This is a genomic window from Streptomyces sp. L2 (assembly GCF_004124325.1).
Taxonomy (GTDB): domain Bacteria; phylum Actinomycetota; class Actinomycetes; order Streptomycetales; family Streptomycetaceae; genus Streptomyces.
In genome coordinates, this window is the sequence record NZ_QBDT01000001.1 from 3,139,430 (window position 1) to 3,253,572 (window position 114,143).

Genomic DNA, 114,143 nt, shown 5'->3' on the forward strand with positions numbered 1-114,143 from the left:
CTGGACGCAATCTAATGCGTATGCATATGATGCACACGCCTTTATTCGTCGGGCACTATTCATCTCATCCCTGGGGGACCCATGAGCCGCCGCTTCCTCTTCGTGCTGGGCAGCGCCCGCACCGAGGGCAACACCGAACTGCTGGCCCGCCGGGCCGCCGAACAGCTGCCCCCGGACGTCGAACAGCGCTGGATCCGTCTCGCCGACCACCCGCTGCCGGACTTCACCGACCTGCGGCACGACAGCGACCACGTCCGGCCGGCCCCGGACACCAACGCCGGACTGCTGCTGGACGCCACGCTCGCCGCGACCGACATCGTCATCGCGTCCCCGCTCTACTGGTACTCGGTCTCCAACCTCACCAAGCGCTACCTGGACTACTGGGCGGGCTGGCTGCGCACCCCGGGCGTCGACTTCAAGGCGACCCTGGCCGGGCGCACCCTCTGGGGCGTCGCCGCGCTCGCCGACCGCGAGCCGTCCGTCGCCGACCCCCTGGTCGGCACGCTCAACAACGGAGCCGCCTACCTGGGCATGCGCTTCGGCGGAGTCCTCCTGGGCAACGGCACGGCCCCCGGCGACGTACTGAAGGACACCGAGGCCCTGACCCAGGCCAAGACGTTCTTCACCCAGAACCCACCCCTGGCCCGCTTCCCCCACCAGGCGCCCGCAACCTGATCGATCCCCGGTGCGGATGGCGCCCCGAAGGGGCGCGGGGCTGTGTCCGACATGCGGCTCCGCCGCGTGAGCGCGACAAGCCCCCACGGGCCTGCACAAAACCCGCGCCACCGCCGGAGGCACCCTCACACAGTGATGTCCTTCGTCGTGAACCGCGCCCACGCCAGCGACCCGAAGACCGCCGCGTACAGCCCTTGCAGCGCGAGGTTCTTCGTCAGGTCGTCCCAGTAGACGGGATCGCGCATCAGGTCGGCGAAGGACAGCCAGTAATGGGAGAAGAAGTACGGCTGCAGGGCGTGCAGCTGGGGGATCTGGTCGAGGATCTGGACGGTGATGAGCAGGCCGACCGTGGTCGCCATCGCCGCGATCCCGCTGTTGGTCAGGGTCGACACGAACAGGCCGAGGGCGGCGACCCCGACCAGTGACACCGCGACGACCAGGGCAATGAGCAGCGCCCGGCCCAGTCCTTCACCGAACCCGATCCGGGTCCCGGAGATGGTTGTCAGACCGCCGAGCGGGAACAGCAGCGCGCCGACGATCAGGGCGGACACGACGACGACCAGCGTAGCCAGCAGGCAGAACGCCAGGACCGTCGTGTACTTGGTGAGCAGCAGGCGAGTGCGGCCGGCCGGGGCGACCAGCAGATAGCGCAGCGTCCCGGCACTCGCCTCGCCCGCGATCGCGTCGCCCGCGACGACACCGACCGCCATCGGCAGGAAGAACGGCAGGGTCGCCGCGAGCGCCGTGAACACCAGGAACAGGCCGTTGTTGGTGATCTGCGCGATGAACGCCGGGCCGCCCCCGTTCCCGCCGCCCGCCGACGAGCCCCCGCTCGTCTCGGCCTTCACCGCGATCCCGACCAGGACCGGTACCGCCGCCAGCACCCCGAGCAGCGCAAGGGTGCGCCAGCGCCGGACCGTGGTGGCCAGTTCGCTGCGCAGCAGCCCGAACGTCCACAGCGGACTCGGCGGCCGCCGCCCGGCCGGAGACCGCGTCTCCCGTGCGCCCGGTGACCCGGCCTCCACCGCCTCCGCCGCCTTCACCGCCCCCGGCACCTCTGCCGGTTCAGCCCGCGACATCGAAACCCTCCCCCGTGAGCGCCACGAACGCGTCCTCCAGGGAGGCGCGTTCGAGCTGGAATCCGCGGACCCGGACGCCCGCCGCGACGAGGGCCGCGTTCACCTCGGCCAGGTCCCGCTCGGGCGGCTCCCCGGTCACCCGGTCGCCGTCGGCGGTCACGTCCCCCACGCCCTGCTCCTTCAGCACCCGGGCCGCCTCGCCGGGATCCGGTGTGGTCACCACCAGCCGGCCGCGCGCTCCGGCGGCCAGGTCGGCCACCGCGCCCTGCGTGATCAGGCGGCCCCGGGCCATCACCGCCGCGTGCGTGCACACCTGCTCGATCTCGTCGAGGAGGTGGGAGGAGAGGAAGACGGTCGTGCCGTCGGACGCCAGTTCCCGCACCAGTGCCCGGATCTCCCGCATGCCCTGCGGGTCGAGGCCGTTGGTGGGCTCGTCCAGGACCAGCAGCCGGCGCGGCTGGAGCAGCGCGGCGGCCAGGCCCAGGCGCTGCTTCATGCCGAGCGAGTACGCCCGGGCCCTCTTCCTCGCCGCGGCCGTCAGGCCCACCCGGTCCAGCGCGGCGGCGACCCGCGCACGCCGGGTGCGCGGGTCGGCGGCCGGGTCGGCGGCGTCGTAGCGCAGCAGGTTGTCCCGGCCGGAGAGGAAGCCGTACAGGGCGGGGCCCTCGATCAGCGCCCCGACCTCGGGGAGGACGGTGCGCGCCGAGCGGGGCATGGGGCGCCCCAGGACGTGCGCCGTGCCCGAGGTCGGCTCGATCAGACCCATCAGCATGCGGATGGTGGTGGTCTTGCCCGAGCCGTTCGGGCCGAGGAAGCCGAAGACGCTGCCCGCCGGGACGGTCAGGTCGAGACCGTCCACGGCGAGCTGGCCGCCGCGGTAGCGCTTGGTGAGGCCGCGCGTGGCGATGACGTGCGCCGCGGTGTCACCCTCCCGCCGGCGTTCGGCCGCGTCCCGCTCCGTGACGGACCGTGCGTACATCGGCTCCCCCTCCACTCGTCTTGCCCGGAAGGGTCACTTCCCTTCGTCGGCCGCCTTCACCAGGGCCTCCTTGGTGACCGCGCCGGCGTAGACCTTGCCGTCGTCGGTGATCAGGGCGTTGACCAGGCGGGTGGAGAACACCGTGCCCTTGCCGAACGAGCCCGAGACCTGGTCACCGAGCGAGCCGAGGAAGCCGCCCAGGTCGCCGGCCTTGGAGCCGGTCGGCAGGCCGCCCTTGGAGCCGGTGTCGAAGGTGGCGATGGAGGTCCAGCCCTTGCCGAGGACCTTGGCGCCCTCCATGCCCTGGGCGAGCCGGCCGCCGGGCTTGCCGGCCTCGTGCCGGGGCGCCTTGTGCTCCCGCTTCCCCTCGGTGACCTTCGCGCCCTTGGGCGGGGTGAAGTCGAAGGCGGAGGCGCCCGGCGCGGAGAAGGAGACCTGGGTGAATCCGGCGTCGAGGACGGCGGCGCCGCCGCTCTTCGGCGTCAGCGTGAACTTCAGCGGCATGCCGGTCTTCGCGTCCACCGCGATGCTGATCGCGCCGACCGTCGTACCGGACTGCTTCGGTGTGATCAGCAGCTTGTAGGCGTCGCGCCCGGCGACCCGCTCGGTGCCGTCGACGGTGACGGACGTGGTGTCGTCGACCGACTTCAGGGCCTCGTCGGCGAAGTCCTTCGGCGTGGCCGGCGGCTCCGCGCGGTGCTGCTTCCCGGAGTCGGCGTCGGTGGAGTGGTAGACGTCGTTGCTCTTGCTGTCGTAGCCCCAGACGTCCTTGCCGTCGTGGATGAGGCTGTACTCGGACCCGCTCTCCAGCAGGGACAGCTTCTGCTTGTCCGGGCCGTCCTCGGCCACGCGCAGGGTGTGCGTACCGGAGACGAGTTCGGTCAGCTTGGACTGCGGGTCGGCGGACGAGCCGTCCCCGTCGCCCTTGGCCATGCCGGACGCGAGGCCGCCCTCCAGGCCGCCCAGGTTCGGCAGTCCGAGGTCGGCGCTGAACCTCACGGTGCCGGACAGCTGCTGCACGTCCGACTTCGCGATCTTCTCGATGAGCTGCTGGGCGGTGATCTTCGGCAGGTCGGGGTCACCCGAGGCGGCCAGCGCCGGGACCAGCCCGATCGTGATCGCCGCCACCCCCACCACCGCGACCGGGACCGCGTACCGGGCGGCCTTGCGGCGCGCCGAGGGCCGGTCCTCGTCGTGCGCGGCGCCCGACACGTCGTCGGTTTCGTACGGTGCCATGTGTGCCTTACCTCCGTCGTCGGCGGCGGCTGTCGTCACGCTGGTCCCCCTGAGCCGCCATTCTCACCCGAATCGGTGAGGAGTGGTGATTTCCGTGGTTTCCATCTCACCAAATCGGCCGTGAGGAAGCGTCAGACCTCGGAGCCAACTCGTGTACGACTGCGGTATGACATGCCGGGGCGGCATCTCCCCCGACCCGTAGGGGTCGTACGGGAGACACCGACGATGCGGGTCGGGCACGCGGGACCGTGTACGGCGGGACCGCGGGACTGCGGCTTCCGACGACGATGAGGCGAACGGGCGTTCAGGCATCCGGGCGTTCAGCCCGCGCGGTGCACCACCGCGTCGCACAGTTCGAGCAGCGCGGCCTTGGAGTCGCACTCGGGCAGCGGCGCGAGCGCGGAGCGCGCCTCCTCCGCGTAGCGGACCGTGTCGCGGCGGGCCTGCTCCAGCGCGGGGTGCGCGCGCAGCGCGGCCAGCGCCTCGGCGTGCCGGGCGTCGTCGCTGAGGTCGGAGTCGAGCAGCGCGCACAGCGCGACGTCCTCGGCCAGCCCGAGCCGGGCCGCCCGCTCGCGCAGCCGGAGCACGGGCAGGGTCGGGATCCCCTCGCGCAGGTCGGTGCCGGGGGTCTTGCCGGACTCGTGGGAGTCGGAGGCGATGTCCAGGACGTCGTCGGCGAGCTGGAAGGCGACGCCGAGCCGTTCGCCGTACTGGGTGAGGACGTCGACGACCGTCTCGTCGGCGCCGGACATCATCGCGCCGAACCGGCACGAGACGGCCACCAGCGAGCCGGTCTTGCCGCCCAGCACGTCCAGGTAGTGCTCGACGTGGTCGCGGCCGTCCGTGGGGCCGGCGGTCTCCAGGATCTGCCCGGTCACCAGCCGTTCGAACGCGAGGGCCTGCACCCGGACCGCCTCCGGCCCGAGGTCGGCGAGGATCTGGGAGGCGCGGGCGAAGAGGAAGTCGCCGGTCAGCACGGCGACGGAGTTGCCCCAGCGGGTGTTGGCGCTGGCCACACCGCGTCGTACGGCGGCCTCGTCCATCACGTCGTCGTGGTACAGCGTCGCCAGGTGGGTCAGCTCCACGACGACGGCGGACGGGACGACACCGGGTGCGTAGGGGTCACCGAACTGTGCCGCGAGCATCACCAGGAGCGGCCGGAACCGCTTCCCGCCGGCCCGGACGAGGTGCTGCGCGGCCTCCGTGATGAACGGGACCTCGCTCTTGGTGGCCTCGAGCAAGCCTTCCTCGACAGCCGCCAATCCGGCCTGGACATCGGCTTCCAGAGCCTGGTCCCGCACGCTCAGCCCGAACGGCCCGACGACGGTCACGAGGGGTCTCCTGTCTGCTGGTGTCTGCTGGCGATTACACGGTTTGTCGATAGGTCGCTGCCATCACTCAAGTCAGCGTATCCGGTCAGCTTTCGATCACCGCTAGCGCCCACCGCTACAGGCCGGGCCGTACCGGACCACTCCCGGCAGGCCCGCGATCGGATGACAGGAACGGACATTTATCGACTTAACGGATTCAGCGAGATTTGCACAAAAGCACGCATCCCCGAGAACCACGGACACGGATGGCGGTATTCCGGGACGAGCAAATCCCCCATGTCTGATTTTGCATAATTTGCCATTTCGTGAATTGGGTCACGCGAGCCCCGTACCGCCCCATGGCGCATTTCCTCCGCATCCCCCCTTGCCCCACCGGCCAGTTGAGGATTGGCGGCTGCAAAGGATCAAGTACTCGAAACGGTACAGACCAAGGTCAACTGATGCGTTGTGTGAATCCGGTACTTGTTCCCGACATGTGCTCTCGCATACGTTCCCGGCCGTCGGACGGACGCCGAATCCTGCCACCGCCCGACACCACCCATCGACGAACTCATTTCGTGTGGCAGGAGCGGGGGACCCAGGTAAGTCGCCGGACCGGACGGCACTCGTCGTACCGGAACGGCTAGGGGTGAAGTCGTGCCGCCGTCCGCGCGGCGCGACCGGGCACCTCCCCGCCCGAACCCGACAGCTCACCTCGCAGGCGACGGAGAGGAACATCCCCATGTCTGCTGCCGCCCAGCACCGCCGCCCCCGCACCCGCCGCCTCGTCCGCACCCTCGCCGTCGCCGGCACCGGTGCCGCCGTCCTCGCGCTCCCCCTCATCGGCGCCACCAGCGCCTCCGCGGCCACCACCACCTCCGCGACGCCCTCCACCACCCTCGCCGGCTACCCGAACAACCTCGACGGCTGGATCCGCGAGTCCCTGGCGATCATGGCCGAGCGGCACATCCCGGGCACCTACGACGGCATCTACCGCAACGTGATGCGCGAGTCCTCCGGCAACCCCGCCGCCATCAACCTCTGGGACTCCAACGCGGCCGCCGGCACCCCGTCCAAGGGCCTGCTCCAGGTGATCGACCCGACGTTCACCGCCTACCACGTGCCCGGCACCTCCTTCGACCCTTACGACCCGGTCGCGAACATCACGGCCGCCTGCAACTACGCGGCCGCCCGCTACGGCTCCATCGACAACGTGTTCGGCGCATACTGAGGCCGGCGATCCCGGCCCTGGACTCGTCAGGGGCTCGGGAACAGTCTTTCGAGGACGACGGCGATGCCGTCGTCCTCGTTCGACGCGGTGACCTCGTCGGCGACCGCCTTCAGCTCGGGATGGGCGTTCGCCATGGCGACACCGTGCCCGGCCCACTCGAACATGGGGATGTCGTTGGGCATGTCCCCGAAGGCGACCGCCCGCTCGGCCGCCAGCCCCAGGTGAGCGGCGGCCAGCGCGAGACCCGCCGCCTTGGTGACCCCGCACGGCTGGAGCTCCACGGTCCCGGGGCCCGACATGGTGACCGTGGCCAGCGAATCGACCGCCCCGCGCGCGATGGTCGCCAACTCGTCGTCCGACAGGGTGTGGTGGCGCAGCAGCACCTTGCTGATCGGCGCGCGCCACAGGTCGTCGCGCCGGCCGACCCGCACGGCCGGCAGCGTGGGGTGCGGCATCCGGTACCCCGGCTCGATCAGCGTGAGCCCGTCCACGCCGTCCTGGTCGACGGCCGCATACACCTGGCCCACCTCGGCCTCGATCTTGCCGAGCGCGGTTTCCGCCAGCTCCCGGTCCAGGCGGACGGACCACAGCAGACGGCCGGCGCCGGCGTCGTACACCTGCGCGCCCTGTCCGCACACCGCGAGCCCCGTGCAGCCCAGCTCCTTGAGGAGCGGCCGCACTCTCGGTGCCGGGCGGCCGGTGACCACCAGGTGCCGTGCCCCGGCGCGCGCCACCCTCGCGAGCGCGGCGCGCGACCATTCGGAGACGGTGTCGTCACCGCGCAGCAGCGTTCCGTCCAGGTCGGTGGCGACGAGTGAATATGCGGGGGAGGCGGCCATGATCAGAGAATACGGACATCGCGCCCCACCGACTCACCCTGTCCTTTCGCTCAGTTGTGTGCCCGCTGCCCCCAAGTGGTGCCCGCGGGCGCCGTGATGGCGCCGCACGGGGACCGGAGGCGCGCGGGACACGGGGGGCGGGCGTTGCGACGGACCGGCGCGAGGACGCCGGGACGCATCGTCCGGCGGCGGTCCGCCAGGGCATGCATCCTCCCGGCGGCGGTCACCGCGGGGCGCCTCCCCCGGCGGCGGTCCGCCGGGGGCCGTCAGCCCCGGCCGTCAGCCGTGTGCTGCCGCCAGGTGTTTCGCCAGCCGTGGGGAGGCGAACTCCGTGCCGCAGACGAACCGCATCACCGGCCCGAACGAGGACGCCGCCGGAAGACCGGTGAAGTACAGGCCGGGCACGGAGGAGACGTAGCCGGCGCCGAGCCTGGGCGCGCCCCGGCTCACCGCGAGCCGCGTGCGCAGCTCGTGGCCGAGGAAGTCCATCGCCGCGATGTCCACGCGGTAACCGGTGGCCGCGATGACGTGGTCGGCGGTCAGCCGCTCGCTGCGGCCGCCGTGCGTGCGGACGGTGAGCACGGGACGGCCGTCCGGCGCCTCCGCGCCCGCCACCCGGGCCACGTCCGTGACCTGCACGGTGCCCTCGAAGCGCTCGCGCAGCCACCAGGCGCCGAGCGGACCGAGAACCCGGCGGACCAGATAGTGCCGGGTCTGTTCCGGGAGGAAACGGTAGGGGTCGGCGTAGTAGCTGAGCGCCCACAGGGACCACGCGCGGCCGAACGGCGACTCGGGGCGGAGCCTCGGCTGCTTCCACGGCGGCGCCCCGAAGGCGACCCGGCCGCGTCCGCGCGCCACCACCCGCACCCGGGCGCCCGCCTCCGCCGCCAGCGCCGCCGTCTCCAGGGCGGACTGGCCGGCGCCGATGACGATCAGGTCCTTGCCGGCGAAGCGGCTCAGGTCGTGGTGCTGGGAGCTGTGGGAGAGCGGAGCGGTCGGGGCGGGCCCGTCGGGCGCGGCCCCCGCCAGCTCCGCCGGCAGGTGTTCCAGCCCCGACAGGCCGGTGGCGACCACCACCGCACGTGCGGTGAACAACTCACCCGAGTCCAGCTTCAGTTCGAAGGCGCCGCTCTTGTCCCGGTCCACGGAGACGACCCGCACCCGCTCCAGGCCGGGCACCAGCTTCTCCTGGAACCACTCGCCGTAGCCGATGAACGTCTCCGCCGGGATGATGTCCTCGTCGGTCACCAGCCGGCGGATGCCGGCGGCGTCACAGTAGTCGCCCAGGGTGTGGCCGGGCTGCGGGCAGTCGAAGCTGGAGGCGACCGGGGTCGACTTCAGGAGCATGCCCTCGGGCATGTGGTCGCGCCAGCTGACCATGGGGTCGCCGAAGACGCGGACGGGGATGCCGCGCGCCCGCAGATGGGCGGCGGTGGACAGGCCGAACGGCCCGGCCCCGATGACTGCAACCGGTCGGATCACGAAGTCCCTCCCCAGGAACGCGGTGCGCCACCTTCGTGGCCTTGCCTACTTCGCGGTGGTGCGGTGACCTGCCTGTTTCGCGGTGGTGCCTGTGACTACTTCGCCGTGGTCCTGTGACGTGCCTACTTCGCGGTGGTGTGGCCGCCGCGGCGGTTGGTCCGCCACAGCTGGTAGAGGTGCTTCGCGCCCGGACGCACGAAGCGGGCGAGCATCGTGAGGAACGGCAGCGGGTCGTCGCCCGCGAACCAGGCCAGCTCCGTCCCGCTCGCCCGCGCCGGCGCGTGCGGCGTCGTATAACCGCTGCGGCGGTAGGCGAGGAGGGCGGGCAGGTCGATGTTCTCCACGACATAGCGGTGGCCGGCCCGCTGCTCCCCCTCCGGAACGGGACGGCCGGTCAGGTGCAGGTGCTGTGCCCGTACGACGTCCACGCCCGACTCGCTCTCGAAGAGCCGGAACTGGGCGCCCATGCGGGGGTTGAAGTCGAGGAGTTTGTACTGTCCGTCGCGCCGGTCGAAACGCAGGTCCAGGTCGATGATGCCGCTGAAGCCGATCTGCTTGATGAAACGTGCGGCGAGGTCCGCGAGTTCCGGGTTGTCGACGACGTACGCGTTCGCCGTCATGCCCGCGTGCGGTGGCCAGGAACGGACCTTGACCCCGGTGAACAGGGCGAGCGGGGCGGAGTCGGCGTCGAAACAGGCGTGCACGATCCAGTCCTCGGCCTCCTCCCTCGGCAGGTACTCCTGGAGGATCACCCCCGGCCGCTCGCCCCAGTCACGGGCGAGTTCGAGCAGCCCCGCGCGGGTGGCGATCCTCGTGGTGCCGTTCACCGCGGGCCGGGTGCGCCGGACGAACGCCTCACGGTTCTTGGCCACCACCGGGAAGCGCGCCGTTCCCGCGAACGCGGCGATGTCCTCGTACGACTGCGGGAAGGCGGCCGCGGGCGTCGCGAGGCCGTGCTCCACGCACAACTCGTGCAGCCCCTGCTTGCTGGCCAGCCGGCGGGGCAGTCCGGGCTCCACGCGCGGGAAGAGGAACGAGCCGGCCAGCTCGTCCTGGTGCTCGGCGATCAGGACGGCGGCCTCCTCATCCGTGGGGATGAGGACGGCCGGCCGGCCGATGCGCCGCCCGACGCGCAGCAGGCCGTCGACCAGATGGCCCGGGTCCTCCGCGCCGGTCGTCGGCCACACGAACGCCCGGGTGAGGTACCGGGAGGCGGCGGCCGGCGTGTAGCGGTCCTCGGTGATCGCGTACATGGGGACGCCCAGACGGCCCAGGCTGCGGATCGCGCCCACGCCGCCGTGGTGCAGCGGGTAGTCGCCGAACTTGACGATCAGTCCGGGCACTTCACGGTCCGCCTCGACTGGCACACCGACGGAATGTACGGCCACGGGTCCCCCCACGTGTCCCCCTACGGACCGGATCCACCCCGTCCGTGTCCCCAAAGGACGCTAAGCCGGAATTGCCCACTCCCACAAGGCCCTTTCGGACATTGCGAACTCTTTAGACACCGTCCGGGACACCGCCCGCGCATCCCAAGGGGCACTGCCCAAGACACCCGGCACACCCGTAACGTGTGGCGCGACCACATGGAACACAGCGGCGTCACCGGAGCGATCATGTGTGACGCCACCCCATGGAACGCAACGCCACGCATGGCCAGGAAGAGAGTGAGGCAGCACCCCATGCCCCCCTTCGACGTTGCCGAGGGCGACCCCTTCGGTCCGCACAACCTTCCCTACGGCGTGTTCTCGCCCTCCGGCAGCACGGAGCGGAGGGTCGGCGTCCGCCTCGGTGACCACGTCCTCGACGCCGGAACCGCGGCCACCGCACTCGGCTCGCCCTACGCCTCCCTGCTCGCCCGGCCCACCCTCAACCCGCTGCTCGCCGCCGGCCGCACCACCTGGTCGGACGTGCGGCGCGCCCTCACCGCTTGGGTGACCGTCCCCGCGCACCGCGAGACGATCGAGCCGCTGTTCCACCCGTTGTCGCAGGTCACCCTGCACCTGCCGTTCGAGGTGGCGGACTACGTCGACTTCTACGCCTCCGAGAACCACGCCCGCAACGTCGGCCAGATCTTCCGCCCGGACGCCGAGGACTCGCTGACCCCCAACTGGAAGCATCTGCCGATCGGCTACCACGGCCGCTCCGGCACGGTCGTCGTCTCCGGCACCGACGTCGTACGGCCCTCCGGCCAGCGCAAGGCACCGGCCGACCCGGCACCCGTCTTCGGCCCGTCCGTCCGGCTCGACATCGAGGCCGAGGTCGGCTTCGTCGTCGGCACGCCCTCCGCCATGGGCCGGCCGGTCGCACTCGGCGACTTCCGGGAGCACGTCTTCGGGCTGTGCCTGCTCAACGACTGGTCGGCGCGCGACATCCAGGCCTGGGAGTACGTCCCCCTCGGCCCGTTCCTCGGCAAGTCCTTCACCACGTCGGTGTCGGCGTGGATCACCCCCCTGGAGGCGCTGGAGGACGCGCGCGTGGCCCCACCGGAGCGCACCCACACCCTGCTGCCCTACCTGGACGACGCGGCGCCCGAGGTGGACCCCGGCGGCTACGACCTGCGGATCTCCGTCGCCATCAACGGCCACGTGGTGTCCGAGCCGCCGTTCTCCACCATGTACTGGACGGCCGCCCAGCAGCTCGCCCACATGACGGTCAACGGCGCCTCCCTGCGCACCGGCGACCTGTACGGCTCGGGCACGGTGAGCGGCCCCGAGCCGGCCCAGCGCGGCTCGCTGCTGGAGCTGACCTGGAACGGTCGCGAGCCCCTGGAACTCCCCGACGGCAAGCGTGCCTTCCTGGAGGACGGCGACGAGGTGACCCTGACGGCGTGGGCACCCGGCGCGGACGGGGTCCGCGTGGGTCTCGGCGAGGTCCGCGGGCGGATCGTGGCGGGCTGAACGGGCCCGAGGCCGAGGGGTACCGGAAGGCGGGTACCGGGTGCGGGCCGGACGGTGGCGCCGGTGGCGATTCGGTCGCCTCCGACACCTGACTCAGGGCGGCTCTCCCCGTCATACTGACGGGGACACGCACGCGTGGCCCGCCTTCGGGCCGTGTCGCCCGTACCACCCGACACCCGCACCCTCTCGGACCAGGAACCGGAGCCCCGGCATGACCGTCTGCCTGCTCCTGCTGACCGTCGTCGGCCTGACGGCCGCCGTACCGGCCCCGCGCGCGCTGACCCGGGCCGCCTGGACGGAACGGGAACCCGTGGTCGCGCTGTGGGTCTGGCAGTGCCTGGTCGCGACAGTGCTGCTGAGCTGCCTGACCGGGCTGCTCCTGGGCGCGGCGGCCGTCTTCCACACGGTCCGCGACCGGGTCTTCGCGCCCGCCCCGCCGGCCGTGACCGCCGCCTACGACCTCTCCGCCGCCCCGGTCTGGGCGGTCGCCCTCACCGTGCTGCTGGCCTGCGGCGCCGCCTGGACGACCGCCATGCTGGCCCGGGAACTCGCCGAGGCCCGCAGACACCGCGGCCGGACCCGGGCCCACCTGAGGGACCGCGCCCCGGACCTGCCCGGGGGTCTGCCGGCCGCGCGGGGGCCCATGCTGGTGCTGGAGGACGAGTACCCGGACGCCTGGTGGATGCCGGGCCACCCGCCGCAACTGGTCGTCACCACAGGGGCGCTGCAGCGCCTGACCGACCACCAGCTGGACGCCGTCCTCACGCACGAGCGCGGCCACGCCCGCGCCCACCACGACTGGCTGCTGCACCTGTCCACGGCGCTGGCCACGGGCTTCCCCCACGTCCCGCTGTTCGCCCACTTCTGCGACCAGACGCACCGCCTGGTCGAACTGGCCGCCGACGACACGGCGTCCCGCCGCTGCGGCCACCTCACCACGGCCCTCGCCCTGATCGAACTGAACCAGCACCGCGGCGTCCTGTCCTGCGCCTCCAGCCGCCGCCTCCTGGGCGAACGCGTGGACCGGCTCCTGGAGCCGCCTCCGCGTCTGCTCCGGCGGCACCGGGCGCTGACGACGACGGTGGCCGCGCTGGTGCCGTTGCTCCCGCTGCTGATCACGTTCGCGCCGGGGCTGACGGCACTGTCCTGAGTGGCAGAACCTGCTGAATCCGCTGGAAAGCCGCAGTTCAGAGCAGGGGTTGGGCGACCGCTGAGTGGCGCAACATTCCCGCAACACCACTTTCCCTATCGGATGAGTATGGTTCCAGCCATGCCAGCCACCGACCGCCCCCGAGACTCCGCCGGTCCGGGCGCCGCGACCACCGTCGCCGCCCACCGCACCCGGCGTCGGCTGCGTTCGGACCGGGCCCGGCAACTCGCGGACCTGCTGCGCCGGCAACTGATCACCGGCACCTTCCCGGCCGGCACCCTCCCCCACGAGTCCACCCTCGCCACCGACTACCGCACCTCCCGCAACACCGTCCGCCAAGCCCTGGACCTGCTCCGGACGGAGGGCCTGGTCAAGCGGCAGCCGGGAGTCGGCACCGTGGTCGTCGCCCAGAAATACCCCCATGGGCTCGACCGACTGATGGGCCTCGCGGAAACCCTCCACGAACACGGCCACGTCACCAATGAGGTCCGCGCCATGGGCCCCGTCCCCGCACCGGCCCCGGTCGCCGAACGCCTCCACGTCACACTCGGCACCGAAGTCCTCCACATCGAACGCCTGCGCCGCCTCAACGGCCTCCCCCTCTCCCTCGACGACACCTACATCCCGCTCGACCTCGGCACCGCCCTGCTCGGCACCGACCTGGAGAACACCGACGTCTTCCGCCTGCTGGAAGCCATCACCGGACAGCACCTCGGTCACGCCGACATCACCCTGGAGGCGGTCAACGCGGACAGCCACTCCGCGGCCGTGCTCCAGGCCCCCCGGGGCGCGGCCGTCCTCATGCTGGAACGCCTCACCCACCTCGGCGACGGCCGGCCCGTCGACCTGGAGTTCATCCGCTTCCGCGGCGACCGCATCACCATGAGCGGCCTGCTGCACCGGTCGCTCTAAACCGCGCCCCAACCACCCCTGCCTGCACGTTTCCTGGAGACAGCCATGCCCATGGTGCCCCAGCGGGCCGACGTGCCCGTGACCATCGACGAGTCGAAGTGCATCGACGGCTGCACGCTGTGCGTGGACATGTGCCCGCTGGACTCCCTCGCCATCGACGAGAGCAACGGCACCGCGTACATGCACGTCGACGAGTGCTGGTACTGCGGCCCCTGCGCGGCCCGCTGCCCCACCGGAGCCGTCACCGTCAACATGCCCTACCTGCTCCGGTGAGAGGCCGAACCACCATGAAACGCACAGCAACCGCCCTGTCGGCCGCCGTACTCCTCCTCCCCCTGTCCGCCTGCGGCGGCAGCGCTCAGGCAGGCAGCGGCACCACGGTCACCGTCACCATCGGCTACCAGTCCAAGACCATCAACACCGTCACCGCCGGAACGCTCCTGCGCTCCCTCGGCTACTTCGAGCGGCAGCTCGACGCCCTGCACGACGGCCACACGTACAAGGTCGACTGGCAGGACTACGCCACCGGTGCCCCGATCACCGCCCAGATGACAGCGGGGAAGATCGACATAGGTTCCATGGGCGACTTCCCGCTCCTGCTCAACGCCGCCCGCGGCAAGCAACTCGGCCGCCCCACCCACCTGGTCTCCGTCACCGGCTACAACCTGCGTGGCGGCCTCAACACCGTGGTCACGGCGCCCAGTTCCGCTTTGACGGACCTGAAGGACCTGAAGAGCAAGAAGGTCTCCACGAGCATCGGCTCCGCCGCCGACGGCACGCTCGTACGGGCGCTGCAGCGCGCCGGAATCGACCCGAACACCGGCATCGCGAAGCTGAACCAGCAGCCCGCCGTGGGGGCTTCGTCGCTGTCCGCCGGCAACGTGGACGCGTTGTCGCAGTTCGTCGCCTGGCCGGGCCTTCTCGCCTACCAGGGCAGGGCGAAGGCCCTGTACGACGGCGCCCAACTGAACCTGCCCACGTTCCACGGGGTCACAGCCCGCGCGGACTTCGCCGGGCAACGGCCCACCGTCCTGGAAGCCTTCCTCAAGGCCCAGACCGAGGCGACCGACTACCTGAACGCGCACCCGGTCACCGCCGCCGAGAAAGTCGCCGAAACAACCGGCCTCCCGGCCGAAGTCGTCTACCTCTACAACGGCGCCCACGGCACCGCCACCTTCGACCCGGCCGTCAAACCCCGCCTGGTCTCCGCACTGAAGCAGGACGTATCCGTACTGAAGGCGGCCAAGCTGACCGGCGACATCGACGTGGACTCCTTCGTCGACGACCAATACGTGAAGCACGCTCTCGGCGCCGGCTACACACGACGCCTCACCGCCGCACCCCCACCCGCCCGGAGCGAGGTGTGGCCCAAGGGCAGCGAGAAGACAACGGCCTTCACCTCCCCCCGGCGACTGCTGGCCTACCTCGCCAGGCATCCGGACGGCATCCGGGCCGCCTACGTCCCCGACACCACCACCGGCACCCTCTGGTTCGCCGACAAGTCCGTCTGGGTGGCCGACGGCAGCCGGTTGCTGCCCTTCGTCACCCCGGCGACCGCCCAGGCCTACGTCTCCGGCCACCAGGACGCCCGGACGGTCCCGTACCGAGAAGCACTGGAGCGGGCCTCATGATCCGGTTCCCCCTGGCCCGATATGCCCTGCGCGTGGCGTCGCTGGCCGCCGCGCTCGGCCTGTGGCAGTTGCTGACCGGTCTGGACGTCGACCTGTGGCTGCGGTTCTCGCAGTTCCCGACGGTCACCGACGTGGCTCGCGCCTTCGGCGACCGGCTCTCCGGCGCCGACTACTGGACCGACCTCACCGACAGCCTGACCCGCATCCTCACCGGCTTCGGGCTGGCCGCAGCCCTGGGCGTGACGACGGGCGTGCTCGTGGCACGTTCGCGCCTCGCCGAGGACCTTCTCGGCCCCGTCCTGGAGGTCGTCCGCCCGATACCCGCCATCGCGCTCGTCCCCGTCGCGATCCTGCTCTTCCCCTCCAACGAGCAAGGCATCGTCTTCATCACGTGCACCGCCGCCTTCTTCCCCGTGCTGGTCTCCACCCGGCACGCGGTACGCGCGCTCGCCCCCGTCTGGGAGGAAGCGGTACGCACGCTCGGCGGCGGCCGGATGCGGATCCTCGCCTCGGTCGTCCTGCCCGGCGCGCTGCCCGGCATCTTCGGCGGCCTGTCGGTCGGCATCGGCGTGTCGTGGATCTGCGTCATCTCCGCCGAGATGATCTCCGGCCAGTACGGCGTGGGCTACCGCACCTGGCAGGACTACACGGTGGTGAACTACCCAGGCGTCTTCGTCGGCATGGTCACGATCGGGGTCCTCGGCTGGGTCACCTCCACGGCCGTCGAACTCCTCGGCCGACGTCTGACCCGCTGGCTCCCCCGCACCTCGTACGTCCCCGGCGGACGCGCCCGCGCGCCCCGGCCGGCCACCGTCGAACCCGCCTCCCACGGCAAACCCCAGTACCAGGCCAAAACCGAGCACGAGCGCCAGAACGACGCCGAGGAGGCCCACGATGAGCACCTCGTCTGAGACCGTCACCGCCGCCCCGGCCACACCCCTGCCGGACGCCGGACGCGGCACGCGGCTCACCCTCCGCGCCACCGTCCTCGGCCGGCCGGGCGCCCCCGTCCTGCGGGACGTCGACCTGGACATCGCGCCCGGGGAGATCCTCACCGTCGTCGGCCCCTCCGGCTGCGGCAAGTCCACGCTGCTGCGCACACTCGCCGGACTGCTCTCCCCGCTGGCCGGTGCGGTCGAGCAGGACGGCACCGCACTGACCGGCCCGTCCGCCGACCGGGCGCTGGTGTTCCAGGACGACACGCTGCTGCCCTGGCGCTCGCTGCGCGCCAACGTCGAACTGCCCCTCGCCATCAAGGGAGTGGCACGCTCGGACCGCCGTACCGAAGCCGAGTCCTGGCTGGCCCGGGTCGGGCTGTCCGCACAGGCCCGGCAGGTACCGCACCGCGTTTCGGGCGGGCAGCGCCAGCGCGCGCAACTGGCCCGCGCGCTGGCCGGCAGCCCCCGGGCGGTCCTCATGGACGAACCGTTCGGCGCGCTCGACGCCCAGACCCGGGCCGGCATGCAGGACCTGCTGGTCGACGTGTTGCGGGGCACCGGCGCCACCGTCGTCTTCGTCACCCACGACGTCGACGAAGCCCTCTTCCTCGGCGACCGGGTGGCGCTCCTCGGCTCCGGCCGGCTGTCCGCCGTACACGACGTTCCCCGCCCGCGCGAGCGCGGCGCCCTCGACGACCCGGCCCGCTCGGCCCTGCGCCGCTTCGTCCTCTCCTCGCTCGGCACCTGAAAGGCACCCTGGTGGCCACCCACGCGAACGCCCCCGCGCGAACCCCCCTGGAGATTCCCGCCGTCAGCGACGCCGACGAGCTGGTCTGCGACGTCCTCGTCATCGGCGGCGGAACCGCCGGCACCATGGCGGCCCTCACCGCCGCCGAGCGGGGTGCGGACGTCCTCCTCCTGGAGAAGGCCCACATCCGCCACTCCGGGGCGCTCGCCATGGGCATGGACGGCGTCAACAACGCGGTCGTCCCCGGCCGCGCCGACCCCGACGACTACGTCGCCGAGATCACCCGCGCCAACGACGGGATCGTCGACCAGTCCACCGTCCGCCAGACGGCCACCCGCGGGTTCGCGATGGTCCAGCGACTGGAGTCGTACGGGGTCAAGTTCGAGAAGGACGAGCATGGCGCGTACGCGGTCCGCCAGGTGCATCGCTCCGGCTCGTACGTACTGCCGATGCCGGAAGGCAAGGATGTCAAGAAGGTCCTGTACCGGCAGTTGCGGCGTCGTGAGATGCGGGCGCGGATTCGTCTGGAGAACCGGGTGATGCCGGTGCGCGTGCTGACGTCGCCGGACGACGGGCGGGCTGTCGGCGCCGTCGGGTTCCACACCCGCACCGGTGCCTTCGTCACCGTCCGCGCGGGGGCGGTCGTCCTCGCCACCGGCGCCTGCGGCCGCCTCGGACTGCCCGCCTCCGGCTACCTCTACGGCACCTACGAGAACCCCACCAACGCCGGCGACGGATACGCCATGGCCTACCACGCCGGCGCCGAACTGACCGGTATCGAGTGCTTCCAGATCAACCCGCTGATCAAGGACTACAACGGGCCCGCCTGCGCCTACGTCGCGAACCCCTTCGGCGGCTACCAGGTCAACCGGCACGGCGAGCGCTTCGTCGACTCCGACTACTGGTCCGGACAGATGATGGCCGAGTTCGCCGCCGCGGTCGCCGGCGACCGCGGGCCGGTGTACCTCAAGCTCAGCCATCTGCCCGAGGAGTCGGTCTCCGCCCTCGAGTCGATCCTGCACTCCACCGAGCGGCCCACCCGCGGCACCTTCCACGCCGGCCGCGGGCACGACTACCGCACCCACGACATCGAGATGCACATCTCCGAGATCGGCCTGTGCGGCGGCCACTCCGCCTCCGGCGTCCGCGTCGACGCACACGCCCGTACGACGGTCCCCCGCCTCTACGCCGCCGGGGACCTCGCCTGCGTCCCGCACAACTACATGATCGGCGCCTTCGTCTTCGGTGACCTCGCGGGCGCCAACGCCTCCCAGTACACGGCGTACCAGGGGGAGCTTCCCGCGGACCAGGTGCGTGAGGCGCACGAGTTGATCTACCGCCCGCTGCGCCATCCTGACGGTCCGCCGCAGCCCCAGGTCGAGTACAAACTGCGCCGCTTCGTGAACGACTACGTGGCACCGCCCAAGTCCGGGGCCCGGCTCTCCCTCGCCGTGGAGGCCTTCGAACGGATGCGCGCCGACATCGCCACGATGGGTGCCCGCACCCCGCACGAGCTGATGCGCTGCGCCGAGGTCACCTTCATCCGCGACTGCGCGGACATGGCCGCGCGTGCCTCCCTGGCCCGCACGGAGTCCCGCTGGGGCCTCTACCACGACCGCGTCGACCATCCCCGGCGCGACGACGCCTCCTGGTTCCACCATCTCGACCTGCACAAGTCCCCCTCTGGTGTCATGGAGTTCACGGCCCGCCCCGTGGCTCCCTATCTGGTCCCTGTCGAAGGGTTCACGCCGGTCGGCGGCCCTTCCCGCCGGCTGGGCGAGGTCCGTCCCGAGGACGTGGCCACGGCCGGCCCGCGCGACACAGCCCCGGTCGCGGTGGGACCGACGTCCTCCCGCGCGGCAGTGCTCGCCGGCGAGGGCACCGTGAACAGTGCCTCGCCCCGGCTGCTGGAGCTGCTGGAGCTGGCCGAGCAGGAGCCGGATCTGGCTTCCCTCCGGCCCTACTTGGCCGACTCCGAGCCCGCGGTCCGTCGTACAGCCGTCTCCGTCCTCACCGAGACCGTGCCGACGGGCAGCGGTCTGGCCCTGGCGGGCGCCCTCGCCGATCCCGACGCCGAGGTCCGCGCCGCCGCCGCGGCCTCACTGCGCGAACTCGTCGAGACCCTGCCGCCCGACCCCGCCCTCGGTGACGCCCTCACCCGCGCGCTCACCGAACCCGACCCCGTGGTCCGCGCCGCCGCCGTCGACGTCCTGCGCGCCCTGCGGCTGGGTGACGCCGATGTGTTCGCCGTGCTGCTGGACGACCCCGACATCACCGTCCGCGTCGAGGCCGTACGTGCGCTCGTGTCGGTCGACGCCGTCGCACCGCTGACGGGCGCTGCGGACGATCCCTCCCGGGAGGTCCGCGTCACAGTGGCCAAGGCCCTGGCGGTGGTCGGTTCGGCGCCCGGGAGCGGGCCGGACAGGACACTGCTCAGCCGCGCCCTGGACCGGCTCACCGAGGACGCCGACCCGCTGGTGCGGGGTGCCGCGCTGGAGGCGATGGCCTCCACCGGCTGCCCGGAGCCTCTCGCCACCCGCGCCGTGGCGGCCCTGGCCGACCCGGCCTGGCAGGTGCGGTCGGGCGCCGCCACCGCCCTGTCGGCCGCGTCCCCCGAGACGGCGGTACCGGCCCTCGCCAAGGCCCTCGGCGACCCGAACGCCGATGTCCGCAAGGCGGCGGTCCTGGCCCTGACCCGGCATCGCACCACCGCCGAGGCCCGTGCGGCCCTCGCGACAGCCACCTCCGACTCGGACGCGGACGTCAGGGCGTACGCGGCACGGGGCTGGTGAGGTTCCTGCCCTGCCCATAGCCTGCCGCACCGCCCGGGCCCGGGGCCCGGCAATGCCTCGACGGCGGCTCACGCGGGTCGGCGACGGCACGGTCGGCCGGATCTGGCCGCGTCCGGATCCGGGCTATATCCAGTCGTCGGGTTCCGGCTCGTCCGCCGGCTCGGGCCAGTCGTCCGCCTCGGCCGACCGGGCCGGCTCCGGGGACGCCCCGGCTGCCGCACCGGACTCGTTCAGGGCGGCCAGCACCGCCAGCACTCCCTCGCCGTAGGTCGCGAGTTTCTTCTCGCCGACGCCACCGACCGTGCCCAGCTCCCGCACCGAAGCCGGCCACCGGGTGACGATCTCCCGCAGGGTGGCGTCGTGGAAGATGACATACGCCGGGACGCCCTGTTCGCGTGCCTGCTCGGCGCGCCAGGCGCGCAGCGCCTCGAAGGCGGGGAGCAACTCGGCGGACAGCTCGGCCGCGACGGCCCGGGCCTTGCCCGCGCCCCGCCCGGAGGAACCGGACGAGCCGCCCGACCGGGAGCCCGACGGCTTCTTGGGCTCCTTGCGCAGCAGTACCTCACGCTCGGCGCGCAGCACCGAACCGCTGGTCTCGGTGAGGACCAGCGTGCCGTAGTCACCTTCCACCGCGAGGAGCCCCTGGGCCAGGAGCTGGCGGACGGCGCCGCGCCATTCGCCCTCGCCGAGGTCGCTGCCGATGCCGAAGACGGACAGCTGGTCGTGGTCGAACTGGATCACCTTGGCGGTGCGCTTGCCGAGCAGGATGTCGACGATCTGCAGGGCTCCGAACTTCTGCCCGCGCTCCCGCTGGAGCCGGACGACCGTCGAGAGGATCTTCTGCGCGGCGACGGTGCCGTCCCAGGTCTCCGGCGGGGTGAGGCAGGTGTCGCAGTTGCCGCAGCCCGCCGGGTCCGGCTCCTGGCCGAAGTAGGCCAGCAGCTGGCCGCGGCGGCACTGGGCGGTCTCGCACAGCGCGAGCATGGCGTCCAGGTGGGCCGTGGCCCGGCGGCGGAACGCCTCGTCGCCCTCGCCGGACTGGATCAGCTTGCGCTGCTGTATGACGTCGTTCAGCCCGTACGCCATCCAGGCCGTGGAGGGCAGGCCGTCCCGGCCGGCGCGGCCCGTCTCCTGGTAGTAGCCCTCGATGGACTTGGGCAGGTCCGTGTGGGCGACGAAGCGGACGTCCGGCTTGTCGATGCCCATGCCGAAGGCGATGGTCGCCACCACGACCAGGCCGTCCTCCCGCAGGAACCGGGACTGGTGCGCGGCGCGCGTGCCGGCGTCCAGGCCCGCGTGGTACGGCACCGCCTCGATGCCGTTGGCGGTCAGGAACTCGGCGGTGCGCTCCACGGAGTTGCGGGAGAGGCAGTACACGATGCCGGCGTCGCCCGCGTGCTCCTCCCGGAGGAACGACAGCAGCTGCTTCTTGGGGTCGGCCTTGGGCACGATCCGGTACTGGATGTTGGGCCGGTCGAAGCTGGCCACGAAGTGACGGGCCGAGGGCAGGCCCAGCCGCTGGGTGATCTCCTCGTGGGTGGCTCGGGTGGCTGTCGCCGTGAGCGCGATCCGGGGGACGTCCGGCCAGCGTTCGCCGAGGAGGGACAGGGCGAGGTAGTCGGGACGGAAGTCGTGGCCCCACTGGGACACGCAGTGCGCCTCGTCGATGGCGAAGACGGAGATCTTGCCGCGCGAGAGCAGGTCGAGCGTGGCGTCCAGGCGCAGCCGCTCCGGAGCCAGGTACAGCAGGTCCAGTTCGCCTGCCAGGAACTCCGCCTCGACCATGCGCCGCTCGTCGAAGTCCTGCGTGGAGTTCATGAACCCGGCCCGCACGCCGAGCGCCCGCAGGGCGTCCACCTGGTCCTGCATCAGCGCGATCAGCGGTGAGACCACGACACCTGTGCCGGGTCTGACCAGGGCCGGGATCTGGTAGCAGAGCGACTTGCCGCCGCCGGTCGGCATGAGGACAAGGGCGTCTCCGCCCGCGACCACATGCTCGATGACGGCTTGCTGCTCGCCGCGGAAGGCCTCGTATCCGAAGACCCGGTGCAGCGTGGCCAGCGCCTCGCTCTCGGCCGCGTCCGGCAGTCCTGTCGCCCCTGGCATCTCGCTGATCCCGCCTGTCCCGCGCATCGTCCTGTCCCCCGTACGTCGTCCCTCGCGTCGTCCCTCGACCACTGCGTCCACGATAGGCGTCCGCACCGACAGCGGCGGACCACTGTCCACAGGCGACCCTCACTTGTCATATCAACCCATTGGACCCTCCCGGATAGCCGCCTCCTGCCGCCGGGGACAGGCTGCTGGAGCGGGTCGGAGCGGGGCCCGGCCGCCTTTCCCCCTGGCCCGCGCTTCTCCCCGCGTCCCCGCCCTTTTCCCGTGCCGACCGTCCCAAGGAGCCCCACCTCATGATCGCTCGCCTCGCCGCTGCCGCCCTCGCCCTGGTCTCGGCGCTCGCCGTGCCCGTCTCGGCGTCCGCGCACACCACCGCCGACGCCGGCCCGCGCGCTTCCGCCCCGTCCATGTCCGTCGACGAGCAGCTGGCCGAGGCGTACGCGGCGACGTCCCAGTACCGCTATCTGCCGCTCGCGACCGCGGACGGGTACGAGGCCCATCTGTGTCTGGCCCGCCCCCAGGGCGGCATGGGCTTCCACTACTTCAACCCGTCCCACTACGGCTCCCTCGACCCGAAGAAGCCCGGCGGGCTCCTCTACGAGCAGGGCGCCGACGGCAAGCGGCGGCTCGTCGGCGTGGAGTGGGTCGTCCCGGTCACCGGCAAGGACCAGAAGCGTCCCAGCCTCTTCGGACACGACTTCGCCGGCCCCATGCCCGGCCACTATCCCGGCATGCCGCGCCACTACGACCTGCACGTCTGGCTCTACAAGAAGAACCCGAACGGCATGTTCGACCAGTGGAACCCGGACGTGAAGTGCCCCGCCTCGACCTCGTCCTCCATGTCCTAGGGCTCTCCGGGTCCCCGCGCACGCGACGGCCCCGGTTCCTCACCGGGAGGAACCGGGGCCGTACGGCCGTACCGGCCGGGTCAGCGCACGAACACGCCCGCCTGGTTGGCCAGGTCCAGGAAGTACTGCGGCGCGACGCCGAGCACCACGGTGACGGCCACGCCCACGCCGATCGCCGCCATGGTCAGCGGCGACGGAACGGCCACGGTCGGGCCGTCGGCCTTCGGTTCGCTGAAGAACATCAGCACGATGACGCGGATGTAGAAGAACGCGGCGATCGCCGAGGAGATCACACCGATGACGACCAGCGGGACGGCACCGCCGCCCGCGGCCGCCTTGAAGACGGCGAACTTCCCGGCGAAACCGGAGGTCAGCGGAATACCGGCGAAGGCCAGCAGGAACACCGCGAACACCGCCGCGACCAGCGGGGAACGGCGGCCGAGCCCCGCCCACTTGGACAGGTGGGTCGCCTCGCCGCCAGCGTCGCGGACCAGCGTGACCACGGCGAACGCGCCGACCGTCACGAACGAGTACGCCGCCAGGTAGAACAGCACGGACGACACGCCGTCCTTCGTGGTCGCGATGACACCCGCGAGGATGAATCCCGCGTGGGCGACCGACGAGTACGCCAGCAGCCGCTTGATGTCGGTCTGCGTGATGGCGACGATCGCGCCGCCCAGCATGGTGATGATCGCCACCGCCCACATCACCGGCCGCCAGTCCCAGCGCATCCCGGGCAGGACGACGTAGAGCAGCCGCAGCAGCGCGCCGAACGCCGCGACCTTCGTCGCCGCTGCCATGAAGCCGGTCACGGGGGTCGGAGCGCCCTGGTAGACGTCGGGCGTCCACATGTGGAACGGGACCGCGGCCACCTTGAACAGCAGGCCCATCACGATCATGGCGGCGCCGATCAGCAGCAGCGCGTCGTTGCCCATGGTGTTGGCCAGCGCCGGATCGACGTTGGTGACCGTGCCGTCGACGACCTGCGCGATGCGCGCGTACGTCACCGAACCCGAGTAGCCGTACAGGAGCGCGATGCCGAAGAGGGTGAACGCCGAGGCGAACGCGCCCAGCAGGAAGTACTTGACCGCGGCCTCCTGCGACATGAGCCGCTTGCGGCGGGCCAGCGCGCACAGCAGGTACAGCGGGAGCGAGAACACCTCCAGGGCCACGAACAGTGTCAGCAGGTCGTTGGCCGAGGGGAACACCAGCATGCCGGCGACCGCGAACAGCAGCAGCGGGAACACCTCTGTCGTGGTGAACCCGGCCTTCACGGCGGCCTTCTCGCTGTCGCCGCCGGGGACGGCTGCGGCCTGTGCGGCGAAGGAGTCGACCCGGTTGCCGTGCGTCTCCGGGTCCAGGCGCCGCTCCGCGAAGGTGAACAGGGCGACGAGACCGGTCAGCAGAATCGTGCCCTGCAGGAACAGCGACGGGCCGTCGACCGCGATCGCGCCCATGGCCGCGATGTGCGCCTTCGTGGTGCCGTATCCGTCGGCGGCCAGCGCGATCACCGCCGCGAACGCCGCGCACAGGGAGACGGCGGACACGAACAGCTGGGCGTAGTAGCGGGACTTGCGCGGGACGAACGCCTCGACCAGCACGCCGACCAGCGCCGCGCCGACGACGATCAGGGTCGGCGACAACTGACCGTATTCGATCTTCGGCGCGCCGATCTTCGCGATCGGGTCGGCCGCTGTTGTCCACAGGCTGTGGACGGCAACTGCGCTCACTTGGCCGCCTCCACCGCGGGCTTGGGATCCTTCTTGTGTACGTCGGACATGGTGTGCTTGACCGCCGGGTTGACGATGTCCGTGACCGGCTTCGGGTAGACGCCCAGGAAGACCAGCAGCACGATCAGCGGGGTGACGACCACCAGCTCACGCGCGCGGAGGTCGGACATCCCCGAGACCGCCGGCTTCACCGGTCCGGTCATCGTCCGCTGGTACAGGACGAGGACGTAGAGCGCGGCGAGCACGATGGCGAAGGTGGCGATGATGCCGATGACCGGGTAACGCGTGAACGTGCCGACCAGGACGAGGAACTCACTGACGAACGGCGCCAGTCCCGGCAGCGAGAGGGTCGCCAGGCCGCCGATCAGGAAGGTGCCGGCGAGTACCGGGGCGACCTTCTGCACACCGCCGTAGTCGGCGATGAGCCGCGAGCCGCGCCGGGAGATCAGGAAGCCGACGACCAGCAGCAGCGCGGCGGTGGAGATGCCGTGGTTGACCATGTAGAGCGTGGCACCCGACTGGCCCTGGCTGGTCATCGCGAAGATGCCCATGATGATGAAGCCGAAGTGCGAGATCGACGCGTAGGCGATCAGGCGCTTGATGTCCCGCTGGCCGACGGCGAGCAGCGCGCCGTAGATGATGCTGATGACGGCCAGGACCAGGATGACGGGCGTCGCCCACTTGCTGGCCCCGGGGAACAGCTGCAGACAGAAGCGGAGCATCGCGAACGTGCCCACCTTGTCGACGACCGCGGTGATCAGGACGGCGACCGGGGCGGTGGACTCCTGCATGGCGTTGGGCAGCCAGGTGTGCAGCGGCCACAGGGGCGCCTTCACCGCGAAGGCGAAGAAGAAGCCGAGGAAAAGCCAGCGTTCGGTGCTCGTCGCCATGTGCAGCGAGCCACTCGCGCGTGCCTGCGCGATGTCCTGGAGGCTGAAGCTTCCGGCGACCACGTAGAGGCCGATCACGGCGGCCAGCATGATCAGGCCGCCGACCAGGTTGTACAGCAGGAACTTCACGGCTGCGTACGACCGCTGCGTGGCGGCCGTCTCGTCGCCCCGCGCCGCGGTAGCGGCATATCGATACGAGCCGTGGGCACGGTCGCCGAAGCCGCCGATGAGGAAGTACATCGGGATGAGCATGGCTTCGAAGAAGACGTAGAAGAGGAAGACGTCGGTGGCCTCGAAGGAGATGACCACCATCGCCTCGACGGCAAGAATGAGTGCGAAGTAGCCCTGTGTCGGCCGCCAACGCCTGTTTCCGGTCTCCTCAGGGTCAGCGTCGTGCCAGCCGGCCAGGATGATGAACGGGATCAGCAGCGCGGTCAGCGCGACCAGTACCGCCCCGATGCCGTCGACGCCCAGTTCGTAGCGCACACCGAAGTCGCTGATCCAGGCGTGCGACTCGGTGAGCTGGTAGCGGGCGCCGCCCGGGTCGAAGCGGACCAGGACGACGATCGCCAGGGCGAGCGTGGCAAGCGACACCAGCAGGGCCAGCCATTTGGCGGCGGTGCGCCGCGCGGCCGGTACGGCCGCCGTGGCGACCGCCCCGACGGCCGGGAGCGCCGCCGTCACTGTCAGCAGAGGAAAGGACATCGGTATCAGACCGCCCTCATCAGCAGGGTCGCGGCGACCAGGAGTGCCGCACCGCCGAACATCGAGACCGCGTAGGAGCGGGCGAAGCCGTTCTGGAGGCGGCGCAGCCGCCCGGACATGCCTCCGAAGCCGGCCGCCGTGCCGTTGACGACGCCGTCGACCAGGGTGTGGTCGACGTAGACCAGGGAGCGCGTCAGGTGCTCGCCGCCACGCACCAGGACGACGTGGTTGAAGTCGTCCTGGAGGAGGTCGCGCCGGGCCGCGCGGGTGAGTAGCGAGCCGCGCGGGGCGACCGCCGGGACGGGCTTGCGGCCGTACTGCGCCCAGGCGATGGCGACGCCGACGACCAGGCAGGCCATCGTGGCGCCGGTGACGACGCCGGCGCTGATCGGGGAGTCACCCTCACTGTGGCCGGTGACGGGCTCCAGCCAGTGCAGGAAGCGGTCGCCGATGCTGAAGAAGCCACCCGCGAAGACCGATCCGACGGCCAGCAGGATCATCGGGATCGTCATGACCTTCGGGGACTCGTGCGGATGCGGCTCGGCGTGCTCTCCCTGGTGTTCGGCGGCCGGCTCGGCGCTCGGCGCCTCCGGGGAGCGAGTGGGTTGGTTTTTCCAACGCTCCTCTCCGAAGAACGTCATCAGCATCACGCGCGTCATGTAGAAGGCGGTGATGGCCGCGCCCAGCAGGGCCGCGCCGCCGAGGATCCAGCCCTCGGTGCCGCCCTTCGCGAAGGCCGCCTCGATGATCTTGTCCTTGGAGAAGAAGCCCGACAGGCCGGGGAAGCCGATAATGGCGAGGTAGCCGAGGCCGAAGGTGACGAAGGTGACCGGCATGTACTTGCGCAGACCGCCGTAGCGGCGCATGTCGACCTCGTCGTTCATGCCGTGCATGACGGAACCGGCGCCGAGGAACAGGCCGGCCTTGAAGAAGCCGTGCGTCACCAGGTGCATGATCGCGAAGACGTAGCCGATGGGGCCGAGGCCCGCGGCCAGCACCATGTAGCCGATCTGCGACATGGTCGAGCCGGCCAGCGCCTTCTTGATGTCGTCCTTCGCGCAACCGACGATCGCACCGAACAGGAGCGTGACCGCGCCGACGACCGTGACGGCCAGTTGGGCGTCCGGCGCGGCGTTGAAGATGGCCCCGGAGCGGACGATCAGGTAGACGCCGGCGGTCACCATCGTCGCCGCGTGGATCAGGGCCGAGACCGGGGTCGGGCCCTCCATGGCGTCGCCGAGCCAGGACTGCAGCGGCACCTGGGCGGACTTGCCGCAGGCGGCCAGCAGCAGCATCAGCGCGATCGCGGTGAGCTTGCCCTCGGAGGCGTCACCGGCGTGGGTGAGGACCGGGCCGAAGGCGAAGCCGCCGAAGGTGGCGAACATCAGCATGATCGCGATCGACAGGCCCATGTCGCCGACGCGGTTGACGAGGAACGCCTTCTTGGCGGCGGTGGCCGCGCTGGGCTTGTGCTGCCAGAAGCCGATCAGCAGGTAGGAGGCGAGACCGACGCCCTCCCAGCCCATGTACAGCAGCAGGTAGTTGTCGGCGAGGACCAGCAGGAGCATCGCCGCGAGGAACAGGTTCAGGTAGCCGAAGAAGCGGCGGCGCCGCTCGTCGTGCGCCATGTACCCGACCGAGTAGAGGTGGATCAGTGAGCCGACGCCGGTGATCAGCAGCACGAACGTCATCGACAGCTGGTCGAGGCGGAAGGTGACGTCGGCCTGGAAGCCGGCCACCGGGACCCAGCTGAACAGGTGCTGGATCAGGGTGCGGTGGTCGGCGCCCTTGCCGAGCAGGTCGGCGAAGAGGATCAGGCCGATCACGAAGGAGGCGGCCGACAGCAGTGTGCCGATCCAGTGGCCGACGGCGTCGAGGCGCCGGCCGCCGACCAGGAGGACGGCCGCTCCGAGCAGGGGCGCCGCGATGAGCAGCGCGATCAGGTTGTCCACGATTCTTCCGACCCCTTACAGCTTCATCAGGCTGGCGTCGTCGACCGAGGCCGAGTGGCGGGTACGGAACAGCGACACGATGATCGCGAGACCCACCACGACCTCCGCGGCGGCGACGACCATCGTGAAGAAGGCGATGATCTGGCCGTCGAGGTTGCCGTGCATCCGGGAGAAGACGACGAACGCGAGGTTGCACGCGTTGAGCATCAGCTCGATGCACATGAACACGACGATCGCGTTCCGTCTGATCAGCACCCCCGTCGCGCCGATGGTGAACAACAGAGCCGCGAGATACAGGTAGTAGACCGGGTTCACTTCGACGCCTCCTCGGCCCGCTTGGTGTTCGCCGGTTCGATCGCCGTGCGTTCCAGGCGCTCCTCGGCGCGCTGTTCCAGCGACCGCAGGTCGTTCAGCGCCTCGGCGGACACGTCGCGGATCTGGCCGCGTTCCCGCAGCGTCTTGTTGACGGTCAGCTCGGACGGGGTGCCGTCGGGCAGCAGGCCCGCGATGTCCACCGCGTTGTGCCGGGCGTAGACGCCGGGGGCCGGCAGCGGCGGTACGTGCTTGCCCTCGCGGATGCGCTGCTCGGACAGTTCGCGCTGGGTCTTGGCGCGCTCGGTGCGCTCGCGGTGGGTGAGCACCATGGCACCGACGGCGGCCGTGATCAGCAGGGCGCCGGTGAGTTCGAACGCGTACACGTACTTGGTGAAGATGAGGGTCGCGAGGCCCTCCACGTTGCCGTGCGCGTTGGCCTGGCCGGTGCCGTCGAAGTCCTTCAGGGAGGCGTTGGCGATGCCGGCGAACAGCAGGACGCCGAAACCGACCCCGCAGAGAAGGGCCAACCAGCGCTGGCCCTTGATGGTCTCCTTCAGCGAGTCCGCGGCCGTCACGCCGACGAGCATCACCACGAAGAGGAACAGCATCATGATCGCGCCGGTGTAGACGACGATCTGCACGATCCCGAGGAAGTAGGCGCCGTTGGCGAGGTAGAACACCGCCAGGATGATCATGGTTCCGGCGAGGCACAGCGCGCTGTGCACGGCCTTCCTCATGAAGACGGTGCACAGGGCGCCGATCACCGCGACCGAGCCGAGGACCCAGAACTGGAAGGCCTCACCGGTGGAGGTGGTGTAGGCGGCGAGTTGCGCGGTCATCGGCCGATCACCTTCTCCGACGCCGGTTCGGTCCCGCCGAAGGTGGAGTCGCCCTCCTGGACGACCTCGCCCTTGGAGTGGGCGACCTGCCGTACGGTGCCCGGCGCGGCCTCCGTCACCAGACCCCGGTAGTAGTCCTGTTCATCGGTTCCCGGGAAGATCGAGTGCGGCGTGTCGACCATGCCCTCCTCGAGACCGGCGAGCAGCTGCTCCTTGGTGTAGATGAGGTCCGCGCGACTGGAGTCGGCCAGCTCGAACTCGTTGGTCATCGTCAACGCGCGCGTGGGGCACGCCTCGATGCACAGGCCGCACAGGATGCAGCGGGCGTAGTTGATCTGGTAGACGCGGCCGTACCGCTCGCCCGGCGAGTAGCGCTCCTCGTCGGTGTTGTCGGCGCCCTCCACATAGATGGCGTCGGCGGGGCAGGCCCAGGCGCACAGTTCGCAGCCGACGCACTTCTCCAGGCCGTCCGGGTGGCGGTTGAGCTGGTGCCGTCCGTGGAACCGCGGAGCCGTTGTCTTCTTCTGCTCCGGGTACTGCTCGGTCAGCCGCTTCTTGAACATGGCCTTGAAGGTCACGCCGAAGCCGGCCACGGGGTTCAGGAAACCGGGTTTGGTCTCCTTGGGCTCCTCAGCCATCGGACGCCTCCTTTCCATCCGTCGATCCGTCACTGACAGTGTCCGGCCCACCACTGACAATCAGCTCCCGCTCCCGGTGCGAGCGGCGCCTCGGGACGGGCGGCGGCTCCTGACCGGGCAGCGGCGGTACGGGGAACCCGCCGGCCAGCGGGTCGAACCCGGCCTGTTCGGCGGCGGGCTGCTCGGCCGGCTTCGCCTTCTCGCGGAACATGTCGGCGACGAAGGAGAGCAGCAGCAGGGCGAGCACCGCGCCGCCCACGTAGAGGGCGATGTCGGCGAAGTCGTAGTTCTCGTTGCGCAGGACCCGCACGGTCGCGACCAGCATCAGCCACGTCACGGAGACCGGGATGAGGACCTTCCAGCCGAGCTTCATCAGCTGGTCGTAGCGGACGCGGGGCAGGGTGCCGCGCAGCCAGATGAAGAAGAACAGCAGCAACTGGACCTTGATGACGAACCACAGCAGCGGCCACCAGCCGTGGTTCGCGCCCTCCCAGAAGGTGCTGATCGGCCACGGGGCGCGCCATCCGCCGAGGAACAGGGTCGTCGACACGGCCGAGACGGTCACCATGTTGACGTACTCGGCGAGCATGAACATCGCGAACTTGATCGACGAGTACTCGGTGTTGAATCCGCCGACCAGGTCGCCCTCGGACTCCGGCATGTCGAAGGGGGCGCGGTTGGTCTCGCCGACCATCGTGACGATGTAGAGGATGAAGGACACCGGCAGCAGCAGGATGTACCAGCGGTCGTGCTGCTGGGCGACGATCGTGGACGTCGACATCGACCCCGAGTACAGGAACACCGAAGCGAACGCGGCACCCATGGCGATCTCGTACGAGATCATCTGCGCGCAGGAACGCAGGCCGCCGAGCAGGGGGTAGGTGGATCCAGAACTCCAACCCGCCAGGACGATGCCGTAGATGCCGACGGAGGCGACCGCGAGGATGTAGAGCATCGCGATCGGCAGATCGGTCAGCTGCATCGCGGTGCGGTGACCGAAGATCGAGATCTCGTTGCCGGCCGGGCCGAACGGGATCACCGCGATCGCCATGAACGCCGGGATGGCCGCGACGATCGGTGCGAGGACGTAGACCACCTTGTCCGCGCGTTTGACGATGAGGTCTTCCTTGAGCATCAGTTTCACGCCGTCGGCGAGCGACTGGAGCATGCCCCAGGGGCCGTGCCGGTTGGGGCCGACGCGCAGCTGCATCCAGGCGACGACCTTGCGTTCCCAGACGATGGAGAACAGGACGGTCACCATCAGGAAGGCGAAGCAGAACACCGCCTTGATGACGACCAGCCACCAGGGGTCGCTGCCGAACATCGAGAGGTCTTCAGCGGCGAGGTACGGGCTCATGCCTCCACCTCCTTGGGGGCCTTGTCGGCGGGCGCCGCCGGGCCGATACGGACGAGGGAGCCGGGCACCGCTCCGGTGCCGGAGGCGACGCCCGCGCCGACGGAGTTCAGCGGGAGCCACACCACCCGGTCGGGCATCTCGGTGACCAGCAGGGGGAGTTCGACGGTGCCGGCCTGACCGGTGACGGCCAGGAGGCCGCCGTCCTCGACGCCCACCTCGGCGGCCGTCGCGGCGGACACGCGTGCGCGTGCGGCGTGCCGGGTGCCGGCGAGCGCTTCGTCGCCCTCCTGCAGGACGCCGTGGTCCAGGAGCAGCCGGTGCCCGGCGAGTACGGCCTCGCCGGCGGCCGGACGGGGCAGCGCGCCCACGGTCTCCATGGGTTCGGTGGCGCGCGGGCCGTCCCAGGCGCCGAGCCGGTCGATCTCCGCGCGCGTGGTGCGCAGGTCCGGCAACCCCAGATGGACGTCCATGGCGTCGGCGAGCATCTGCAGCACGCGGCCGTCGGACGGGGAGAGGCGGCGGGTCATCTGGTCGGGCTTCAGGGTGGCCTCGAAGAAGCGGACCCTGCCCTCCCAGTTGAGGAAGGTGCCTGCCTTCTCGGGGACCGCGGCGACCGGCAGGACGACGTCGGCGCGGTCGGTGACCTCGCTGGGCCGCAGTTCCAGTGACACCAGGAAGCCGACGCTGTCGAGCGCTTCACGCGCGCGTGCCGGGTCGGGCAGGTCGGCGACCTCGACGCCGGCGACCACGAGGGCCGAGATTTCGCCGGTGGCGGCGGCCTCGACGATCTGGTGGGTGTCGCGGCCGTAGCGCAGCGGCAGTTCGGCCAGCCCCCAGGCGGCGGCGACCTCCTCCCGCGCGCGCGGGTCGGTGGCCGGGCGGCCGCCGGGCAGCAGCGACGGCAGTGCGCCCGCCTCGGCGGCGCCGCGCTCCCCGGCCCGCCTGGGGATCCAGACGAGCTGGGCGCCGGTCGCGGTGGCGGCGCGTGCGGCGGCGGTCAGTCCGCCGGCGACCGCGGCCAGCCGCTCTCCTACGACGATCACGGCGCCCTGGGTGCGCAGCGCCTCGGCGGCCTGTGCGCCGGGCTCCTCCAGGCCGACGCCGCTCGCGAGGGCGTCCAGCCATTCGGTCTCGGTGCCGGGGGCGGCCGGAAGGAGGGTGCCGCCCGCCTTCTGGAGGCCCCGGGTGGCGTGCGTGGCCAGCGCGAAGACGCGCTGTTTGCGTTTGCGCCAGGCCTTGCGCAGCCGCAGGAAGACGCCAGGTGCCTCCTCCTCCGACTCGAAGCCGACGAGCAGGACGGCGGGCGCCTTCTCCAGGGAGGTGTACGTGACGCCCGTACCGTCGAGGTCACGGCCGCGGCCGGCCACGCGGGACGCCAGGAAGTCGGCTTCCTCTCCGCTGTGCACGCGCGCGCGGAAGTCGATGTCGTTGGTGTCGAGGGCCACGCGTGCGAACTTGCTGTACGCGTAGGCGTCCTCGACGGTGAGTCGGCCTCCGGTGAGGACGCCGGCGCGGGAGCGGGCGGCGGTCAGCCCGCGCGCGGCCGCTTCGAGGGCTTCCGGCCAGGAGGCGGGTTCGAGGACGCCCTCGGCGTTGCGCACGAGCGGGGTTTCGAGGCGGTCCTTGAGCTGGGCGTACCGGAACGCGAAGCGTCCCTTGTCGCAGATCCACTCCTCGTTGACCTCGGGGTCGTCGGCGGCGAGCCGCCGCATGACCTTGCCGCGCCGGTGGTCGGTGCGGGTGGCGCAGCCGCCCGCGCAGTGCTCGCACACGGACGGCGAGGAGATCAGGTCGAACGGGCGGGAGCGGAACCGGTAGGCCGCCGAGGTCAGCGCGCCGACCGGGCAGATCTGGATGGTGTTGCCGGAGAAGTACGACTCGAAGGGGTCGCCCTCGCCGGTGCCGACCTGCTGGAGGGCGCCCCGTTCGATCAGTTCGATCATCGGGTCGCCGGCGACCTGGTTGGAGAAGCGGGTGCAGCGGGCGCACAGCACGCACCGCTCGCGGTCGAGCAGGACCTGCGTGGAGATCGGCACAGGCTTCTCGTAGGTCCGCTTCTTGCCCTCGAAGCGGGACTCGGCGTTTCCGTGCGACATGGCCTGGTTCTGCAGGGGGCACTCGCCGCCCTTGTCGCAGACCGGGCAGTCGAGGGGGTGGTTGATGAGGAGGAGTTCCATCACCCCCTTCTGGGCCTTCTCGGCGACCGGCGAGGTGAGGTGGGTCTTGACGACCATGCCGTCGGTGCAGGTGATCGTGCAGGACGCCATCGGCTTGCGCTGGCCCTCGACCTCGACGATGCACTGCCGGCAGGCGCCGGCGGGGTCCAGGAGGGGGTGGTCGCAGAAGCGGGGGATCTCGATGCCGAGCTGTTCGGCGGCGCGGATGACCAGGGTGCCCTTGGGCACGCTGAGTTCGATGCCGTCGATGGTCAGCGTGACGAGGTCCTCCGGCGGGACCGCCGCCTCTCCCCCTCCGGTGGGAGCACTCGTGGTCACGGTCATGCGTTCACCTCCGGGCGGTCCGCCCAGGCCGTCGACTTCGCCGGGTCGAAGGGGCAGCCCCGGCCCGTGATGTGCTGCTCATACTCCTCGCGGAAGTACTGCAGCGAGGAGAAGATCGGTGAGGCGGCGCCGTCACCGAGGGCGCAGAAGGACTTGCCGTTGATGTTGTCGGCGATGTCGTTCAGCTTGTCGAGGTCGGACATGCTGCCCTTGCCGGCTTCGATGTCCCGCATCAGCTGCACCAGCCAGTACGTCCCCTCGCGGCAGGGTGTGCACTTGCCGCAGGACTCGTGGGCGTAGAACTCGGTCCAGCGGGTCACCGCCCGCACCACGCAGGTCGTCTCGTCGAAGCACTGCAGGGCCTTCGTGCCGAGCATGGAACCGGCGGCGCCGACTCCCTCGTAGTCGAGGGGGACGTCGAGGTGTTCGTCGGTGAACATCGGGGTCGAGGAGCCGCCGGGCGTCCAGAACTTCAGCCGGTGGCCGGGGCGCATCCCGCCGCTCATGTCGAGGAGCTGACGGAGTGTGATGCCGAGGGGCGCCTCGTACTGGCCGGGGCCGGCGACGTGGCCGCTGAGCGAGTACAGCGTGAAGCCGGGAGACTTCTCGCTGCCCATCGATCTGAACCAGTCTTTCCCGTTTTTCAGGATTGCGGGAACTGACGCGATCGATTCGACGTTATTCACCACAGTCGGACAGGCGTAGAGGCCTTCCACCGCAGGGAAGGGGGGACGCAGCCGCGGTTGACCACGGCGGCCTTCGAGCGAGTCGAGCAGTGCGGTCTCCTCACCGCAGATGTACGCGCCCGCACCCGCGTGCACGGTGAGTTCGAGGTCGAGTCCGCTGCCCAGGATGTTCTCGCCGAGGTAGCCCGCCTCGTAGGCCTCGCGCACGGCCTCGTGCAACCGCCGCAGAACGGGGACGACTTCGCCACGCAGATAGATGAAGGCATGCGACGACCTGATGGCGTAACACGCGATCACAATGCCCTCGATGAGGCTGTGCGGGTTCGCGAAGAGGAGCGGGATGTCCTTGCAGGTCCCGGGCTCCGATTCGTCGGCGTTGACAACTAGATAGTGCGGTTTTCCATCACCCTGGGGAATGAACTGCCACTTCATTCCCGTCGGGAACCCCGCGCCGCCGCGGCCGCGCAGACCGGAGTCCTTGACGTACGCGATCAGGTCGTCCGGTGACATGGCGAGCGCCTTGCGGAGTCCCTCGTACCCTTCGTGCCTCCGGTAGACGTCCAGAGACCAGGCCCGGTCCTCGTCCCAGAAGGCCGACAGCACGGGTGCGAGCAGCTTCTCGGGGCTCGTGTCCTTCAGTTCGGGTGCCACGGTCATCACTCCCCCTCCTCGGCGGTAGGCCCTGCCGGATGAGCCGGGTCGGAGGCCGAGGTGTCCTGCGGCGCGTCATGAGAGCTGGGGTGTTCGGCCGGCGACGGCTCGGGCACCTCGTCCCGCGGTGCGTCGTGCGCCCCGGCGTCATGCGGACCGCCTTCGTGCGGACCGCCGTCGCGTGGATGGACCACGCGCGCGGGTGCGGCCTCTCCCCTGGCCAGGCGGAGGCCCACCAGCGACGCGGGTCCCGCACTGCCGCTCTCCTCGACGGCCCCGGGCCGCTCGTCGGGGAAGCCGGCCAGGATCCGCGCGGTCTCCTTGAAGGTGCACAGGCGGGCGCCGCGCGTGGGCTCCACGGGCCGTCCCGCGCGCAGGTCGTCGACCAGGCGCTTGGCGCTGCCGGGTGTCTGGTTGTCGAAGAACTCCCAGTTCACCATCACGACGGGCGCGTAGTCGCAGGCGGCGTTGCACTCGATGTGCTCCAGGGTGACCAGGCCGTCGTCGGTGGTCTCGCCGTTGCCGACGCCCAGGTGTTCCTGGAGGGTCTCGAAGATCGCGTCGCCGCCCATCACCGCGCAGAGGGTGTTGGTGCACACGCCGACCTGGTAGTCACCGGAGGGCCGGCGCCGGTACATGCTGTAGAAGGTGGCGACGGCGGTGACCTCGGCGGTGGTGAGGTCGAGCATGTCCGCGCAGAACTTCATGCCGGTGCGCGTGACGTGCCCTTCCTCGGCCTGCACGAGGTGGAGCAGCGGCAGCAGGGCGGACCGGGAGTCCGGGTAGCGCGCGATGACCTCGCGCGCGTCCGCCTCCAGGCGGGCCCGGACGTCGTCCGGGTAGGCGGGCGCGGGCAGTTCGGGCATGCCCAGGCTGACGCCCCGCTCCGAAGAAGAGGTGGTCACCGGTCGACGCCTCCCATCACGGGGTCGATGGACGCCACGGCGACGATCACGTCGGCGACCTGGCCGCCCTCGCACATCGCCGCCATGGCTTGCAGGTTGGTGAAGGACGGGTCGCGGAAGTGGACCCGGTAGGGGCGGGTGCCGCCGTCGGAGACCGCGTGCACACCGAGTTCGCCCTTGGGTGACTCGACGGCCGCGTAGGCCTGTCCCGGCGGGACCCGGAAGCCCTCGGTGACCAGCTTGAAGTGGTGGATCAGGGACTCCATGGAAGTGCCCATGATCTTCTTGATGTGGTCGAGGGAGTTGCCGAGTCCGTCCGGGCCCAGGGCGAGCTGTGCGGGCCAGGCGATCTTCTTGTCGGCGACCATGACGGGGCCGGGCTGCAGCCGGTCCAGGCACTGCTCGACGATCCTGAGCGACTGGCGCATCTCCTCCAGGCGGATCAGGAAGCGGCCGTAGGCGTCGCAGGTGTCGGCGGTGGGGATGTCGAAGTCGTACGTCTCGTAGTCGCAGTACGGCTGGGTCTTGCGGAGGTCGTGCGGCAGGCCGGTGGCGCGCAGGATCGGGCCGGTGGCGCCGAGGGCCATGCAGCCGGCCAGGTCGAGGTAGCCGATGTCCTGCATGCGGGCCTTGAAGATGGGATTCCCGGTGGCGAGCGCGTCGTACTCCGGGAGGTTCTTGTTCATCTTCTTCACGAACTCGCGGATCTGGTCCACCGCGCCGGGCGGCAGGTCCTGGGCGAGTCCGCCGGGCCGGATGTACGCGTGGTTCATGCGCAGGCCGGTGACCAGCTCGTAGATGTCGAGGATCATTTCACGGTCACGGAATCCGTAGATCATGATCGTGGTGGCGCCGAGTTCCATGCCGCCGGTGGCGATGCACACCAGGTGGGAGGAGAGCCGGTTCAGCTCCATCAGGAGCACCCGGATGATCTTCGCGCGCTCGGGGATCTCGTCCTCGATGCCGAGGAGCTTCTCGACGGCGAGACAGTAGGCGGTCTCGTTGAAGAAGGACGTCAGGTAGTCCATGCGCGTCACGAACGTGGTGCCCTGCGTCCAGGTCCGGTATTCGAGGTTCTTCTCGATGCCGGTGTGGAGGTAGCCGATGCCGCAGCGGGCCTCGGTGACCGTCTCGCCCTCGATCTCCAGGATGAGCCGGAGCACTCCATGGGTGGACGGGTGCTGGGGACCCATGTTGACGACGACGCGTTCGTCGTCGGCGCGGGCCGCGGACTGGACGACCTCGTCCCAGTCGCCACCGGTGACCGTGTACACGGTGCCCTCGGTGGTCTCCCGCGCGGAGGCGGACGACGGGTGTGTGCTGCTCACGAGTACGACCTCCGCTGGTCCGGAGCCGGGATCTGGGCGCCCTTGTACTCGACGGGGATGCCGCCGAGGGGGTAGTCCTTGCGCTGCGGGTGGCCCTGCCAGTCGTCCGGCATCATGATCCGCGTCAGGGCCGGGTGGCCGTCGAAGACGATCCCGAAGAAGTCGTAGGTCTCGCGTTCGTGCCAGTCGTTGGTGGGATACACGGAGACCAGGGACGGGATACGCCGGTCGCTGTCGGGGGCGCTGACTTCGAGGCGGATCAGCCGGTTGTGGGTGATCGAGCGCAGGTGGTAGACGGCGTGCAGCTCGCGGCCCTTGTCGTTCGGGTAGTGGACGCCGCTGACGCCGGTGCACAGCTCGAAGCGCAGGGCCGGGTCGTCGCGCAGGGTGCGGGCGACGCGGACGAGGTGTTCGCGTTCGACGTGGAAGGTGATCTCGTCGCGATCGACGACCGTCTTCTCGAGGGCGTTGCCGGGCAGGAGTCCCTGTTCCTCCAGGGCGCCCTCCAGTTCGTCGGCGACCTCGTCGAACCAGCCGCCGTAGGGGCGGGTGGCCGGGCCGGGGAGCCGGACCGAGCGGACCAGGCCGCCGTAGCCGGAGGTGTCGCCGCCGCCCGCGGTGCCGAACATGCCGCGCTGGACGCGGATCTCCTCGCCGCCCTGGCCGCGCTGTCCGGGGAGGTTGGAGGCGGAGAGGTCCTTCTCGGGGTTCACCCCGTTCGACCCGCCTGTGCCGTTGGTGCCGTTTCCGTCGCTCACCGCAGCAGCCCCTTCATCTCGATCGTGGGCAGGGCCTTGAGCGCCGCCTCCTCCGCCTCGCGGGCGGCTTCCGCCGCGTTCACGCCGAGCTTGGAGGACTGGATCTTCTGGTGGAGCTTGAGGATCGCGTCCATCAGCATCTCGGGGCGGGGCGGGCAGCCGGGCAGGTAGATGTCGACGGGGACGATGTGGTCGACGCCCTGGACGATGGCGTAGTTGTTGAACATGCCGCCCGAGGAGGCGCAGACGCCCATGGAGATCACCCACTTCGGGTTGGGCATCTGGTCGTAGACCTGCCGCAGCACCGGCGCCATCTTCTGGCTGACCCGGCCGGCGACGATCATCAGGTCGGCCTGGCGCGGCGAGCCGCGGAAGACCTCCATGCCGAAGCGCGCGAGGTCATAGCGGCCGGCGCCGGTCGTCATCATCTCGATGGCGCAGCAGGCGAGGCCGAACGTGGCCGGGAAGACGGACGCCTTGCGCACCCAGCCCGCGGCCTGCTCGACGGTGGTCAGCAGGAATCCGCTCGGCAGTTTTTCTTCGAGTCCCATGTCCTAAGGCCCCTCAGTCCCATTCCAGGCCGCCGCGCCGCCATACGTACGCGTACGCGACGAAGACGGTGAGCACGAAGAGCAGCATCTCCACGAGCCCGAAAACACCCAGGGCGTCGAAGGTGACGGCCCAGGGGTAGAGGAAGACGATCTCGATGTCGAAGACGATGAAGAGCATCGCCGTCAGGTAGTACTTGATGGGGAAGCGCCCGCCGCCGGCCGGCGTGGGGGTCGGCTCGATGCCGCACTCGTAGGCGTCGAGTTTGGCGCGGTTGTACCGCTTCGGACCGATCAGCGTGGCCATGACCACGGAGAAGATCGCAAAGCCTGCCCCGAGGGCTCCCAGTACGAGGATGGGCGCATACGCGTTCACCGCTCCTCGCTCCTCTCAGTCGGCGCTGACTGCTGGCGGTTGCATCGGACTCACGCTCTGTCTCACCGGTCCCACCGACCCCTCTCGCCCCGCTCGTCCCGGACGAAGATCGAGAACATGTGAAGCAGGTCACAAGCCCAACTGCCACGCATCTTATGCCCGCCGCTCTGTGATCTGCGACACGGGGTATTCCACAAGCTTTGTGATCTCCACCACCTGACGAAGGATCATGAAGTCGGATGATGGGTGATCTTCATACGCGAAGCGTTCAGGTGATCACCAGAAGTGACAATTCCGCTCGTCGTCGCAGGCCGGAGGGGTCGTCTCAATATCAAGAGAGTTCTCCTGCATGCAAATTGGTGCTGGACCGGGCGGGCTGGTAGAGGGTCCCGTTCACACATCAGAGGGAGCTTGGGGCACCGAAGTGGACGCCATCCGGCGCGTGCACGCGTTCACGAACTCCCTCCCGCGCGGGACGCCGCCCTTCCGGTAACCGTTCCGTGACCTCCGCCACATCCATGAGAGGCGGATGAGAGCCGGGCTTGGCCATCCATCCCAACCAGTGGTAAGTGCGGGGCAATTCGGGCGTAATGATGAAAGACCGTGATCATGGGCTTGATCACCTGCGTCCGCAATGTCCGTTACGGCGTCAATAAAGAGTGACGCGCCGGGCATTCGGGGCCCGGATTGAGCAACTGTGGCGCAGCACACGTTTCTTGAAGATATGAAGGAGCCCCTGGTACCGGTTGTTCCCATGTCCCACACCGCTCACATACGCAGCCACCGGAAACCCCGCCGCAGCGCGTCGAAAGTCGCGATGCGGGCCGGAGTTGCCGGTGGCGTCCTCAGCACCCTGGCAGTGGCCGGGGCCTCCGGCTCGGCGAACGCCGCCGAGCCGGTGACGCAGACCCTCGAACTGCCCACCCTCACGGCCGACCTGGCCACTCAGGTCGCCCAGTCCGCGGACGCCACGCAGCAGGCCGCCGCGAACTACGCGCTGCAGGCCGAGCGTGACACGGCCGCCGCAAAGGCCGCGAAGCAGGCCAAGGCGGACCTCGCGGACGCGAAGCAGAAGGCTGAGGCCAAGCGCAAGGCCGCAGAGGAGGCCGCCCGCAAGAAGGCCGCCGAGCGCGCCTCGCGCAGCACAGAGCGGACCACGCTCTCCACCTCGGCGGGCACGGGCACCTCCGTCGGCACCTCCACCGGCAGCTCGACGGCCACCGGTTCGGCCGCCGCCGTCATCTCCTTCGTCAAGGCGCAGATCGGCAAGGCGTACGTCTCCGGCGCCACCGGCCCGTCCGCCTACGACTGCTCCGGCCTGGTGCAGACGGCCTTCAAGCAGGTGGGCATCAGCCTGCCGCGCGTCTCCCAGGACCAGTCGACCGCCGGCACCCAGGTGTCGCTGAGCAACCTGCAGCCGGGCGACATCCTGTACTGGGGTGGCGCGGGCAGCGCGTACCACGTCGCGGTGTACGTGGGCGACGGCATGTTCGTCGGCGCGCAGAACCCCTCCAGCGGGGTCGTGGAGAAGCCGCTGTCGTACGACCCGCCGAGCGGGGCCGTGCGGGTGCTCTGAGCACCTCCACGCCTCTCACACGGGCACGCAGGGCCGCAGCCGCTCGGGGGCAGCGGCCCTTGCTCGTCTCCTGGCATCCTCTGGCACGGGCCGCCGCACGGGCGGTCCGTCCAGAAGGCAAGGAGGCAGCGCGATGCCACGCGTGTTCGTTCAGGGAAGCCCCGCCGACCACTACCCCAGGTACGCCCCGGAGGCGGGACGCGGCGCGGTGCGCCGTATCACCGAGGTCGGCGAGGAGGTCCTGCACCGGCCGTGCCGGGACGTCACGGAGTTCGGCCCCGACCTCGCCGCACTCATCGACGACATGTTCCTCACCATGTACGCCGCGGACGGAGCGGGTCTGGCGGCGAATCAGGTGGGGGTCGGTCTGCGGCTGTTCGTGTACGACTGCCCCGATGACGAAGGAGTCCGACATGTCGGACACGTCGTCAATCCGGTGCTTGAGCACTCCGGTGCGGCCGGGCGGCGGCTGATCGACGACGGTGAGGGCTGCCTGTCGGTGCCGGGCGTCGTCATGGCCGTACCGAGGCCGGACCGGGCCGTCGTCCACGGGCAGGACAGGGACGGCCGGCCGCTCACCGTCGAGGGCACGGGCTACTTCGCGCGCTGCCTCGCCCACGAGACCGACCACACGTACGGCCACATCTATCTCGACCGCCTCTCGAAGCGGGAGAAAAAGGACGCCCTGCGGCAGATGGCGGCCCAGCGGGACGAGGTGATCGCCCGCCGGGCCGCCAAGGCGACGGAGCTGAGCCGGCCCTAGGCCCCGCCGACCACCCCGCCCCGAAGGCTCATCACGCCTTCGGGGCCACCTTGCTCAGGCCGTTGATGACGCGGTCCATCGCGTCGCCGCCCGTGGGGTCGGTGAGGTTGGCCAGCAGTTTGAGGGTGAACTTCATCAGCACGGGGTGGGTCAGGCCCCGCTGGGCGGCGATCTGCATGACCTTCGGGTTTCCGATGAGCTTCACGAAGGCGCGGCCGAGGGTGTAGTAGCCGCCGTAGGTGTCCTTCAGGACGCGCGGGTAGCGCTGCAGGGCGAGTTCACGCTGGGCCGGGGTGGCGCGCCCGAGGGCCTGGACGATGACCTCGGCGGCGAGCTGGCCGGACTCCATGGCGTAGGCGATGCCCTCGCCGTTGAAGGGGTTCACCAGGCCGCCGGCGTCGCCGACGAGCAGCAGCCCGCGCGTGTAGTGCGGCTGCCGGTTGAACGCCATGGGCAGGGCGGCGCCGCGGATCGGGCCGGTCATGTTCTCGGGGGTGTAGCCCCAGTCCTCCGGCATGGAGGCGCACCAGGCCTTGAGGATCTCGCGCCAGTCGAGGTCCTTGAAGGAGGCGGAGGTGTTGAGGACGCCGAGACCGACGTTGGAGGTGCCGTCGCCCATGCCGAAGATCCAGCCGTAGCCGGGCAGCAGGCGGTCCTGGGGTCCGCGCCGGTCCCACAGCTCCAGCCAGGACTCCAGATAGTCGTCGTCGTGGCGGGGCGAGGTGAAGTAGGTGCGCACGGCGACGCCCATCGGGCGGTCCTCGCGGCGGTGCAGGCCCATCGCGAGGGAGAGCCGGGTGGAGTTGCCGTCGGCGGCGACCACCAGCGGCGCGTGGAAGGTGACCTCGCGCTTCTCCTCGCCCAGCTTGGCCGTCACGCCGGTGATGCGGCCGGTGCGGTCGTCGACGACCGGGCCGGAGACGTTGCAGCGCTCGTAGAGGCGGGCGCCGGCCTTCTGGGCGTTGCGGGCGAGCTGCTCGTCGAAGTCGTCGCGCTTGCGGACGAGGCCGTAGTTCGGATAGGTGGCGAGATCCGGCCAGTCCAGCTGGAGGCGGGTGCCGCCGCCGATGATCCTCAGGCCCTTGTTGCGCAGCCAGCCGGCTTCCTCGGAGATGTCGATGCCCATGGCGACGAGCTGCTTGACCGCGCGCGGGGTGAGGCCGTCGCCGCAGACCTTCTCGCGGGGGAACTCGGTCTTCTCCAGCAGGAGTACGTCGAGTCCGGCGCGGGCGAGGTGGTAGGCGGTAGTGGACCCGGCCGGGCCGGCGCCCACGACGATCACGTCGGCGGTGCTCTCGGGCGAGGGCCCGGAGGACGGCTTGGACGAGGGCCCGGAGGAGGGCTCGGAGTACGGCTCGGAGTGGGGCTCGGTCTCGACGGTCACGGCGGGATCTCCCCAAGTTCGGAATCTGCGTGCCGGCCGGCACTGGACATGGGCAGTCTATTCAGCGGAACCGATCACCGGCTGAAGGGCTGCCCCGTGAACGAAGCTCTCCCCGCAGTACGGCTGCGCGTGCCCACCCACGAGGACGCGTTCGCCTGGCACCGCGTCTTCGACGACCCGGAGGTCATGGAGTTCTACGGCGGCCGGCCCGCGGAGTTGTCCGTGTACGAGGAGCTGACCGCGCGCCAGCGGCGGCACGACGCGGAGTACGGCTTCTGCCTGTGGACCCTGCTGGGCGACGACGGGGAGGTCATCGGTTTCACGGGCGCCCAGCCCTGGCAGCCGGACTGGGGGCCGGTCGGCGAGATAGAGATCGGCTGGCGGCTCGGCCGGGCGCACTGGGGCCGGGGGCACGCCACCGCGGCCGCGCGCGAGACGCTGGACCGCGTCCGGGCGGCCGGGGTGCCGGGAGTGGTGGCGATGGTACGGCCCGGCAACGAGCGGTCGATCTCAGTGACCCGGCGGCTCGGCATGACGCCGGCGGAGACCTTCACGCACCCGGCACTGAACGAACCGGCGCTCTGCTTCCGGCTCGCGTTCGACGCCCCGAGCCCGCGCTCGACACCACCGAGCAACCCACCGAGTAACCCAAAGTAGCCGACTGTCACAGAAAGACACCAGCGCCTTCCGGGCGGCCCGTGCCGGAGTTACCCTGCCAGTACCGCTGGGGGTGACATCTGTGCGCATAACACCCAATACACCCGAAGTACGCGTTCCACGGCTGGTCGGTCTGATGGCCGTGGACGCGCGCGAGACGGCCCGGGCTCGGGGCCTGTTCCTGAACGCGCCGGACCGGCCCGACTTCCACCGCACGGTCGTCGAGTACGTCGTACGCCAGTACCCGCAGCCCGGCGCCGAGGTGCCGCCGGACGCCATGGTGTACGTGTGGTTCGACTTCGGCCCGGGAGAGGGCGGCGGAGGCGTGCGCGAGCCACGCATTCCGGGACCGCCCCGGGGCGGCCTGCAACGCGAACTGGACGAGCCGGGCGACCCGTACGCCGCCGTCGGGCTCAGCTCGCCTTGAAGCCCCGGTGCAGGGCCACCACGCCGCCCGTCAGGTTCCGCCACGCCACCTTCGACCAGCCCGCCTTGCGCAGCCGTTCGGCGAGGGCCGGCTGGTCGGGCCAGGCGCGGATGGACTCGGCGAGGTAGACGTATGCGTCCGGGCTGGAGGACACCGCGCGCGCGACCGGCGGCAGCGCCCGCATCAGGTACTCGGTGTAGACGGTCCGGAAGGGTGCCCAGGTCGGGTGCGAGAACTCGCAGATGACCACGCGGCCGCCGGGCCGGGTCACCCGGAGCATCTCGCGCAGCGCCGCGTCCGTGTCCTGGACGTTGCGCAGCCCGAAGGAGATCGTCACCGCGTCGAAGGTGTCGTCCTTGAACGGCAGCTTCGTCGCGTCGCCGGCGGTGAACGGCAGCCAGGTGTGCTTCTTCTTCCCCACCTGGAGCATGCCGAGGGAGAAGTCGCAGGGGACGACGTACGCGCCCGCGCGCGTGAAGGGCAGCGAGGAGGTGGCCGTACCGGCTGCGAGGTCGAGGATCTTCTGCGCGGGGCGGGCGTCGACCGCGCGCGCGACCTCCTTGCGCCAGCGCCGGTCCTGGCCGAGTGACAGCACGTCGTTCGTCAGGTCGTACCGTTCCGCCACGTCGTCGAACATCGAGGCGACTTCGTGCGGCTGCTTGTTCAGGGAAGCGCGGGTCACCGGGCCATTGTTGCAGCCGCCCGTCCGCCGCCGGCCGCGGCGTCCCGTGAGCGGCGCGGACGGGTGTCTCGCGGTCCGGCGCCTCGCGGTCCGGTGTCGCCCGGTCCGGTCTCGCGCGGTCCGGTCTCGCGCGACAGATGCCCCGCGGTCAGCGCGCCCGGTACACCAGGCGGCCGCCCAGCACGGTGGCCACGCAGGTGGCGGCGGAGCGGCGGACCAGTTCGGCGCGGTCGGCGACGTCGAACACGGCGAACCGGGCGGGTCCGCCGGCCGTGAGCCGCGGCAGCAGGATCAGCGGGGACGGGGACAGCGCGGCCGGTCCAGGGAGCCGGTCGGGCCGCTGTCCCACCGCGAGTCCGGCCCGGCGCACCGCGTCGGCGGCGGCCCGCGACCGCAGTTCCCCGGCCACCGCCACCGTGCCGTGTGCCAGCATCCGCTGCACCCCGCGCCGCGCGCTCGCGCCGAGGCGTGCGGGATCACCGCGGAAGATCTCCGCCGCGCGTGCCCCGCCGATGGGCTCGGTGCCGAGGGTGTCGGCCTCGCGCGGGTCCGGGTGGTAGGTGGCTTCCAGCAGCTCCGGACCGTACGGGTTCAGCAGGCCCGGGGTGAGGATGCCGGGCCAGCGCCGCACCCTCGCCCCGGGTGCGGCGGCGGCGAGTTCCTCGTACGGGCCGACGGCGGCGACGGACGCCCCGTCGACCAGGACGGCCGCCTCGGGGGACCGCTCGGCGAGATGAAGGGTCAGCACGGCAGGCTCGGTCGCTCGCTCGGTTCGATGCTCGGTCGCTCGCTCGGTCGTACGGTCACCGGGAGGCTCAGTTGGACGCCAGCAGCTTCAGTTCGGGGTGCGCGGTGCCGCCCTCGATCGCCGTGGAGGAGATGTGGGAGACGACGCGGTCGTCGACGGGGTCGTTCGCCGGGTCGTCGTGGACGACGAGGTGCTCGTACGTCGTCGCCCGCTGCGCCGGCACCCGGCCCGCCTTGCGGATGAGGTCGATGATCTCCATGCGGTTGGAGCGGTGCTTGGCGCCGGCCGAGGAGACGACGTTCTCCTCCAGCATGATCGAGCCGAGGTCGTCCGCGCCGTAGTGCAGCGACAGCTGGCCGACCTCCTTGCCGGTGGTGAGCCAGGAGCCCTGGATGTGCTGGATGTTGTCCATGAACAGCCGGGCGATGGCGATCATCCGCAGGTACTCGAAGAGCGTGGCCTGGGTGCGGCCCTTCAGGTGGTTGTTCTCGGGCTGGTAGGTGTACGGGATGAACGCGCGGAAGCCGCCCGTGCGGTCCTGCACGTCCCGGATCATCCGCAGGTGCTCGATGCGCTCGGCATTGGTCTCGCCCGTGCCCATCAGCATGGTGGACGTGGACTCCACGCCCAGCCGGTGCGCGGTCTCCATGATCTCCAGCCAGCGCTCGCCGCTCTCCTTCAGCGGGGCGATGGCCTTGCGCGGCCGCTCCGGCAGGAGCTCCGCGCCGGCGCCCGCGAAGGAGTCGAGGCCGGCCGCGTGGATGCGGGTGATGGCCTCCTCGACCGACACCCCGGAGATCCGGGCCATGTGCTCGACCTCGCTCGCCCCCAGGCTGTGGATGACGAGCTTCGGGAACTCCTTCTTGATGGCGGCGAAGTGCTTCTCGTAGTACTCCACGCCGTAGTCCGGGTGGTGGCCGCCCTGGAACATGATCTGGGTGCCGCCCAGTTCGACGGTCTCCGCGCAGCGGCGCAGGATGTCGTCCAGGTCGCGGGTCCAGCCCTTGTCCTTGTCCTTGGGGGCCGCGTAGAAGGCGCAGAACTTGCACGCCGTGACGCACACGTTCGTGTAGTTGATGTTCCGCTCGATGATGTACGTCGCGATGTGCTCGATACCGGCGTACTTGCGGCGGCGTACGGCGTCGGCGGCGGCGCCCAGGGCGTGCAGCGGGGCGTCCCGGTAAAGGACGAGCGCCTCCTCGGGGGTGATCCGCCCACCTGCGGCGGCACGGTCGAGGACGGCTGTGACATCAACAGAAGCGAGGTCGGCCTTCTCGGACACCGGGCGTCCCTTTCGTCAAGGGTTGTGGACAGACCGGACCAGCCTACGTCAGCCCCTGTCGCCGCCCGACCTCAGGCCGCACCGGGCCTACGGCCTCAGGCCGCCCCGGCGTACGGCCTCAGGCCGCACCGGCAACGGCACCGGCCAGCAGCCCCGCGCAGGCACCGGCGATGAGGAACGGCCCGAACGGGATCGCCGTCTTGCGGCCCGCCCGCCGGACGACGACGAGCGCACCGCCGTAGAGCGCGCCGAACAGGAACCCGGCGAACGTGCCGAACAGCACGGCCGGCCAGCCGTACCAGCCGAGTACGGCGCCTGCCCCGAGCGCCAGTTTGACGTCGCCGAAGCCCATGCCGGCCGGGTTGACCAGCCACAGCACGAAGTAGCCGGCGCCGAGGGCGAGGGCGCCGTAGAGCGCGGTGGGCCAGTGCCCGGCGTGCCCGGGCAGCAGCGCGGCCACCCCGAGCAGCCCGAGCGCGGCCGCCGCGAACGGCAGCGTCAACGGGTCCGGAAGCCGCCGCACCCGGAAGTCCACGACCGCCAGCAGCACGCCGACGGGCGCGAGCAGCAGCCAGACCCCGACCTCGGGCCGCGCCCCGGTGGCGGCGGCGAGAGCGGCACACACGAGGGCGGAGGCGACGGCGAGAAGGGCGGAGGAGGGGGCCCAGGGACGGGCGTCGGAGACGACCACGGGACCGGAGTCCGGAGCGGGCGCGGGCGCGGAGTCCGGAGCAGGCGCGGGTGCGGAGGCCGGAGCGGGCGCAGGGCCCGGCGCGGGGTCGGAGTCCGGCGCGGGGTCGGAGTCCGGCGCGGGGTCGGAGTCCGGCGCGGGGTCGGAGTCCGGCGCGGGGTCGACGCCGAAGGCAACCGCGCGGCCGGGATCCGGAGCGGGCGTGGGGCCGGCGGTGGACGGCCGGGCGGCGGCGCAGGCCGGGCAGGCTGTCCGGCCCAGCCAGCCGCGCAGGCGGTGTTCCTCGGGGCAGTGGTCGCGCCACGGTTCGCCCTCCGGGACGGCGAAACGGTAGGCCGCGCGCGGGAGCAGCGTGCCCGCCGCCGCGCCCCACAGCGCGGCGGCGAGGACCAGCGCGAGGCCGTTCATCCCGCCGTGGCGGCGCGGTCGCGCCAGGTGGGGAGCAGCTCGTCCAGCAGGGCCTCGGTGCGCGGCGGCAGACCGCGGGCCCCGCTGCGGTCGACCAGCTCGGCGGCGCGGGCGCGCAGCCGGTCGGGGTCGCCGGTGGCGTGGGTGGCGCGCAGCAGTTCGTTCCACAGCCGCTCGTCCGCCGGGGCGGTCTTGAGGGCGGCGCCGAGCGCCTCGATCGCCTTCTCCGCGCGGTCCTTCTCCAGGTGGAACGCGGACAGGGCGAGCCCGGTGTCCGCGACGAGCAGCGGGAGCTGGGCGTCGATGATCTCGTGGGTGAGCCAGCCGTAGCGCCCCGCGGGCCGGTCGGCGAGCAGCGGGCCGCGGACGAGGACGAGCGCGTCGGTGAGCAGCCGTCCGCGTACGGCACGGCTGCCGACGCCCTTGCCCTGCGTGGCCTCGTAGTACAGGGAGCGCAGTACGTCCAGGTCGGAGACGACGGACCGGGCGAGCGTGAGCCGGCCGGTCTCGTCGGCCCGGAGCCGTGGGCCGCCGTCGGCGTCGGTGCCGAGCCAGACGCGCAGCCGTTCGAGGAGGGCGTCCCGTACGTCCTCGGTCACCCCACGCGGCCACAGCGCCGACGCCAGCACGCGCGGGTGCACGCCCTCGCGGTGCAGGAGCAGCAGCGCGAGGGCCTCGTGGAGCAGGGCGCTGCGGTCGCCGTCGGGGGTGTCGAGGCCGATGATCTCGTACGGCCCGACGAGGCGCGCGTACACCGCGGGGCGCCCCTGTTCGCTGATGTCGACGAGGAACGGCGGTGCGGTGGCGGGCCCGTCCGGGTCGCGCTCGGGGTCGGCCTCGACGAACAGTTCGACGACCGCGCGCTGCTGGACGGCCGGCAGCAACTGGGCTTCCAGCTCCAGCCCGAGGAGCGGCGCGAGCAGCTTGCCCTCGGGGGTGACCTCCATCTCCCAGGCGGCGCCGGGCAGTTCACCGGTCTCGGTGCCGACGAGGTAGCCGATGCCGAGGCGGCCGGCGTCGGCGGCTAGTTCGGCGAGGGTGACGGCGTCCTCGGCGGACGGCTGGGCGGCGAGCAGGACCAGGTGCGGGGCCCAGCGGGTGTGCTGGGCGGGCCCGGTGCGGCCGGTGAGCACCGAGTCGTGCCCGGCGGCGCCGAGCGCTCCGCGCCGCTGCCTCGTCTCGGCCTGCATGGTCTCGATGAGCGCCTCGATGTCGTCGAGGTGGCGGAGCCGGTTGGGGGCGAGCGCGGTGAGGTCCTCGCCGAAGCCGACGAGGGTGATCGTCATGCGGTCGGACCAGCCGTTGGTGGCGAGTTCGGCGGCGACGGAGGCGAACACGGCGGCCCGGTCGGCCTCGCGGCCGCTCAGCGAGACGATGCCGGGTACGGCCTCCAGGTTGAGCAGCAGCCGGGAGTCGTCCATGGTGCCGAGGCTGACGAGGCCGGGGTAGGGGGCGGCGGTGTCGGCGTCCTCGTACCGCTCGGCGTCCGCGCGGGACAGCATCCAGAACGTCTGGTCCTGCCCGAGCCGCCAGGGCGCGGGCGGCTTCCCGGACGGCTGGGCGAGCTGGAGGTGCAGATCGCCGTGGCTGAGCCAGGCCGCGTAGACGACGGGCAGCGGACGGGACTCGGCGGTGAGGGCGGCGGCGAGTCCGCGCAGCGAACGGTCCAGGAGCCGTACGGCGTCGGGGTCGGCGCCGACGAGCAGCGCGTCCTGCGCGTCCTGCGCGTCGCCGTCGGGCATCGGCGGCTCCATGCCGCGCCGGCCGCCGACGGCACCGAGCGCGGACTGCCACAGCGCCTGCCGGCGGCGCCGGCCGAGGGCGCCGAGGAGCCCGGCGGCGAGGAGGGGGGCGCCGAGGAGGGCTTCGGGCAGGCCGAAGGAGTGGCCGCTGCTCGCGGGGGTGGCGTGCGCCTCCTCCTGGGCGCCGGTCTGCTCGGTGCCCTCGGGGGCGGGCCGTTGGGCGGGCACGGACGCGTGGCCGGCGTTTCCGGAGTGCTCGGCGTTCCCTGAGTGCTGGGCGTGGTCGCCGGTCTTGTCGTAGTCCTGGATCTGCTGCTGGACGTGCGGGGAGACGTGGGCGTCGGGCAGTTCGACGAGTTCGCCGCCGTGCGCGTCGCCGGGCATCTCCATGATCCAGCCGGGCCGGATGAGGCTGGCCTCGGAGAGCCGCGAACCGTCGGGCTGGACACGGTCCTTGTTCAGCTCGTAGATCTCCTTGTACCGGCGGCCGTCGCCGAGGTGCCGTTGCGCTATCTCCCACAGGGAGTCGTGGTGGCGGCCCTCGGGCGGCTGGATCCGGTAGAACTTCGTGTCCCCGTGGCGCGCGGTGCCGTGCGCGGAGTGCGCCGCGGCCTGGTTCGCGTGCTCGGCGACGGCGGCGGCCGCCTTGGCCGCCTGCTCCTGCTGCTGGACGAGGACGCCCGGCGTCTGCTGCGCCGCGGCGACGGTGCCCCGCTGGTTGCCGTCCAGCTGCCCGTGCTGCCCCAGTTGAGCCAGCCCCGGAGTGAGGCTGGCCGCGGTGGCGCCGACGAGCAGCAGCGCGGCGACCAGTTGCCGGGCCAGCAGCTGGCTGGGCCCGGAACCGGGGACCCGGCCCGGCACGCCGACCCCGGACAGCGCCGCCTTGACCTCGACGAGCACGCACGCGGTGAACTGGGCCCAGGCGAGCCAGACGATGACCGTGAGGATGCTCAGGAAGGTGTGCACGGTGATCGGCTGCGTCAGCCAGTCCGACGACGGCACCCCGTGCGGCAGTGGCCAGCCCACCTCGACGGCCAGCGCCCCGGGCACACCGACGACCAGCACGAGCAGGGCGACGAACGCGAGGAACGCCTTGACGAAGTCCCCGACCGTACGCTGTCGCACACGCACCGGCTGAGGTGTCCGATTCCGCGGACCCGAGGGGCTGCTGCCCGTGGGGCCTGATGTGTTGCGTCGCGCCATGGCGGGTGTCCTGGGTCGTGGGTGGTCGCTGGCCGTGCCTGGGCCCGCCGGCCGGAGGCCGGACGGACGGAACCCAACCGAGATCCTATGCAGTGCCACTGACACGGCGAAGAGGTGTGGCTCCGCGCGGTACGGCACCCGGCTCCCGGTCCGGCGCCTTCACACCGGCCACCCCGCTTCCCTCACCATCCCCACACAATCCCCCATCACCGCCCCCGCCCCTGTCACACCCCCCTGATAACTTCGTTCCCTGCTGCACACACGCCGAACTCCGGGGGAGACTCACCGTGGCCGCCCGCACCTGGACCCTCATCACCGCGACGACCACCGCGGCCCTGCTCCTCACCGCCTGCGGCGGGAGCGGCGCCGACGACAAGCCTGACGCCACCAAGGGCGCGGCCACGGGCTCGCCCAGCGCGACGGCGCCCGCTTCGGCGTCGGCATCGTCCGACGTCACACGCCCGACGGTCACCTTGCCCAACAGTTTCAAGCTGACGTTCCAGAGCTGGACGAGCAGTGATCCGGTGAAGCAGGCGGTGCTCAACGACGGAAAAGAACAACTCCGCGCCGGCTACGCGGCGATCACTGCCGACACGACCAACAGCAAGGCGCTGACCTTTTACAACACCCGGGCAGGCCTGTCACAGGTCCAGCAGTGGATCAAGACGTACACGGACAAGAACCTCACGGTCATCGGCAAGTTGCCCGTGTATGACCCCAAGGTCAACATCGTCCACAAGAACGGCGCGACCTTGAGCTACTGCACTGACGAGAGCAAGGCGTACTCCAAAGACCGCAAGACAGGTGAGGAAGAGGGCAATCCTGCCGGCATGAACCCTCACGTCTACTACGTCATCACACTGGCCAGAAACGCCGATGGGGTATGGCAGACCATGTCGGCTCAATCACAGCGGGGAGATTGCTCACAGTGAGGTGGCGACTGGCGTCAGTACCGATGATGTCCGCGTCATTCCTCGCCGTACTCCTCTCATCCGTACCAGCCGACGCCATCGGACACGGGGGCACGTACGGCAACGCCAAGGGCACCGAACTCTCCGCCTCCGCCCACCACTCGCGCATCGAAGTGACCCAGGTCAGCGGCCCCACGAACGGCGATCGCGGCACCGTCTCGGCCACGGACGTGAACTGGAAGCCGCCCCCTTGCTGGTACGAACCCGTATTCTCCCCAGCGCAGTTGAAGAACTTCGCGGAGAATGACGGCGACGGTGACGTCGGTCTGCGTGACGGATGGTACGGATCGAAGCTCTGGACCGACCACTTCAAGGACGGGAAGGACGCGACCACCATCTTCACCACTCCTTCCACCGTGAAGGGGTACAAGAATTACAACCTCGGCAAGGACGGCTACTTCTGGCGTGGAGTCGCACCGGACCTGAGCACCCTCGACGACACCTCGCTGTGCAGCCGGCTCATGTTCTGGGTCGACGCCGGCAAGGTCCCCGACGTCCCGGACGCCCCGACACCGAAGACCCTCGCCGAGTACGCCTACAACAAGATCAAGGTTCCGAGCACCGCGATCCAGGTGAAGCCGGACACCAAGTCGACCGTGAATCTGCCCACCTGGGTATGGCTGGACAAGGGCCGCTTCCAAGCGGTCAAGGTCCGCGCCGAACTTCCCGACACGGGTCTGTGGGCCGAGACGACCGCCAAACCCGTCGCCCTGCACCTCGCCCCCGGTACCTCCGACGCCGAGACCTACCCCGCCTCCGGTGACTGCACCATCAACGACGACGGTTCGATCGGCACGCCGTACGAGAAGGGGGACGCCGACAAGACGCCGAGCTGCGGCATCACCTACCTCCACGCCACGAACGGCGCCCCGTACCGGTTGAAGGCCTCGATCACCTGGCAGATTTCCTGGAAGGGCTCCGACGGCAGCGGAGGCGACCTCCCCGACGGGACCTTCGCCACCACCCAGGACATGACCGTCCAGGAGATCCAGTCGGTCAACCGCTGAGCCGGAGTGAGCCTCCCGGCGGCGCAGACCGGCCCGCCCGGCGTCAGCCGACCTCGTTCCTCGCCTCCGCGTGGCCGTGGACGATGACGTCGCCGCCGTAGAAGAGGCCGGTGAAGACGGGCTGGTAGGTCAGCTGGACCTCGACCTCGACGTGCTGGGCGTCGGGGTTCACGCAGTGGGTCGCGGCGATGTCGGCCGGCGTCAGCTTCATCTCGCGGGCGAACGCCTTCACCCGGGCGTCGCAGTCCTGGTAGTTGATCGGTGCCGGGCCGCCCTGGTCGTCGTAGAGGGCTTCCTTGTCTATGTCCTGGGCGGCGTAGCGGGCGGCCTGTTCGGCGATGTCGGCGGCGCGTTCGCGCTTGGAGATGGACAGGCCGCCGTCGATGACGAACGCGGCGAGGGCGAGGAAGACGAGGGCGAAGATGATGACCGCGCCGGCGCCGGAGCCCCGGTCGTCCAGGCGCCGGGCGCGCGCCGCCCACCAGTGGCACAGGGGTCGTACGGCCGCTCTCATGCCGACCTCCGGTACGGGTCCAGCGACGAGGAGAAGCTGGCCGACAGGTGCGTCGGGATGTCCAGGCCCAGCATGGCCAGGCCGCGGACCTGGCAGCTGACCTCGACCGTGAAGAAGGGGTCGATCTTCGGGTTGAACCCGGTGCTCGTCTGGACGACGGACACCGGACCGGAGCAGACGTTCGCCAGATCGTCCGCCGCGACCCTGCGCGCCTCCCGCATGGCCGTGGCCGGGTCCTTCTGGATGGAGCCCGCGCGGGCGGCGTCCCGGGCGGCGCTGTCGACCGCGCCGCGGCCGTCGACGAGCTGGCCGAAGGCCACCAGGACCAGGATGAACAGCATCATCACCGGGGCGAGGATCACCACCTCGACGGTGGACAGACCACGGTCGTCCCGCGCGCGGGCGGCCGGCCTCACGGCGCATCATCCTTCACGAAGCGCTCCACCGGCCCCGCCGACCGCGCGTGCACCGTCAGGTCCAAGCCCGGGAACACCGTGGGCACATGCGCCGTGATCTGCAGCCCGACCGTGTTCGGATCGGTCTGGAGGGGTTCGACGTCGGGCGACAGGACGAGTTTCGGGCCGAGCTGGCCGATGTAGCTGTCGGCCACCGTCTTCGCCTCATCCGCCCACGTGCCGGGATGGTCGTGGGCCACGGCGCGGGCCTTGCGGGCACCGGCCTGGGCCGCCGCCTGGGCGACGTGGTCGGCGAAGAAGTACAGGGCGAACTGGACCGTCGCGAAGATCATGAAGAACAGGACAGGCGTCAGGAACACGAACTCGATCGAGGTCATACCGGAATCGCCGGACCGGCCGCGCGCGGCGTCCGTCCGGCGGCGCACGGTGTCCGTCCCGCGGCACGCCGCGTCCGTCCGGTGGCACCCGGCACCCGTTCGGCCGCACGCGGAGTCCCTCCGGCGGCGCGCGGCGTTCGTCCGGTGGCGCGCCCATCGGCGCAGTCGCGTCCGCATGTCCGTGGCCTCCCCCCGTCGTTCCGGTCGTCGTGTCGTGTCGTACGTCCGCTCAGCAGGTCTTGTCCGCCTGGGCACCCTGGATGCAGTTGCCGACGTGGTCGGCGCCGCCCTTCAGCGCCTTGGTGATGATCGCCGCCACCACTCCCACGATCGCCACCACGACCGCGGAGATGATGACCCACTCCACCGCCGAGGCGCCCCGGTCGAGTTCGCCGGAGCGGGCGCGGTCGACGCGGGCGCGCAGGAAGGTGACCAGGAAGTCCACCGCCGGGATCCCGGTGACGAGGCTCCGTCCGGTCGGCGTTCCGGTCGGCCTTCCGTTCATCCGTCCGTTCATGATGGGCAGTCCCCTTAGTCCTCTTCGGTCGGTCTGGCGAAACAGTCGGTGGTGCTGAAGACGCGGATGCGATGGGCGAAGGTTCTCGAAGCAGCTCACACCTGGAACACCCGCATCGCCGCCGGGAAGATCAGGAACACCAGGAAGCCGGCGCACAGCAGCAGCTGGGCGACCAGCATCGACTGGGACTTCTCGCCCGCGCTGCCCTCGATCTCGGAGAGTTCGCGGTGGCGCATCGTCTCGGCGCGGGAGGCGAGGGACTCGCGGACCTTGGCCCCGTCGTCGGCGACGAGCGCCAACGAGGCGGACAGGTCCTTGAGTTCCTCCACGCCCAGCTCCTCACCGAGCGCGCCGAGCGCCTGCCACTGGCTGTGGCCGGTGATCCGGGCGTCGGCGAGCGCGTTGCGGATGCGCTGGGTGGCCCAGCCGTCGGAGACCTCGGCCGCCGCCATCAGCGCCTCGGGCAGACCCCGGCCGCCGGCCAGGCTCATCGACACCAGGTCCAGGTACGCCCCGATGACCCGGCGCAGGTCCCGCCGCTTGTCCGCCGCGTCCCGCCGTACCTCCAGGTCGGGCAGGAAGAAGAACAGTGCCGCGCAGATCAGGGCGAGCCACACCGGGATGACCGGGCCGGAGCCGAAGCCCAGCGTCCACACCACCGCGAACAGCAGCGGCCCGAAGAACAGCCCGGCCACGCCCAGCAACACCTTGGTGGCGAGGAAGTTCTCCCAGCCCCGGTCCAGCACGGCGAGGTCGGCGCGCAGCGAGCGCTGCTCCCAGCCCTGCTGGAGGTAGAACTCCGAGACCCGGGCGCCGACCCGGGCGCGCACTGAGCCGAGGCGGCCGGTGTCGCGGGTCTGGCGGGAGGACTCGTACGCCGCTCCGCGCGCCCGCATCGCGTCGATCCGGGCGACCTGGGCGACCGCGCTGCGCTTGCTCGGGGTCAGGGCGCGGACGAGGGCGTACACCCCCAGGCCGAAGACGACCCCGACCACGATGGGCATGGTGAGACTCATCGCCGTACCCCCTCCTCCTGCTGGGCGGGTGTGCGGGGCCGGACGAACCGCACGGCCGACTCGTCGTGGACGAGGAAGCGTTCGGGTGTCTCGATGGTGGACAGCTTGCGCAGCCACCAGAAGCCCAGTCCGAACAGGGCGCAGACGAGGAGCAGGACGAGCTGGCCGACGGCGGTGCCGTACGGGGCGACGAACTGGCGGTTGAACACGGCGAGTCCGAGGACGAACGCGACGGACACGGCGACGACGATCTGCACGGAGCGGCGGGTGGAGGCACGCTGGGCCATCACGCGCTGCCGCATGTCGACCTCCTCGCGAGCCGACTTGGCGAGCGCGCCGAGCACCTGCCGCAGACCGGGGCCGCGCAGCCGGGCGTTGAGGATGAGGGCGGCGACGATGATGTCGGCGGAGGCGTCGTCGATCTCGTCGGCGAGGACCTGGAGGGCGTCCGGGAGGGGCGTCCGGGAGCGCAGCCGGTCGACGAGCGCGTCCAGGTGGGGCCGCAGCACGGGGGCGGCGGCGCGCGCGGACGCGGGGATGGCCTGTTCCAGGCCGACCGCGCCGGCGATGGTGTCGCGCAGCGACTCGGTCCAGGACGCGAGGGCCTCCACGCGGCGCATGGCGGCGCGTTCCTCCGCGGCGCCGCCGAAGAGGCGGTCCCAGAAGAAGACGAGGATGCCGGCGGCGATGCCGGCCACCGCCCAGCGGGTCACCAGCAGGACGGCGAGGCCGACGATCGCGGCGATCGAGCCGCGCTGCCCGGCGAACCGGAGGAGTTCGGCGGCCCGTTCGTTGGCCTTCTGCTTCTCGTGCGCGGGCTTGGCGGGCAGGCCGCGGATCGCGACGATCAGCAGCGCGAGTCCGCCGCCGGCGACGACGCCGCTGCCGAGGGCGTACAGGACGGTGGTGGAGAACAGCCCGCCGAGTGCACCGGGGTTCGTTCCGAGGTCCGCTGCGAGGTTCGTTCCGAGGTTCATGGTCACCCCCAGTTTCCGTGCGGCCGGTAGCCGTGGGCCATCAGGTCCTCCAGGCAGGCGATGGGCGCGTGCGGTACGACCCGTCCGTCGGACGCCTCGGCGAAGACCTCGCTGGAGAGCACCCGGCCGTCGACGCCGTTGACCTCGCGGACGGAGGTGACCATGCGCTGGAGCCGGCCGCCGGTCTGGTAGTCGTTGCGCCGCTGGATGAAGACGACGAAGTTCACCGCGCCCGCGATCAGCATCTGGCTGGCCTCGATGGGCAGCCGTTCGGACGCCTGGAGCGCGTAGGTGGAGATGCGGTTGAACACCTCGTGGGAGCTGTTGGCGTGGATCGTGGACAGCGAGCCGTCGTTGCCCTGCGACATCGCGTTCAGCATGGTGACGATCTCGTCGCCGAGGACCTCGCCGACGATGACCCGGGATGGGTTCATGCGCAGCGACCGGCGGACGAGTTCCGCCATGGCGATGGCGCCCTGCCCCTCGGAGTTGGGCAGCCGCTCCTCGAAAGCGACGACGTTCGGGTGCAGGTCGGTGAAGGTGTCGAGGCCGAGCTCCAGGGCGCGTTCGACGGTGATCAGACGCTCGTGCGGGGGGATCTCGTTGGCGAGGGCGCGCAGCAGGGTGGTCTTCCCCGCGTTCGTCGCGCCCGCGATCATGATGTTCTTCCGGGCGCGGACGGCGCAGGCCATGAAGTGGGCGACCTCGGGCGTCAGCGTGCCGTTGCCGACCAGGTCGGATATGAACACCTTGCCCAGGCGGGCCCGGCGGATCGACAGCGCGGGGCGCCGGGCGACGTCCATGACGGCGGAGAGACGGGAGCCGTCAGGCAGCCGCAGGTCCAGCTGCGGGTTGGCGGAGTCGAAGGGCCGGGAGGACAGGCCGGAGTAGGCGCCGAGCACCTGGATCAGCTCGATCAGCTCCTCGTCGGTCTCGGCGACGGGCTCGCCCGTCACCTCCCGTCCGTCCGAGTAGCCGATGAAGACCTGGTCGCAGCCGTTGATGTCGATGTTCTCGACCTCGGGGTCGTCCAGCAGCGGCTGCAGCCGGCCCACGCCGAACAGCGCGGCGTGCACGGCGGCGGCGTACTGCTCCTCGGTCTCGGCGTCCGGGGGCGTGCGGCCGGCGCTGATCTCCGCGCGGGCGTACTCCTCCAGGATCTGCGCGATGACCGCACGCGCGTACTGCCGCTCGTCCTCCGTGGACATCGGGGCGACACCGGCGACCTGGTCCTGGCGGCGCTGCTCGGCGATCCGGTCACCGGCGTCCTGCCGGAACCGCTTGACCAACTGGTGGTCGACAGCGGTCATCGGCCGGCTCCGAGGTGGCCTTGCCCGCCGGGGCCGGGCTGGGGGTGCTGGGGGGTGGGATACGGCTGCTGCGGCGGCTGGGACTCGTACGACTGCTGCGGCTGCTGGGGCTCGGGTTGGTACGACTGCTGGGGTTGCTGCGGCTGCTGGGCGTACTGCCCTTGCTGCGGCTGCCCGGTATGGGCGCCCTGCCCGGTCTGCGTGCCCTGCCCCGTCTGCGCGCCTTGCTGGGGATGCGGCTGGGACGGTGACTGGGCCTGGTGGTGCGGCTGCTGCGCCGGTACGGTCCAGGCGGCGCCGTACTGCTGGTACAGATCCGCGGTCACCTTGCGGGCGGAGCGGACCAGCAGGGACTTGTCGAGCCGTCCCCGCCTGCGGCCGGCCAGCTGGTCGGCGCCGGCGGGGTCGTCGGCGAGGGTGCCGAGGACGCGGGCGCCGGTCTGGGCGTGCACCAGCATGTCGTTGACCTGGTTGACCAGTTTGGCCGAGCTGCCCGGGTCGGTGATCAGCAGGACCCCGATGAGCGGGGTGGCGAGGGCGGCGGCGCCGCGCGGGCCGCCGTGCAGCTTGCTGGACAGGGCGGCGGCCCGGTCCCGGACGCGGGCCAGCGCCTCGGGTTCGGTGCGCGAGACGAGCAGGACGAGCGCGGCGTGCGGGAACAGTTCCAGGGCCGGAGTGTCGCCGCTGACGCGTCCGCAGTCGGCGATGACGTCGGCGGGGGCGTCGGGCGAGTCGGCGAGGGAGGCGAAGGCGCGCCCCAGGGTCGGCCACAGTCCGGCGAGCCCGGTGGCCTGCTCGGCGATGCCGAGGCCGACGAGTACATCGAGGCCGCCGCTCAACGGCTGCACGTGGTCCCAGAGCTGGTCGGGCACGAGGCCACGCCGCGCGGTGGCGGCTATGGACAGCATGCCGGTGTTGGGGTTGAGCGGCCCGCCGTGGGCGGCGGCGCTGCGGTAGACGAGGTCACCGCCCGCCGGGTCGGTCTCGGCGAGCAGCACGCGGCGCGGCCAGACCGCGGCGAGGGCGACGGCCGCCGTGGTGACGCCGGGGGAGCCCTTGTCGGCGGCGAGAGCGATGAGCGCCATGGGGTGGGTGCCGCCTTCTAGTTGCCGCTGTCGGAAACGTGCACGACGGCGACCGTGCCGGCGGACGCGGCCCGCGCGACGGCGGCGGCGTCGGTCTGGTCGACGAGGAGCGTCAGCGACAGGTTGCCGGTGCTGATGGTGGCGTTGCTGTCGTCGGCCCGCTTCTGGACCTTGGCGTTGTCGACGATGAGGCCGCCGGCGGAGGATGCCGCACCGGAGCCGGTGCCCTTGCCGCTCGTGTCGACGTTGTAGACGGCGACGGTGTCACCGTTCTTGATGTCTGCGGGGTACTGGCCCTCCTTGAGGGCGACGCCCACGACGGCCTTGCCGGCCGGGAGGGTGGAGCCCTCGGCGAACATCTGGCCCACGACGACCGTGCCCTTGTAGATGGCCGTGCGCGCCTTGAGCTTCATCAGTTGCGACCGCTGATCCCACTTGACGTAGTTGACGCCGTTGTCGGCGGCGACCATGACGGAGGTGATGTTGTCCTTGTTGACGGACTCGCCCGGCTCGATGTCCTGGGTCACCTTGATGACCTCGATCCGGTCGCCGGCGCGCAGCACGAGGGTCGTGGCACCGAGCGCGCCGAGCAGGATCAGCAGCACGGCGAGCGCGGCGAGGGCGGGCTTGCGCTCACGCGGCGGCGTGGGAAGCCGGTCACCGACCGGTGGCTGAGCCGGAGCGGCGGAACGACCGGCGCCCGCCCCCGTACGCTCTTGGATCTTCACGCAACCGCTCCCCGTACACCCAAGAAGGTCTCGCCTGTCACATTCCGTGCGTCGCCGGACACATCACCACCGGCGTCGCGAGGGCCGGGCGAATTACCCAGCGCAGCGGTGAGTGTCAAGCGATCGCACCGTATCAGCCGTACATAAGCCCCTCAAGGCGCGCCCGTGCACCCACCCCGGGCGGTAGCCGCGTTACCCCCTGCAACGGACCGCGAGGGGGCTCCAGTTACCCCCGGGGCCACACGCACCCGGCCTCCTGTGCACCAGCGAACCTCCGCCGGACCCGCGGCACTCGCCACCCCACACGTCACCACCCGACCACGCGCTCTGCACAATTCGCTCACGAAGGACGGGGGCGCTCATGTCGTGATCTTTTCCCGGCACCATCGCCCGTGAGGAGCCGGCCGGCCGGAGGCTCACCGCCGCCGGGGTACCGCTCCGTCCGATGCCACGCGGCGTCGACCGGCCCGAGCACCGGCACATCGCGCCCCATCCGCGCCCCAAACCACCCGCCGCCCCTTCCCGGCGCTCGCGGCAGTACGTAAGTTCCTGATGGGGCCGCACCGAACCGGCCACATCAGAACCGGGGGGCCCTGTGACCGCGACACCGACACCGACACCGACACCGCCCGAACCACTCGAGTCCTGGCCCGCGCGAACCCCGTTCGGCGCGGCCTGGCGGGGCGGCGCCGTCCTCGCCTTCGCGCTGGCGGGCATCGCGTTCAGTTCATGGACCGGCTCCAAGCTGATGCGCTACGACGACCGCCTGGGCGCCGGCCCGGCCATCGTCGTGTCGATGGCGGCGCTGGTCCTGGTCATGCAGTGGCTGCGCGCCAGGAACGGGTACGTGGTCTTCACCCTGGCGGGCAGCCTCCTCGGCGCCGTCGGCGGGGCCCCCCTCCTCCAGGCCGGCTACCTGTCCGCGCACCGCCCCTACCTCGCCCACTCCCCCTGGGCCACCGCATGGGCCTCAACGGCGGCCGTGGGCACGGCCATCGCCCTGGTGGCGATCATCTCGGGCACGGTCAGCGGCTACCGAAACCCCCGCCCGGTGCCGTCCCAGGACCCGGACAGAAAGGCTCCGGACTCAACGCGCACATAAAGTGCCTAGCTTTGCCTCCCGTTGACTTTATTCATACTTTCCGCATACCCGATCTCCCTACTGTCGAGCAGGTTGGCATGTGCACAGGGTCGAGTTCGGGGGATGGTTCGGGTGTCGGACCTGAAGAAGCAGGCGTCGTCGATGAACAAGGCGGCGTCCGGTCTGCGGTCGGTGGGCCGGGACCACACGGCGAAGCCGCTGGCGGAGTTCACCGCGCAGCAGCACGACTTGGGGGCGCTCGGGGCGCTGGGTTCGTTGCTGGGTGCGAAGAGTGAGATCGAGAAGGGCATGACCACCCTCTCCAAGCTGACGGAGCAGCTGGAGGACGAGTGGTCGGCGGAGGCGAAGCTGATCGGCGCGGTGTCCGACGCCTTCGACCTGCTGGACCTGCTGATCGCGGCCGAGGCCAAGGCGAAGAAGGGCTGAGGCGCGCGTCTCATGGTGGATCTCAACCCGCTTCACTACATCAACAAGTTCAACCACGCGATGGGCGACGACATCGCCAGTGGCCTGGAGTTCCTGGGCATCTCCGATCCGGCGGTGGATCCGGACGGCGTCCGGGAGATAGCGAAGAAGTGGCGCCACCTGGCCGGCGGCCTGGAGGGCGCCTCCTCGGCCGTGGAGACGGCCCTGAAGGGGGTGGAGTGGGAGGGGAAGGCCGCCAAGGCCTTCCACAAGCGCTCCAAGGACGCCCGCAAGCAGGCGACCGAGATGGCGCATGCCCTGCGCAAGGGCGCGAAGGCGCTGGACGACTTCGCGGACAAGGCACACGAGATGCTGTCCGAGATCGGCACGCTCCTCGCGGAGATCGCCGAGTTCGAGATAGCCGGCCTGGCCCTGTCCATCCTGACCGCCGGCGCCTCGGAAGTCGTGTCCAACCTGATGGCCGGCGAGCGTGCGCTGAAGGTGGTGGCGCTGGTCGGCCGGATCGAGGAGGAGGGCACGGCACTCGGCTCGGTCGTACGCGGAGTGATGGAGGTCATCCGCGGTATCGAGCGGGCACTGAAGGCGCTGAAGGAGATCCGCGGAGTCACCGCTGCGGGCAAGATGGCGGCCGAGGGCATGAAGTTCTCCGCGTTCACCACCCTCCTGGAGGACCCGGGCGCGTTCAAGGACCCCGGCAAACTCGCCGGCATCCTCACCGAGGGCGCTCTGATGGGCGTCGGCTTCGGTGTGCTGGGCAAGGCCCTCGGCAAGGGTCTGAAGGCACTCGGCCCGGCCGCCCTGGCCAAGCTCAGCAAGTCGATGGGGCTGGACTGCGCCGCCTTCGAACGGCTGAAGCTGAACCCCGGCTTCAACAAGCTGCCCGCGTCGGTCCGCAACATGGTCAAGAAGTTCGTCCGGGACCCGATCGACGTGGCCACCGGCGACATGGCCCTGACCCGCACCGACGCCAGCCTGCCGGGGGTGCTCCCGCTGATCCTGCAGCGCACGCACCTGTCGTCGTACCGCCACGGAGGCTGGTTCGGACCCACCTGGGCCTCCACCCTCGACCAGCGCGTCCAGGCCGACGACGAGGGCTTCGTCTACGCCACAGCCGACGGCGCCCGCCTCTGCTTCCCGCACCCGGACCCGGAGAACAACACCCCGGTCCGCCCCGCCACCCCCGGCTCCCGCCTCACCCTGTCCTGGGACACCGAAACGGACGGCGCGGTCCGCGTCCACGACCCCGACACCGGCCTGTCCTACGTCTTCCACTCCCCCGTCCCGGCCGCCGGCGACACAGCCGTCGACCTGCCCCTGCAGCACATCCAGGACCGCAACACCAACCGCATCACCATCGAATACACCCAGGGCGACATCCCCGGCGCCGTCGTCCACTCAGGCGGCTACCGCATCGCCTTGGACACCAACCCCGCCCGCTCCCGCATCACCGGCCTCCGCCTGATCGACCCGGCCCACCCGAACCGCCCCGGCACCACCCTCCTCACCTTCGGCTACGACGAACACGGCCACCTCACCGAGGAGTACAACTCCTCCGGCCTCCCCCTCCGCTACACGTATGACCCCGAAGGCCGCATCACCTCCTGGACCGACCGCAACGACACCACCTACTGGTACCGCTATGACGAACGAGGCCGAGTCGAAGCCACCGGCGGCACCGGAGGCTTCCTCGCCTCCACCCTCACCTACGACGACACCACCCGCACCACCCACGTGACCGACTCCCTCGGCCACACCCGCGTCTACGAACACAACGCGGACCTACGCCTGATCCGGGAGACGGATCCGCTGGGCAACAGCACCGTCCAGGAATGGGACGACCGCCTTCAACTGAGCAAGGTTGTTGACGCCCTTGGGCGCACCACGCGCTACACGTATGACGCGGACGGCAACCTTGCTCAGGTGCTGCGCGCCGACGGGCACACGGCAAGCGCCGAACACGACGAAAACGGGATGCCCACCCAGATCGTGTATGCGGACGGCGCGGTCTGGCAGCAGCAGTACGACGACCGCGGAAACCGAATCGCCGTCATCGAACCGACCGGAGCGACGACTCGCTACACCTACGACTCGTCCGGGCACCTGACCTCGGTGACGGACGCCCTTGATCAAGTGAGACTGTGCCACTGTGACAAGGCCGGCCTCGTCATCGAGGTCGTCGATCCCGAGGGCACATCGGTCCGATACCAACGCGACTCCTTTGGCCGACCCACTGCCATCACAGACCAACTGGGAAATACGACACGCCTCGACTGGTCCGTGGAAGGCAAACTCGTTCTTCGGGTCAACCCCACGGGCGAGCAGGAGTGCTGGCATTATGATGGCGAAGGAAACTGCACGGCACACAAGAATGCCAATGCTGGCACCAGCCGCTTCGAGTACACCAATTTCGACCTGCTGGCTGCTCGTGTCACACCCGCAGGCAATCGATATGAGTTCAGTTACGACACCGAGCTGCGCCTCATCCGGGTCACCAACCCCCAAAACCTGATTTGGTCATATCAGTACGATCCGGCCAGTCGATGTGTTCGCGAAAGCGACTTCGATGACCGGACACATACATATACTCATGACGCGCTGGGTCAACTGATCTCAAGGACAACCCCCATGAGGCAGACTATTCGTTTTGAGCGAGACGCACTTGGTCGCCTCACCCGAAAGGATTCATCCGGGTCCATTACGACCTACACGTATGACCCAGAGGGGCGCCTGCGGGAGGCAATCGGCCCCGATGCTCGCATGTCATTCCGGTACGACGATCTGGGCCACATCGTTTCCGAGGCAACGAATGGCCGCACGCTCACCCATGCCTACGATGTCCTTGGGCGTGAAACCAGTCGCACGACCCCCCATGGGACGAAGTCCGACCGCGTCTACGACTTCGCCGGCAACCGCACCACCCTTGCGATCAGTGGGCACACCGTCACCTCCGAACACGACCGCGTGGGGCGGGAGACCACCCGTCGTATCGGAAATCACCTCGCTCTGAGCTACACCTGGGACCGAGCGAACCGGCTCACGAACCAATCCGTCGTCGCTTCCGGTCGGAAGGTTCAGCAAAGGGCCTACACCTACCGGCCAGATGGACATCTGACAGGGATCGAAGACCTTCACCAAGGCCCCAGTCGCTTCAGCCTCGACGTCATGGGCCAAGTCACCACCGTCCAGTCGAACGACTGGACCGAGTCCTACGCCTACGACGACGCGGGCAACCTCACCGAAGCGGAGTGGCCCGACGCCCACCCCGATCCAGACGCCCGCGGTGGACGTGTCTACGCAGGCACCACCGTCCGTTCAGCGGGCCGCGTTCGCTACGAATACGACGGCGCGGGACGTATGGTGTTGCGCCAGAAGACCCGCCTGTCCGGCAAGCCTGAGACTTGGCAATTCCGTTACGACGCAGAAGACCGCCTCATCGCCGTGACCACTCCTGACAGAGCGGTATGGCGCTACCTCTACGACCCAATCGGCCGTCGAATCAGCAAACATCTGACGGCGAGTGACGGCGTCACCATCGCTGAGCAAGTCGACTTCACATGGGACGGCCCCACACTGGTCGAGCAGACGACCACCTCCGAGAAGCTGCCACACGCGGTCACGATCACTTGGGAACACGAGGGTGTTTCCCCTGTGGTTCAGTGTGAGAAGGTCACAGCGAGGACCGATCAACGCGAGATTGACAAACGCTTCTTCGCCATCGTCACGGACTTGGTCGGCGCACCCACCGAGCTGATTTCGGAACATGGGGAGACGGCCTGGCGCATGCGTCGCACGCTGTGGGGAACGACGACTTGGGACCGGAACGCCACTGCCTACACGCCACTACGCTTTCCCGGCCAGTACTACGACCCTGAATCCGGACTTCATTACAACCATTACCGATACTACGATCCCCTCATCGCCCGGTACACAACATCGGACCCGCTCGGCCTGGATCCCGCCCCCAATCCCGTCACGTACGTCCATAATCCCCATACGTGGATCGACTACCTGGGGCTGGCCGCACGCGGCCCCAAAGACCCGCTCTACCTAGGACAGGGCTACCGGGGCAGAATGGACACCTGGCAAGAAGGGACCAGAGGTACCGACTTCGAAATCCACGTATACGACAAGCGAGGTAGAGAGGTTGGTATCTTCGGCAGTGACGGATGGTTCAATAAGCACGGAAAGTCTGCGGCGGAGGCAGACGTCCCGGGCAGTGTTGAGAACGCTCTGAAGGGGAAGGCCGTCGACTTCATGAGGGGCACCGGACGCCTCGGACCCAAGGGAATCCAGGACATCACAGGCGACAAGTGGAAGCGTCCGCGACTCGCCACAGAGGAAGCGAGCTGTAAAGGATGAAGTACGTCAAAGCTGAATGGAATCCATCTCTTCCAGGATTCCACACCGACCCCAGCGAGTATCTCAGAGAACTCTCGGTTCTACAGGGAGGTATGCCGCCCGGAGCCCGCGAATTTGCCTTGGAGCCCGGACATTACAGCTTCCGCAGCCGGCGATGCGTAAAGGACCTCGAACTCTCCGCCGTCTCAATCCCCGTACGCAAGCAGGGACGCCTCACCATCACCTTCTCGCCGAATGACTGGAAGCACGACAACGGTCTCACCATCGAATACCTGGGCGTGACCCATTTCTCAATCGATCGAGAGCAGTCGATCGACTGGATGGAGTCCGAAACCATCGTCCTGGACGAAATCCTTCCCCACCCTGACGGCTGTTCACATGAGATCGCTCTGTCGGACTCGTCAATCACCGTCCACTGCGCCGACCTGCTAGCCATTTGGGGCCCGTGAGGTCAGGCACAATATCCGGTCTCTCAGCGGCTCCTGCATCGTTTCGCCTGTTGACCAACCACGTTTTGATGACATCTCCTCGAAAGCCGGCCACGATCTGGTTTTCCGCTATGTCCCCGCCCTGGACCGATCGCCGTGGGACCTCCAGGAACGGCTGTACCAGTTCGATCCCGCGTCAGAAGCCCGGGCTGGGCCTGGTGGGATCTCACGCAGACCAGCGACGTGCGCCCATCATCGAGGGCAGGGTCGCGGAGCAGGGCATCGGCTACCCCGGCGACGGAAAACAGACGTACGTACTGGACCCCGACAGGGATTGCTGGAGCCATAGTGTCGGAATCAACGGCGCAAAGAGCCCTCGCAGCTACCCTACAGGCCGTGTCGGGAATCGACGAGGACCTACTACGGCACACCGCGAGCCACGGACGAGTCAGCAGCACCCAGCAATTGGCTGCCCTCCGCGAGCAGTTGGAGCAGGTCGCCGTACAGCTCTCCTCCTCCCCGCTCCCGCCCAAGCCGCAGCGGCTGCGCGGCATCGGCCGCGTCATCACCGACTCCTGGCCCTACGACAATCCACTGGCAAGCCTCATCCTCGAAGCCGAGCAGCTCTACCTCAAGGCATAGCGTTCCGGAGGGCTTCGAGGTGCCGGCACCGCTCTCTCCACGGCATCGGAGAAACGCGCAGCGGGGTACTCGCCCGGCACGTTGCGCACAGCCCCATCTTCCCGACGCGTCACGAAGCGTGCAATGCGGCAAAAGACTTGGCAGGCATCCCGCATTGCGCATTGCGCGCAACCCGTGCGCCAGTGGATTGTCAGCGGAAATGCCAGGCGAGCTGGGAACTCACCCGGTCATGAGGGAGCACAGAAAACGACGACCTTTCCTGCCGGGTCGGCGCAGACAAATAGTGTGGGCGGGACGCTATATCGCTGCCCTCGGCCTATCGCCATGGGACCTTCAGGAATAGCTGTACCAGTTCGATCCCGAGTCATGGATATCGGCGTGCGTTTCTTCCGATCACTGAGGGCAGTTGATGAAATATATCGGATTCTATCGTGAACTAAATGAGGGAAATTCTGAATCCTACCACGAGAAGATTTCCATCACACCCCTGCCCTCATACCCGGTTTCCGAAGTGAAGAATTATCTCAATTCCGGACATCCAATCCTTGACGTCACGGAGATGACGGTGGATGTGATCAACGGAAAGTTTCGCGTTCCTGGCGGATCCTCGGTGCTCACCGATGGTTCGTTCGTCTGGCGACAGGATTTGGCTTGCTACGTCGAACACTATGGGGTCGCACTACCGCACGACTTCCTGCGACTCGCCGCTTCGACCGGCTACCGGACCCCGCCCGTTGAGCAGCAACGTTTGATCGACATCTCACTGTCGGTCAGCCGCGACTTGGGTTTCCGCACCGATCCAGGAGCCGGCCCACGCCAACGGTGACGCTACGGCACAGGAACCCGGAATACCCGGCGCCGCCAAGATCTCAGCCTCGTCCTGTCAGCGGTACGGCCGGGCGCGGACGCCCGGGGCACTGCTGAACCGGTAGTCCAACCGCCACCTTGTTGACCACCTTGCCGAGGAGGCGTACCTGGCCCGAATCGAGTTTGTTGGATCGGCAGCCCATCCACGCGGCGAGGCGCACTACGCCGAACCGTCCTCCTCCGCCTTGCCAGCCTCCACCTCCGGGTACGCGACGAACGATCCCTTCGACGGGAGAGTGACCACCAGACCCCGCTCCCTCAGTTCCCGCGTCGCTCGCCGAGCGGTGAGGTGGGCGACCCCGTACTCGTCGGCGAGGTCCCGCTCCCCCGGCAGCCTCGCACCAGGCCGCAATTCGCCTGCCTTGATGCGCGCTGCAATGTGATCGGCGACCTGCATGTAGACGTACGCGATCTGGTGGGGGTCGATCGGTGACCCGTGCGAGTCGGCTGCCATTCGAACACCGTACGACACCACTGACCTGCATAGATCTATGGAGCACGGTTAACCGCTATACACCACCCACAAGCACCCAGTACGCTCCGCTCAGAGACCCCGGCGACGGATGCAAGCCGTCCCGGGGCATGGCCAACGCTGAACAAGGAGCGTCGACATGCTGGACCTTATCGTTCGGGCCCTCTCCTGGGTGCTGAGCTCGCTCACCCCACGGCCGCAGGGCCGTCATCGGCTGGGCGCGCCCCCGCCCCTCCGGTTGATCCCCGTCCCGCCGCCCCCGTCTCGCTTCACCGAGCTGCTCGACGGCAGCGCGTCCGCCGTCGTACGCCCCTACGTCCTGACACCGGACGAGCGGCGCCTGCAACGCGAGCGCCGTCGAGCCGCCGGTCTGGCGACCCTCGGCATCGACGTCGGGCCACGGCGCATTCACGGCCTCCGGGTACCGGCGGGCGCCCGGTGACCCGGCCGGCCGTGCGGATGTGCGCGCGCTGCGAGCGCACGACGGATGAGCCGCTCCTCGTGCACGAGGTGCATGCGGCGACCGGGCCCGGCTTCAACGTCTACGCCTGCCGGAACTGTGCCGGGCACTATCCGCCTCAGGCGGACCCGCTCCAACTCCTGGAGCCGGCCCGTTCCAGCTCCCGCATGAGGCTCCGCGTCTACAGGACCGACGCCGAGGGAGCCGTGACCGAGGACCGGGGCACGGTCGAGATCCTGGCCGACGGCCGTAGCGCTCCGGTGCCGCGCACGACCGCGTATCCGCCGTGCGGCTGCGCGCGGTGCGGAGCGGCGCGTTAGCAAAGGAGGAATGGGCAGGACATCGACTCGTCCGCGTCACGTCGACGCGGGCGGGCCGTCCCTCGTTTGGGCAAGTTCACATGGTGGGTCGCGCCCCATGAGCCAGCTAAAGCCCGGGTTTGGGGCACTTCCAGGGACCCACCCGCCCTGGCGGCGCCGTGAGCCCCCCGATACCGTCGGTGTCCTTGGCTGAACTCATGTCTCACGGGGAGTCCACTGTGAAGCGCCGCTCTTTGCCCGTTGCTGCCGCGCTCGTCGCGTCAGCGAGCCTGCTCTTGACGGCCTGTGGTGGCGGGGGTGAGCAGTCCAAGGGGAACGACAAGATCGCGGGGGCGGAGACGGGTAAGTCCTCGGCGTCGCCTTCAGCGAGCGCATCGGAAGACGCCGTGCAGCGACCCAAAGTGACTCTGCCCGCAGACGTCAAGGAAGTCTTCGAAGGCTGGCACGCAACCGACACTGCTGACGCCGGGGCGCTGGCCGACGCGAAGCGGCGCATCGAGGCCACCGACGCGGCCATCGCGAACAACAACCTGAACTCGAAGGCGATCCCCTACTACTACACCGGCAAGGCACTGCTCGGTGCCGCCGACTGGATCAAGGGTTACACCGACGACAACTACACGATCACCGGCACTACTCGGTACTACAGCCCCCAGTTCACGAAGTACGACAAGGACTCCGTGGGCCTCGCTTACTGCAGCGACGAGAGCAAGGCGTTCGACAAGAACCGCAAAACCGGCAAGGTCGACAAGACCGCGGTGACCAACAAGTCGTACGTCTTCTACAACACCCGCATGGACAGGAACGCCAAGGGGGTCTGGCAGACCAGCATGCTGGCATCCGTCAGGGGGAGCGCGAAGTGCACGCCGTGAAGGCCGGTGTCCGCTTGATGCTCGTGTCGGTCACGGCGACCGGACTCGCCCTGCTCCCCGCCACGGCATTCGCGGACAAGAGGCACGGCGGCGGCTCCCAGGGCGGTCAGGGAGGTGGCGGCGGCTACCACACCAGCGGGGCTCAGTCGGACGGGTCCCTCACCTCCCGCATCACCTTCTCCGGCTCCACCCGAGGCAGTGACGCCGCCGCCTCAAACCCTGTCACCCCCGTCAGCGACTGGACCCCGCCCGCCTGCTGGTACGAGCCGATCTCCGCCGAGGAGTTCGCCAAGCGGACCGAGGCCGGGTACGACCAGGTCGTGAACGACTCCGCGCAGCCGAACTACGCGAAGGTGGCGACGGCCCAGTACCGGGACATCTACAAGGACGGGAAGTACAAGAACTACAACCTCAAGGAGAAGGACGAGGGGAATTGGTGGGTCGCGGTCCAGGATCCCAGCCGTCTCGACGACCTCGACGCGTGGAACTGCGACGAACTCCCCTTCTGGGTCAAGAACGGTGCCACGCCCGAGGTCAAGAACGCCGTCACCCCACAGGTCCTCGCCGAACTCGCCTACAACCGCATCCAACTGCCCACCGAAGACGTGACCCTCGCCCCCAAGGACAGCACCAAGGTCAACCTCCCCACCTGGGCCTGGCTGGACGACACCGCCTTCAAGAAGGTGTCCGTGACCGCGTCGCTGAATGTCGCCGGGCTCGACATCCGGGCGACGACGACCGCGAAGCCCGTCGCGCTGAAGCTGGAGCCGGGGACCGGTGATGCCGAGACGTATCCGGCCGGCGGGGTGTGCGAGGTCAACGCCGACGGGAGCATCGGTGCCGCGTACGCCGAAGGGGACGCCGATCGGACCCCGCCCTGCGGCATCAAGTACCTGCGCTCCTCCGGCAACGGCACCTTCAAGCTGAAGGCCACCGTCACCTGGCAGATCAGCTGGACCGGCACCGGCGGCGCCGGTGGTGACCTGCCCGACGGGACCTTCGGGAACACGCAGGACGTGACCGTGCGGGAGATTCAGGCCGTCAACAGGTAGTCGGCACCCAGAAGGGGCAGTCGGCTCCAGGTTGCCTCAAGGGCCGGGCTGCACCCTGAGCCCGTGATGACCCCGGGAAACCTCAGCCGTCGGCCGAACCGCCGTGGTCGATCGGCTCGTTCAGCAGGTCGCTCGCCGCGCGGTGGACCTTGGCCAGGGCGGCCATGAGGGCCCGGCGTTCGGCCGCGGTGAGGTCCGCGGTGACCTTCTCCTCGATCAGGCGGCGTTCAGCCTCCACCGGTGTCCGCAGGGCGCGCCCCGCATCGGTGAGCCAGAGGCGGACGAGGCGGTTGTCGCGGTCGTCGCGGCGACGGTTGAGGAGGCCGGCCGCCGTCATCCGGTCGGCCATCTTGACGACCGTCGGGGTCGTGACGTTCAGCGCGGCGGCGACTTCGCCGGGCGTGCTGCCGTCCCGTTCCCACAGCACGGCGAGCAGGTGGTTCTGGCCGACGTGCAGACCGTGGCGGCGCATGGCCGCGTCGGCCAGGGCCCGGAGCACCTTCGACGTTCTGCCGTGCAGGTCCAGGAACTCTGACATCGGGCCTTCCAGGGACGACTGGTCGTTTCGATTGACGGCTAATCATTCACCGGCTAACGTTCACAACGGTAGCTCGCTAGACGGCAAACGACTTTGGGAGCCACGATGATACTGGTCACCGGAGCCACCGGGCACATCGGCCGGGAACTCACCCGCGAACTCGACGCGAAGGGCGCGCCGCTACGGCTCCTCGCCCGCGACCCCGCCCGCGCCGCCGGACTGCCCGAGCGTGCCGAGCGCGCCGTCGGCGATCTCGGGGACCCCGCGACGCTGACTCCCGCCTTCGACGGCGTCGACAAGCTCTTCCTGCTCACCCAGGGCATCGGCACCGACCACGCCGAGGCCGCCATCGCCGCCGCCCGGACCGCCGGGGTACGGCACATCGTGCACCTGTCCTCCGCACACGTCACCTACGACCCGATCCCCGCCATGGGCCGCTGGCACCACGAACGCGAGAAGCTGATCCGCGCCTGCGGCATCCCCGCCACGTTCGTGCGGCCGGGCGGGTTCATGACCAACGCCCTCGACTGGCTGCCCACCATCCGCACGGGCAACTACGTCCTCGACCCGGTCGGCCCAGGCCGCTACGCCCCGATCGACGCGGCGGACATCGCCGCGGTCGCCGCCCTCGCCCTCACCGAGACCGGCCACGAGGGCCAGGAGTACGTCATCACCGGGGACGAGACGTTCACCATCGCCGAGCAGGTCCGGATCATCGCAAAGACGATCGGCCGCGACATCGAGGTCCGGGAAGCGGCGACCCCGGCCGAGGCCGTACGGTTCCGCTTCCCCCACGGGGCACCCCCGGCCCTCGCCGCAGCCCTCACCGAGGGGCTGACTCTCATGCGCGCGGACACCGTCGGCTTCCGGACAGACACCGTGGAGCGGCTGCTCGGCCGCCGGCCGCGGACGTTCGCCGACTGGTGCGCCCGCAACGCCGACGCCTTCCGGGAGGCCGCGATCGCGCCCGTCTGAGCCAACCCGACGATCCGAGGGCGGCACGGAAGCACCCGCCTTCCCGCCCCAGCCGCCTCGGGTTGCCGCCCCGGCCGAGGCGGATGCGCTCTTACGACGCCGCCTCGCGCGCAACCCGGTGCCGGAGGTACACGGCTCCCGAGGCGAAGGTGCGGGTCTCCACGAGTTCGAGATCGACCCGGCGCTCGTTCCGGGGGAAGAACGGGATGCCACCGCCGATCAGCACCGGGTGCACCCTGGCCCGGTACTCGTCGATCAGGCCGAGCTCGGCCGCCCCGGCGGCGAGCGTCGCGCCGCCGATCGCGATGTCGCCCTCCCCCGGCTCGGCCCGCAACCGCCCGATCTCCTCCGCCAGGCCGCCGGACGCCAGGCGGGCGTTGCCCTGGACCGCGGTCAGGGTGCGGGAGAACACCACCTTCGGGAGCGACCTCCAGAGGGCGGCCCACTCCAGCGTCGAGAAGCCGAGCGAGGGATCCTGGCCGGCGGTCTCCCAGTACAGCATCGTCTCGTACAGCCGCCGTCCGAGCAGGTGGACGCCGACCTCCCGGATCTCGTCGGTGGCGAAGCGGAACAGCTCCTCGTCGGGCGCCGTCCAGTCGATTCCGCCGTCCGGCCCGACGATGTAGCCGTCGAGCGAGACGTTCATCGAATAGGTCACCCTGCGCATCAGCGGCCCTCCTCCTCGGTGAGGAGAGCGTCTCAGATCCCGACCCTGACGGTCGCCGCGAGCTCGTCCGTCAGGGCGCACAGTGCGTCCGTGTGGGCCAGCGCCCGCCAGGAGGTGAGGAGGACCAGCGCCCAGGTCTCGTCGGCGCGGATGCCGTACGCGCACGTCTCCATGATGGTCCCGGTGCCGTCCCGGCCGACGTCCTGTACGTAGGCGTGCCGTACGCGTACCGCGGGGCCGGCGGGCAGGGTGCGGTGCTCGGCCTCGGGCGGGCGGTAGGAGACGGGGGTGGGGGCGGCCAGGTAGCGGTGGAGCAGGTCGACGGTGAGCGTCGGGTGGGTGTCGTCGGCGACGAGCGCGGAGAGTTCGATCCGGGCCTGCTCGCCGAGCCGTGGCTCGGGGACGTACGACAGCGCCGTGATCGGAGCCCGGGTGCGGGAGTCGGCGGCGGCCTCCCGGAGTTCCTCGGAGAGAGCCTCCAGCACCCGTGCCGGTCCGCTGGCGCCGACGAGCCGGCGCGCCTCACCCGTGGCCCACGCGCCGAGGTCCACCAGCTCGCGTACCGGCAGGGAGACCGCCCCGTCGGGCGCGCTCATGCGGACGGTGGCGGCGGAGAACTCGGGCATCAGGCCATCCATTGCAGGGTGCGGGCGACGGAGTCGAAGAGGGTGACGAGGGCGTCCGCCAGCGGCTCCATGGGGGTGGAGAAGGAGAGCAGCAGGCGCAGGTCGCTGTGCGGTACGGCGAGGTGGACGTCGAGGTGGGTGACGGCCAGCTTGTTGCCGTCGGGGTCGTCGGGGGCGGGCCGCAGCAGGTACCGGTGGCGTACGGCGGGCCCCGCGGGGAGGTCGGACAGAATGACGTCCTCCTCTCCCTTCGTCCCGAGGGACAGCGCGATGTCCGACAGGTCTCCCGGCTCCGTGCCCGGTGACGGCCGTAGCACGCTGACGACGAGACCGGCGGAGACCGGCACCTGGCCGAGCACCTGGTTCATCACGTACATCTCGACGCCGCCGTTCGCGTGCGCGGCCTCGGCCTGCTCCCGCATCCGCTCCGCCAGTGCGGCCTTCAGCTGCGGGGTGGCCTTCGTACGGCGCAGACCGCGGTTGACCACCTTGTCGATGCGGTGGGTCCAGCGGTCGGGATCGAGGACGATGCGTTCCCAGCCCTCGGGGACGGCGAGGCGGTAATCAGAAGGCGGCGGGGGTGGACCGGCCGGTATTCGTTCCTCGTCCGTTTCCGCGGCGGTCGTGTTCTCCCTCATTCGGTGGCTCCGCTCGCTCCGTTCGCTCCGCTCGTTCCGTTCCGTCGGGTCCGGCTCCGTCCCAGCGCTACGGCGCACGCCGGAGCCAGGACGAGGACGCCGAGCGCGCCCAGCGCCACAGCGGTCTCCACGGTGTCGTCGATCTCGGACCTGGCGCCCAGGAAGGGGCCGTACCGGCCGGACGGGTCGACGACCGCCGTCGTCCGCTCACCGACGCGGTCGGCGCAGTTCTCCCGGTTGCTGAACACCCGGTGCACCGAGTCGTCCGGCAGCCGCACTCTGCAGTAGGTCTGCCGGGCCCCGTGGGACCACTCGTGGCTCGGTTCGGCGATGGTGACCGTCTGCTCCGCGCCGCGCAGCCGCAGATACCACTCCTGTGAGGCGTACGACGCCACGACGATCAGGACGAAGTAGGCGGCGACCGTCACCCACCGCAGGACCAGGCCGCCCCCCGACTCCCGGGTCCTGAGCGCCGCCATGATGACGCCGACCCCGCAGGCCACCCCCACGAGCAGGGCGAGCCCGCCGAGGACGAGGTGGAACAACGCGCAGACGACGGCTCCGGCGACGGCGACGAGGAACAGCCTCAGCCAGGGCCACACCGCGGCCCGTTGGACGGGCCCCTCGTCGTCGCCGCGCCGTCGCCGATCGGCCGTGGCGGTGAACTCGGACAGGATGCCGCGCACCTGTCGCATACCGCCCTGGCCGGCGGCGATGCGGCGCAGTTCGGGCAGCCCCATGCCGACCTGCTCCAGCGTGCGCCGACCGTCCTCGGGCAACTCCGCGAAGAGGTCGTCGACGCTCCGCTCGTCCTCACTCGCCACGTCGTCCTGGCTTTCGTCGCCGAAGTGCTTTCCTGCTCGACGGGTTCTGGTGGCCCATGGGCTCACCCATCGGATCACCCATCGGATCACCCATCGGAATTGACGTTCCACTTGCCGTTGTAGAACGGAATGCCGTTCGCCCCCAGTCCCGGGATCTCCTTGACCCCGCTGAACATGTCGGGCCCGGTGATCCACGGCTCCCCGGAATGGACGTGCGCCAGGTTCAGCCAGCCGGCCGCGAGCGGCAGGGTCTGACTGCCGTAGTACAGGGCCTGGCCGGTGCGGGCCATGCTCTTGAACGAGGAGTCCGCGATCTGCGACAGCTTCGGCGCGCTCTCGGTGAGAAGGCTCTCCTCACCGGGGAGTCTGCCCGCGGCGACGCGGATGTCGTTCACGTACGCCTTGGCGTTCAGCGATTCCTTGACCACCGAACGCATCCGGGGCAACAGCTTGGAGGGGCCCTCGGCGAGCGCCTTTCCGATCTGCCCGGGCTTGATCCCGTTGAGGGACTCGGCCAGGCCGCGAGCCGCCTCCGGGTTGAGGCCCACCTCACGTGCCAGCTGGACGTCCTTGACGGCCGACGCTCCGCGCGCGGCGACCGAGGCTTCCTTGGCCGCCGTGCCCAGCACCCTCCCCGCGCCGAACGACAGCACTCCGACGGCGTCGATGGCGACGTCCAGCCAGGTGCCCTTGCCGTCCAGGGCCGATACGGTGTCGCAGACGAGGGCGACGACCGAGGCGATCAGCGCCAGCGCCCCCAGCACCTCTCCGAGCACGGGGACCCAGCTGAGCACGAGCGCCAGCACGCCGAGCGCCGCGGCGGCGACTCCGGCCCAGTGGCCGACCTCGGCGACCCAGTCCTTCCAGTGGTCCCACCAGTGGTGCTTGGGGTCCTTCAGGCCGTCGTGGTCGGCGGCGTCGCGGATGGCCGAGGCGGCGTAGCCGGCCTGGGTGTCGCGGTAGTCGAGGGCGTGGTCGAGGTCCTTCTTGGCGGCGTCGAGCGCGCTGTCCGCGGCTTCCTTCTGCCGTTTCAGTTTCTGCTTGTCGGGGTGGTGGTCCGGTGCAGGGTGCTTGTCGAGCTGCCCCTGGTAGTGGCTGCTGTCCGCGTCGGCCGTCTTCGCCCTTTTCAGCGCGGTGCGGACGAGACTCTGGGCGTGTTCGAGGGCGGTGGCCCAGTCCACGTGGACCTGGTCGTCGGCGGGGGCGCCGCCCACCTTCCCGCCGAGGGCACCGCCGGCGGCGGCGTACCGCTTGTGCGTCTTGCCCAGCAGGCCGACCGTGTCCTCGGTCTTCTTCCTGAACTCCTTGCCGGCGTCGGAGTCCCAGCCCTTGCCGTCGACGAGGTTGTCCAGCTTGGTGGCCTGGTCCTGGATCAGCTTGGCCGTGTCGGAGATGCGCTTGCCGAGCCGGGCCACCTCGTAGGGGTCGCCCGGCGCGAACTCCTTGTCGTCGTAGCGGGCCGTCTGCCAGTCGACACCGGAGAAGTCACGGTTGCTCACTCGCCCTTGCCCCCGTCCTTCGGCTGCGCCTTGAGCAACGCGTCGGCGAGGTGCTGGTCGAGCCCGTCGTAGGCCTTGGCCGCGGTGCCGGCCGTCTTGCCCAGGAACTCCAGCCCGTCGCAGAGCTGCTTGCGCTTCTTCTTCCAGTCGTCCGCGAACTCATCCAGCGCGGAGGCGACGTCACCGGATCCCATCTCGGTGTCGTACGAGTCCACGATGTCCTTGGCGTGCTCGAAGTTCGACTTCAGCTTCGCCACGGACCGGCTGATCTCCTTCAGCTCCGACGTGGACACCCTGACGTGCTCCGCCACTTCGACCCCCGTACACAGACATCTTTCGGCCACCTCGGGCAGGGGGTGGCCGAAGTTACTATCCTTCGGGGCTTTTCGCTGCTGCAACCAACAGACTGCAAAGTGACGGGCCCGGCGTGGCCTCAGATCCACCTCGCCGGGGAGAAGTTTTCCGTAATTAGGGCGAATCAGGCAGGAGCCGGATGGGGAGATGTGGCGCACTTCGCCCTGCGGCCCTCACGGAACCAACTCCCGCCTCGGTAACGTCTCTTTGCCAGCCCGAAGTCTCAGCCCCACCAGGAGCCGTTCGTGAAGCCCATCCGTTCCCTCTCAATCGCCGCCTCACTGACGGCCGCGGCCGCCTTGCTGCTCAGCGGGTGCGGGGGCGGCGGCCACGACTCGGGCAACGGCAAGATCAAGGGGGCGTCGGAGAAGCCGAGCAGCGCGGCGCCGTCGGCGTCGGCGAGCACAGGGCCGAAGATCGACCGGCCGGACCTCACGCTTCCGTCGGACCTTGAGATCAAGGCGGACTGGACTGCCCCGTCCGATCCCACGGATGCCGCCGTACTCAACGATTCCGTCGATTTCCTTCGCGCGATCAACCTTGCCGTCACCAAGCAGGAGACCAAGGGGGCCGCTTTCCGGTTCTACGTGGTACCGGCGAGCGCGGCCAAGGACTTCGCCGAGCATCACGTCCAAGTACACATCGACAAGAAGCACTCCGTCACCGGCGTCGAGGTCCTGACCCAGCCCAAAGTGAGCGTGGTCGACACGGGAAAGACGGCCGTCGCCTCCTTCTGCGTGGACGACTCGAAGTACTACGCCAAGGATCTCAAGACCGGAAAGGCGATCCGGACTCAGCCGAGCCTCTCCGACTACACGTACATGCAGATCGTCATGACCGCCTCGGAGCAGAACAAGGGGCTCTGGCGTGCCAAGGACGTCAAGGCCGAGGGGAGCGCGGAGAAGTGCAAATAACCCGGGCCGGGAAGGCTGCCGCCACAGCCCTACTTCTTTCGACGGCCGTCATCATGTCGACCGCACCGGCGCACGCGGGTGACGGCGACGGATACGCCAGCACCCTCAAGGGCACCAAGAAGTCGGAGAACAACGGAACCGGCACCATCGGCGCCCAGGTCAAAGTCCAGTACTCCGGCTCCACCCACTCGGGCCACGGCTCCGGTGCGCTGACCTCGGCGGACAGCGACTGGACTCCTCCGGGCTGCTGGTACGCGCCGACCTATACCTCCGCCGAGTTCCGGAAGGTCCGGCAGAGCATCTACTTCGCCGTCGTACACGACCCCGACGGGGACGACTTCCGGGGCGAGATCTCCGACGAGAACCAGAAGTACGCCAAGGACGAGTACCACGACGGCGACAAGGGCAGGTACTGGGCCGCCGTGCAGAACCCGGACGCCCCGTACGAGGAGCAGTGGGCCTGTGACAAGCCGCCGTTCTGGGTGCCGCAGGGCAAGAAGCCGCCGGTGAAGCAGGCGGTTAGCCCGGAGATCCTCGCGGGGCTCGCCTATCAGCAGATCCAGGTGCCCGGCACCAAGGTGAGCCTGGCGCCCGCCAAGGCCAGCAAGGTGAACCTGCCGACGTGGGTCTGGCTGGACAAGGGCAGGTTCAAGCCGGTGTCCGTCACCGCGTCGCTCACCGTCCCGGGATTCAGCATCTCGGCGACGACGACGGCCACACCCGCCGGTCTGACCATCGAGCCCGGCACCGACGACGCCGAACTCCTACCGGCCTCCGGTTCGTGCCCGGCGAACAGCGACGGGTCCATCGGCCGGGAGTACACCGAGGGCAGCGCCGAGGAGACACCCCCGTGCGGGGTGACGTACCTGCGCTCCTCGGGCGACGGCACCTTCGACCTGCGGGCGACCGCCACCTGGAAGATCTCGTGGAAGGGCTCCGACGGCACCGGCGGCGACCTGCCCGACGGCCAGTACGGCAGGGATCAGGCGGTCAGGGTCCGGGAGGTGCAGGCGGTCAACCGCTGAGACTCCCCCGTCTCGCCACGATCGAACTGCAAAGGGAACGTTCGGCGGGCAGCAGGGCGGGCGCAGGTCAGCCCAGCGGTTCTGGGGTTCCGGGCAGAGCCGGTGCTGTCGTGCGCGCCGTTCGCCCCATCTGGGCTGCAAACGTGCCTGCTGGTACCGTCAGCCTGTCGCGCGGCGGAACCTGGCGATCCCCCGCCATGCCCGCGACGGTCGGACCACACAGCCAGCCGTGGGGAGGCTCACCGCATGGGGGACGAAACGCCCCGCAGCGCATTCGACGATCCGGGCACCTTGCGCGCGTGGCAGCGGGCGCGGCGTCAGGCCATCGCGACCACGGCCTTCTGGGTGCTGTCGCTGCCCGGGTTCTTCGTGGCGGCGACGCTCCTCTGGGAGTCACAGGTGGGCGGGTCACTGCCCGTCTACATCATCGGCGCATGGGTGCTGGTCGCGGTCATCGGGATCGCCGTGTCCGACTCCCGTCGGGTGCAGCTCAAGACCATGCGCGGGATCCTGGCCACCTACCCCTGGCAGGAGCATCCCGCGCTCGACGGCAGCGGGCCCCCGGACATCACCTGTCTCAAGCTTCCCAACCCCGACGACCGTGACAAGGCTGTCAGTGTCGCGGTTCGGCGTTACGGACTCTCAGGGCGGCGCTGGCGGAGCGCGGTGGCCCATGCCAGAGCCCAGGGGTTCAGGTATGCCGGTGATCCGCGGTTCGCGGCGGTTATCGCGCTACGGGGAGTCGAAGAGCTGGGTGCGGCACGGCCCACGCACGCGCTCGCCGCGAGCAGGGGAGCCCGGCCGGACCTCGTCAGCGAGTCGGCCTGGCGGCGTGCCCGGGCAGCCGGCATCTCCGGGGAATCGCCGTTCACCGAGGAACAGCAGCAAGAGCTGCGAGCTGTCGGAAAGCGGGATCCCCGTGCCTGAATTCGCTTTCACCCCGCTCGCCGATCAGGAGGACGTCCTCGACGGCATGATCCTGGGGCACATCGACATCACGGGGAAATCCGGGTCCGCCACGACTCGCAGCCCCCGTGTCCCTGACGGTGGTTTGGGAATCCTCCTCCTGCCCGCCGTGGTGGATCTTCTCGACGGCGTAGCAGGTCTGCTGCGACGGGGCCGCGGCAGATTCACCTGCTCCGACGCCGGTGTGACGTTCAGGCTGAAGGACCGGGTCCTGACGATGAGACGCATGTTCACTGTGCTCGACGAGTCGTCTCCCCACGCAGTCGCCGAAGCTCTGGGGACAGCGGCACAGCGACTGTCGGACAGTCATCTGCCGGGCATCAAGGCACCGACTGAGGACACCACCGTCGCCGAAGACGGCACCATCGAGTACGTCGACTACCGTATTCGGCTGCCGGAAGCTATCGCGGCGTTCCAGGACGCACGCCGGTCACTCACTGGCTGAAGGCCGTCTTGGCGGGCAGGAGCCCGGGTTTGTAGCTCACGCCACCGCCGCCGGCACCACTCAGTCCGTCCAGGATGACGCCATTCGTGTCGAAGTCCGCGCCGAAGAACACCGAACCCACCGTAGCTCGCGTCACGCTCTTCACGAAGCCCTCGGCACCCCCGACCAGGCTCTTGCCGATAGAGTTCTTGCCCTTGAGGGTCGTGGCCAGGTTCGCGTATTCCTTTCGGCTCAGGTTCGTGAATCGGCTGTCGTTGATGATTTTGGGCAGCTTGCCCAGGCCCTTGCTCACCAAGGGCGTCATTCCCGCACCGATGGTATTCCCGACGACGTTCGAGAGGGCGTTCTTCTTGACCTCGCTCCAACCACCGTTGAAGGCATCCTTCAGCGTGGTCTTGAGTTCACCGGTGGCCAGCCCGTAGGCAACCTTCCGGAATCCCTTGAGGTCTTCGCCCATGCGCCACGCCTTGATGAGGCGGCTGCATGCGATCTCCGCCTTCCTGACCTTCAGCGCCATCCTGAAGCCACCGACCAACTTGCCGGCCTTGGCCAGCATGGCCACCTTGCCGACCAGTGGGATGCAGTCGAGCACGGCGAAGATCAGGTCCCCCCAGCCCGCTTTCCCTTGGGTGAATTTGACGATGGTGTCGGCCAGGACGACCAGTGAAGCGGCCACGATGAGGACCACAAGCCACGGGGCAGCCACGAAAAGCGCGATGATTCCTGCGATCGCGACGACGAACTTGCAGAAGGTGACGAAGCCGTCCCAGTGGTCCCCCAGCCAATCCCCCACCTTCTGGTACCACTTCTTGTTGTGGATCCCCGCGTCGGAGGCGTCGTGAATGTCGCTGACGAGCTTCACGGCGGCCTTGTCCTGGTCCGTGCCCGCCTTCTGCGCCTTGGACTTCAGCTCGGCGAGCTGGGCGTTCAGGTGGTCGACCTGGCCCTGGACCGTCTTCTGGTGGCTGTTCGCGTGCTGGGCGTCACGCGTGGCCTTGCGGACCTTGTCCGGGTCGGGCTGGGGGGTGTCGCCGGTGGGGTTGTTCAGCTTGTCCTGGGCCGAGTTGGCCTTGTTCGCCGCGGTGGTGGCAGTGGTCAGGCGTGTCTTGGCCTTGGAGAGGTCACCGCGCAGGATCCGGGCCTTGGCGAGCGCGCCGTCCGCCGTCGACTGGGCGTGCTCCAGTGTCCCGGCGTAGCCGAGCAGGGCGTCCGCGACCAGGTCGTAGGAGTCGTGCAGCTTCTTCAGCTGCCCCGGCAGTTTGCCGATCCGCTCCTTGAACTCCTTCATGGCCTTGCCCTCCGCGTGCTCCAGGGTGGAGTCCTTGGAGGCGGAGCGCATGCCCGCGAGGGCGGTGGACACGTCCGAGGCGAAGGTCTTGTAGCGCCGGCCCTGGAGCTTGACCTCGTGCGGGTCGCCAGGGGTCGGGTCCTCACTCAGGTCGAGGTTGTGCCAGTCGGTGGGGCGGGCCATCGAACTCAGCTCTCCGTGTCGAGGTCGGCGCGGTGGACGAAGCGGAAGGTGCCGGTGACCAGGTCGAAGAGCTCCAGCATCGGCTCGACCAGGGCCAGCTGGGGGGTGCTGGCGCTGATCACGGCGACCTTGGGGTCGTCGCCGGGGAAGGGCACGAAGGTCTGCATCATCACGGCCCGGTAGCTGCGGTTGTCGTCGGGGATCTCGATGTCCTCGATGCCTTCGGCGCGCACCGCACGGCCCGCGTCGGGCAGGTCCACCAGGTGCACCCGGCGCCAGGGGTCCGTGGGACGGCGGCCTGACTCGATCGGCGTCAGTACTCCGAGGAGGGTGTCGAGGCCGGTCGGAGCGGTCTCACCGGTGGCCTCGTTCACGGCCTGGTTCACGCTGACCGTCAGGCTGGCGACCATCGGTTCGCCGTCGACGATCTCGCACATGGAGCCGGAGTAGACGACGTGGTCCCGCCTGGCCTCCCGGGCGACCTTCTTCAGCGTTCTGACCAGGTCGGCCTGGCACGCGGCGAGTTCCGGCCGCTGCTTGACGCGCGCCGCGACCGCGTCGCGGATCGAGCGGTTCACCGTGGCGGGGTGGACGTCGAACTCGTACCAGGCGCTCGGCACCTGGATGTTGATGCCGATGACGTCCCCGGGAGCCGCGCCCGCGAAGGGGTCCTCCTCCGTTACGGGCGTCACGGGAGTCTCAGTGGCCACCCTTGCCCTCCTTCTCGTGCTCGCGAAGGGCGTTTCTGAGGTCGACGTCGAGCTTCGTCATCTTGTCGACGATCGCCTGGGCCATCTTCGCCACGCCGTCGAGGCCGCCGTCGATCTCCTTGCGGCCGTCCTTCCAGCCGTGCATGAAGTCTTCCATCGCGTCGTACGCCGAACTGGAGCCCAGTTCACCGTGGCCCAGCTTGCGGTCGACCTGACCGGTGTCGTCCATACGTTTCTTGATCGACCGGAGATCGCCCGCCAGGGTGTCGAGCCCGGCCAGGCTCACGACGAGGTCAGCCTTGGACATGTCTGCTTTCCCCCAATGGTTTGGTTTTCCCCCAAGGGTTCTGTGCGTCGCGAGTCCGACGTCCGTCTCCGCGACGGGGGCCCACCGGGCTCGGCGGGCCCGCCGAGCCCGCCGAGCCCGCCGAGCCCGTCAGGCTCGCGTCAGCGATCAGTGCTTGGCCTGCTGAGCCAGCTGCTCGTCCAGCTGCTCGTACGCTTCCTTCGCCTTCTTCAGGAAGGAGGACAGGCCGTGGAGGCCGTGGATGGTCTTGGCGGCGCCCTTGGTGAACTCCTTGACGGAGTCGTCGTAGGCACCCGAGGCCTTCTGGGTGGTGAAGCCCTGTTCGACCAGGTTGCCGACGCGCTTCTCGATGTTCTTGATCTTGTCTTCGAGGTCGTGCATGTCCTTGATCAGGTCACCCGCGACCTTCTCCATCTCGGCATATGTAAGGTCCGCGTCCTTGCCGGGCTTGCCCATGACGGATTTCCCTCCCGTTCGCAGTGCCGCAGGGACCGCCCCCGTGGCTGCTCCTGCGTCGGCCGGGGGCGAGCCGCCCGACCGTCCGCATGCGCAAAGATCCTACGGGTGTGGCCTTTGGGACCACAGGGGCCCCGTGCGTGGGGTTGGTGAATCCGGGCGGCTCCCGTTGCAAAGCGGGAAGCGGGGGCGGTTAAGGTCGGTCGCACCGAGTTGAGTGTGAGCAGTGGGTTCCGCGTGCCGGGGGCGGCCTCGGAGTCGCGAGGAGGACGAACGTGCGCCTGAGTCTGACCGTCGTCGACCCGGTCGCCGGGGGCGGCGCCGATGTCGTGCTCGACGCCGATCCCGAGACCACCGTCGGGGACGTCGCCCAGGAGCTGGCCCGGCAGGTGGGGTTCGGCGGGCTCGGGGGGCAAGGCGGGGCCCAGGTCATTCCCATCGGGGGTCCCAGACAGCCGGCCGGCGGCGGGCCCCTCGCCTATGTCGACGGGTACGCCCTCGATCCCGCCGCCACCGTCGTCGGGTCGCCCTTGCGTGACGGGGTGGTCGTCAGTCTGCACGACCCCGCCGGGTGCCTGCTCGGGGAGCCCACGGGCGTCGTCGAGTTCCGCGTCGTCGGCGGGCCGGGCGCGGGGGCGGTGCACCGGCTCGGGGTCGGGAAGTACGACATCGGCAGCGGGGCCGCCGCCCATCTCCGCGTCGAGGACAGCGAGCTGGCCGACCGTGCCGCCTCCCTGTCCATCGCCATCGACGGCACCTGCCAGGTCGGGCTGCACAAAGGGGACGACACCGGCGTGCGGCTCGACGGAGAAGAATTCGGTGGCGGCGCCTGGCCGCTGGGCGGGCAGCTCGCCGTCGGCAACAGTCTGCTGGAGATCGTCGCCTACAGCCCGCCCGACGCGGCCCTGAAGTGGTCCGACGACGGGATCGGGCTGGACTACAACCGGCCGCCCCGGCTGCGTCCGCCCGTGCGGCAGACCTCCTTCTCGCTGCCCAACCCGCCCGGCACCTACGAGGCCCGGCCGCTGCCCTGGCTGATGGCGGTGCTGCCGCTGGTGGGTGCCGTGGTGTCGGTGATGATGTTCGGGCGTTGGTACTACCTGATCATGGCCGTGATGAGCCCGCTGATGCTCTTCGGCAACTACTTCATGGACAAGAAGCACGGCCGGAAGTCCCACGCGAAGCAGCTGAAGGAGTACAAGGAGCACAAGGAGCGGATCGAGCAGGACGCGCGGGAGGCGCTGGTCGCCGAGCGCACGGACCGCCGCGAGAGCGTGCCGGACCCGGCCGCCGTGCTCGCCTACGGCACCGGCCCGCGCACCCGGCTGTGGGAGCGCCGGCGCACCGACCCCGACCATCTGCGGCTCAGGTTCGGCACCGGACGGCTGCCCTCCGAGGTAGAACTGGACGACCCCGAACAAGACGACCACAAGCGCAAGGTGCGGTGGTACATCGAGGACGCGCCCGTCGCCCTGTCGCTGCGCGACCTGGGCGTGGTCGGGGTCGCCGGGCCCGGGGACTCCGCGCACGCGCTCGGGCGGTGGGCGGTCGCGCAGACCGCCGTGCTGCACAGCCCGATGGACGTGCAGTTCTACGTCCTCACCGACAACGCCGCCGACACCCGCTGGGACTGGGTGCGCTGGCTGCCGCACGCCCGCCCGGCCGGCGGCCAGGACGTCAACGTCCTCATAGGAACCGACTCCGAGACCGTCGGTGCCCGCGTCGGCGAACTCACCCAGCTGCTCGACGCCCGCATGCAGGCCCTGCAGAAGGGCGGGCGGAAGAACGCCGAGGGGCCCCTCTTCTCCGACCCCGACATCGTCGTCGTCTGGGACGGCTCACGGCGGCTGCGGTCCCTGCCGGGTGTCGTACGGCTGCTGCGCGAGGGCCCGGACGTTTCCATCCGCTCGATCTGCCTGGACGAGGAGGAGCGGTTCCTGCCCGGCGAGTGCCAGGCCGTCGTCGTCGCCGAACCGCACCACGGTCCCGTAACCCCCTCCGCCGGTGGAGGGCTGCCGCCCGTGCCCGCCCGGGCGCCCGGGGGGTTCCCCTCCTTCCAGGCGTGGCACGCCGGTTCTCCGCAGGGGCGGGAACAGGCCGCTCAAGAGCAGGAGTTGCGGCTGCGGGTGGAGCAGAGCGGGGCACTCACCCAGCGCAAGGTGCGGCCGGACTTCGTCTCGCCGGCCTGGTGCCTGCGGCTCGCCCGCGCCCTTTCCCCGCTGCGGGACATCAGCGGCGAGGCCGAGGACTCGGCGCTGCCCGGCGCCAGCCGCCTGCTGGACGTCCTCCAGCTGGAGCCGCCGACGCGGGACGCGATCGCCGCACGCTGGCGGACGGGCGGCCAGTCGACGATGGCGGTCATCGGCGAGTCGTACGACGGCCCGTTCGGCATCGACCTGCGCCGGGACGGCCCGCACGGACTGATCGCCGGTACGACCGGTTCCGGCAAGTCGGAGCTGCTGCAGACCATCGTGGCCGCGCTGGCCGTGGCCAACACGCCCGAGAACATGACGTTCGTCCTCGTCGACTACAAGGGCGGCTCCGCGTTCAAGGACTGCGTCAAACTCCCGCACACCGTCGGCATGGTGACCGACCTCGACGCCCACCTCGTCGAACGCGCCCTGGAGTCGCTGGGCGCGGAGCTGAAGCGGCGCGAGCACATCCTGGCCGCCGCAGACGCCAAGGACATCGAGGACTACCAGGACCTGGTGCGGCGGGACCCTTCGCACGCGCCCGTGCCCCGGCTGCTCATCGTCATCGACGAGTTCGCCTCCATGGTCCGCGACCTGCCCGACTTCGTCACCGGACTCGTCAACATCGCCCAGCGGGGCCGCTCCCTCGGCATCCACCTGCTGCTCGCCACGCAGCGGCCGAGCGGTGTCGTCTCCCCCGAGATCCGCGCCAACACCAACCTGCGGATAGCGCTGCGCGTGACCGACGCCGGGGAGTCCACCGACGTCATCGACGCGCCCGACGCCGGGCACATCGCGAAGAGCACGCCGGGCCGGGCGTACGTACGGCTCGGGCACGCCTCGCTGATCCCGTTCCAGTCGGGCCGGGTCGGCGGACGCCGGCCGGGCGCGGCCGACCCGAAGGCGCTCGCGCCCTGGGCGGCCCCGCTGACCTGGCAGGACCTGGGACGGGCCGCCCTCGCGAAGCCCAAGTCGGAGTCCCGCGAGGACGACGAGATCACCGACCTCAAGGTGCTGGTCGACGCCGTGCGCGAGGCCAACCGGGCGCTCGGCATCCCCGCCCAGCACTCCCCGTGGCTCCCCGCGCTCGACGAGACGCTGCTCCTCGACGAGATCCCCGCCGTCACCGCCCAGGGCGACCTGCCCGCGGCGCCGTACGGCGTCGAGGACCTGCCGGCCGACCAGGACCGCCGTCCGGTGGCCGTCGACTTCGCCTCCTTCGGGCACCTCATCGTCGCCGGCGCCCCGCGCACCGGCCGCTCGCAGCTGCTGCGCACGATCGCCGGTTCGCTGGCCCGCACCAACTCCTGTGCGGACGTGCACCTGTACGGCATCGACTGCGGCAACGGCGCCCTGAACGCGCTGACCCGGCTGCCGCACTGCGGTGCCGTCGTCGGCCGCAACCAGCTGGAGCGCGTCGACCGGCTCATGAACCGGCTGTCGGGGGAGCTGACCCGGCGGCAGGACCTGCTCGCCGACCAGGGGTACGCCGACATCGGCGAGCAGCGGGCCGCCGTCGCCGCCGACGAGCGGCTGCCGCACATCGTGCTGTTGCTGGACCGCTGGGAGGGCTGGCTGCCCACGCTCGGCGAGCACAACCACGGCGACCTGACCGACCAGATCATGGCGATGATGCGGGAGGGCGCGAGCGTCGGCCTGCACCTGGTTCTCACCGGTGACCGGCAGCTGCTGTCGGGCCGTATCTCCTCCCTCACCGAGGACAAGTACGGCCTGCGGCTCGCCGACCGCGGCGACTTCTCCATGCTGGACATCAACGCCCGCAAGGTGCCCGAGGAGATCCCGCCGGGGCGCGCGTTCCGCAGCGAGACGGCCACCGAGACCCAGTTCGCGCTGCTGGCGGAGGACACCACCGGCCAGGGGCAGGCGGCGGCGCTGCAGGCCATCGGGGAGGCGGCCGCGGCCCGGGACGCGGACGTCCCGCGCTCCCGGCGGCCGTTCCGGGTCGACGTCCTGCCGAGCCGGATCTCCTTCGCGGACGCGTGGGCGCTGCGGGACCCGGCCACGTCGTCGTCCCCGCTGTGGGCGCTCGCGGGCGTCGGCGGCGACGAACTCAGCGCGTTCGGACCGGACTTGGGCGCGGGTGTGCCGTCGTTCGTGATCGGCGGACCGGCCAAGTCGGGCCGCAGCACGGTGCTGGCGGGCATGGCCCGCTCCTTCCTGGCGCAGGGCGTCCGCGTGGTCCTGGCCGCGCCGCGCCCGTCCCCGCTGCGGGAACTCGACGGCCAGGAGGGGGTGCTGAAGGTGTTCACCGGCCGTGACATCGACGAGGACGAGCTGGAGGAACTGATCGGTACGGCCTCGCCCGAGGCGCCGGTGGTCGTCCTCGTCGACGACGGTGAGGTGCTGGAGGACTGCGACGCCGAGGACGTGCTGAAGAGGGTCGTGGAGCGGGGCGCGGAGGAGGGTCTCGCGCTGGTCCTCGCCGGTGACGAGGACGAGATCTGCGGCGGCTTCTCCGGCTGGCAGGTCGACGCGAAGAAGGCCCGGCGCGGCATCCTGCTGTCCCCGCAGGAGAGCGGTTCGGGCGACCTCATCGGCACCCGGGTGACCCGCAGCATGATCGGCGGTCCGGTCACCCCGGGCCGGGGCATGCTGCACCTGGGCGACGGGGAGCTGCGTACGGTGGTCATCCCCACGTGAGCGCGCGTTCCGGGTCGGCGAGGCCCAGGCGGGGCAGGGCGGCTCCGGCGGCGCTGCGGTACCCGCGCGGGAGCCGGAAGGGGCCGGCGGGGCCGAAGAAGCGGGAGTGGGGCGGGTGCCTGTTCGTCCCGCTGCTCATGCTGGCGTTCCTGGCCCTCCTGGTGCCGCTGGCGCTGGCGGACATGCGCTGGGGCGACCGGGTGTGGGGCGGCCTGGCTCCCGCCTGGCCCGGCGGGGCGTACGCCTTCGCCGGCACGGTCGGCGCGGTCGTACCGCTCGGGCTCGCGGCTCTCATCGCACCGCTCTCCCGCATGAACTGGAAGGCGGGGAAGGTCCGTTCGCTGGGGTGGGCGACGGCGGCCCTCCCCGGGCTCGCCCTGTGCTGGCTGCTGGCCGGGGTGGTCCTCAGGACGACCCGGCCCAAGCACCGCCGCGACTGGACCAGCGACTGCTACGACAGGGGCGGCCCCTGCTGGGTCCACCAGGCGTACCCGTGGCTGTGGGCGGTGGGGCTGGCGGGGACGCTGGTGATGGGGGCGCTGGTCGTGGTCGCGCTGGTGAGGATCACGGAGCGGAGGGGCGCGGCCGACAAGTGAGGGTGTGGCAGGGGCCGTTACCCGGCTTCTGCTAACCGACCTCCGCTGACCGGCCTGCGCTACCCGGCGTCCGCCACCCGGCCCCCGCTAACCGGCCTGCGCTACCCGGCGTCCGCCACCCGGCCCCCGCTAACCGACCTGCGCTACCCGGCGTCCGCCACCCGGCCCCCGCTAACCGACCTGCGCTACCCGGCGTCCGCCACCCGGCCCCCGCTAACCGACCTGCGCTACCCGGCGTCCGCCACCCGGCCCCCGCTAACCGACCTGCGCTACCCGGCGTCCGCCACCCGGCCCCCGCTAACCGACCTGCGCTAGCCGACCTTGGACATCCGGGCCACCGGGTTGCCCTCGGCCGAGCTGTCCGCGGTGTACTTCAGGTCGTCGCCGACCGGGGTCAGTTGAACGGTGTGGGGCGCCGGGTCGCAGCCGCTGTGGTTGGTGCCGCTGCCCACCGAGGTGGCGAGGACCTGTGTCTTCGTCACCTGCTTCAGGGTGAGCACGTCGGTGCAGACTCCGCCGAGCTGGTCGGTCTGGATCAGGCGGCCCAACTCCTCGCCCACGCCGGCCCGGTGGACGGTGATGCGGAACGTGCCGATGGGCAGGTTGCCGTCGAGGGCGGTGGCCTGGCCCTCCCAGGTGCCGAGATAGCGGGCCGGGAGCGCGCCGGCCGACCCTGCGGTGCCGCTGGGGCCGGGCGAGCTGGACGAGCTGGGTGACCCGGATGAGCTGGGCGAAGGGGTCGTACCGGACGTCGCGCCGTCGCTCGGTTCCGGGGTCGTGCCGGTGGCCGGGGAGTGGGCGTCCGTGGGGGGTGAGGCCTGGGCGCCGCCCTCGGTGTCGTGGCCGCCGCCGGTCCACGGCCGCAGCAGCGCCCCGACGCCGAGCGCCACCACGGCCAGCGCGCCCGCCACGGCCAGTGCCACCGTGCAGCTCACCCGGCGTCCGCGCCCGCCCGCACCGCGGGAGGAGTCCGCCGCGACGCTGACGGTCAGCCGGCCGGGGGACGCGGGCGGCGAGGGGTCCCGGGGGCCGGGCACGGCCGTCGGGTCCCCCTGGGGATCCCGGGGGCCGGGCACGGCCGTCGGGTCCCCCTGGGTCCCGGGCACGGGACCCGCGCCGGGCAGCGCCCCTTCCGCGCCGCCCGCCGTCATCACCGGAGCCGGACCGAACACGCCGAGGGCACCGCCCGCCTGGGTTCCGGCCGCCCCGTCCACGGAGGGGCTGGTGAAGCCCACCGGCCCCGAAGGCGCCGTGTCAGCCGGCTCCGTCGTCCCCGCCGTCTCCAAGTTCAGCAGGCGTACGGCGCTGCGGCTGACCTGTTCCACCAGCGGGCCCGGCAGCCAGCCCGAGGCGACGAGCCGGGCCGCTCCCGAGGGGGCGAGGCGGTGGGCCACCTCGCCGGGGGCCGGCCGGTCGGCCGGGTTCTTGGCCAGGCAGGCGGCGGCCACGTCCCGCAGTTCGCCGCTCAGCGCGCCGAGTTCGGGCTCCTCGTGGACCACCTTGTAGAGCAGGGCGGCCGAGGAGTCGCCGGGGAAGGGGGACGCGCCGGTCACGGCGTAGGCCAGCACCGCGCCGAGGGAGAAGACGTCGGCCGCCCCCGTGACGCCCTTGCCGAGGATCTGCTCCGGGGACATGTAGCCGGGCGAGCCGATGGAGACGCCGGTGGAGGTCAGGGAGGCCGTGCCGTCGGTCGCCCGCGCGATGCCGAAGTCGATGAGCAGCGGGCCGTCGACGGTGAGCAGCACGTTGGAGGGCTTCACGTCCCGGTGGACCAGGCCCAGTTCGTGGACGGCAGCCAGCGCCTCGGCGAGGCCCGCGCCTAGGACCCGTACGGTGTGGTCGGGCAGTGGGCCGCCGTCGGTGACGGCGGCCGTCAGGGAGGGTCCGGCCGCGTACGCGGTGGCGACCCAGGGCACGGCGGCCTCCGGGTCGGCGTCCAGGACGGGCGCGGTCCAGGCGCCGCCGACCCGGCGCGCGGCGTCCACCTCGCGCCGGAACCGGGCCCGGAACTCCTCGTCGAGCGCGAAGTGCGGGTGCACGATCTTCACCGCGACCGTACGGCCCCCCGCGCTGCGGCCCAGGTAGACCCGGCCCATGCCACCGGAGCCGAGCCGGCCGAGCAGCCGGTACGGCCCGACGGCGGCCGGTTCACCGTCTCCGAGCGGCTGCACGGCCTCCCGCGGCTGCTTGCTGGCGTCCACCGGCGTCCACCTCTCCCCCACGCTACGGCTCGGCCAGCAGCCTAGTGATTAACGCTGGAGCAGCTCCACCTTCACGTCCGCCGGGAATCCGGTCGTGGGGCCGACCCGGCGGGCGAACTCGGCGACCGCCGCCAGCTGGGGGGCGCCGAGGCTGAAGTCGAGGGTGGTGAAGTACTGGGCGAGGGTGGGCTCGTCGAAGGCCTCCCAGCGGGCCGCCTGCTCGGCGACCTTGGCGACCTCTTCCAGGGAGAGGTTGCGGGAGGCGAGGAACGCCTCGTGCACCTGGCGGGTGATGGCCGGTTCCCGCTCGGCGTACTCGCGCCGGGCCGCCCAGATCGCGAAGACGAACGGCAGGCCCGTCCACTCCTTCCACAGGGTGCCGAGATCGTGCACGTCGAGGCCGTAGCGCGGGCCGTCGAGCAGGTTGGCGCGCAGGGCGGCGTCGCCGATGAGGACGGCGGCCTCGGCCTCCTGCATCATCAGGCTGAGGTCGGGCGGGCAGGTGTAGTAGTCGGGCTGGACCCCGTAGCGCTCGGCCAGCATGAGCTGGGCCAGGCGGACCGAGGTGCGGGAGGTCGAGCCGAGGGCGACACGCGCGCCGTCGAGCCGGTCGAGGGGGACCTGCGAGACGATCACGCACGACATCACGGGGCCGTCGCAGCCGACGGCGATGTCCGGGAACGCGACCAGGTCGTCGGCGTTGCGCAGGTACTCCACCAGGGTGACGGGCCCGATGTCGAGGTCGCCGCGCACGAGCTGCTCGCTGAGCTTCTCCGGGGTGTCCTTGGTGAGCTCGAAGTCGAGGAGCGTGCCGGTTCTCGCGAGCCCCCAGTAGAGGGGCAGGCAGTTCAGGAACTGGATGTGGCCGACGCGCGGCCGGGTGCGAGAATTGTCCACATCGCGAGACTAGACCCCGTGCGATACCGTGCCGTCACCCACCCCACCGTCAAACGGGCTACCCGGACGTTCAAACATCCGGGTGAAGTGATCTTGACCTCTATTGCTTTCGGCTGCCCCCATGCTAGGCTCGCCGCAAGTTGCAGTTTGGTTTCCCTTGCAGTACAGAGCCTGCGGAGCATGTGACCGCGGGCTCTCGTCGTTTTCAGACGAATGCAGTTGTGCAGCACCGTTTCGCACGTGCAGGTTCTGGAGCAGGGCAACCCTTTTGAGCCCAAGGAGGGCTTATGGCTACCGGAACCGTTAAGTGGTTCAACGCCGAAAAGGGCTTTGGCTTCATCGCCCAGGAGGGCGGCGGCCCCGACGTCTTCGTCCACTACTCGGCGATCAACGCCCAGGGCTTCCGCTCGCTTGAGGAGAACCAGCAGGTCTCCTTCGACGTGACGCAGGGCCCGAAGGGTCCCCAGGCGGAGAACGTCACCCCCGTCTGATCACTGCCTGATCGCAGAACCTGAGAGCAGTACCCAAGGAGCCCCGCGCCTTCCGGCGACGGGGCTCCTGCCTTTGCGTCCGCCCGTGCGGTTCAGGTGTGCTGCATGACGAGTACGAACCGCGTTCCGGCGGCGAGCGCCTCGTACGCGTGCGGCACGTCCCCGCGGTACGACATGTAGTCCCCGGGGCCCAGCTCGGCCGTTTCCCCGCGCGGGCCGGCCTTCACCTTTCCCTCGCTGACGACGATGTGTTCGACGGTCCCCGGAATGTGCGGCTCGGAATCCCGCACGGTGCCGGGCTCCAGCCGCACGGCGTACACATCGCGGCGCGCGCCCGGCGGGCTCGCCGAGAGCAGGGTGGCCAGATAGCTGGACTGCTCGGAGTGGACGGTGGGCCCCTCGCCGGAGCGGATGATGTGCACGGCGGGCGTGGGCTGCTCCACGAGCGCGCTGAACGGCACGCCGAGCGCCACCGCGAGCGACCAGATGGTCTCCATGCTCGGATTGCCGCTGCCCGCCTCCAGCTGGGACAGCGTGGACTTCGCGATCCCGGCGCGCTTGGCCAGCTCGGACAGGGAGAAACCGGCGCGGGTGCGCTCGCGCCTGAGGGACGCGGCGATCCACTCCATGGGAAGCCGGGCGGGTGCGGCCTCGGACATGACCTTCGCTCCGTTCGCTGTATCGGTACGATCGTTCGGCTTGACGGACAGGGGCAGTGCTGTCCATTGTAGAAAACATGCGTTCGCTGTACCGAACACCGCTCTCCCGGACCTCGCTCTCTCGGACACCGTCGCACCGGGCACATCCGGCGGCCGGTGCCGGGGCGCCCCGTGATCCCGGGGACCGGACCCTGATCCGCGACAGCTCCCTCGTCTGGCTGGCCGGCGGCATCGTCGGGGTGTCCTTCGGCGCCGTGGCCGTCGCCGGCGGGCTGCCGCTGTGGGTACCGGTGGTGATGTCGGTGGTCGTGTACGCGGGCTCGGCCCAGTTCAGCGCGGTCGGCGTGCTGCTCGCCGGGGGCGGGCCGCTGGCCGCAGCGGCCACCGGACTGCTGCTCAACACGCGGACGGCCGCCTTCAGCCTCGCCGTCGCCGAGATCATCGGCACCGGCCGTGCGGCCCGCCTCCTCGGCGCCCACCTCGTCACCGACGAGACCGTCGCGTTCGCCCTCGCCCAGCCCGACCCCCGTCGGCGGCGGCGGGCGTTCTGGATCTCCGGGCTCGGCCTGTTCGCCGCGTGGAACACCGGCGTACTGATCGGCGCCCTCGCCGGAAGCGCGCTCGGCGACACCGCCCGCTGGGGCCTCGACGCGGCGTTCCCGGCCGTCCTGGTGGCGCTGGTCCTGCCCGTCCTGCGCACGGACCCGACGGTACGGCGGTGCGCCCTGCCCGGCGCCGCCCTGGCCCTGGCGGTCACGCCCGCCGTGCCGGCCGGGGTGCCGGTGCTGATCGCCCTGGCGGGGCTGCTGCTGCACCGCCGGCGCCGGCACGGGGACGGGGAGGGCGCCGCGTGAACGCCACGATCGCGATGATCCTGGCCCTGGCGGTGGGCACGTACACCTTCCGCCTGGTGGGACCGCTGCTGCACGGCCGGGTGACAGTCCCGGCCCGGGTCCAGGAACTGGCCTCGGCTGGCGCGGTCGTCCTGCTGGTCGCCCTGCTGGCCACGGGCGCGCTGACCGAGGGCGGCACCTTCGCGGGCTGGGCCCGCCCGGCCGGGGTACTGACGGCCGGGCTACTGGCCTGGCGCCGGGCGCCGTTCGCGGTGGTGGTCGTGGGCGCGGCCGCCGTCACGGCGGGGCTGAGGGCGGCCGGGGTGGGCTGAGCACGACTCCGGTGGCACGGCAGGGCTGCGGGCATTTTGGGTGGCTGAGCGCGGTCGCCCTCAAGCGGACTTGCGGCAGCCGGGGTGAGCTGAGCACGACTCCGGTGGCACGGCAGGGCTGCGGGCATTTGGGGTGGCTGAGCGCGCTCGCCCTCAAGCGGACTTGCGGCAGCCGGGGTGAGCTGAGCACGACTCCGGTGGCACGGCAGGGCTGCGGGCATTTGGGGTGGCTGAGCGCGCTCGCCCTCAAGCGGACTTGCGGCAGCCGGGGTGGGCTGAGTGCGGCTCCGCTGCCACGGCGGGGCCCCGGGCGGCCCGGGTGGGCTGGGTGCCGCGGGGATTGTCAGTGGCGGACGCTACCGTCCCGGCCCATGACCGACACCACGTCCGGCACCGCCGACTTCCTCGCCGCCACCCGGACCTTCTACGACGCCATCGCCGAGGACTACGCCGAGCACTTCCGGGACCACCACGTCGGCAAGGCCCTGGACCGCGGCCTGCTCGCTGTCTACGCCGACCTCGTCGGACCGGACGGCGGCGGCACGGTGGCCGATCTCGGATGCGGGCCGGGGCGGATCACCGGGCACCTCGCCTCCCTCGGACTCGACGTCTTCGGGCTCGACCTCTCCGAGTCCATGCTCGGGATCGCCCGCCGCGAGAATCCCGGGCTGCGCTTCCAACAGGGCTCGATGCTGAACCTCGACGTTCCCGACGGCACGCTGGCCGGGGTCGTCTCGTGGTACTCCTCCATCCACACTCCCGACGCTCAACTTCCCTCCCTGTTCGGCGAGTTCCACCGAGTCCTGGCCTCCGGCGGCCACCTCCTGCTCGCCTTCCAGGCCGGCGACCGGCCCCGCAGGCTGGAGCACCCCTTCGGCCACCCCGTCTCGCTGGACTTCCGGCGCCGCGACCCCGGCCACATGGCGGACCTCCTCACCACCGCCGGCTTCGCCCTCGTCTCCCGCACGGTCCGCGAACCCGACCCGGACCTCGCGGAATCGGTCCCGCAGGCGTTCCTCTTCGCCCGCAAGGCGTAGGCGCGGGGCGCAAGGTGTAGAACGGCACTCAAGAGCCCCCAGAGGCACTTGAAACCAGGACTACCGGATGTTTCCCGGGGGCCGGTAACCAGCAGGGACGGCATGGGGATCGGCGCCATCGAGCATCGGTCGAGGCGCCGGGGAAAGGCCCGGCGACCGGATGACGATCCGTCTCTTCCTGGGGGATTACACCTATGCGCACCATCGCACTGCGTACGAAGACGGTTCTGGCCGCGCTCACCGGCGCCGGTGTCCTGGCACTCGGCACCGCGGCGGCCGTCCCGGCGACCGGCGTGGCCGACGCACTGGTGCACATCGCCTCCGGCGGGGTTCAGGGGCACACCAGCCAGGTCTTGGCGGACGAGCGCGAGCCGCACCTCGTGCAGCCCTGACGAGGCGCTGCCACCCCGAGGACGTCACGCACCAACGGCACCGGCCGGCCTCAGCCGAACCGGTGCCGCTTCTGTTCCCCTCGTTGCCTAGAAGAACCGTCCGGCCCGCGTCACGCCCATCGCCTCGTACAGTGCCTCCGCCGCCCGCCGATGCCGACGCGCCTCCGATTCCTCACCCAGCGCCTGTGCCGCCTCCGCCATGCCTTTCAGCGCGCGAGCCGTCTCGATGCGGTAGCCCACTCGGGATGCCAACCTGTGGGCGCGGCGGTGCAGTTCCATCGCGCGCTCGGGGGCCCCACTGCGAAGGTGGACGAGGCCGACCACGTTCGCCACGGTGGCCTGGCGGAGGGCAGTGCCCTCGGCCGAGACCAGGTCCAGGGCGCGCTCGGCGTATTCGGCAGCCGAGTCCACCTCGCCGAGACGTTGGCACACACCCGCCCAGTGGGCGAGGACAAGGGCCACGTTCGCCGGCCTTCGGGACTCGTCGCACAGGGCGAGCGCCTGAGCGAGACAGGCCCTCGCCCGCTCGTCCTCACCGGTTCCGAGATGTGCCTGCGCAAGCCAGGTCAGGGAAGAGATCTCGTTGTTGCGCTCCCCCAGGCGCCGGTTCAGCTCGGTGGCCCGCGCCGCGTGCCGGACGCCTTCGGCGTAGAGCCCCGACCAGGTCTGCACCGTACTCAGATTGACCAGGGCCACCGCCTCATTGCGCGTCTCACCCAACTCGCGGTGGAGGTCGATGGCTTGATTCAGCCGTAGCCGGGCCTCGTCGAAGTTGCCGAGGGCGCCGTGCAGCAGTCCCAGTACATCGACGCAGAAGGCCTCGGTGCGACGATCGTGGGCACTGGCCAGTTCCAAGGCCTCCTGGGCGGTGCTCAGGCCGTCCTGGAACTCGCCGAGCGACCAGTGGCCCACGGCCAGGTTGCCCAGGCTGATGCTCAACCACAGCATGTCGCCGAGTTGCCGGCAGGCGCCGACCGCGATCCTGCTGACCACTCGGTAGGGCTCGTAGTGTCCGCGCAGGTCCAGGTAGAAGAGGAGGTTGCGCGACAGGAGAGCGGCTGAACGGTGCCGGCCCTGCGCTCCGGACAGGGCGACGACGGCCAGCAATGCCTCGTATTCACGGTCGAGCCAGCTCAGCGCCTGGTCGTCCGTGGCCAGCCGGGGCAACTCGGGCGACACTCCGTCGACCGACGGGTCACCGTAACGGGTGCGGCCGGGGAAGATCACGTCGCAGGCCTGGTGCGCGGCCAGCGCGTAGTACGCCACCAGCCGCTCGACCGCCCCCTCCTCGTCGTCCTCGGTCTCCCGCACGCTCATCGCGTACGTCCGCACCAGATCGTGGAAGCCGTACAGCCCCGCCTCGTGCTGTTCGAGCAGGTGGGCGTCGAGCAGGTTCTCCAGGACGTCCTCGGCGTCATGGACGCCCGTACCGAGGAGTGCGGCGGCGGAGTGCACGTCGATCGTGGTGCCCGGGTGCAGCCCGAGCAACCGGAAAGCGGCGCGGTGGTCTTCCTCCATCGCCTGGTACGACAGCCGCAGCGTGGCCTCGACGCTGCGTTCCCCCGCGCTCAGTTCGCGCAGCCGGCGTGTCTCGTCGGCGAGCCGGTCGACGAGGTAGCGCACGGTCCAGCGGGGCCGGTTGCGCAGCCGGGCGGTGGTGATGCGCAGGGCGAGGGGCAGGCCCCCGCAGAGCCGGGCGAGGTCGTCGACGGCGCCCGGCTCGGCCGTCGTGCGGTCGGTGCCGAGCATGCGGGTGAGCAGCGTGGTGCTGTCGTCGGCCGAGAGCAGGCCGAGGGAGAGCCATTCGGCGCCGTCCAGGTCGAGCATGCGGACGCGGCTGGTGACGAGGGCCAGGCAGTCCTCGGAGGTGGGCAGCAGGGGCCGGATCTGGGCGGCGTCGGCGGCGTTGTCGAGGAGCAGCAGCAGCTTGCGCTGAGCGGAAACGGTTCGCCACAGCGTTGTACGTCGTTCCAGGTCATCCGGTATCCGGTCGTCCGGGACGCCCACGGTGCGCAGCAGGGAGTGCAGGACGGCGCCGGGTTCCTGGGCCTTCTCGCCGGGGCTGAAGCCGCGCAGGTCGACGAAGAGCTGTCCGCCCGGGTAGTCGGCGGCGAGCAGGTGCGCGGCGTGCACGGCGAGCGCGCTCTTGCCGCTGCCGCCCATGCCGTCGACGCCGATGATCCGGGTGCTGCCGGAGGCCGGGTCGCCGCCGACGGCGAGGATGCGGGACAGTTCGTCGTCGCGGCCGGTGAAGTCCGGCAGGTCGTACGGCAGGGTCGAGGGCGGGGGCTCGGTCGGGGACGGCTCGGGGTAGGGAGCCGGGACCAGCAGGGCGGCGCGTTCGGCGACGGACTGCGGGACGCGGGGCGCCACTTCGGGGCTGTCCCGCAGGATCGCCTCGTACAGCCGGGTCAGTTCGGCGCCGGGGTCGATGCCGAGTTCCTCGACGAGCAGGGTGCGGACCCGGCCGAACTCCTCCAGCGCCTCGGCCTGCCGGCCGGCCCGGTACAGGGCGAGCATCAGGCGCCCGCGCAGGGTCTCCCGCAGAGGGTGCGCGGTCACCAGTTCCCGCAAGGGGCCGACGAGTTCGGCGGACTGGCCGAGTTCGAGCTGGAGCTCGAAGTACTGCTCGGCGACCGCCATGTGCCGTTCCTCCAGGGCGGCGGAGGCGGCGGAGATCACGCCGCCGCCCGCGCCGGCCATGACCGGCCCGCGCCACAGGTCCAGGCAGGCCCGCAGGTGCCCGACGGCCTCGACGGCGTCGGAACCGGCCACGGCCTCCCGGGCCAGGGCGGCCCGCCGGGTGAACTCGTGCAGGTCCAGCTGGTGTTCCTGGAGTACGGCGCGGTATCCGGTGCCGTCGGTGAGGATCACGTCGGCGCCGTCGGGGACGCGTGTGCGCAGCGCGGCGACGGCCTTGCGGATCTGGTGGCCGGCCGTCTGCGGCGGCTCGTCGTCCCAGGCGGCGGCCACCAGCCTGGACACCGGCACCATGCGGCCCGGCTCCAGCAGCAGCGTGACGAGCACGCGCTCCTGGGTGGGGCTGCCGAGTCGCAGCCGCCGGTCACCGTGCCAGCCCTCCAGCGATCCGAGGATGTTGAACCGCACGACCGGACGACCGGATGCCGCCGCCGACTCCACGAACCAGTCCCCCTGCCCCCGTTGCACTGCCCAGCCCGAGATACTCGGGACAATCCTAGGTTGCACCCGAACGAGCACCGCTGGAAGGCGACTTCACGCTTCCCGCGGTGCCCGGGGTCCGTACCGAAGGCTAGGGCCTGCCGGACGGATCGTGCCGCGGACCCGGGACTCCGGTGCACACGTCCGTGCTGCTGGAGTCACCGCCGAGCTGCCGCTGCCCGGTCCGCCGGACGACCCTAACCGTCTTCACGCGAGCTGGAGGAGGGTAGAACGCGCATCGCCCGCCAGCGCCGGGTCGTGGCAGAGAATGGCGCTTTCCACCTGCCGCAGGGCCGGAGATGGCTCGATTCCTAGCTCCACGTCGAGGTGCCGGCGCATCCGGCGGAACACGTCGAGGGCGTCGGCCTGCCGGCCCGAGCAGTACAGGGCGATCATCAGCTGCTCGCAGAACCGCTCCCGCAGCGGGTGGTTGGTGTGCGCCTCGGTGAGTTCGGCGAGGACGGCGGCGTGGTGGCCGAGGCGCAGTTCGGCGTCGAAGCGCAGCTCCATGGCCCGCATCCGGTACTCCTCGTAGCGGGCGCCGGCCAGTTCGCACAGGGGCCCGCCGGGGAAGCCGCCGAAAACGGGGCCGCGCCACAGCGCCAGCGCCGCGCCGAGCAGCCGCGCGGTGTTCGTGGCGTCGATCGGGGCGGCCGTCTCGGCGAGCCGTACGCTCCTGATGAACTCGGCGGCGTCCAGTTCCCCCTCGGCCACGGTCAGCCGGTAGCCGGAGGGGTGGATGGTCACCCGGGAGGGGGCCCGCCCCGGCTCCAGGGCGCGCAGTTTGCGGCGCAGCCGGCTGACGTGGGCCTGGAGGGCGTTGGCCTGGTTGTCGGGCATCGCGGCGCCCCACATCTCCTCGACCAGGCTCTCCCCGGACACCGGCTGCCCCTCGCTGACCAGCAGCGTCTGCACCAGGGTGCGCTGCAGATCGCCGGAGATCTCCGCCGGGCCGGACTCGGTGCGGATCTGCAGTGCCCCGAGAATCGAGAACTTCAGCATCCTGACCCCGCCTCCCGTTGACGAACCGGCGTCGTCGTCCTTCTTCCGGCGACGTACCAACGATGCCGCGACCCTCTCCCGATCCGTTCCCGATCCGTTCCCGATCACGACCGGATCGCCGACCGCCAAGTTCGATCACGGAGCGGGCGCATCCGATCAAGCTGAATTCCGGGTCACGCGTGGCAGGCGGCCGAGCAACGCGCCCCAAAGGGGCGCGGGGCTGTATCAACATGCGGCTCCGCCGCGGGGCGCGACCAGCCACGACGGCGCGGCACTCGCCGAACGACCAGTTCGACCGAGCTGAACGGCGCACACGGCCGAGCCACGGCGGCCAGCCGTCTTCAGCCTTCCTCGGCCACAAGCCCGCGCAGCGACCGCACCCGCTGGGCCGCCACCTCCGGGGAGTCCGCGTGGACCACCACATGTCCGGGCCCGCCCCCCGCGTCCGGCGGCGACACGTGCCGCACGTGCGGCAGCACACCGACCTCCGCGGTCTCCAGGCGCCAGGGCGCGTCCAGTACGGCGGCCGCGGCGAACCGGCGGGGCCGTGCCGCGTCCACCAGTTGCCCGGAGAGCACGTCCACGGCCGCGGCGGCCAGATCGCAGCCGCCGGCCGCCTTGACCAGGTCGGGCACGGGATCGTCGGCGAGGCCCTCCCGGCAACCGGTGATCACCGGCCCGCGCGGGGTGAGGGCGACGCTGGTGTGCGCCGGGCCGTACTGGTAGCCGGTGAGGTCCAGCAGCGCGGTCACCACCGCACGGACCTCGGCGGCCGTGTCGTCGGTCAGCGGGGCCGGGTGGAGCAGGCCGTAGGGCGTGTGGGCGGTGATGGCGACGGCCTGGTGCATGCCGTGCACGCTCAGGGTCTCCACGGTCAGCCGCGGGTCGTCCGGTGCCGCCTCGGCGCCGCCCAGGGAGAGCCGGTTGTCGCGGACCAGGCGGGCCACGGCGGCCGGGGCGGCGAGGACGCTGAGGGCGCGGGCCGGGTTGACGCACAGCCCGGCCTCGGCCGCCTCGGCGAGCGAGGCGCGCAGTGCGGGCTCGTCGTGGGCGTCGACGCGGGCGGCGCGCACCTGGACGCCGGCCCGCGCGGCCTCGCGGACGAGGCGCTGGTCGGGGTTCAGCAGGAAGATCCGGCGGACGTCGTTGTGTTCGTTCATGCCTCTGCTCGTGGGACGGAGTCGGCGAGGGTGGAAAGGCAGGCTACGAGCGGGCGTTACCGATCCGGTCCCGACCGGTTCCCCCAGGCCTGTCGCCGGCCCCCCACCGCCCGCCCCGAAGCGGCCGACGGGCGTACGGCGACAGATTCTTGTTCCGTACGGTACAGCTTTCCCGCGCCCCGGTTTCCCTTGCCCGGGGCAGTTTCACCCCGGCCAGGTGACGGGGGCCGGCCCCGTCCCGTGGGGCGGGTGGTGACGTTCGGCGACCGTGTCGGCGAAGGCCCTGGCGGGCGGGCTGAGGGCGTCCCAGCGGCGCACGGCCCAGCCGACGGGGAGGGGCCGCAGGCCGGGGAGCGGGACGAGCCGCAGCGCCCCCTGGCCCGGTACGGGCAGTCCCGGTACGGCGGGGACGACGGCCCGCCCGGCCCCCAGCTCGGCGAGCAGCAGTGCGGTGTCCCAGTCGGCGACGCTGGTGTCGTGGGAGAACGTCACGCCCGACTCGGCGCAGGCGGCGTCGAGATGGGCGGCGGACGTGGAGTTGGGCGGCAGCCGGATCAGCCGTACGCCGCTCAGCTCGGCGGCGTCGAGCCGGTCCCGGCCGGCCAGCGGGTCGTCGGCGGGGACGGCGAGCACCCAGGGCAGTTCGACGACGGCCCGCTGCTCGATGCCGCGCACGGGAGGGCCGAGGGTGATCCAGGCGAGGTCGAGGGTGCCGTCGGCGAGCGCGTCGAAGCTGCCGCGGCCCGAACTGACCGTCTGGAATTCGAGGTTGACCCGGGGGTGGCGGCGCCGGAAGGTGACCACGGCGTCGGACATGAAGTGGCGGACGGTGGTGGCGCCGGTGGCCACACGGACGTACCCGCTGTGTCCGTCGAGGAGTTCACGCAGCCGCCGTACGGCCAGGTCGAGGCCGGAAATGCCCTCGGCGGCGGCCGCTTGCAGGATCCGGCCGGCCTGCGTGGGCACGACCCCGCGCGGCTGCCGCTCCACCAGGGCCACGCCCGTCTCCTTCTCCAGCCGCCGGACGTGCTGGCTGACGGCGGACTGGGTGCGGCCGAGATCGCGGGCGACGGCACTCAGGCTGCCGGCCCGGCACACGGCCACGAACACACGCAGGTCGTCGAGGGTCACAACACCCAAGCTGTCCCTTGGGTCTGGCGAGTAAACCCAAGGATTGACCGGGTTCTGCGCGTGTACGACGATCGTGGGCGGGCAGGCCCAGGCGGCAACCCGCTCCGCGCGCGGGAGCGGGTGCCGACCGTCCCCGTGGGCACCGGGGACGTCAGCGCTTCTCGTACAGCCCCGCGACGGCGGTGGCGAAGTCCGTCATGATCTGCGCGCGCCGCAGTTTCATCGACGGGGTCAGATGCCCGGCCTCCTCGGTGAAGTCCACGGGCAGGACGGCGAAGCGGCGGATGGACTCGGGGCGGGAGACGAGCTTGTTGGCCTCGTCCACGGCGCGTTGCAGCAGGGCCGCCAACTCGGCGTCGTCGGTCAGGAGTTCCGCCGGGACCGGGTGCTTGCCGTTCATCACGCGCCAGTGGGTGATGCCGTCGGGGTCGAGGGTGAACAGGGCGGAGACGTACGGCTTTCCGTCGCCGACCAGCATGCACTGCGAGATCAGCGGGTGCTGGCGCAGCCAGTTCTCCAGCGGCGCCGGGGCCACCGACTTGCCGCCCGCCGTGATGAGCAGCTCCTTCTTGCGGCCGGTGATGGTCAGATAGCCCTCGTCGTCGAGTTCGCCGAGGTCACCGGTGGGCAGCCAGCCGTCCTGCGTCGCGGGGACGACACCGCCCGCCCGCGGGTCCCAGTAGCCGCGCAGCACGTGGTCGCCGGCCAGCAGGATCTCCCCGTCGGCGGCGATCCGCACCCGGGTGCCGGGCAGCGGCCAGCCGACCGTGCCGAGGCGGGGTTTGAGCGGCGGGGTGACCGTGGAGGCGCCGGTGGTCTCGGTGAGGCCGTAGCCCTCGAAGATCTCGATGCCGGCGCCGACGTAGAACGCGGCGAGGCGCCGGCCGAGCGGGGAGCCGCCGCAGATGGCGTACCTGACCCTGCCGCCCATGGCCGCCCTGATCCGCCGGTAGACGAGCGGGTCGTAGAAGGAGCGGGCGGTCCTCAGGGCGCGACCCGGGCCGCTTCCCGCGTTGGTCTGGCGGTCGTGCAGTGCCTCGCCGTAGCGCCGGGCGACGGACGCCGCCCGGTCGAAGGTGGCCGCCCGGCCGCCGGTCTCGGCCTTGGCGCGCGCCGAGTTGTAGATCTTCTCCAGCATGTACGGGATGGTCAGCAGGCAGGTCGGCCGGAACGCGGCGAGGTCGGGCAGCAGGTCCTCGGCCTTCAGGCTGGGCGCGTGACCGAGGCGGACCCGGGCGCGGACGCAGGCGATGGCCACCATCCGGCCGAAGACGTGGGACATCGGCAGGAAGAGCAGGACGGACGGCTCCTCGCCGCTGTCCGCCTTGAAGACCGGGTAGAGGAGTTCGATGGCGTTGTCGACCTCGGCGAAGAAGTTGCCGTGGGACAGGGCGCAGCCCTTGGGGCGGCCGGTGGTGCCCGAGGTGTAGATGAGGGTGGCGAGGGTGTCGGGTCCGAGCATGCCCCGGCGTACGGCGACCTCGGCCTCCGGGGTGCCGGCGCCGGCGTCGGCGAGGCGGTCCACGTGCCCGTCGTCCATCACCCACAGGTGCTTCAGGTCGGGCAGCCGGTCGAGTTCGGGGCCGAGGGCGGCGGCCTGGGCGCGCGTCTCGGCGACCAGGGCGACGGCGCCGGAGTCATGCAGGATCCAGCGGGTCTGGAAGACGGAGGAGGTCGGGTAGACCGGGACGGTGACCAGGCCGGCCGCCCAGGCGGCGAAGTCCAGCAGCGTCCACTCGTACGTCGTCCTGGCCATGATCGCGATCCGGTCGCCCGGGACCAGGCCCTCCGCGATCAGGCCCTTGGCCACGGCGAGCACCTGGGCGGCGAAACGTTCCGCCGTCACATCGGTCCAGGTGCCGTCGGGGGCCCTGCGGCTGAGGACGACCGCGTTCGGGCCGGCGGCGGCGTTGTCGAAGGGGAGGTCGGCGAGGGAGCCGTGGGTGACCGGGGGTGCGAAGGGGGGTACGGCCGCTTCCCGTACGGCGCCGCCGAGCCGCTTGGTCTCCGGTGCGACGAGGAGGGGGCGGCCATCGTAGTCGGTGCTGGGGACGGTGGCCGTGCCGTGGGGGAAGGGGGGGTTGGGGTACGGCGGGGTGGACACGGGCGGCTCCTCGGGGGTGCAGCGGTGTTGCGCTTGCTGCATGACGTACGTGCCTCGTGCACCGAGGCGTTCACCGTGCGGTGGGCCGGGGGTGGGGTTTGTTACCGACGGTTAGGGGGTGATCGTACGGGGGGTCTGTGGGGGGCTTGTGCGAGGTCGGAGGGGTTATGGGGCCGGGGGTGGGGGGGTGTTCGGGTGGGGTTCGGGTGGGCCGGGGGGTGGGTCTGGGTTCCCTGTGCTGCGAGGTACAGCGGGCTGGTCCGACCGCCACGGGGCTCCGCCCCGGACCCCGACCTCGCCCACCCACCACCCGACCCTGTGGGCCGAAGGGTGGGCCTGCGGTCGGCTCGGTCGGCTGAAGGAGTGGCCTGCGGTCGGCTCGGTCGGGCGGGAGGGGCGGGCCTGCGGCCGGCTGGGTCGGGCAGGAGGCGCCGTCTCCCACCGCACCGCCACGGGGCTCCGCCCCGGACCCCGGCCTCGCCCACCCACCACCCGACCCTGTGGGTCGAAGGGTGGGGCACTACAGCCGACCCTGTGGGTCGAAGGGGTGCGGCATTGCGGTCGGGTCGGTTGATTGAGGGGGTGAACCTGCGGTCGGGTCGGTCGGGTGCGAGGTGGGCCGGGTGGGGCGGGAGGGCAGGGGTGGGGGCTGCGGCGGGCGGCGTGCGGCGGAAGGGATGGGTCGGGGCCGGGGCTAAGGGCGCCGGGGTCATGGGCGTTCCAGGATCGCTGTTACGCCCTGGCCTCCTGCTGCGCAGAGGGAGATGAGGCCGCGGGAGGGGGTGGGGTGGTGGGAGAGGAGTTTGGCGAGGGTGGCGACCAGGCGGGCGCCGGTCGCCGCGAAGGGGTGGCCGGTGGCGAGGGAGGAGCCGGCGGGGTTCAGGCGGGCGCGGTCCACCGGCGTGAGCCCCCGCTTCTCCCAGGCGGCCAGGGTCGCGAGGACCTGGGAGGCGAAGGCCTCGTGGATCTCGATCACGTCGAAGTCGGCGAGGTCCAGGCCGGTGCGCTCCAGCATGCGCGGGACGGCGTACGCCGGTGCCATCAGCAGGCCGTCCTCACCGCCCGCCACGTCACCGCCGACGAAGTCGACGGCCGCCGTCTCGTACGCCGTCAGGTAGGCCAGCGGTTCCAGGCCGCGCTCCTCGGCCCACCGCTCGCTCGCCAGCAGGACCAGCGCCGCGCCGTCGGTCAGCGGGGTGGAGTTGCCCGCCGTCATGGTGGGGCCGGGCCCGTCCAGGCCGAACACCGGCTTCAGGGCGGCCAGTTTCTCCGGCGTGGAATCCGGGCGGAGGTTCTGGTCGCGGGACAGGCCCCGGAAGGGGACCACCAGGTCGTCGAAGAAGCCGGATTCGTAGGCCGCCGCGAGCCGCTGGTGGCTGGCGGCGGCCAGTTCGTCCTGCGCCTCCCGGCTCACGCCCCACGCGCGGGCGGTGACGGCCGCGTGGTCGCCCATCGACAGCCCCGTGCGCGGCTCGGCGTTGCGCGGGATGTCCGGGACCAGGTGGGAGGGGCGGATCTTGGCGAGGGCGGCGAGGCGGGCGCCGGCCGTCCTCGCCCGGCGCGCCTCCAGGAGGATGCGGCGAAGCCGGTCGTTGACGCCGAGCGGCGCGTCGCTCGCGGTGTCGGCGCCGCCCGCGATCGCGGACTCCGTCTGGCCGAGAGCGATCTTGTTGGCGGCGGCGATCACGGCCTGCAGGCCGGTGCCGCAGGCCTGCTGGATGTCGTAGGCGGGGGTGCGGGGGTCCAGCCGGGAGCCGAGGACCGTCTCGCGGGCCAGGTTGAAGTCGCGGCTGTGCTTGAGGACCGCGCCCGCCACGAACTCGCCCACGGCACCCGGCCCCTGGAGCCCGAAGCGCTCGGTCAGGCCGTCCAGGGCCGCGCCCAGCATGTCCTGGTTGGAGGCGGTGGCGTAGGGGCCGTCGGAGCGGGCGAACGGGATCCGGGTGCCGCCCAGGATCGCGACGCGGCGGGCCCGGGGCGGCTCGGGAGGGGCTTCCTGCGGACTCATCTCGACCTGCTCTCACCCGTGACATAGACTTACCGCCGGTAACCTTACTCCAGAGTAAGCACTTTGCCCGAGTCCCGTGGGAGATGGACATGGCCGACCGCTACCTGAGCTTCACCGGCACGGCCCCCGGCCGTTTCCTCACCCGGCGGCTGGGCCTGCCGCAGCCGTCCGCCCTGACCCGCTGGACTCCCGAACAGCCGCACTTGAAGGGCCAGTTGCTGCACCTGACGGCGGGCGCGTCGGCCCTCGCCCTCTCCCCCGTCCTGGCCCGCACCGGGCTCACTCCCGGCGACCGGGGCGAGCCCGCCGCCGTGGTCCTGGACGCGACGGGCGTACGGGACGTCGACACGCTCGCCGAGGTCCACGCGGCCCTGCATCCCGTCGTACGGTCCGTCGCCCCGAGCGGCCGCGTCCTGGTGCTCGGCGCCCCGCTCGACCCCGCCGAACACCACCAGGCCGCCGCCCAGCAGGCCCTGGAAGGCTTCACCCGCTCGCTCGGCAAGGAGATCGGCCGGGGCAGGACGGTCAACCTCGTACGGCTCACCGACGCGTCCGCCGCCGAGTCGACCCTGCGCTTCCTGCTCTCCCCGAAGTCGGCGTACGTCAGCGGCCAGGTCATCGAAGTCGGGGGCGGCCACGGTGGGGACAGCGCGGGCAGTTCGGGCAGTGCGGGCGCGCCCGTGGACTGGCAGGTGCCCCTCGCCGGGCGCACCGCCCTGGTCACCGGCGCCGCGCGCGGGATCGGCGCGGCCGTCGCCCGGACGCTGGCCCGGGACGGTGCGAACGTCGTCGTACTCGACGTGCCCTCGGCGGAGGACGACGCGCGCAGGGTCGCCGAATCGCTCGGCGGCACCGCCCTCGCCCTCGACATCACCGCCGCCGACGCCGGCGAGCGCATCGCCGCCGAACTCCCCGACGGCCTGGACGTGCTGATCCACAACGCGGGCATCACCCGGGACCGCCGGCTGGCCAACATGCCCGCCGAGCGCTGGAGTTCCGTCCTGGAGGTGAACCTCGGCAGCGTCCTGCGCACCACCGACGCGCTGCTCGACAAGGGCGTCCTGCGGACGGGCGGGCGAATCGTGGCCACCGCGTCCATCGCCGGGCTCGCGGGCAACGCGGGCCAGACGAACTACGGCGCGAGCAAGGCGGGCATCGCCGGACTCGTCCGGTCCCTCGCGCCGCGCGCGCTCGCCGAGCACGGGGTGACGGTCAACGCGGTCGCGCCCGGGTTCATCGAGACGAAGATGACTGCCGCCGTCCCGCTGTTCATTCGGGAGGCCGGGCGGCGGATGAACTCCCTCGCGCAGGGCGGCCTGCCGGCCGACGTCGCAGAGACCACCGCCTGGCTCGCCCACCCGGCCTCCGGCGCGGTCAACGGCCAGGTCGTCCGCGTCTGCGGCCAGAGCCTGCTGGGGGCGTAGTGACCGACGTCGTCCTCTCCCGCTCCCCCGCGCTGGCGCCGCTCCTCGCACGCGGCGCCCTGCGCTCCCCGTTCAAGCGGCCCCGCCCCGACGCGGACGTCCCCGGCACCCGACTGGTCCTGCCCGCCGTCCGCGTCGACCTGGCCCGGCTCGCCGCGTACGAGCGGGTGTGCGGCTTCCCGACCGGTGCGGACGCGCTGCCGCTCACCTATCCGCATGTGCTGGGCTTCCCGGCGGCCATGCGGCTGATGAGCGAGCGGGACTTCCCGCTGCCGCTGCTCGGCCTGGTCCACACCTCGATCGAGATCACCCGGCACCGCACTCTGCCGGCCACCGGGGAGTACGCGCTCGCCGTCCACGTCGAGGGCCTGGCCCCACACCGCCGGGGCACCGAGGCGACGGTCCGCACGGAGGCACGGGCGGACGGCGAGGTCCTCTGGGACTCCCGCAGCGCCTACCTGGCCCGCCACCGGACGAGCGGCTCGGGGACGTCGCACGGGGAACGCGGGGAACGCGGGGAGCATGGGCCGGCTGCCGTGGAGCCGTTGCCGGAGGTCGCCGAGTGGCGGTTGGGCGGGGATGTCGGGCGGCGGTACGGGGCCGCGTCCGGGGACCGCAATCCCATCCACCTGTATCCGCTCACCGCCCGCCTGTTCGGCTTCCCCCGGGCCATCGCGCACGGCATGTGGACGGTGGCCCGCTGCCTCGCCGCGCACGGAACGCCGGAGGGGGCGGTGCGGCTGCGCGCCGAGTTCCGGGCGCCGGTGCTGCTGCCGGGGACGGTGACGTACGCGGCGAAGGACGGGCGGTTCGAACTGCGCGGCGGGGAGCGGGTGCACCTGACCGGGGAGGTCGTGCCGGTGGATGGCTGAGCGGCCGGACGTCATGCCGACGGACGGCAGCGGCTGGCGGACGTCATGCCGGCGGACGTGGTGCGGGCGGACGGCGGCTGAGCGGGCGGACGTCGTGCGGGCGGACGGCGGCTGAGCGGGCGGACGTCGTGCCGGCGGACGGCGGCTGAGCGGGCGGACGTCGTGCGGGCGGACGGCGGCTGAGCGGGCGGCCTTCCTCCCTGGCGACCCTCTCCCGCCCGCCGGTTGCCCCTCTCCCGGGCGGAGTCCTACCCCTCGGCCTGCTGGGCCGGCGGCTGCCAGCGTCGGCCCGCCATCAGGTTGCCCAGGCCGGACCAGGCGAAGTTCATCAGCGTGGCCGCCGCCTGCCGGGCCGTGACGCCGGGTGTCGTGTTCGCCCAGGTCGCGAGGGACTCGGCGGCGCCGACCAGGGCCTCGGCGAGCCCGGCGACCTCGCGCTCGGGCAGGTCGGGGTCACGGTGCGCCTCCCGGGCGGTGACCGCGATCAGGTGGGTCACGAACGCGACGGTCTCCGCCCGCATCGCGTCGACCTCGGCCGCGAAGAGATCACCGTGCGTACGGGCCTGGAGGTGCAGCACGGACCAGCCGTCGGGATGCTCGGCGGTGTGCGCGAAGAACGCTTGCAGGCCGTCCCACAGCTGCCGGTCGGCGGGCAGGTCGGGCCGGATGGCCGAGCGGACCGCGTCCGTCAGCGCGTGGGCCTCACGCTGGATGCAGGCCGAGAAGAGGTCTTCCTTCGAGTTCAGGTACAGGTACACCAACGGCTTGGACACACCCGCCAGTTCCGCGATCTCGTCCATCGAGGCGGCCATGTAGCCCCGCCGTCCGAAGGTCCGCACGGCGGCGTCGAGCATCTGCTGCTCCCGCACCGCACGCGGCACCCGCTTGGTCTTCACGGCACCCATGGGTGTCAGCCTAGTTGGGCGGTGCCGTCGCCGTGCGCCCTGTGTGCCGGCAGTCGGTCAGCCGGCCTGGCCCTGCGCGCGGGCGGAGTCGTCGGCGAGGTCCTCCTGGCTGCGGTTGGCCTCCAGGTTGGCCTTCATCCGGTCGACCTTGTTCACGATGCGCACGGAGGCCCTGTCCCGCTCCTTGCGCAGCACCACCCAGCTGATCGGCGCGGAGAGCACGAGGCTGAGCAGCAGCATCCACAGTCCGTTGGACTCGCCGAAGCCGCGCGGGAAGATGCCGGAGTAGACGGCTCCCCAGACGACCACGAGGCAGCCGGCGAAGATGCCGAGGCGCATCAGCGTGTAGCGGAGCATCTCAATCCAGTCTTCCGAATCCGAAAATGGGACATCACCCAGTGAAGCACGCCCGGACGCCGATCTTGGCAGGGGGTGGGGGCGCTCAGTGGAGCGGGAGCAACAGGTGGACGTCGTCGCGGGTGTCGTCGGGGGCGACGCGGATGGCGTCCGGGATGCGGCCGACCTCCTTGTAGCCGCAGGAGGCGTAGAACCGCTCCAGGCCGAGGCCGCCGCGGCAGGTGAGGCGGATCGCCTCGATGCCGTCCAGGCCGCGGGCGGCTTCGGCGGCGGCCGTGAGCAGGTCGCGGCCGTAGCCCTTGCCCTGGTGATCGGGGTGGACCATCACCGTGTAGAGCCACAGCCAGTGCGTCATCAGGCGGTGCGTGTTAAACGTGAGGAACGCGGCCGCGGCCACCCGCCCCGACTCGTCCCGGCCGATCAGCAGCCGGCTGCGGCCCTCGGCCATGTGCACGAAGTGGCGCACCAGCTCCGGGCGGATCTCGTCCCGGGTGACGGGGGCGACGAAGCCGACGGCGCCGCCGGCGTTCGTGACGTCGGTCCAGAGGTCGAGGATGCCGTCACGGAGGTCGTGGTCGACGGCGGGGTCGAGGGTGAAGGTAAGGGGCATGGGGCAATAGTATCCATTACCTCATGTCATCCGGTCCGTCACCCCAGGGCTCGTGCGGCGACCTCCAGGTCGGCCAGCAGCCCCTGGTACGCCTGCTCGCGGTCGTCCGAGCGCAGTACGGCCGAGGGGTGCACGGTGGGGACCAGGCGCTCGGGGCGGCCGTGGATGTCCCGCTCCAGGACGGTCCCTCGCACCTCGGTCACCCGGAACGAGGATCCGAGGAGGGCCTTTCCGGCGGTCGCGCCGAGGACCACGATCAGCTCGGGCTCGACGAGGGCCAGTTCGGCGGCCAGCCAGGGGCCGCACGCGGTCATCTCCCTCAGGCTGGGGGCCTTGTGGATACGGCGTTTGCGGGGCTCGGTGCGGGTGAACTTGAAGTGCTTGACGGCGTTGGTGATGTAGGCGTCCGCCGGGTCCAGGCCGGCTTCCTCCAGCGCGCGGTCCAGCAGTTTGCCCGCGGGGCCGACGAACGGTTTGCCCTGCCGGTCCTCCTGGTCACCGGGCTGCTCGCCGACGAGCATCAGCCGGGCGCTGGTCTTTCCCTCGCCGAAGACGGTCTGGGTGGCGTCCCTGTGCAGGGGGCAGCCTCGGCAGCCGGCGGCGGCCTTCCGCAGCGCGGTGAGACCGACACCGGGCCCCGGCACGAACGGCTCCGCCGTGTAGGCGTCCTCGGGGGCCTTGGTAGTCACCATGCCCACCGAGTACCCGTGCGGTGCGGGACGGAACGGCGGGCTTCGTCGCCGGGTGCGGGCCGCAGGTGGCCGGTCGCGCAGTTCCCCGCGCCCCTTGGGTGGGCACACTCGCCCCCACCGAGTATCCCTGCGGTGCGGCGCGGAACGAGGGATACGATCCGTCGCCGGGTGCGGGCCGTGGGTGGCTGAGCGCGCAGTTCCCCGCGCCCCTTGGGTGGGACCACTTGCGCCCAGCGAGTTTCCCTGCGGTGCGGCGCGGAACCGGGGGGTGCGATCCGTCGCCGGGTGCGGGCCGCAGGTGGCCGGTCGCGCAGTTCCCCGCGCCCCTTGGGTGGGACCACTTGCCCCACCGATCAGCCGAGCCGAGTACTCCTACCCTGCGGCGCGGAACGGGGCGGGTGCGATCCGTCGCCGGGTGCGGGCCGCAGGTGGCCGGTCGCGCAGTTCCCCGCGCCCCTTGGGTGGGACCGCTTGCCGCGCCTCGATCTGGCGAGCTGCCGGATTGGCCAGCCTCCCAGCCACCGCGCCGGGCAGCGGGGGGGGCCGGCCTTTCAGCCCACCGATTCGGGTGGTGGGTGGGCAAGGCCGGGGGTCCGGGGGGCGGAGCCCCCTGGGGGGTCAGAGGCGCATGGGTTGGGGGGATTCTCGGCGGAGGGGGTCGGGGGCGTCGTACTCGCGGATGATCTCGTAGCGGGTGTTGCGCTCGACGGGGCGGAACCCGGCGTCCCGGATGAGGTCGAGCAGGTCCTCGCGGGTCAGCTTGTTCGGCGTACCGTAATTGTCCGCGTCGTGAGTGATCTTGTACTCGACGACCGACCCGTCCATGTCGTCGGCCCCGTGCTGCAGCGCCAGCTGCGCCGTCTGGACGCCGTGCATGACCCAGAACACCTTCACGTGCGGCACGTTGTCGAAGAGGAGACGGGAGACCGCGAAGGTCTTCAGCGCCTCGGCGCCCGTCGCCATCTGGGTGCGCGCCTGGAGACGGTTGCGTACCTTGCCGTCCTTCATGTCGACGAAGTCGTGCTGGTAGCGCAGCGGGATGAAGACCTGGAAGCCGTTCGTCTCGTCCTGCAGCTCGCGGAGACGGAGCACGTGGTCGACCCGGTGCCGGGGCTCCTCGATGTGGCCGTACAGCATGGTGCACGGGGTCTTCAGCCCCTTCTCGTGCGCCAGCCGGTGGATCCGGGACCAGTCCTCCCAGTGGGTCCGGTGGTCCACGATGTGCTGGCGGACCTCCCAGTCGAAGATCTCCGCACCGCCGCCGGTCAGCGACTCCAGCCCCGCGTCGATCAGCTCGTCCAGGATCTCGGAGGCGGACAGCCCGCTGATCGTCTCGAAGTGGTGGATCTCCGTCGCGGTGAACGCCTTCAGGGACACGTCCGGGAGGGCGGCCTTCAGCTCGCGCAGCGACCGGGGGTAGTAGCGCCACGGCAGGTTCGGGTGCAGCCCGTTGACGATGTGCAGCTCGGTGAGGTTCTCCGACTCCATCGCCTTGGCCAGCTTCACGGCCTCCTCGATGCGCATCGTGTACGCGTCCCTCTCGCCCGGCTTGCGCTGGAACGAGCAGTAGGCGCAGGACGCCGTGCACACGTTCGTCATGTTGAGGTGCCGGTTGACGTTGAAGTGGACGACGTCACCGTTCTTGCGGGTACGCACCTCGTGGGCGAGGCCGCCGAGCCAGGCCAGGTCGTCCGACTCGTACAGCGCGACACCGTCCTCGCGGGTCAGACGCTCACCGGCCCTGACCTTGTCCTCCAGCTCGCGCTTGAGCCCGACGTCCATCCCAACACGCCCTTTCTACGACAGCTCGGCCCACGGTATCCCTAGACCTCTTCGGGCAGCTCCCCGACCCGGTTCTCCCACTTGGTGGAGAGCACGATGGTGGTACGGGTCCGGGAGACGCCCTTGGTCCCGGACAGCCGCCGGATGATCCGCTCCAGCCCGTCCACGTCGGCGGCCCGCGCCTTGAGCATGAAGGAGTCGTCGCCGGCGATGAACCAGCAGTCCTCGATCTCGGGGAGTTCCTTCAGCCGCTGGGCCACGTCCTCGTGGTCGGCGGCGTCGGAGAGCGAGATGCCGATCAGCGCCGTGACGCCGAGGCCGAGGGAGGCCGCGTTCACGGTGGCGCGGTAGCCGGTGATGACGCCGGCCGCCTCCAGCCGGTTGATGCGGTCGGTGACGCTGGGTCCCGACAGACCGACGAGGCGCCCCAGCTCGGCGTAGGAGGCCCGGCCGTTCTCTCTCAGAGCCTGGATGAGCTGCCTGTCCACCGCGTCCATGCGATCGAAGCCTTCCGCTGAAGAGTTCCTGAAGTGATGGGAAGTGATGAGGGGTTGTGGGGGGGGCGCCGGGCCGGCTACGACGTACCGCCGCCCAGTTCGCCCTTCCAGCGCCGGTACAGGCCGTGCTCGACGCCCGCCGCGTCGAGCACCCGTCCGGCGACGAAGTCCACGAGGTCCTGGATGTGGGTCGCACCCGCGTAGAACGCCGGGGACGCCGGCACCACGCTCGCCCCGGCGTCGTCCAGGGCGACGAGGTGCCGCAGCGTCTGGCCGTTCAAGGGGGTCTCCCGTACGGCGACGACGAGGGTGCGGCGCTCCTTGAGCGTGACGCTCGCGGCCCGTTGCAGCAGGTCCTTCGACAGGCCGAGGGCGACACCGGCGACGCAGGCGGTGGAGGCCGGCACGACGAGCATCCCCTTGGCCGGGTACGACCCCGAGGACGGCCCGGCCGCGAGGTCGCCCGCGCTCCAGTACCGCACGTCGCTCACGTCGGCCTCGAACACGCCGGGCTTGCCGTCGGCGCCCCGGCCCAGCCATTCCCGCAGGTCGTGCTGCCAGTGGCCGTCCCGGAAGGCGATGCCGGTCTCGTCGAGCAGGGTGAGCCGAGAGGCCCGGCTGACCACCAGGTCGACCGCCTCCCCGGCGTCCAGCAGCGCCCGCAGCACGGCAGCCGCATACGGGGTCCCGGAAGCTCCGGACACCCCCACGATCCAAGGCACACGCTGCGTTTGTCCTGCGTTCACCCTGTCGAGCCTACCGGGGTACGGCCCGTGATCAGACCGTCAGCCCCCGCACCAGGAGGTCCAGCAGGGCGCACGCGAACAGGGCGATGCCGATGAACCCGTTGACGCTGAAGAACGCCCTGTTCACGCGGGACAGGTCGTGCGGGCGGACGATCGTGTGCTCGTAGAGGAAGGCACCCGCGACGACGACGAGACCCAGCCAGAAGAAGTCGCCGGCGTGGGTGGCCAGCGCGTACCAGACGAACAGGGCGGTCGTGATCGTGTGGCACACGCGCGCGCCCCACACGGCCGCCGGGACGCCGAAGCGGGCCGGGACCGACATGACGCCGATCTCCCGGTCGGTCTCGACGTCCTGGCAGGCGTAGATCAGGTCGAAGCCGCCGATCCAGACGCCGACCGCGAGGCCGAGGATCACCGCCTCCCAGGACCACTCGCCGCTGATCGC

General features: G+C 70.8%; 108 protein-coding genes and 1 riboswitch (1 of these 109 cut by a window edge). Of the genes, 41 read left to right on the forward strand and 67 right to left on the reverse strand.

Annotated features, from left to right (window positions below; genetic code table 11):
• Positions 1-81: 81 nt before the first annotated feature.
• Positions 82-675, forward strand: a complete 594-nt coding sequence (locus DBP14_RS13425; protein WP_129307455.1) for an NAD(P)H-dependent oxidoreductase — start codon at positions 82-84, stop codon at positions 673-675.
• A 125-nt stretch (positions 676-800) separates the two neighbouring features.
• Here the strand turns inward: DBP14_RS13425 and DBP14_RS13430 are convergent, their stop codons facing one another.
• The 4 genes from DBP14_RS13430 to DBP14_RS13445 form a co-directional block, all read right to left on the reverse strand.
• A complete protein-coding gene (locus tag DBP14_RS13430; protein ID WP_241740894.1) occupies positions 801-1,754 on the reverse strand; it encodes an ABC transporter permease in 954 nt (317 codons plus the stop codon).
• A complete protein-coding gene (locus DBP14_RS13435) occupies positions 1,741-2,733 on the reverse strand; it encodes an ABC transporter ATP-binding protein (RefSeq protein ID WP_129307456.1) in 993 nt (330 codons plus the stop codon). Before DBP14_RS13435 ends, DBP14_RS13430 begins: the two co-directional genes overlap by 14 nt.
• 33 nt (positions 2,734-2,766) lie before the next feature.
• Positions 2,767-3,969: a sigma-E factor regulatory protein RseB domain-containing protein gene (locus DBP14_RS13440; RefSeq protein ID WP_129307457.1), complete on the reverse strand. Its 1,203-nt coding sequence runs from the start codon at positions 3,967-3,969 to the stop codon at positions 2,767-2,769.
• A gap of 320 nt (positions 3,970-4,289) precedes the next feature.
• Positions 4,290-5,300 (reverse strand): polyprenyl synthetase family protein, encoded by a 1,011-nt coding sequence (locus DBP14_RS13445; protein WP_129307458.1) that lies wholly within the window; start codon positions 5,298-5,300, stop codon positions 4,290-4,292.
• Positions 5,301-5,832: 532 nt separating this feature from the next.
• A riboswitch (cyclic di-AMP (ydaO/yuaA leader) is annotated at positions 5,833-6,016 on the forward strand.
• Between the two features lie 5 nt (positions 6,017-6,021).
• Between DBP14_RS13445 and DBP14_RS13450 the strand changes: the two genes are divergently transcribed.
• The gene (locus tag DBP14_RS13450; protein ID WP_129307459.1) at positions 6,022-6,510 is read left to right on the forward strand and encodes a transglycosylase SLT domain-containing protein; all 489 of its coding nucleotides are present in this window, start codon (positions 6,022-6,024) and stop codon (positions 6,508-6,510) included.
• Positions 6,511-6,536: 26 nt separating this feature from the next.
• Here DBP14_RS13450 and DBP14_RS13455 read toward each other — a convergent pair whose 3' ends face one another.
• The 3 genes from DBP14_RS13455 to DBP14_RS13465 all read right to left on the reverse strand — a co-directional run bounded on the left by DBP14_RS13455 (position 6,537) and on the right by DBP14_RS13465 (position 10,198).
• Positions 6,537-7,349 carry a Cof-type HAD-IIB family hydrolase gene (locus DBP14_RS13455; RefSeq protein WP_129307460.1) on the reverse strand — a complete coding sequence of 271 codons (813 nt, stop codon included), beginning with the start codon at positions 7,347-7,349 and terminating at the stop codon, positions 6,537-6,539.
• Positions 7,350-7,628: 279 nt separating this feature from the next.
• Positions 7,629-8,831: an FAD-dependent oxidoreductase gene (locus DBP14_RS13460; protein WP_129307461.1), complete on the reverse strand. Its 1,203-nt coding sequence runs from the start codon at positions 8,829-8,831 to the stop codon at positions 7,629-7,631.
• Between the two features lie 122 nt (positions 8,832-8,953).
• Positions 8,954-10,198: an ATP-grasp domain-containing protein gene (locus tag DBP14_RS13465; RefSeq protein WP_129307462.1), complete on the reverse strand. Its 1,245-nt coding sequence runs from the start codon at positions 10,196-10,198 to the stop codon at positions 8,954-8,956.
• Between the two features lie 315 nt (positions 10,199-10,513).
• Between DBP14_RS13465 and fahA the strand changes: the two genes are divergently transcribed.
• The 8 genes from fahA (at position 10,514) to DBP14_RS13505 (ending at position 19,902) form a co-directional block, all read left to right on the forward strand.
• On the forward strand, positions 10,514-11,731 hold the full coding sequence (fahA, locus tag DBP14_RS13470; RefSeq protein ID WP_129307463.1) for a fumarylacetoacetase: 1,218 nt from the start codon (positions 10,514-10,516) through the stop codon (positions 11,729-11,731).
• A 211-nt stretch (positions 11,732-11,942) separates the two neighbouring features.
• A complete protein-coding gene (locus tag DBP14_RS13475) occupies positions 11,943-12,881 on the forward strand; it encodes a M56 family metallopeptidase (RefSeq protein WP_129307464.1) in 939 nt (312 codons plus the stop codon).
• A gap of 120 nt (positions 12,882-13,001) precedes the next feature.
• Positions 13,002-13,793, forward strand: a complete 792-nt coding sequence (locus tag DBP14_RS13480; protein WP_129307465.1) for a GntR family transcriptional regulator — start codon at positions 13,002-13,004, stop codon at positions 13,791-13,793.
• 45 nt (positions 13,794-13,838) lie between these two features.
• Positions 13,839-14,066: a ferredoxin family protein gene (locus DBP14_RS13485; protein ID WP_129307466.1), complete on the forward strand. Its 228-nt coding sequence runs from the start codon at positions 13,839-13,841 to the stop codon at positions 14,064-14,066.
• A 14-nt stretch (positions 14,067-14,080) separates the two neighbouring features.
• Entirely contained in the window at positions 14,081-15,424 is a 1,344-nt protein-coding gene (locus DBP14_RS13490; protein ID WP_129307467.1) for an ABC transporter substrate-binding protein, read from the forward strand.
• Positions 15,421-16,335: an ABC transporter permease gene (locus DBP14_RS13495; RefSeq protein ID WP_241740895.1), complete on the forward strand. Its 915-nt coding sequence runs from the start codon at positions 15,421-15,423 to the stop codon at positions 16,333-16,335. Before DBP14_RS13490 ends, DBP14_RS13495 begins: the two co-directional genes overlap by 4 nt.
• Positions 16,319-17,110: an ABC transporter ATP-binding protein gene (locus DBP14_RS13500; protein WP_129307468.1), complete on the forward strand. Its 792-nt coding sequence runs from the start codon at positions 16,319-16,321 to the stop codon at positions 17,108-17,110. Before DBP14_RS13495 ends, DBP14_RS13500 begins: the two co-directional genes overlap by 17 nt.
• 11 nt (positions 17,111-17,121) lie before the next feature.
• Complete coding sequence (locus DBP14_RS13505; protein ID WP_277752700.1) at positions 17,122-19,902, forward strand: fumarate reductase/succinate dehydrogenase flavoprotein subunit; 2,781 nt, start codon at positions 17,122-17,124, stop codon at positions 19,900-19,902.
• A 123-nt stretch (positions 19,903-20,025) separates the two neighbouring features.
• Here the strand turns inward: DBP14_RS13505 and recQ are convergent, their stop codons facing one another.
• On the reverse strand, positions 20,026-22,008 hold the full coding sequence (gene recQ / locus DBP14_RS13510; protein WP_129307469.1) for a DNA helicase RecQ: 1,983 nt from the start codon (positions 22,006-22,008) through the stop codon (positions 20,026-20,028).
• Positions 22,009-22,307: 299 nt separating this feature from the next.
• On the opposite strand from recQ, the gene DBP14_RS13515 reads away from it, so the two are divergent.
• Positions 22,308-22,862 (forward strand): hypothetical protein, encoded by a 555-nt coding sequence (locus DBP14_RS13515; RefSeq protein ID WP_129307470.1) that lies wholly within the window; start codon positions 22,308-22,310, stop codon positions 22,860-22,862.
• A gap of 80 nt (positions 22,863-22,942) precedes the next feature.
• Here the strand turns inward: DBP14_RS13515 and nuoN are convergent, their stop codons facing one another.
• Genes nuoN through DBP14_RS13585 form a run of 14 tightly spaced genes read right to left on the reverse strand, consistent with a single transcriptional unit; the run spans position 22,943 to position 39,041 of the window.
• Complete coding sequence (gene nuoN, locus DBP14_RS13520) at positions 22,943-24,592, reverse strand: NADH-quinone oxidoreductase subunit NuoN (RefSeq protein ID WP_129307471.1); 1,650 nt, start codon at positions 24,590-24,592, stop codon at positions 22,943-22,945.
• Entirely contained in the window at positions 24,589-26,187 is a 1,599-nt protein-coding gene (locus tag DBP14_RS13525) for an NADH-quinone oxidoreductase subunit M (RefSeq protein ID WP_129307472.1), read from the reverse strand. Before DBP14_RS13525 ends, nuoN begins: the two co-directional genes overlap by 4 nt.
• A gap of 5 nt (positions 26,188-26,192) precedes the next feature.
• The gene (gene nuoL, locus DBP14_RS13530; RefSeq protein WP_129307473.1) at positions 26,193-28,139 is read right to left on the reverse strand and encodes an NADH-quinone oxidoreductase subunit L; all 1,947 of its coding nucleotides are present in this window, start codon (positions 28,137-28,139) and stop codon (positions 26,193-26,195) included.
• A gap of 15 nt (positions 28,140-28,154) precedes the next feature.
• Positions 28,155-28,454: an NADH-quinone oxidoreductase subunit NuoK gene (nuoK, locus tag DBP14_RS13535; RefSeq protein WP_046726439.1), complete on the reverse strand. Its 300-nt coding sequence runs from the start codon at positions 28,452-28,454 to the stop codon at positions 28,155-28,157.
• Positions 28,451-29,293 carry an NADH-quinone oxidoreductase subunit J gene (locus DBP14_RS13540; protein ID WP_129307474.1) on the reverse strand — a complete coding sequence of 281 codons (843 nt, stop codon included), beginning with the start codon at positions 29,291-29,293 and terminating at the stop codon, positions 28,451-28,453. Before DBP14_RS13540 ends, nuoK begins: the two co-directional genes overlap by 4 nt.
• Positions 29,290-29,931 (reverse strand): NADH-quinone oxidoreductase subunit NuoI, encoded by a 642-nt coding sequence (nuoI, locus tag DBP14_RS13545; RefSeq protein WP_129307475.1) that lies wholly within the window; start codon positions 29,929-29,931, stop codon positions 29,290-29,292. Before nuoI ends, DBP14_RS13540 begins: the two co-directional genes overlap by 4 nt.
• A complete protein-coding gene (gene nuoH / locus DBP14_RS13550; protein ID WP_129307476.1) occupies positions 29,924-31,288 on the reverse strand; it encodes an NADH-quinone oxidoreductase subunit NuoH in 1,365 nt (454 codons plus the stop codon). Before nuoH ends, nuoI begins: the two co-directional genes overlap by 8 nt.
• On the reverse strand, positions 31,285-33,789 hold the full coding sequence (locus DBP14_RS13555) for an NADH-quinone oxidoreductase subunit G (protein ID WP_129307477.1): 2,505 nt from the start codon (positions 33,787-33,789) through the stop codon (positions 31,285-31,287). The genes nuoH and DBP14_RS13555 overlap by 4 nt, the downstream gene beginning before the upstream one ends.
• Positions 33,786-35,135 (reverse strand): NADH-quinone oxidoreductase subunit NuoF, encoded by a 1,350-nt coding sequence (nuoF, locus tag DBP14_RS13560; RefSeq protein ID WP_206739263.1) that lies wholly within the window; start codon positions 35,133-35,135, stop codon positions 33,786-33,788. Before nuoF ends, DBP14_RS13555 begins: the two co-directional genes overlap by 4 nt.
• Entirely contained in the window at positions 35,132-36,031 is a 900-nt protein-coding gene (nuoE, locus tag DBP14_RS13565) for an NADH-quinone oxidoreductase subunit NuoE (RefSeq protein WP_129307479.1), read from the reverse strand. The genes nuoF and nuoE overlap by 4 nt, the downstream gene beginning before the upstream one ends.
• Entirely contained in the window at positions 36,028-37,359 is a 1,332-nt protein-coding gene (locus DBP14_RS13570) for an NADH-quinone oxidoreductase subunit D (protein ID WP_129307480.1), read from the reverse strand. The genes nuoE and DBP14_RS13570 overlap by 4 nt, the downstream gene beginning before the upstream one ends.
• Positions 37,356-38,117 carry an NADH-quinone oxidoreductase subunit C gene (locus tag DBP14_RS13575; protein WP_129307481.1) on the reverse strand — a complete coding sequence of 254 codons (762 nt, stop codon included), beginning with the start codon at positions 38,115-38,117 and terminating at the stop codon, positions 37,356-37,358. The genes DBP14_RS13570 and DBP14_RS13575 overlap by 4 nt, the downstream gene beginning before the upstream one ends.
• Positions 38,114-38,668 carry an NADH-quinone oxidoreductase subunit B gene (locus DBP14_RS13580; RefSeq protein ID WP_129307482.1) on the reverse strand — a complete coding sequence of 185 codons (555 nt, stop codon included), beginning with the start codon at positions 38,666-38,668 and terminating at the stop codon, positions 38,114-38,116. The genes DBP14_RS13575 and DBP14_RS13580 overlap by 4 nt, the downstream gene beginning before the upstream one ends.
• A gap of 13 nt (positions 38,669-38,681) precedes the next feature.
• On the reverse strand, positions 38,682-39,041 hold the full coding sequence (locus DBP14_RS13585) for an NADH-quinone oxidoreductase subunit A (protein ID WP_129307483.1): 360 nt from the start codon (positions 39,039-39,041) through the stop codon (positions 38,682-38,684).
• Positions 39,042-39,795: 754 nt separating this feature from the next.
• On the opposite strand from DBP14_RS13585, the gene DBP14_RS13590 reads away from it, so the two are divergent.
• On the forward strand, positions 39,796-40,617 hold the full coding sequence (locus DBP14_RS13590) for a C40 family peptidase (protein WP_129307484.1): 822 nt from the start codon (positions 39,796-39,798) through the stop codon (positions 40,615-40,617).
• Positions 40,618-40,750: 133 nt separating this feature from the next.
• A complete protein-coding gene (def, locus tag DBP14_RS13595) occupies positions 40,751-41,380 on the forward strand; it encodes a peptide deformylase (protein WP_129307485.1) in 630 nt (209 codons plus the stop codon).
• A 31-nt stretch (positions 41,381-41,411) separates the two neighbouring features.
• Here the strand turns inward: def and DBP14_RS13600 are convergent, their stop codons facing one another.
• Complete coding sequence (locus tag DBP14_RS13600; RefSeq protein WP_129311835.1) at positions 41,412-42,662, reverse strand: geranylgeranyl reductase family protein; 1,251 nt, start codon at positions 42,660-42,662, stop codon at positions 41,412-41,414.
• Positions 42,663-42,860: 198 nt separating this feature from the next.
• On the opposite strand from DBP14_RS13600, the gene DBP14_RS13605 reads away from it, so the two are divergent.
• Together DBP14_RS13605 and DBP14_RS13610 are read left to right on the forward strand one after the other, a co-directional pair.
• Complete coding sequence (locus DBP14_RS13605) at positions 42,861-43,421, forward strand: GNAT family N-acetyltransferase (RefSeq protein WP_129307486.1); 561 nt, start codon at positions 42,861-42,863, stop codon at positions 43,419-43,421.
• Between the two features lie 82 nt (positions 43,422-43,503).
• Positions 43,504-43,848, forward strand: coding sequence for a PASTA domain-containing protein (locus DBP14_RS13610; protein ID WP_129307487.1), 345 nt, complete (start codon positions 43,504-43,506; stop codon positions 43,846-43,848).
• Here the strand turns inward: DBP14_RS13610 and DBP14_RS13615 are convergent.
• The 5 genes from DBP14_RS13615 to DBP14_RS13635 form a co-directional block, all read right to left on the reverse strand.
• Positions 43,835-44,530: a demethylmenaquinone methyltransferase gene (locus DBP14_RS13615; protein ID WP_129307488.1), complete on the reverse strand. Its 696-nt coding sequence runs from the start codon at positions 44,528-44,530 to the stop codon at positions 43,835-43,837. The two genes, DBP14_RS13610 and DBP14_RS13615, sit on opposite strands and share 14 nt — an antisense overlap.
• A 148-nt stretch (positions 44,531-44,678) precedes the next feature.
• Entirely contained in the window at positions 44,679-45,278 is a 600-nt protein-coding gene (locus tag DBP14_RS13620; RefSeq protein ID WP_129307489.1) for a hypothetical protein, read from the reverse strand.
• 67 nt (positions 45,279-45,345) lie between these two features.
• The gene (gene mqnC, locus DBP14_RS13625; protein WP_129307490.1) at positions 45,346-46,560 is read right to left on the reverse strand and encodes a cyclic dehypoxanthinyl futalosine synthase; all 1,215 of its coding nucleotides are present in this window, start codon (positions 46,558-46,560) and stop codon (positions 45,346-45,348) included.
• Between the two features lie 118 nt (positions 46,561-46,678).
• The gene (locus tag DBP14_RS13630; protein ID WP_129307491.1) at positions 46,679-47,659 is read right to left on the reverse strand and encodes an A24 family peptidase; all 981 of its coding nucleotides are present in this window, start codon (positions 47,657-47,659) and stop codon (positions 46,679-46,681) included.
• Positions 47,656-50,604: a bacterial transcriptional activator domain-containing protein gene (locus DBP14_RS13635; protein WP_129307492.1), complete on the reverse strand. Its 2,949-nt coding sequence runs from the start codon at positions 50,602-50,604 to the stop codon at positions 47,656-47,658. Before DBP14_RS13635 ends, DBP14_RS13630 begins: the two co-directional genes overlap by 4 nt.
• 287 nt (positions 50,605-50,891) lie before the next feature.
• On the opposite strand from DBP14_RS13635, the gene DBP14_RS13640 reads away from it, so the two are divergent.
• Positions 50,892-51,536 carry a hypothetical protein gene (locus DBP14_RS13640; RefSeq protein ID WP_129307493.1) on the forward strand — a complete coding sequence of 215 codons (645 nt, stop codon included), beginning with the start codon at positions 50,892-50,894 and terminating at the stop codon, positions 51,534-51,536.
• Positions 51,537-51,559: 23 nt separating this feature from the next.
• On the forward strand, positions 51,560-52,582 hold the full coding sequence (locus tag DBP14_RS13645; protein ID WP_129307494.1) for a hypothetical protein: 1,023 nt from the start codon (positions 51,560-51,562) through the stop codon (positions 52,580-52,582).
• Between the two features lie 43 nt (positions 52,583-52,625).
• Here the strand turns inward: DBP14_RS13645 and DBP14_RS13650 are convergent, their stop codons facing one another.
• The 9 genes from DBP14_RS13650 to DBP14_RS13690 form a co-directional block, all read right to left on the reverse strand.
• Entirely contained in the window at positions 52,626-53,096 is a 471-nt protein-coding gene (locus tag DBP14_RS13650; protein WP_129307495.1) for a pilus assembly protein TadG-related protein, read from the reverse strand.
• Positions 53,093-53,512 (reverse strand): TadE/TadG family type IV pilus assembly protein, encoded by a 420-nt coding sequence (locus tag DBP14_RS13655; protein WP_129307496.1) that lies wholly within the window; start codon positions 53,510-53,512, stop codon positions 53,093-53,095. The genes DBP14_RS13650 and DBP14_RS13655 overlap by 4 nt, the downstream gene beginning before the upstream one ends.
• The gene (locus DBP14_RS13660; RefSeq protein ID WP_347239648.1) at positions 53,509-53,889 is read right to left on the reverse strand and encodes a TadE family protein; all 381 of its coding nucleotides are present in this window, start codon (positions 53,887-53,889) and stop codon (positions 53,509-53,511) included. The genes DBP14_RS13655 and DBP14_RS13660 overlap by 4 nt, the downstream gene beginning before the upstream one ends.
• A 229-nt stretch (positions 53,890-54,118) precedes the next feature.
• On the reverse strand, positions 54,119-54,394 hold the full coding sequence (locus DBP14_RS13665) for a hypothetical protein (RefSeq protein ID WP_129311836.1): 276 nt from the start codon (positions 54,392-54,394) through the stop codon (positions 54,119-54,121).
• Positions 54,395-54,501: 107 nt separating this feature from the next.
• The gene (locus DBP14_RS13670; protein ID WP_164992324.1) at positions 54,502-55,422 is read right to left on the reverse strand and encodes a type II secretion system F family protein; all 921 of its coding nucleotides are present in this window, start codon (positions 55,420-55,422) and stop codon (positions 54,502-54,504) included.
• Positions 55,419-56,399 (reverse strand): type II secretion system F family protein, encoded by a 981-nt coding sequence (locus tag DBP14_RS13675; protein ID WP_129307498.1) that lies wholly within the window; start codon positions 56,397-56,399, stop codon positions 55,419-55,421. The genes DBP14_RS13670 and DBP14_RS13675 overlap by 4 nt, the downstream gene beginning before the upstream one ends.
• 2 nt (positions 56,400-56,401) lie before the next feature.
• A complete protein-coding gene (locus DBP14_RS13680; RefSeq protein WP_129307499.1) occupies positions 56,402-57,709 on the reverse strand; it encodes an ATPase, T2SS/T4P/T4SS family in 1,308 nt (435 codons plus the stop codon).
• A complete protein-coding gene (locus DBP14_RS13685; protein WP_129307500.1) occupies positions 57,706-58,794 on the reverse strand; it encodes a hypothetical protein in 1,089 nt (362 codons plus the stop codon). The genes DBP14_RS13680 and DBP14_RS13685 overlap by 4 nt, the downstream gene beginning before the upstream one ends.
• A 17-nt stretch (positions 58,795-58,811) precedes the next feature.
• Complete coding sequence (locus DBP14_RS13690) at positions 58,812-59,522, reverse strand: hypothetical protein (RefSeq protein ID WP_129307501.1); 711 nt, start codon at positions 59,520-59,522, stop codon at positions 58,812-58,814.
• Between the two features lie 595 nt (positions 59,523-60,117).
• On the opposite strand from DBP14_RS13690, the gene DBP14_RS13695 reads away from it, so the two are divergent.
• From DBP14_RS13695 to DBP14_RS13720, 6 genes are all read left to right on the forward strand, one after another.
• Positions 60,118-60,624: a hypothetical protein gene (locus tag DBP14_RS13695; protein WP_129307502.1), complete on the forward strand. Its 507-nt coding sequence runs from the start codon at positions 60,118-60,120 to the stop codon at positions 60,622-60,624.
• A gap of 102 nt (positions 60,625-60,726) precedes the next feature.
• Positions 60,727-61,050: a hypothetical protein gene (locus DBP14_RS13700; RefSeq protein WP_241740898.1), complete on the forward strand. Its 324-nt coding sequence runs from the start codon at positions 60,727-60,729 to the stop codon at positions 61,048-61,050.
• Between the two features lie 12 nt (positions 61,051-61,062).
• The gene (locus DBP14_RS13705) at positions 61,063-65,409 is read left to right on the forward strand and encodes a DUF6531 domain-containing protein (RefSeq protein ID WP_129307503.1); all 4,347 of its coding nucleotides are present in this window, start codon (positions 61,063-61,065) and stop codon (positions 65,407-65,409) included.
• A complete protein-coding gene (locus tag DBP14_RS13710) occupies positions 65,406-65,858 on the forward strand; it encodes a hypothetical protein (protein ID WP_129307504.1) in 453 nt (150 codons plus the stop codon). The genes DBP14_RS13705 and DBP14_RS13710 overlap by 4 nt, the downstream gene beginning before the upstream one ends.
• Positions 65,859-66,233: 375 nt before the next feature.
• The gene (locus DBP14_RS13715) at positions 66,234-66,479 is read left to right on the forward strand and encodes a hypothetical protein (protein WP_129307505.1); all 246 of its coding nucleotides are present in this window, start codon (positions 66,234-66,236) and stop codon (positions 66,477-66,479) included.
• 409 nt (positions 66,480-66,888) lie between these two features.
• Complete coding sequence (locus tag DBP14_RS13720; RefSeq protein WP_129307506.1) at positions 66,889-67,305, forward strand: hypothetical protein; 417 nt, start codon at positions 66,889-66,891, stop codon at positions 67,303-67,305.
• A gap of 201 nt (positions 67,306-67,506) precedes the next feature.
• On the opposite strand, the gene DBP14_RS13725 is transcribed toward DBP14_RS13720, so the two are convergent.
• The gene (locus tag DBP14_RS13725; protein ID WP_129307507.1) at positions 67,507-67,800 is read right to left on the reverse strand and encodes a winged helix-turn-helix domain-containing protein; all 294 of its coding nucleotides are present in this window, start codon (positions 67,798-67,800) and stop codon (positions 67,507-67,509) included.
• 157 nt (positions 67,801-67,957) lie between these two features.
• Here DBP14_RS13725 and DBP14_RS13730 point away from each other — a divergent pair, with 157 nt between their 5' ends.
• The 4 genes from DBP14_RS13730 (at position 67,958) to DBP14_RS13745 (ending at position 70,522) form a co-directional block, all read left to right on the forward strand.
• Positions 67,958-68,260 (forward strand): hypothetical protein, encoded by a 303-nt coding sequence (locus DBP14_RS13730; protein ID WP_129307508.1) that lies wholly within the window; start codon positions 67,958-67,960, stop codon positions 68,258-68,260.
• Between the two features lie 59 nt (positions 68,261-68,319).
• Positions 68,320-68,598 carry a hypothetical protein gene (locus DBP14_RS13735; protein ID WP_164992207.1) on the forward strand — a complete coding sequence of 93 codons (279 nt, stop codon included), beginning with the start codon at positions 68,320-68,322 and terminating at the stop codon, positions 68,596-68,598.
• Between the two features lie 401 nt (positions 68,599-68,999).
• The gene (locus DBP14_RS13740; RefSeq protein ID WP_241740899.1) at positions 69,000-69,470 is read left to right on the forward strand and encodes a hypothetical protein; all 471 of its coding nucleotides are present in this window, start codon (positions 69,000-69,002) and stop codon (positions 69,468-69,470) included.
• Positions 69,458-70,522, forward strand: a complete 1,065-nt coding sequence (locus DBP14_RS13745) for a hypothetical protein (protein WP_241740900.1) — start codon at positions 69,458-69,460, stop codon at positions 70,520-70,522. The genes DBP14_RS13740 and DBP14_RS13745 overlap by 13 nt, the downstream gene beginning before the upstream one ends.
• Before the next feature lie 82 nt (positions 70,523-70,604).
• Here DBP14_RS13745 and DBP14_RS13750 read toward each other — a convergent pair whose 3' ends face one another.
• Positions 70,605-71,060 (reverse strand): MarR family winged helix-turn-helix transcriptional regulator, encoded by a 456-nt coding sequence (locus tag DBP14_RS13750; protein WP_129307510.1) that lies wholly within the window; start codon positions 71,058-71,060, stop codon positions 70,605-70,607.
• Between the two features lie 105 nt (positions 71,061-71,165).
• Here DBP14_RS13750 and DBP14_RS13755 point away from each other — a divergent pair, with 105 nt between their 5' ends.
• Positions 71,166-72,035: an NAD(P)H-binding protein gene (locus DBP14_RS13755; protein WP_129307511.1), complete on the forward strand. Its 870-nt coding sequence runs from the start codon at positions 71,166-71,168 to the stop codon at positions 72,033-72,035.
• 91 nt (positions 72,036-72,126) lie between these two features.
• Here DBP14_RS13755 and DBP14_RS13760 read toward each other — a convergent pair whose 3' ends face one another.
• The 6 genes from DBP14_RS13760 to DBP14_RS13785 form a co-directional block, all read right to left on the reverse strand.
• Positions 72,127-72,702: a dihydrofolate reductase family protein gene (locus tag DBP14_RS13760; protein ID WP_129307512.1), complete on the reverse strand. Its 576-nt coding sequence runs from the start codon at positions 72,700-72,702 to the stop codon at positions 72,127-72,129.
• Between the two features lie 32 nt (positions 72,703-72,734).
• On the reverse strand, positions 72,735-73,328 hold the full coding sequence (locus DBP14_RS13765) for a hypothetical protein (RefSeq protein WP_129307513.1): 594 nt from the start codon (positions 73,326-73,328) through the stop codon (positions 72,735-72,737).
• Positions 73,328-73,966, reverse strand: a complete 639-nt coding sequence (locus tag DBP14_RS13770; RefSeq protein WP_129307514.1) for a hypothetical protein — start codon at positions 73,964-73,966, stop codon at positions 73,328-73,330. Before DBP14_RS13770 ends, DBP14_RS13765 begins: the two co-directional genes overlap by 1 nt.
• A complete protein-coding gene (locus tag DBP14_RS13775; RefSeq protein ID WP_129307515.1) occupies positions 73,963-74,790 on the reverse strand; it encodes a hypothetical protein in 828 nt (275 codons plus the stop codon). Before DBP14_RS13775 ends, DBP14_RS13770 begins: the two co-directional genes overlap by 4 nt.
• Before the next feature lie 86 nt (positions 74,791-74,876).
• A complete protein-coding gene (locus DBP14_RS13780) occupies positions 74,877-76,289 on the reverse strand; it encodes a hypothetical protein (protein ID WP_129307516.1) in 1,413 nt (470 codons plus the stop codon).
• Entirely contained in the window at positions 76,286-76,582 is a 297-nt protein-coding gene (locus DBP14_RS13785; RefSeq protein ID WP_164992325.1) for a hypothetical protein, read from the reverse strand. The genes DBP14_RS13780 and DBP14_RS13785 overlap by 4 nt, the downstream gene beginning before the upstream one ends.
• Positions 76,583-76,888: 306 nt before the next feature.
• Between DBP14_RS13785 and DBP14_RS13790 the strand changes: the two genes are divergently transcribed.
• The 4 genes from DBP14_RS13790 (at position 76,889) to DBP14_RS13805 (ending at position 79,993) form a co-directional block, all read left to right on the forward strand.
• On the forward strand, positions 76,889-77,557 hold the full coding sequence (locus DBP14_RS13790) for a hypothetical protein (RefSeq protein ID WP_129307518.1): 669 nt from the start codon (positions 76,889-76,891) through the stop codon (positions 77,555-77,557).
• Positions 77,558-77,610: 53 nt separating this feature from the next.
• Positions 77,611-78,582 carry a hypothetical protein gene (locus DBP14_RS13795; protein WP_241740901.1) on the forward strand — a complete coding sequence of 324 codons (972 nt, stop codon included), beginning with the start codon at positions 77,611-77,613 and terminating at the stop codon, positions 78,580-78,582.
• 246 nt (positions 78,583-78,828) lie between these two features.
• The gene (locus DBP14_RS13800) at positions 78,829-79,509 is read left to right on the forward strand and encodes a hypothetical protein (protein ID WP_129307520.1); all 681 of its coding nucleotides are present in this window, start codon (positions 78,829-78,831) and stop codon (positions 79,507-79,509) included.
• Positions 79,502-79,993, forward strand: coding sequence for a hypothetical protein (locus tag DBP14_RS13805; protein ID WP_129307521.1), 492 nt, complete (start codon positions 79,502-79,504; stop codon positions 79,991-79,993). The genes DBP14_RS13800 and DBP14_RS13805 overlap by 8 nt, the downstream gene beginning before the upstream one ends.
• On the opposite strand, the gene DBP14_RS13810 is transcribed toward DBP14_RS13805, so the two are convergent.
• The 4 genes from DBP14_RS13810 to DBP14_RS13825 all read right to left on the reverse strand — a co-directional run bounded on the left by DBP14_RS13810 (position 79,983) and on the right by DBP14_RS13825 (position 82,937).
• Positions 79,983-81,464: a putative T7SS-secreted protein gene (locus DBP14_RS13810; protein ID WP_129307522.1), complete on the reverse strand. Its 1,482-nt coding sequence runs from the start codon at positions 81,462-81,464 to the stop codon at positions 79,983-79,985. The two genes, DBP14_RS13805 and DBP14_RS13810, sit on opposite strands and share 11 nt — an antisense overlap.
• Before the next feature lie 5 nt (positions 81,465-81,469).
• A complete protein-coding gene (locus DBP14_RS13815; protein ID WP_129307523.1) occupies positions 81,470-82,156 on the reverse strand; it encodes a hypothetical protein in 687 nt (228 codons plus the stop codon).
• A 7-nt stretch (positions 82,157-82,163) separates the two neighbouring features.
• Positions 82,164-82,481 carry a hypothetical protein gene (locus DBP14_RS13820; RefSeq protein WP_129307524.1) on the reverse strand — a complete coding sequence of 106 codons (318 nt, stop codon included), beginning with the start codon at positions 82,479-82,481 and terminating at the stop codon, positions 82,164-82,166.
• Positions 82,482-82,628: 147 nt separating this feature from the next.
• Positions 82,629-82,937, reverse strand: a complete 309-nt coding sequence (locus DBP14_RS13825) for a WXG100 family type VII secretion target (protein WP_241740902.1) — start codon at positions 82,935-82,937, stop codon at positions 82,629-82,631.
• A gap of 275 nt (positions 82,938-83,212) precedes the next feature.
• Here DBP14_RS13825 and DBP14_RS13830 point away from each other — a divergent pair, with 275 nt between their 5' ends.
• Positions 83,213-87,790, forward strand: coding sequence for an FtsK/SpoIIIE domain-containing protein (locus DBP14_RS13830; protein WP_129307525.1), 4,578 nt, complete (start codon positions 83,213-83,215; stop codon positions 87,788-87,790).
• Here the strand turns inward: DBP14_RS13830 and DBP14_RS36035 are convergent.
• A complete protein-coding gene (locus DBP14_RS36035; RefSeq protein ID WP_164992326.1) occupies positions 87,777-87,929 on the reverse strand; it encodes a hypothetical protein in 153 nt (50 codons plus the stop codon). The genes DBP14_RS13830 and DBP14_RS36035 overlap by 14 nt on opposite strands.
• On the opposite strand from DBP14_RS36035, the gene DBP14_RS13835 reads away from it, so the two are divergent.
• A complete protein-coding gene (locus DBP14_RS13835; RefSeq protein WP_129307526.1) occupies positions 87,928-88,386 on the forward strand; it encodes a hypothetical protein in 459 nt (152 codons plus the stop codon). The two genes, DBP14_RS36035 and DBP14_RS13835, sit on opposite strands and share 2 nt — an antisense overlap.
• Positions 88,387-88,697: 311 nt before the next feature.
• Here DBP14_RS13835 and DBP14_RS13840 read toward each other — a convergent pair whose 3' ends face one another.
• Complete coding sequence (locus tag DBP14_RS13840; RefSeq protein WP_129311842.1) at positions 88,698-90,557, reverse strand: serine/threonine-protein kinase; 1,860 nt, start codon at positions 90,555-90,557, stop codon at positions 88,698-88,700.
• 78 nt (positions 90,558-90,635) lie between these two features.
• Complete coding sequence (locus tag DBP14_RS13845; protein WP_129307527.1) at positions 90,636-91,484, reverse strand: menaquinone biosynthesis protein; 849 nt, start codon at positions 91,482-91,484, stop codon at positions 90,636-90,638.
• 287 nt (positions 91,485-91,771) lie between these two features.
• Between DBP14_RS13845 and DBP14_RS13850 the strand changes: the two genes are divergently transcribed.
• On the forward strand, positions 91,772-91,975 hold the full coding sequence (locus DBP14_RS13850) for a cold-shock protein (protein ID WP_003974443.1): 204 nt from the start codon (positions 91,772-91,774) through the stop codon (positions 91,973-91,975).
• A gap of 92 nt (positions 91,976-92,067) precedes the next feature.
• On the opposite strand, the gene DBP14_RS13855 is transcribed toward DBP14_RS13850, so the two are convergent.
• On the reverse strand, positions 92,068-92,634 hold the full coding sequence (locus DBP14_RS13855) for an XRE family transcriptional regulator (RefSeq protein ID WP_129307528.1): 567 nt from the start codon (positions 92,632-92,634) through the stop codon (positions 92,068-92,070).
• Positions 92,635-92,711: 77 nt separating this feature from the next.
• Between DBP14_RS13855 and DBP14_RS13860 the strand changes: the two genes are divergently transcribed.
• The 4 genes from DBP14_RS13860 (at position 92,712) to DBP14_RS13875 (ending at position 95,228) form a co-directional block, all read left to right on the forward strand.
• Positions 92,712-93,488: an AzlC family ABC transporter permease gene (locus DBP14_RS13860; protein WP_129307529.1), complete on the forward strand. Its 777-nt coding sequence runs from the start codon at positions 92,712-92,714 to the stop codon at positions 93,486-93,488.
• Positions 93,485-93,799: an AzlD domain-containing protein gene (locus DBP14_RS13865; protein ID WP_129307530.1), complete on the forward strand. Its 315-nt coding sequence runs from the start codon at positions 93,485-93,487 to the stop codon at positions 93,797-93,799. Before DBP14_RS13860 ends, DBP14_RS13865 begins: the two co-directional genes overlap by 4 nt.
• 371 nt (positions 93,800-94,170) lie before the next feature.
• Positions 94,171-94,836: a class I SAM-dependent methyltransferase gene (locus DBP14_RS13870; RefSeq protein ID WP_129307531.1), complete on the forward strand. Its 666-nt coding sequence runs from the start codon at positions 94,171-94,173 to the stop codon at positions 94,834-94,836.
• Between the two features lie 194 nt (positions 94,837-95,030).
• Positions 95,031-95,228 (forward strand): hypothetical protein, encoded by a 198-nt coding sequence (locus DBP14_RS13875; RefSeq protein ID WP_129307532.1) that lies wholly within the window; start codon positions 95,031-95,033, stop codon positions 95,226-95,228.
• A gap of 87 nt (positions 95,229-95,315) precedes the next feature.
• Here DBP14_RS13875 and DBP14_RS13880 read toward each other — a convergent pair whose 3' ends face one another.
• From DBP14_RS13880 to DBP14_RS13915, 6 genes are all read right to left on the reverse strand, one after another.
• A complete protein-coding gene (locus DBP14_RS13880; protein WP_129307533.1) occupies positions 95,316-98,336 on the reverse strand; it encodes a BTAD domain-containing putative transcriptional regulator in 3,021 nt (1,006 codons plus the stop codon).
• Between the two features lie 279 nt (positions 98,337-98,615).
• Positions 98,616-99,410, reverse strand: a complete 795-nt coding sequence (locus tag DBP14_RS13885; RefSeq protein ID WP_129307534.1) for a BTAD domain-containing putative transcriptional regulator — start codon at positions 99,408-99,410, stop codon at positions 98,616-98,618.
• 341 nt (positions 99,411-99,751) lie between these two features.
• Positions 99,752-100,570 (reverse strand): hypothetical protein, encoded by an 819-nt coding sequence (locus tag DBP14_RS13895; protein WP_129307536.1) that lies wholly within the window; start codon positions 100,568-100,570, stop codon positions 99,752-99,754.
• Positions 100,571-100,774: 204 nt separating this feature from the next.
• Positions 100,775-101,701: a LysR family transcriptional regulator gene (locus DBP14_RS13900; protein WP_164992327.1), complete on the reverse strand. Its 927-nt coding sequence runs from the start codon at positions 101,699-101,701 to the stop codon at positions 100,775-100,777.
• 151 nt (positions 101,702-101,852) lie between these two features.
• On the reverse strand, positions 101,853-103,805 hold the full coding sequence (locus DBP14_RS13905; RefSeq protein ID WP_241740903.1) for an AMP-dependent synthetase/ligase: 1,953 nt from the start codon (positions 103,803-103,805) through the stop codon (positions 101,853-101,855).
• Positions 103,806-104,514: 709 nt separating this feature from the next.
• Positions 104,515-105,813 (reverse strand): acetyl-CoA C-acetyltransferase, encoded by a 1,299-nt coding sequence (locus DBP14_RS13915; RefSeq protein ID WP_129307539.1) that lies wholly within the window; start codon positions 105,811-105,813, stop codon positions 104,515-104,517.
• A gap of 89 nt (positions 105,814-105,902) precedes the next feature.
• Here DBP14_RS13915 and DBP14_RS13920 point away from each other — a divergent pair, with 89 nt between their 5' ends.
• Together DBP14_RS13920 and DBP14_RS13925 are read left to right on the forward strand one after the other, a co-directional pair.
• Positions 105,903-107,237 carry a 3-oxoacyl-ACP reductase gene (locus tag DBP14_RS13920; protein WP_129307540.1) on the forward strand — a complete coding sequence of 445 codons (1,335 nt, stop codon included), beginning with the start codon at positions 105,903-105,905 and terminating at the stop codon, positions 107,235-107,237.
• Positions 107,237-108,109, forward strand: a complete 873-nt coding sequence (locus DBP14_RS13925) for a MaoC/PaaZ C-terminal domain-containing protein (RefSeq protein ID WP_129307541.1) — start codon at positions 107,237-107,239, stop codon at positions 108,107-108,109. The genes DBP14_RS13920 and DBP14_RS13925 overlap by 1 nt, the downstream gene beginning before the upstream one ends.
• A 248-nt stretch (positions 108,110-108,357) precedes the next feature.
• Here the strand turns inward: DBP14_RS13925 and DBP14_RS13930 are convergent, their stop codons facing one another.
• The 8 genes from DBP14_RS13930 to mqnP form a co-directional block, all read right to left on the reverse strand.
• Positions 108,358-109,014 (reverse strand): TetR/AcrR family transcriptional regulator, encoded by a 657-nt coding sequence (locus DBP14_RS13930; protein WP_206739264.1) that lies wholly within the window; start codon positions 109,012-109,014, stop codon positions 108,358-108,360.
• A 57-nt stretch (positions 109,015-109,071) separates the two neighbouring features.
• On the reverse strand, positions 109,072-109,371 hold the full coding sequence (locus DBP14_RS13935; RefSeq protein WP_129307542.1) for a DUF4229 domain-containing protein: 300 nt from the start codon (positions 109,369-109,371) through the stop codon (positions 109,072-109,074).
• Between the two features lie 85 nt (positions 109,372-109,456).
• Positions 109,457-109,981: a GNAT family N-acetyltransferase gene (locus DBP14_RS13940; protein WP_129307543.1), complete on the reverse strand. Its 525-nt coding sequence runs from the start codon at positions 109,979-109,981 to the stop codon at positions 109,457-109,459.
• Positions 109,982-110,019: 38 nt separating this feature from the next.
• Positions 110,020-110,673: a UdgX family uracil-DNA binding protein gene (locus tag DBP14_RS13945; RefSeq protein ID WP_129307544.1), complete on the reverse strand. Its 654-nt coding sequence runs from the start codon at positions 110,671-110,673 to the stop codon at positions 110,020-110,022.
• A 618-nt stretch (positions 110,674-111,291) separates the two neighbouring features.
• Entirely contained in the window at positions 111,292-112,455 is a 1,164-nt protein-coding gene (gene mqnE / locus DBP14_RS13950) for an aminofutalosine synthase MqnE (RefSeq protein ID WP_129307545.1), read from the reverse strand.
• Between the two features lie 41 nt (positions 112,456-112,496).
• Positions 112,497-112,952, reverse strand: coding sequence for an Lrp/AsnC family transcriptional regulator (locus DBP14_RS13955; RefSeq protein ID WP_129307546.1), 456 nt, complete (start codon positions 112,950-112,952; stop codon positions 112,497-112,499).
• Between the two features lie 77 nt (positions 112,953-113,029).
• Positions 113,030-113,674, reverse strand: coding sequence for a UbiX family flavin prenyltransferase (locus tag DBP14_RS13960; protein WP_129311845.1), 645 nt, complete (start codon positions 113,672-113,674; stop codon positions 113,030-113,032).
• Positions 113,675-113,729: 55 nt separating this feature from the next.
• A protein-coding gene (gene mqnP / locus DBP14_RS13965; protein ID WP_129311846.1) for a menaquinone biosynthesis prenyltransferase MqnP crosses the window boundary here: on the reverse strand, positions 113,730-114,143 show its end. Its footprint extends 495 nt past the window's final position; the window shows 414 of its 909 coding nt (coding positions 496-909); the start codon falls outside the window, past its right edge — the gene reads right to left on this strand; the stop codon is at positions 113,730-113,732.

Bases quoted from the DNA above. Each gene is read 5' to 3' on its own strand.
- DBP14_RS13425 (WP_129307455.1), top strand. From the start codon at position 82: ATGAGCCGCCGCTTCCTCTTCGTGCTGGGCAGCGCCCGCACCGAGGGC.
- DBP14_RS13430 (WP_241740894.1), bottom strand. From the start codon at position 1,754: ATGTCGCGGGCTGAACCGGCAGAGGTGCCGGGGGCGGTGAAGGCGGCG.
- DBP14_RS13435 (WP_129307456.1), bottom strand. From the start codon at position 2,733: ATGTACGCACGGTCCGTCACGGAGCGGGACGCGGCCGAACGCCGGCGG.
- DBP14_RS13440 (WP_129307457.1), bottom strand. From the start codon at position 3,969: ATGGCACCGTACGAAACCGACGACGTGTCGGGCGCCGCGCACGACGAG.
- DBP14_RS13450 (WP_129307459.1), top strand. From the start codon at position 6,022: ATGTCTGCTGCCGCCCAGCACCGCCGCCCCCGCACCCGCCGCCTCGTC.
- DBP14_RS13455 (WP_129307460.1), bottom strand. From the start codon at position 7,349: ATGGCCGCCTCCCCCGCATATTCACTCGTCGCCACCGACCTGGACGGA.
- fahA (WP_129307463.1), top strand. From the start codon at position 10,514: ATGCCCCCCTTCGACGTTGCCGAGGGCGACCCCTTCGGTCCGCACAAC.
- DBP14_RS13475 (WP_129307464.1), top strand. From the start codon at position 11,943: ATGACCGTCTGCCTGCTCCTGCTGACCGTCGTCGGCCTGACGGCCGCC.
- DBP14_RS13480 (WP_129307465.1), top strand. From the start codon at position 13,002: ATGCCAGCCACCGACCGCCCCCGAGACTCCGCCGGTCCGGGCGCCGCG.
- DBP14_RS13485 (WP_129307466.1), top strand. From the start codon at position 13,839: ATGCCCATGGTGCCCCAGCGGGCCGACGTGCCCGTGACCATCGACGAG.
- DBP14_RS13490 (WP_129307467.1), top strand. From the start codon at position 14,081: ATGAAACGCACAGCAACCGCCCTGTCGGCCGCCGTACTCCTCCTCCCC.
- DBP14_RS13495 (WP_241740895.1), top strand. From the start codon at position 15,421: ATGATCCGGTTCCCCCTGGCCCGATATGCCCTGCGCGTGGCGTCGCTG.
- DBP14_RS13500 (WP_129307468.1), top strand. From the start codon at position 16,319: ATGAGCACCTCGTCTGAGACCGTCACCGCCGCCCCGGCCACACCCCTG.
- recQ (WP_129307469.1), bottom strand. From the start codon at position 22,008: ATGCCAGGGGCGACAGGACTGCCGGACGCGGCCGAGAGCGAGGCGCTG.
- DBP14_RS13515 (WP_129307470.1), top strand. From the start codon at position 22,308: ATGATCGCTCGCCTCGCCGCTGCCGCCCTCGCCCTGGTCTCGGCGCTC.
- DBP14_RS13525 (WP_129307472.1), bottom strand. From the start codon at position 26,187: ATGTCCTTTCCTCTGCTGACAGTGACGGCGGCGCTCCCGGCCGTCGGG.
- DBP14_RS13540 (WP_129307474.1), bottom strand. From the start codon at position 29,293: ATGACCGCGCAACTCGCCGCCTACACCACCTCCACCGGTGAGGCCTTC.
- nuoI (WP_129307475.1), bottom strand. From the start codon at position 29,931: ATGGCTGAGGAGCCCAAGGAGACCAAACCCGGTTTCCTGAACCCCGTG.
- nuoH (WP_129307476.1), bottom strand. From the start codon at position 31,288: ATGAGCCCGTACCTCGCCGCTGAAGACCTCTCGATGTTCGGCAGCGAC.
- DBP14_RS13555 (WP_129307477.1), bottom strand. From the start codon at position 33,789: ATGACCGTGACCACGAGTGCTCCCACCGGAGGGGGAGAGGCGGCGGTC.
- DBP14_RS13580 (WP_129307482.1), bottom strand. From the start codon at position 38,668: ATGGGACTCGAAGAAAAACTGCCGAGCGGATTCCTGCTGACCACCGTC.
- DBP14_RS13590 (WP_129307484.1), top strand. From the start codon at position 39,796: ATGTCCCACACCGCTCACATACGCAGCCACCGGAAACCCCGCCGCAGC.
- def (WP_129307485.1), top strand. From the start codon at position 40,751: ATGCCACGCGTGTTCGTTCAGGGAAGCCCCGCCGACCACTACCCCAGG.
- DBP14_RS13630 (WP_129307491.1), bottom strand. From the start codon at position 47,659: ATGAACGGCCTCGCGCTGGTCCTCGCCGCCGCGCTGTGGGGCGCGGCG.
- DBP14_RS13635 (WP_129307492.1), bottom strand. From the start codon at position 50,604: ATGGCGCGACGCAACACATCAGGCCCCACGGGCAGCAGCCCCTCGGGT.
- DBP14_RS13645 (WP_129307494.1), top strand. From the start codon at position 51,560: ATGATGTCCGCGTCATTCCTCGCCGTACTCCTCTCATCCGTACCAGCC.
- DBP14_RS13650 (WP_129307495.1), bottom strand. From the start codon at position 53,096: ATGAGAGCGGCCGTACGACCCCTGTGCCACTGGTGGGCGGCGCGCGCC.
- DBP14_RS13660 (WP_347239648.1), bottom strand. From the start codon at position 53,889: ATGACCTCGATCGAGTTCGTGTTCCTGACGCCTGTCCTGTTCTTCATG.
- DBP14_RS13665 (WP_129311836.1), bottom strand. From the start codon at position 54,394: ATGAACGGAAGGCCGACCGGAACGCCGACCGGACGGAGCCTCGTCACC.
- DBP14_RS13670 (WP_164992324.1), bottom strand. From the start codon at position 55,422: ATGAGTCTCACCATGCCCATCGTGGTCGGGGTCGTCTTCGGCCTGGGG.
- DBP14_RS13675 (WP_129307498.1), bottom strand. From the start codon at position 56,399: ATGAACCTCGGAACGAACCTCGCAGCGGACCTCGGAACGAACCCCGGT.
- DBP14_RS13680 (WP_129307499.1), bottom strand. From the start codon at position 57,709: ATGACCGCTGTCGACCACCAGTTGGTCAAGCGGTTCCGGCAGGACGCC.
- DBP14_RS13685 (WP_129307500.1), bottom strand. From the start codon at position 58,794: ATGGCGCTCATCGCTCTCGCCGCCGACAAGGGCTCCCCCGGCGTCACC.
- DBP14_RS13700 (WP_241740898.1), top strand. From the start codon at position 60,727: ATGGTTCGGGTGTCGGACCTGAAGAAGCAGGCGTCGTCGATGAACAAG.
- DBP14_RS13705 (WP_129307503.1), top strand. From the start codon at position 61,063: ATGGTGGATCTCAACCCGCTTCACTACATCAACAAGTTCAACCACGCG.
- DBP14_RS13710 (WP_129307504.1), top strand. From the start codon at position 65,406: ATGAAGTACGTCAAAGCTGAATGGAATCCATCTCTTCCAGGATTCCAC.
- DBP14_RS13720 (WP_129307506.1), top strand. From the start codon at position 66,889: ATGAAATATATCGGATTCTATCGTGAACTAAATGAGGGAAATTCTGAA.
- DBP14_RS13725 (WP_129307507.1), bottom strand. From the start codon at position 67,800: ATGGCAGCCGACTCGCACGGGTCACCGATCGACCCCCACCAGATCGCG.
- DBP14_RS13730 (WP_129307508.1), top strand. From the start codon at position 67,958: ATGCTGGACCTTATCGTTCGGGCCCTCTCCTGGGTGCTGAGCTCGCTC.
- DBP14_RS13750 (WP_129307510.1), bottom strand. From the start codon at position 71,060: ATGTCAGAGTTCCTGGACCTGCACGGCAGAACGTCGAAGGTGCTCCGG.
- DBP14_RS13755 (WP_129307511.1), top strand. From the start codon at position 71,166: ATGATACTGGTCACCGGAGCCACCGGGCACATCGGCCGGGAACTCACC.
- DBP14_RS13760 (WP_129307512.1), bottom strand. From the start codon at position 72,702: ATGCGCAGGGTGACCTATTCGATGAACGTCTCGCTCGACGGCTACATC.
- DBP14_RS13765 (WP_129307513.1), bottom strand. From the start codon at position 73,328: ATGCCCGAGTTCTCCGCCGCCACCGTCCGCATGAGCGCGCCCGACGGG.
- DBP14_RS13770 (WP_129307514.1), bottom strand. From the start codon at position 73,966: ATGAGGGAGAACACGACCGCCGCGGAAACGGACGAGGAACGAATACCG.
- DBP14_RS13795 (WP_241740901.1), top strand. From the start codon at position 77,611: ATGTCGACCGCACCGGCGCACGCGGGTGACGGCGACGGATACGCCAGC.
- DBP14_RS13800 (WP_129307520.1), top strand. From the start codon at position 78,829: ATGGGGGACGAAACGCCCCGCAGCGCATTCGACGATCCGGGCACCTTG.
- DBP14_RS13810 (WP_129307522.1), bottom strand. From the start codon at position 81,464: ATGGCCCGCCCCACCGACTGGCACAACCTCGACCTGAGTGAGGACCCG.
- DBP14_RS13820 (WP_129307524.1), bottom strand. From the start codon at position 82,481: ATGTCCAAGGCTGACCTCGTCGTGAGCCTGGCCGGGCTCGACACCCTG.
- DBP14_RS13825 (WP_241740902.1), bottom strand. From the start codon at position 82,937: ATGGGCAAGCCCGGCAAGGACGCGGACCTTACATATGCCGAGATGGAG.
- DBP14_RS13835 (WP_129307526.1), top strand. From the start codon at position 87,928: ATGCTGGCGTTCCTGGCCCTCCTGGTGCCGCTGGCGCTGGCGGACATG.
- DBP14_RS36035 (WP_164992326.1), bottom strand. From the start codon at position 87,929: ATGAGCAGCGGGACGAACAGGCACCCGCCCCACTCCCGCTTCTTCGGC.
- DBP14_RS13850 (WP_003974443.1), top strand. From the start codon at position 91,772: ATGGCTACCGGAACCGTTAAGTGGTTCAACGCCGAAAAGGGCTTTGGC.
- DBP14_RS13855 (WP_129307528.1), bottom strand. From the start codon at position 92,634: ATGTCCGAGGCCGCACCCGCCCGGCTTCCCATGGAGTGGATCGCCGCG.
- DBP14_RS13860 (WP_129307529.1), top strand. From the start codon at position 92,712: ATGCGTTCGCTGTACCGAACACCGCTCTCCCGGACCTCGCTCTCTCGG.
- DBP14_RS13870 (WP_129307531.1), top strand. From the start codon at position 94,171: ATGACCGACACCACGTCCGGCACCGCCGACTTCCTCGCCGCCACCCGG.
- DBP14_RS13875 (WP_129307532.1), top strand. From the start codon at position 95,031: ATGCGCACCATCGCACTGCGTACGAAGACGGTTCTGGCCGCGCTCACC.
- DBP14_RS13885 (WP_129307534.1), bottom strand. From the start codon at position 99,410: ATGCTGAAGTTCTCGATTCTCGGGGCACTGCAGATCCGCACCGAGTCC.
- DBP14_RS13895 (WP_129307536.1), bottom strand. From the start codon at position 100,570: ATGAACGAACACAACGACGTCCGCCGGATCTTCCTGCTGAACCCCGAC.
- DBP14_RS13915 (WP_129307539.1), bottom strand. From the start codon at position 105,813: ATGAGTCCGCAGGAAGCCCCTCCCGAGCCGCCCCGGGCCCGCCGCGTC.
- DBP14_RS13920 (WP_129307540.1), top strand. From the start codon at position 105,903: ATGGCCGACCGCTACCTGAGCTTCACCGGCACGGCCCCCGGCCGTTTC.
- DBP14_RS13930 (WP_206739264.1), bottom strand. From the start codon at position 109,014: ATGGGTGCCGTGAAGACCAAGCGGGTGCCGCGTGCGGTGCGGGAGCAG.
- DBP14_RS13935 (WP_129307542.1), bottom strand. From the start codon at position 109,371: ATGCTCCGCTACACGCTGATGCGCCTCGGCATCTTCGCCGGCTGCCTC.
- DBP14_RS13940 (WP_129307543.1), bottom strand. From the start codon at position 109,981: ATGCCCCTTACCTTCACCCTCGACCCCGCCGTCGACCACGACCTCCGT.
- DBP14_RS13945 (WP_129307544.1), bottom strand. From the start codon at position 110,673: ATGGTGACTACCAAGGCCCCCGAGGACGCCTACACGGCGGAGCCGTTC.
- mqnE (WP_129307545.1), bottom strand. From the start codon at position 112,455: ATGGACGTCGGGCTCAAGCGCGAGCTGGAGGACAAGGTCAGGGCCGGT.
- DBP14_RS13955 (WP_129307546.1), bottom strand. From the start codon at position 112,952: ATGGACGCGGTGGACAGGCAGCTCATCCAGGCTCTGAGAGAGAACGGC.